This is a genomic window from Campylobacter concisus (genome assembly GCF_003048375.1).
GTDB lineage: Bacteria > Campylobacterota > Campylobacteria > Campylobacterales > Campylobacteraceae > Campylobacter_A > Campylobacter_A concisus_T.
This window is the reverse complement of sequence record NZ_CP021642.1, coordinates 634,386-749,728: the sequence shown is the minus strand read 5'-3', so window position 1 is coordinate 749,728 and position 115,343 is coordinate 634,386. Positions and strand designations below refer to the sequence as shown.

Here is a 115,343-nt window from a genome sequence, read left to right as displayed (position 1 = left end):
GATCACGATGGTCAGCAAGACGCCTAGGATCATATCAAAGGCGGTTTGATCGATGTGCTTTTGTATCACTTCGCTCTTATCGTAGGCTACTTTTACGTCGTATTCATTGCCAAGTAGGCTTTTAAACTGCTCTAGCTTTGCTTTGGCTAGAGCGATCACGGTTAGAGCGTTTGCGTCTGGAGCTAGCTCAAGACCAAGCAAGACGCCACTTTTTTTATCCATTATCGCTGCTTCGTTTGCGTCTTTGTAAGCGAGATCAACACTTGCGATATCTTTTAAAAAGACCCCTTGTTTGATCGTTAAATTTCTTATCTCATCTATGCTTTTGGCACTGAAATTTGACTTGATCGCCATTTGGATCTGCTCATTTTCTATCTTGCCAAGTGGCGCTTTTAAATTTTCAACCTTTATCAAATTTGCCACTTCGTTTGCGCTAAGAGCGTTTTTATCAAGCTTAAATCTATCTAGTAAAATTTTCACCGCTGGCTCTAAAAAGCCATTTGTCTTAACCTTTGAAACACCGCTAATGCGCTCTAAAAATGGCTTTGCCACGTCATCTATCTCTTGCATGAGCTTAGTTTCGTTGCCATCAAGCCTTGTGATAAAGAGGCTAAATACAGAAGAAGAGAGCCCGTTTAGCTTTTCTATCTCGTAGTTTGCTCCAACTCTCGCCTTTTGCATCTTGTCGCGGACGTCGTTTGTAGCGCTCTCTAGGTCTTTGTTTAGCTCAAATTCGATGCTTACCACGCTTAGGTTGTCAAAGCTAGTTGAATAAAGCTTTTTTATCCCCTCGATGCTTGAGACCTCGTCCTCGATCTTTTGCGTGATCTTTGTCTTGATGTAGTTCATATCGCCGTTTGCGTAGGTCGTGATCTTAACGATTGGGATATTTACTTGCGGGTATAAATTTACATTCATCGTCTTTAGCGAGTATATGCCAAAGACAACGAGGCTTAAGAATATCATAAGCGTAGTTATGGGGCGGTTTATGGCTGTTTTTATCATTTATTTTCGCCGATTATCACTTTTCCTTGACCAAACATGCCTGGCTTTAGCCCGCTGTCATAAGCCTGGGCGTAAAATTTTCTAGTCTCTCTTTTTATCTCTGGGTAAATTAGTGCGATTTTTACCTCTTTTTCCTCGTTTGTCGCGTCAAGCTTAAATTTAAAAATGTCGCCAACTTTTACTAAATTTGCATATTTTTCATCGATCGCTATTAAAATTTTAGCCTCCTCGGAGTTTAAAACAAAGGCTGGCTGAAGCGGCGAAGCACTCTCGCCAAGCTCGACATTTTTACTAGCTATGACGCCATCAAAAGGAGCTTTTAAAACGGCCTTTTTAAGATGATCATCTGCGTTTAAAATGGCGATCTCAGCCGCTTGCACCCTAAGAGCTGCCTCATCAAATTTATACTTTACCTCATCAAATTCTTGCTTTGAAGTGACGTCCTTTACTTGGCTAAATTTATTAAAGGTGCTTTTAGCAAATTCTTTGGCATTTTTGGCAAGCGCTAGATCGTTTTTTGCCTTTTTTAGAGCGATCTCTAGGCTTGTTTGATCAAGGCTAGCTAAAGTGTCGCCCTTTTTAACGTGGTTTGAGACATCTACAAAAATTTTATCCACCTTGCCGCTGCTCTCAAATGCAAGCTTTGAGCTTTGCTTGGCATAGACTTCAAAATCAGCAAAAATCTCTTCTGCTGCAAATGAAAAGATGCAAAATATCATTAAAATTATCAGCTTTTTCAATCCCTAATCCTCTCTAAAATGCTCTCCCCACTCTCAAAAAAATACTCCGCCTTTTTTATCTCCAGCTCATCTTTCGCCCCTTCAAAAAGGCTAATAGCGTCAAATTTCTGAGAGAGTGCTTCAAGCAAGTCGCTATACCCTAAAAGCCCAGAGTTATATTTTTCATAGCTCGCTTTAAGCGCAAGTTCGCTTGCTTTTACATACTCATTTAGAGAGGCGATCTTTGAGCTAAGAGTTGCGATCTCGTTTTGTAAATTTTTAAGTTTGGTCTCATTTTCACGCTTTTTATACTCTAAATTTAACCTCGCTTCATCAAGCGCGATCTTGCTAGCTTGGCTCATCTTGCTAGTGGCAAAAAAGTCAAAAATTTTCCACCTAAAGCTAACGCCAAATTTATTGCCGTGGGTATCTTCTTTTAGATATTTATCAAGATATGGGCGATAAGCGCTATATTTGCCAAGGTCGATGTCGTAGTTATTTTTGTAAAATCCATAAGTGTCATAAAGCGAAATTTGAGGCAAAAAGCCAGCTCTTGTCTCGCTAAGCTTAGCCTCGCTTAAAGATATATCTTGACTTAGCCTATCAAGCTCAGCGTTTTTTGAAGATAAATTTGAGCTAATCTCAGCCATTTTTGCCCCGCTAAGTGGAGAAATTTGCTCGCCTGTTAGCAAATTTATCTCATTTAAAATTTGCTCCATTTTATTTTTGTATTCAAGCTGCGTGCTGTTTGCTAGGTGGTATTTTGCCCGCACATTTTCTAGCTCATCTTTTGGGGCAAGTCCTGCTTTATTTGCCTTTTCAAGCTTGTCTAAAACGCCTTTTAAGAAATTTGCCTGAGCATTTTTGGCGGCTATTATATTTTCAAGTGCGCAGGCGTTAAAGTATAAATTTACAGTCTTAAAGGCAAGGTAGTTTTTGGCTTCATCACTCGCGATGGCAGCTTTGTTTTTTAAAAGCTGGCTCATCTTTAGCCTAGCCTCTCTCGCCCCGCCGTCGTATAGTAAAAAATCGATCCTTGCTAGCACGCCAGCTGACTCTTTGGCGACTATGCTTGGGAAGGTGCTTGCGTTTTTGCCGTATGAGCCCTCTAGGCTAAGACTTGGCAAGTAGGCACTTGATGTCGCTTCATCGTTTAAATTTGCTCTTTTTAACTCAAGCTCTTTGATCTTTGAAATTTCGTTTTGAGTGGCCTTGTTTGCTATCTCGCTTAAATTTGATCCAAATAGCGCCAAAGGCAAAAGTGCTAATAAAATTTTTTTCATCAGTGAAAGCTCTTTACGAGGTTTCCTATTAGCAAATTCCAGCCATCAACTAGCACAAAGATAAGTAGCTTAAATGGCAGCGAGATCATGACGGGAGGTAGCATCATCATACCCATCGCCATCAAAACGGAGCTTACGACCATGTCGATAACTAAAAATGGCAGATAGAGCAAAAATGCTATCTCAAAAGATGTCTTTAGCTCGCTTATCATAAAGGCTGACATAGCGATACTTAGCGGGATATCCTCGATATTTGCTGGATTTTGCAAATTTCTTATCCTAAAAAATAACGCAAGATCCTTTTCTCTAGTGTTTTTCACCATAAATTCTTTAAAGGGCTTTAAACTCTTATCAAGCATCTCCTCATAGCCTATCTGCTCAGCTATATAAGGCTTTATGCCCTCATCGTAGCTTCTTTGCCCAACTGGCTCCATGATGAAAAATGTAAGCACCATCGCAAGCGAGATAAGCACCGTTGAAGGCGGCACTTGCTGCGTGCCCATCGCTTGACGTAAAAATGAAAATACAATGACAAGGCGCAAAAAGCTCGTCATCATAAAGATGAGTGAAGGAGCGAGTGCTAGTGCGGTGAGTATTAGTAAAACATTTAGTGAATTTACAAGCTGCTCGGCATTTTGCGGTGAATTTAGGCTTAAATTTATAGTTGGTAGCGCAGGATCAGCACCAAAAACTACACAAAACAAAACCGCTAAACTAAGCAGTGCTTTCACGACTAATTCCTCGTATCAAGGATACTTTTCTTAGTAGCCTCTTTATTTTTTGGCTCAAGCGAGACGAAGTGAATTTCTACCCTATTGTTTTTGGCTCTGCCCTCCTCTGTGCTGTTACTAGCGATCGGATCAAAAGAGGCTCTGCCAGAAGTGATAAGCCTCTCTTGTGGAACGCCATCGCTAACTAGCTCTTCAAGCACACTTAGTGCCCTTGCGGTAGAGAGCTGCCAGTTGTTTTTGTATATAGAGTCTTTGCTTGGATTTGTATTATCAGTGTATCCGATGATATCTGTTTTTACCTCATTTGGCATTTTGGCTATGATCATGCCTATTCGCTTTAAAAAGAGCTTCGCATCCTCGCCAGAAATTTCAGCGCTATCTTTGTCAAAGAGCATCGCAGCTGGAAGCCTAACGATAAAGCCATCCTCGCTCTCCTCCATCGTGATCTCAGGTGCCCCGCTAGCCGTTAGTAGCTCATTTATCTTTTTAACAGTCGAAGTGACCTCGTTTTGAGCGCCTTTTTGAGCTTTTGGCTTTGGAGTGCGTCTGCTTTCAGGATCTGTCTCTTTTTCTACCTGACTATCTGGTCTTGCACCACCCTCTAGTACGCTTAATGCACCAGCTAGTGAGCCAACAGCAGCCTCCATCTTTTTAGCATCCATCGTCGCCATAGAAAGGAGCAAAACGAAGAAGCAAAGTAGGAGTGACATAAGGTCACCAAATGATGCCAGCCACTCAGGCATGCACTTTGGGCACTCTTCTGGTTTTATTAACTTACCCATTATTCAAACTGACTTTTTCTATCTTTTGGAGGTAAAAATGCTAAAAGCTTAGCCTCAAGCGTTCTTGGGTTATCCCCTGCTTGTATCGCCATGATACCCTCTAAAATAACTTGTTTCTCAAGTGCCTCATCAGCATCGCGGATCGAGAGGATATTTGCAACAGGCGCGCCGATGATGTTACCTATCATTGAGCCATAAAGCGTCGTAAGCAAGGCGACCGCCATAGATGGACCGATCGCACTAGGATCTGACATGTTAAGAAGCATCGCAACAAGACCAATAAGCGTACCGATCATACCCATCGCACCAGCAAAACCGCCAACTTGCTCGAAAATTTTGATGTTGTTTGCATGCCTTGTGCTAGTCTGATCTATATCGATCTCTAAAAGCGCTCTGATCGCATCTGGCTCATTGCCATCGACCGCCATCGAAAGACCTTTTTTTAAAAACTGATTTGATTCGTTATTTACTTCGCTCTCAAGTGCTAAGATGCCATCTCGCCTAGCTTTGGTTGAGTAATCAACTACTTTTTTTATAGTCTCAGGTAAATTTACAGCAACTGATGGCTTAACAGCGACACCATAAAATTTACCAACACCTTTAAGCGTCTCCATCTTGAAGCCAACCATCATAACGCCGATAGTACCACCAAAAACGATCATCACAGAAGGGATATCGATGTATGGTCCTATACCAACGCCTATCGCCATTGATCCAAACAAAAGCACCAGGGTCAAAACCCAGCCGACGACGGTTCCTAAATCCATTTAAACTCGCTTTATTTATAAATTCTTAAGAATTGCTATTTTATTAGCTTTTTGTTGAAACAATCGTTAAATTAAAAAAAATGTTTGCCATTTTTTGCTACAATCTGCGAAATTTTTAACGTTAAAAGGCTTAAAAATGAACAATAATACTTCAATCATAATCCTAGCTGCTGGTCTTGGTACCAGGATGAAATCAAAACGCCCAAAAGTTCTATTTGAGCTATGCGGCGAGCCAATGATTATTCACATCTTAAAGCAAGCTTATGCGATCACAAACGACGTTAGCGTCGTGCTTCACTACGAAAAAGAGTTAATTAGCAAAAAGATAAAAGAAATTTTCCCTCAAACTAAAATTTTCGAGCAAGATCTAGCAAATTTCCCAGGCACTGCTGGCGCGATAAAGAGCGTAAATTTAAGCGGCGAAAAGGTGCTTGTCACTTGCGGCGATATGCCACTTGTTAGATCAACTGACCTTATGCGTCTAGCAAATGCCGAAGCAGACGTGGTTATGAGCTCATTTGAAGCAGCAAATCCTTTTGGCTACGGCAGAGTTATCATAAAAAACGGCAAAGTTGAGGCCATCGTCGAGCAAAAAGATGCGAGCGAAGCGCAGCTTGCTATAAAAAGCGTAAATGCTGGCTGCTACTGCTTTAAACGCGAGGCGCTAGAGCAAATTTTACCGCTCATAAGCAACCAAAACGCGCAAAAAGAGTACTATTTAACTGACGCCATAAAAATCGCAAACGAAAAGGGCTTAAAGTGCGTTGCAGTAAATGTTAATGAGCAAAATTTCATGGGCATAAATGATAAATTTCAGCTAAGCATCGCTGAAAAAATCATGCAAGATGAGATCAAGCAAAATTTGATGAAAGCTGGCGTTTTGATGCGCATGCCTGAGAGCATTTTCATAGACAGCAGAGCTAAATTTGAAGGCGAGTGCGTGCTAGAAGAAAACGTCAGTATCCTTGGCGAGTGCGTCATCACTGAGAGCATCATTAAAAGCTCATCAGTGATAGAAAGTAGCATCATCAAAAACTCAGACATCGGGCCACTAGCTCATATAAGGCCAAATTCTGAAATCTCTGACACACATATAGGAAATTTTGTCGAGGTTAAAAAGGGCGTCCTTAGCGGCGTAAAAGCTGGGCACTTAAGTTATCTTGGCGACTGCGAGATAGAAAGTGGTACAAATATCGGTTGTGGCACGATCACATGCAACTACGACGGCAAGGCAAAATACAAAACCAAAATCGGCAAAAACGTATTTGTTGGCTCAGATACGCAGCTAGTCGCCCCTGTAAATATCGCTGATAACGTCATCATCGCAGCTGGCAGCACCATCACAAAAGACGTTGAGAGCGGCGCTCTAGCTATCAGCAGAGGTCGTCAAGAGAACAAAAGCGGCTTTTTTGAGAAATTCTTTGGCAAAGACGATGTTAAAAAATAAGAAAATTTTACTTGCCGTTTGCGGCAGTATCGCCTTTTATAAGGCATTCGAAATTTTATCGCTGCTTAAAAAGCAAGGCGCTGATGTTTATGTGGCTTTAAGCGACGGAGCGCTTGAATTTTGCAGTGTAAGCGGCTTTGAGGCGCTAAGTGAGCATAAAATTTTAAGCTCACAAACGCAAAACTGGCAAGACGGCGTAAATCACATAGCCTACTCTAAAATGGATATAGTTCTCATCGCACCTGCCTCGGTAAATACGATAAATAAGCTAACAGCTGGCATCTGCGATAATGTCTTTATGCAAACGCTAATCGCCGCCTCGCACGTGCCTTTAGTCGTTGCCCCAGCTGCAAATAACAATATGATCGAGCATTTTGCGACGCAAAATTCACTTGAAATTTTAAAGAAAAACGGCGCTTTAGTAGTTGAGCCAGTGCTTAAAACTCTAGCTTGTGGTGACATTGGCAAGGGTGCTTTAGCAAGTCCTGAAGTGATAGTTGAAGCTGTCATTAAAAGGCTTAGCAAGCCACTTTTTGCAGGCAAAAAAGTGGTGATCACAGGCGGCGCGACAACCGAAAAGATAGATGATGTAAGAGCCATTACAAATTTCTCAAGCGGCAAGATGGCAAGAGCCTTGGCTAGAGCCTTTTACTACGCAGGTGCAGAGGTAAAACTGCTTGCTAGCTTTGAAACTAGTAGCGAGCCGTTTCTTAGCCTTAAATTTAGCTCAAGTAGAGAGCTCTTAGAGCTTTGCAAGAGCGAGTGTGAGGACGCAAATTTGCTTGTAATGTGCGCTGCTGTGAGTGATTTTGTACCGACAAAAATTGATGGCAAGATAAAAAAAGAGAACGTTGGCGAAGTTTTAAATTTAAGCCTAAACAAAAATGTAGATATTTTGCAAAGTTTAAGTAAATTTAGCTGTAAAAAGATCGGCTTTAAACTTGAGATTTCAAACGAAAACGCTCTTAAAAGCGCAAGATCAATGCTAGAGAAAAAATCGCTTGACGCAGTTTGTCTAAATATTTTGGGCGAGAAAAATGGCTTTGCAAGCGAGCAAAACGAGGTAAATTTCATCACAAAAAATAACGAGATTTTACTACCGCTTGCCTCAAAAGATGAGATCGCAGGGCGCATAGTGGAGCTAGCAGCAAATTTATGATAGAGCAGATCTCACGCGTCCAAAAGATAGCAAAAAACAGCCAAGCTCCGCTAGTAGCGATAAATTCGTCCTTGCCGCTTAGCATTTTGGTGAGCCAAAAGGTCGGTTTTAACAGATATATCTTAAATTTCGCAAATAGAAATTTAAACACAAAAAGTGTAAAAGAGCTAAACGTGGGCTCAAGATACTGGGGCGAGGTGCATAGTCAGGGCGAAAACATCGTCATAAAAAATTTATACGAAAAACCAAAAATTTTAGATGAGGACGTTTTGGCTGACGGGTTAAATTTGATAGAAAATTTGGTAAAAAACGAAAATTTATCGTGGCTTTACAGCTATTTATTTAAAAACTTAAGCGAAGTTAAAACAAAAGATGAGATGAGAGTGCTAGCAAAAATGCTCTTTGCTCTGCAAGAAAATGTCGTGCATATACCCTTTGCATATAGCGGTACAAACGGCATTTTTCAGCTTAAAAAAGAGGCAAATGAGATGAGAGTTTTTCTTGTTTTTTCAAATTTTGCGCCGCTTATTTTTAAATTTAAAGATGAAAATTTATATGAGATCGCAACTCCATTTAGCAACGTCGCAAGCTTGCTAAAAAGCGAATTTGACACGCCAGTTTTGGTGCAAAACGTAAGCGCTCTTTGGAGCAAAAAAGAGCAGATAATTGACTTTAAAGGCTAGATATTGAACAAACTTAACCACCTCGCTATCATCATGGACGGCAACGGACGCTGGGCGAAAAAGCGTGGATTTTTGCGGACAAATGGGCACGAGGCCGGAGCAAATGTGGTGAGCGATATGTGCGAATTTTGCATCGACAATGGAGTAAAAATTTTAAGCCTTTACGCATTTAGCACCGAAAACTGGAAAAGACCGCAAAAAGAGGTTGATTTTTTGATGAATTTGCTTAAAAAATTTCTTCTTTTAAAGCGTGATGATTTTATAAAAAATGGGATCAAATTTAACACGATCGGCGATATCTCGCCATTTAGCGATGAGCTAAAAAATGAGATAGAGATCACCAAAGACGCAACAAGGGAAAATGCAAATTTACTTTTAAATTTAGCGATAAACTACGGCTCAAAAGATGAGATTATAAGAGCTGTGCGAAAACTAAATTTAAAAGGCTGCGAGATAGATGAAGCGAGCCTAAATGCGGCACTTGATGAGAGTGAGCCGGTGGATCTTCTCATTAGAACTGGTGGCGAGAGCAGGCTTTCAAATTTCATGCTCTGGCAGGCAAGCTACGCGGAGCTATTTTTCACACCGACACTTTGGCCAGACTTTGGCAAGGATGAGCTTGCAAACATCGTGGCTAAATTTAAAGATATAGAGCGAAGATTTGGCGGAGTTTAGTGGGATAATGGATATTTTAGTCATCTTTTTTGCCGTTTTTGCTTTTGTTCTTGGCATCTGCGTGGGGTCATTTTCAAATGTGCTGATATACCGCTTGCCACGAAGTGAAAGTATAAATTTCCCAGCCTCGCACTGCCCAAAATGCTCTCACAAGCTAAATTTTTATCACAATATCCCGCTTTTTTCATGGCTATTTTTAGGCGGCAAATGCGCCTTTTGCAAGCAAAAGATAAGCCTTGTCTATCCGCTGGTTGAGCTAGCCTCTGGGCTACTTTTTCTGATCTGTTTTTTTAAAGAGTGCGGCGAAATTTTAAGCGTAGAAACCTTGCTTTATGCGCTATTTTTAGGGCTTTGCTTTATCATGCTACTAGCCCTTAGCGTCATAGACATAAGGTATAAAGCCGTGCCAGATGCGCTCCTTTTTGCGGCGCTATTTTTCGCATTTGCCTATGCCCTGCTACTTTTTATCTTTAAAGGAAATTTTGCTCAAATTTTAAATTTGATCCTCTTTGGATTTATCTTTTGGGCGCTTAGATTTGTCGTGAGCTATGCGATGAAAAAAGAAGCCATGGGCAGTGCTGACATATTTATCGCAGCGATCATCGGAGCTATTTTACCAGCCAAGCTAGCCCTTGTGGCGATCTATCTGGCCGCACTTCTTACGCTTCCAGTCTATGCGCTCGTTCGCAAAAAGGGCTACGAGCTAGCCTTTGTGCCATTTTTAAGCCTAGGACTGCTTGTCACCTACGCTTTTGATGGGCAAATTTTAGAAATTTTAAGGTTCATTTATGAGTAGAGTAAATAAATATCTTTTGTTTAACTTTTTAGGCACGTTCGCATCGCTATTTAGTACGCTTTTTTTGATCATGTCGATCGTCTTTTTCATCCAGATCGCGCGTATCACTTCATACATCGAGATCAGCTTTGGCGAGCTCTTTAAACTCTACTCATTTATGCTCCCACGCGTGCTGCTCTTTGTCGTGCCTATCGCATTTTTCGTCTCACTTGCGATGACACTTTTTAGGCTATCAAAAGAAAATGAAAGCATCGTTATCTTCACACTTGGTGGCTCGCCAAATAAAATAGCAAGATTTTTCTTAGCTTTTTCAGCCCTTTTAAGCGCTGCCTTGCTGATAGTTGCCATCGTCATGATACCAATAGCCGCCCAGCTAAATGCAAATTTTATCGACTATAAAAAGACGGTTGCTAAGCTAAATTTAAAGCCAACCCAGTTTGGACAAAAATTCTCCGACTGGATGGTCTATGTGGGCAGCGAAAGCGAAGACAAAAATGGCACAACCTACAAAGATATCGTGATGTTTAACCCCTTTGTCAAAGACTCACAGCGCCTAATAACCGCCAAAAACGCAAAGATCATAAACGTGGGTCAAAGTGTAGAGCTATTTTTAAACGAGGGCAAAATGTATGACATCAGAGATGAAATTTATCACCAAAGCAACTTCAAATCAATGAAGATAAGAACCGCCCAAAGCGAGGAGATAAGCGACGTTGGCAGCATCAAAGAGTACTGGATGGATGCAGTTAGCAGCGATAAACGCCGAAAAGACCTTAGCACCTACGTCCTAGTGGCCCTCTTCCCGCTTGCTAGCACGCTCTTTGCGATCAGCCTTGGCATCGTCACATATAGATACGAAAAGGGCATGGTCTATGTGGGCACTTTTGGCGTTTTGTTTGGCTATTTTACGCTTATCATGCTCTTTTCATCAAAGCCGTCCCTTGCGATACCGCTCATATTTTTCGTATTTTTACTAGCTGGCGTCTTGCTTTATAAAGCCAAGATCACACGAAGATACTGATGAAAATTCAGCTAATCTACAGCTACGATGGCTCGAAATTTCAAGGCTCACAGACTCAGCCGCATGAAAACGGCGTAGAAGATGAACTTGCTCGCGCCCTAGCTCACGTTGGCATTTTTGAAAGAGTGATCTCTAGCTCGCGCACCGACAAAAGCGTGCATGCAAACAACCAAAGCTCAAGCGTCGTTTGCGGCGATCACTTTAAAGATCTAAATCGCCTAAAAGATCTTATAAACCGCCACGCACACCCAAGCATTCATATAAAACGCATAAATTTAGTGGATGAGAGCTTTCAGGCTAGATTTGACGCGGTCGCAAGGTCTTATAGATATGTGATAGATCACGGCAAATTTGATGTTTTTAGCTCAAACTACAAGGTGTTTTTGCCTAAATTTGATACCAGAAAAGCAAATGAAATTTTGCGAAATTTTATCGGCGAGCATGATTTTAGCGCATATATGAAAACTGGAAGCGACACAAAAAGCCCAGTGCGCGAAATCTACAAAGCGTTTTGCTACACATACAAAGAGCAAACTATCATCATTTTTAAGGCAAATGGCTTTTTGCGCGGTCAAGTGCGCCTCATGGTTGCAAATTTACTAAAAGCGCTAAAGCAAAAAGACGGCAGCGAGCTCATCAAAGCTTCGCTAAATGGACGTCCTGCTCTAACTCGCATACCAGCACCTGCAGAAGGGCTATATCTAAATAGAGTTTTTTATAAATTTAACTAATCTCAAAAAGTGGCCTGAAAATAAAATTTGGGAGAAAAGGATGGTGCGCCCGAGAGAATTCGAATCTCTGACCTTTTGAACCGCAATCAAATGCTCTATCCAGCTGAGCTACGAGCGCACATGAAAAATTAAGTTGTGATATTAACCAAACTTTCCTTAAAAAGAGATTGTATTCATTTTAAATTTATAACCTTTTTAGTAAAATCCTTTGAGTAAAAGGAGCAAAAATGAACGATTTTTTCGATAGCCTAAAAGAGATCAAAAAAGAGCTTACAAAAGAGCAAGGCGTGGCAAAAAAGCCCCAAAAAGAAGCCGCTTCTTACACAAAAGAGGAGGCGATCTTACACAAAGAACAAAAGCTAAGAGATGAGTTTTTGGCATATACAAAAGATAGCAATATCAGGAAAATTTAACTTTGGAACGCTAGTTGCTTTAAATAGGGATATTTTGAATGGAGAAACCCATGAATATAACCCAAACTTTAGAATCTTTAAGCATTTTAACCGATAGCGACGCTCTTTTTTGCGAGCTTCGCACACTGATAAGTAAAAATTTCACAAAAACCCTAGCAAACAAAAACAAAATCATCTCTTTTTACGAAGAGAGCGAGATCCCACAGCGAAAATGCTTCTTAAAATTTATAAAAAAACTCTATGAAAAACAGGGCAACGAGCTTGACGTGACCTTTGCAAAATACAAAACCATAAAACTATCTCTAGTGCAAAGAAACGCCCTAACAAACATCTACAATATCGACATCGATTTTTTTAATGACGAGATGATCTTTACGCTAAATAACACTCCAAGAGCTTTTGCAAGCTACATTTTGCAAAATTTTAAAGGCAATGAGTCTAAATTTGACGAGAAAAATCATAAATTTAGCTTAAAAATAAAAAAAGATAGCGATTTTGACTTGATAGAAGAGATCATTTCAAGACGCGAACATCTAAAATTTATAGTAAATTTTTACTACAATGAAGTCAAATTTAAAGAGTTCAAAAGAAATTACAAGGTTCAAAACTCGGCCAAATTTAAAAGTCGCTTTAGCGCTTTGGCAAATTTGCTAGAAGAAAATTTTGAAATTTTAGGCTGCTCAAATAGCGACAGCTTCGAAACCGTAAGAGACAGCTACCTAGCCCTTGCTAAAATTTACCACCCAGACAGACACTCAAACAAGAGTGAAAGCATCAAAAACGAGTATAACACTAAATTTAAAAAGATCCAAACAGCCTATGAGGCACTAAAACCGTTCTTTAAAAACCAAGAGAATTTTATAAAGGTGGGGTAAAAGTTTTAAAATTAAAATTTGAAAAATATATATTAAAATGCTAAAATCAGCTAGCTAAAAAATACAGAAACTAAAAAAATAAGTTATCCACAATGCAAATTAGGATACTTAGTTTGACTTTAAAGATGTAATTTGACAAATTTTTGCCTAGATGCTTTTTTGCAATGTAAATTTATTGCGCCAACCTAACAGAATTGGTATTCTTAGCATAAAAATTTTAAAGGACACAATATGAAAAGAATATTCTTGATAATAACTTTTTGTATTACTTTGCACTTTATTTGCTTCTGATAAGGTAATAGAACTTGACACAAAGGCAAAAGAGTTACAAGAAAAAATTACAAATTTAACCGAACTAAAACAACTATCTTCGGAAAAGCAAAAAGAATTTTTAGATATCTTTTTGGCAACCGAACGGATAAAATATGCTGCAACATATATAGAAACCGATGGTAAAAACCAAAAAACATTAGACAGACTCTACTTACAAAAATGGAATGACAGAATGTCTTACCTTTTAAAACTTGCCATGTCTGGCAATGATTATCTTAAAACAATACAAGAATACAAGAATTTAAGAGTTTGCAAAGACGCTTCTTGTGGACACACAAATGAGCTTTTTATCATACAAAATAAACTTGGGCATATTGAGAATAATAGTCCAAAAGATACTAAAAAAGCCAAAGAAATAGCACTTTTTGGAAACGAATCATATAAACAATATATTATCGCCAAAGACGACTTTTGGAAAAGCCTACACGCTGTATTGATTAAATCAGAAAGGATGGATAAGCATCCAATAGTAAGTGTTCTTGAAAATATAAAACAATACGATGATGAATTTGCTGGACTTGATAATATCTTTGTACAGCAGAATCTAAAAAGACTTTATTCTGCAAAGTACTATATGAATTTGCTTGTCAACCCAAAAGCATTTGGTGAGAGCTACCAAGAAATAGAACTTTGCGAGATCAAGCCGGAGTTCTTAAGTGACGAGCTTCATACAAAATGTATAAAAAATAACAACAAAGTAAAATAAATTCATGACTATAATACCAATAAGTTAAGTATATTTTTTTATTATAATTCTATTATTAATCGATCAAGCTATAAAAATTATTAGAAGTTAAAAATAAATTATTTAAATAATAGCAAAGCAATATCAGCAATATAAAAAATCAAATTTCTAAAAATAAACAAAATTCATTTTTTGTAAAGTTTTGAAAATTAGTATGCTAAAATTTAATAGTAAGAGACATATGTTTAAATAGCTAAAAGGTTGTTTCACAAAATAAACTAATAATATATTATTTAAAGTTTAACAAACTAGATAAAAATGTAAAATTAATCTGATTATTATAAAAATGCCTAAATAATCAAGGTTTACTAGAGTATAAGACCTTCTAAAAAATAAATTTACACTAATAGTAATTTACATAAATGGTATATAAATCTTCAACTGAAACTTTATATCTTGCTACTACGAGTAGAGATGTAAATATGCCAAAATATATCTAAAGTTTAGAGATTTTTATTTTAGCTTAAAATAATGCGATTAAGGTAATCCAATAACATAAAAACAAATATAAAAATTTTACCATATTTAATCAATAAAAACTAATTAAAAAATAAAAACTAATACTTTATACTTAAATAGAAATAAACACCAATAAAAACAAGATTAATAACATAAGAATTAAAGCAGACTAACAACAAAGCCCGCAACGACCTACTTTTCCAACATCCCAGTAAGGGAGAGTATCATCAGCCAGGACGAGCTTAGCTTCTTGGTTCGAGATGGAGCAAGGCGTTTCCTCGTCTGTATAGTCACGGGCAGTGTTAAATAAAAGATATAATAGCTAAATCTCTTATTTAACACTACTAGATAAAGTTAAAAGTCATAAACAAAGTTTTGTAAAAACATATCTTATTAAGTTTTTATCCTTAACAAGGAAGTGATGCTTATTAAAAGATAAGCAGACGAGCTATTAGTACTGGTCAGCTAAAGGACTTTCATCCATTACACACCCAGCCTATCAAACACATAGTCTATATGAGCTCTTAAAAGAAGATTCATCTTGGAGTTGGCTTCCTGCTTAGATGCTTTCAGCAGTTATCACATCCCAACATAGCTACCGAGCGGTGCCCTTGGCAGGACAACTCGTACACCAGTGGTTGGTTCGACCCGGTCCTCTCGTACTAGGGTCAACTCTCCTCAATCTTCTTGCGCCCACGGCAGATAGGGACCGAACTGTCTCACGACGTTCTGAACCCAGCTCGCGTACCGCTTTAAATGGCGAACAGCCATACCCTTGGGACCTGCTCCAGCCCCAGGATGCGATGAGCCGACATCGAGGTGCCAAACCTCCCCGTCGATGTGAGCTCTTGGGGGAGATCAGCCTGTTATCCCCGGGGTACCTTTTATCCTTTGAGCGATGGCCCTTCCACACAGAACCACCGGATCACTAAGACCGACTTTCGTCTCTGCTTGACGTGTATGTCTCGCAGTTAAGCTGGCTTATGCCTTTATACTCTACGAACGATTTCCAACCGTTCTGAGCCAACCTTTGTAAGCCTCCGTTACATTTTGGGAGGCGACCGCCCCAGTCAAACTACCCACCAGACATTGTCCTACTTGAGGATAACTCAAGCTAGTTAGCTATCAGAATAAAAAAGAGCGGTATCTCAACAATGGCTCACCATAAACTGGCGTCTATGGATCAAAGCCTCCCGCCTATCCTGCACATTTTTATCCCAATAGCAGTGTCAAGCTGTAGTAAAGGTCCACGGGGTCTTTCCGTCTTGCCGCGGGTAGGAGGAATTTTCACCTCCACTACAATTTCACTGGATCCCTCTTCGAGACAGCTCCCATCTCGTTACGCCATTCATGCAGGTCGATATTTAATCGACAAGGAATTTCGCTACCTTAGGACCGTTATAGTTACGGCCGCCGTTTACTCGGGCTTCGATCAAACGCTTCGCAGAGCTAACGTCATCAATTAACCTTCGAGCACCGGGCAGGCGTCACACCCTATACATCCTCTTACGAGTTAGCAGAGTGCTGTGTTTTTGGTAAACAGTCGGGAGGGACTCTTTGTTGTAACCTTCAATGCTTACGGAGTAAATCCTTCACAAAGTTAGGCACACCTTATACCGAAGATACGGTGCTATTTTGCAGAGTTCCTTGAAGAGAGTTCTTCCACGCGCCTTAGAATACTCATCCCACCCACCTGTGTCGGTTTACGGTACGGGCAACTATAACTAAACTTAGAAACTTTTCTTGGCTCGACAGTATCAAGGATTTACGATTCATTCCGAAAAACTTCACGTACCTGTAAGGCCTCGGCTTAAAGGAGTTCGGATTTACCTGAACTCCAACCTGCACCTTTCGACCAGCACTACCATCCGCTGGCTCCTCTAACTCTAAGCGTCCTTCCATCGCACATTATAGTTGGCATTGGAATATTAACCAATTTTCCATCGCATACCCCTTTCGGACTTTGCTTAGGACCCGGCTAACCCTACGATGACGAGCATCGCGTAGGAAACCTTGGGTTTACGGCGTTGGGGATTCTCACCCCAATTATCGCTACTCATGCCTGCATGCTCACTTGTATTCGCTCCAGCACTCCTTACCGGTATACCTTCAACGCAAATACAACGCTCTCCTACCACTTAGTAAAACTAAGTCTAAAGCTTCGGTACTCATTTTAGCCCCGTTATATTTTCCGCGCAGAATCACTAGACCAGTGAGCTATTACGCTTTCTTTAAAGGATGGCTGCTTCTAAGCCAACCTCCTGGTTGTTTAAGTAACTCCACATCGTTTTCCACTTAAATGAGATTTAGGGACCTTAGCTGTTAGTCTGGGTTGTTCCCCTCTCGACGACGGATTTTATCACTCGCCGCCTGACTGCCATGATTACACACTAGGTATTCGGAGTTTGATAGGGTTTGGTACATTGGTGTATGCCCTAGCCCATTCAGTGCTCTACCCCCTAGTGTTACTACATGACGCTATACCTAAATATATTTCGGAGAGAACCAGCTATCACGATGTTTGATTGGCCTTTCACCCCTATCCACAAGTCATCCCATAGCTTTTCAACGCTAGCGGGTTCGGTCCTCCACCGGCTCTTACACCGGTTTCAACCTGCTCATGGATAGATCACATCGTTTCGGGTCTGCAACGTCTGACTAAACGCCCTATTAAGACTCGCTTTCGCTACGGCTCCGGGTTTCCTTAACCTCGCCAGACATCACAACTCGCAGGCTCATTATGCAAAAGGCAGTCCATCACCCTGATAAATCATAGGGCTCTGAATGATTGTAAGCAAATGGTTTCAGGTTCTATTTCACTCTGATCACCTCAGTTCTTTTCACCTTTCCCTCACGGTACTTGTGCACTATCGGTCTAGTAGTAGTATTTAGGGTTGGATAGTGGTCTACCCAGCTTCAGACAGAATATCACGTGTTCCGCCCTACTCAGGATACTGCTAAGTAAAACAAAGCTTTCATATACGGGGGTATCACCCTCTGTGCCTAACCTTTCCAGGTTGTTCTATTAGCTAAGTTTAGTCTATATTGCAGTCCTACAACCCCACTAGTAAACTAGTGGTTTGCCCTCTTACGCGTTCGCTCGCCGCTACTAGCGTAATCTCTTTTGATTTCTTTTCCTGAGGGTACTAAGATGTTTCAATTCCCCTCGTTCGCTCCGTTATACGGTAACTAATATCTCTATTAGTTGGGTTGCCCCATTCAGAAATTCCCGGATCAAAGCCCCTTGACGGCTCCCCGAGACTTATCGCAGCCTGGCACGTCTTTCATCGCCTCTACTAGCCAAGGCATCCACCACTTGCTCTTTGTAGCTTACCTTTTCTATATTAGATTATTCTAATTCGCATCACTTCCTTGTTAAAGATAACTTTAGTTACTACATTTAAATTCTAACTCTCAAGACGGAAAGCATTGACTACTATTTAGATAAGTTTTAAATCCTAAATAGATTGTGATGTCAAACTTTTGCATTAAATGCAAAGAGAATAGAAATTTAAATCTTTAACAAGTCCTGTAAAATTGTTTTTAAAACTTGCTTGTGACTATTAACAATATTAATTAAAAGAACATTTAGACTTCGCAGACTAGCAAGCTAGTCTTTACGACCAAAGAGTTACACCCTTTGGAAACCCCTAAAGCACAAAGTTGCTTTCGGCAACTTCGTAATCAATAAAGATTAAGACACTTAAAAGTCTAAAGTAAATGTTTCTAAAAACACTTAATATAGACTTTTACTGTTAAACTATTTTATGGTGGAGAATAGCGGGATCGAACCGCTGACCTCCTGCGTGCAAAGCAGGCGCTCTCCCAGCTGAGCTAATTCCCCAATTAAATTCTCTGGTGGGCCTAACAAGACTTGAACTTGTGACCTCACCCTTATCAGGGGTGCACTCTAACCAGCTGAGCTATAGGCCCCTATAGGTCTATCAATCTTTCAAAACTAAACAAGGATGATTGAGAATATCTTTCTTATAGATATCTTGTGAGAGAATATCTATATGTACTCTAGAAAGGAGGTGATCCAACCGCAGGTTCTCCTACGGTTACCTTGTTACGACTTCACCCCAGTCGCTGATTCCACTGTGGACGGTAACTAATTTAGTATTCCGGCTTCGAGTGAAATCAACTCCCATGGTGTGACGGGCGGTGAGTACAAGACCCGGGAACGTATTCACCGTAGCATGGCTGATCTACGATTACTAGCGATTCCGGCTTCATGGAGTCGAGTTGCAGACTCCAATCCGAACTGGGACATATTTTATAGATTTGCTCCATCTCGCGATATTGCTTCTCATTGTATATGCCATTGTAGCACGTGTGTCGCCCCGGACATAAGGGCCATGATGACTTGACGTCGTCCACACCTTCCTCCTCCTTACGAAGGCAGTCTCATTAGAGTGCTCAGCCGAACTGTTAGCAACTAATGACGTGGGTTGCGCTCGTTGCGGGACTTAACCCAACATCTCACGACACGAGCTGACGACAGCCGTGCAGCACCTGTCTTAACATTTCTGCAAGCAGACACTCTTCTATCTCTAGATGATTTGTTAGATATCAAGTCCGGGTAAGGTTCTTCGCGTATCTTCGAATTAAACCACATGCTCCACCGCTTGTGCGGGTCCCCGTCTATTCCTTTGAGTTTTAATCTTGCGACCGTACTCCCCAGGCGGTATACTTAATCCGTTAGGTGCATTACTGCCAAGACTAGCTTAGCAACAACTAGTATACATCGTTTAGGGCGTGGACTACCAGGGTATCTAATCCTGTTTGCTCCCCACGCTTTCACGCATTAGCGTCAGTTGAGTTCCAGCAGATCGCCTTCGCAATGGGTATTCCTGGTGATCTCTACGGATTTTACCCCTACACCACCAATTCCATCTGCCTCTCCCTCACTCTAGATTATCAGTTTCCCAAGCAGTTCTATGGTTAAGCCATAGGATTTCACAAGAGACTTGATAATCCGCCTACGCGTCCTTTACGCCCAGTGATTCCGAGTAACGCTTGCACCCTCCGTATTACCGCGGCTGCTGGCACGGAGTTAGCCGGTGCTTATTCGTTAGGTACCGTCATTGTTCTTCCCTAACAAAAGGAGTTTACGCTCCGAAAAGTGTCATCCTCCACGCGGCGTTGCTGCTTCAGGGTTTCCCCCATTGAGCAATATTCCCTACTGCTGCCTCCCGTAGGAGTCTGGACCGTGTCTCAGTTCCAGTGTGACTGATCATCCTCTCAGACCAGTTATGCGTCATAGCCTTGGTGAGCCATTACCTCACCAACTAGCTGATACAATATAGCCTCATCCTACACCGAAGAACTTTCCCTATCTAACTTATGTTAGATAGGAGTATAGAGTATTAGCAGTCGTTTCCAACTGTTGTCCTCTAGTGTAGGGCAGATTAGCTATACATTACTCACCCGTGCGCCACTAACTCATAAGAGCAAGCTCTTACTCGTCCGTTCGACTTGCATGTATTAGGCACGCCGCCAGCGTTCACTCTGAGCCAGGATCAAACTCTCCATATTAATTACCTATCTAATAGATAGGATTTTTATTATGAAGTTTTTAATCAAAAAAACTTTTAGTTTTTATATTAGTTTGTCTAATCTATTATTTAATCATAATAGACTGGCTCAATCGATCACTTGTTTAGATTTCAAAGATTGACTAATAGTTTAACAATTGTAAGTTAAAAGAACAACGATAAGAAAAAGGCTTTATTAACGTTGAAGTTAAAGGTGGTTTCTCGTTTCGTGAGCTGGAATTATATATGAGGGATGCTTAAAGGTAGATAAAAATTAGGCTAATTTTTTAAAAAATAAAAACTATAAATTTTTAATCAAATTTAACTATTTTCTTTTATAGATGCAAAGCCGCTTTCTTTTTCTATACTAATGGTTGTTTGATTGCCGCGTTTATCTGTTATTGTTATACTGCAATCTTTTTTAAGAAGTCTATCATAAGGACGTTTTGCTCCTCCAGAAGTAGTACTTGCTACTCTCATAGGGCGACCCATTTCATCAAAAATTATAGTTTGCATTCCACTACAACCGTCTTTAAAATCAACTGATGTTATGCCAAACCTTTTTCCTAAATTTAATTCTTTATTCCACTTTTTGCAAGTAGCTTCTGTTACTATTCCACTACTCCAGCCTCCACTAAGGAGTTTCCCGCTTTTATAGATATCGTTTGCAACTTCACTTTCTGAATTTATATTTCCATTTACACTTTTGTCAAAAAAGACACTATACTTCCAAGTCTTAACTCCTGGTTTATCTATAGAGCATTCCTTTAGACTAGTTTCATTAAATGTTATTCCCCATCTCAACTTAAACCATGGCTTAGACTGATTGCTAATAAAATTTTCATATTTATCATCCTGCATAGCTAGGTGTTGAGTGTATCTTATATGAGTTAGGATCTGATTTGCCGCTTCTCTTGAGGCATTTCTGTTTAGTTTTGGGATCATAATGGCAGCTAAAATTCCAACAACAACAATAACAAAAATAAGCTCTATCATCGTAAAAGCTCTTTTTTTCATAGCCTATCGTTCCTTGATATTGAAATTTGCAACTACTTTTCCCATTTTTTCTATACTAAATTTCGATTTTTCATCTAAATCGGCACTTGCTAATAAATTTTTAGAGTAGCTTTTTGTTTTTATCCCATAAAATTTAAGCCTTAGCGCAAGCCTTGTATCTTCAGTCGCTATATCTTGCACTCCAGCCTCTTTTAGCTTATCTGCCAGCTCTTTTGCTACATCAAATTTATAAGTGAGATGTTTTGTAGGATCGCTTAAAAAGAGGTAAAAAATTTGATTAAAAATGATCGCTGACCAGTTAAATATCAAAAATAGCATCACTAAGCTAGTGCAAATTTTATGACCTTTTCTAAATTTTGGCAGCCTCACGCGATATGAGTTGAAAAAAACTCTTACCATAAGTGGCGTTGCGATCACACAAAATGGCAAAAACTGCTCAAGCTCCAGCCTTTGGCGCACAGAGACTATCATGCAAAAGCAAAATGAGCAAATGGCGATAAACCACAAAAGATCTTTCTTCTCCTTAACCCAAATTCTATAAATCGTATATACAAAAAAGATAAAGACAAATGGCGAAAATACAGCGGCAAATATGCCAAAAGTATCGATAAAGTGCCCGCTTGGTCTGCCATTTGTTTCAAAGCCAAAAAAGTAAAGCGTCAGCAAAAATAAAATGGCACTGAGCCAAGCAAGAGGCGGCTTTCTTTTGTAAAGTGCAAATATAAAAAATCCTGCATAAAATATCAAAAAATCACCATCTATGAAAAAGGCTAGGCAGAAAAAGAGGCTAAATAAAATTTTCTTTTTAATATGAAAAAGATATATGCATAAAAGCGCTAGAGTGATGCAAATTCCAGCGTTATTTATGATAAGTGCTGAAGCTAGCGTGCCAGGAAGCAGCACAAAAAGTAGGACCGCTATGATCCTGTCAAACTCGAGCTTAATGTAAAATTTACTCACCTTATACATCAAAACCACGCTTGCGATGTGAAAAAAAACCATCACGCCCCGCACAGCAAGGTCATTTTGACCAAAAAAATGGGTGCTTAGTTTTAAGATAAAGCTTAAAAGGCTGTGCTTTTGAAAGAAAATTTCAGCCTCATTGTAGCTTATGCTAAGAGAATTTGCCGCATAAAGTAGAAATACAAAATCAATCAAACATATCAAAAATACGCTAAAAGCGATGTGTCTGCTAGCAAATTCTCTAACTCTTTCTAACAAATTTAGCCCTTAAATATGTATATCCCAGAAAAACTCAACCCAGTCATGAGCCTCTTTCACCTTAAATTCAGGCAAAAGCAGAGCCTTCTCTTTATAAAATACAGTCGCTATCTTTATATCTAAATTTGGATAGCGTTTAAGCAGCTCTCTTTTTATCTCGACCATGCTCTCGCCGCTATCGATGATATCATCAACAAGCAAAATTTTAGTGTATTTGCTAAGATCTGGCACGTTAAAAATTTGTATCGTATCAAGTTTGTTTGTATCCTCGTAGTGGATAGAATTTAAGGTAAATAAATTTCTATTTTCAAGCGCAACAGCTAGTGAGTGGCCAAGCGTTAGACCACCTCTTGCCACAGCTAGTATCACCTCTGGATCAAACTCATCTTTTATCTGTTTTGCCATCTTTTTGGCATCAACGGCAAATTCATCGTAGCTATAAAATATCATCTTTCATCCTTATCAATGCACTAAAAATACGATAAAACTAATGAGCGCTAGCACGACTACACCTAAATTTATATCGCTAAATTCTCTCTTTATGAGCTTAACTATGACGTATGACATAAAGCCAAATGCAAGGCCGTTTGTGATCGAGTAAGTAAGCGGGATGAGCACAACTATGAAAAATGTCGCAACGCCGATGGCTGGATCTTTAAAATTTATGCTAGCAAGCTCGGCAAACATAAGCACGCCGACCATTACGAGGATCGGATAGATGGCATTGCCAGGGATAGCTTTAAAAAGTGGCAACATAAATAGTGTAAGTATAAATAAAAGTCCGCAAAATACAGCTGTTAGACCAGTCCTGCCGCCCTCTTCTACGCCGCTTGCGCTCTCTACAAACGATGTGGTCGTACTTACACCTACAAGCGAGCCAGCTGCAGTAGCAACCGCGTCAGCTTCAAGAGTTTTTTCAAGTTTTACGACGCCATCTTTTTTATTTTCGTCAAATATCCCAGCCCTCGTGCCAACGCCAGCTAGCGTGCCTATCGAGTCAAAAAGATCGGTCACAAAAAATGTGATAACAACTGGGAGTAAAGCTAGGCTAAAAGCACCTTTTATGTCAAGCTCTAAAAATATCGGCGAGATAGAGGCTGGAGTTGAGAAAATTTCTGTTGGATGAGGAGCGATGCCAAGCACCCAAGCGATCACTGAAGTGACAAGCACGGCTAGGATAAACGCGCCCTTTATCTTCCACGCCCAAAAGCAAATAACTAAAAATAGCCCCAAAACGCCAAGAAGCACGTTTGGATCTCTGAAATTTCCTATGCCAACTAAAACCGCGTCGTTATTTACGATAAAGCCCATTTGCTGAAACGCCACAAAGCTGATAAATGTGCCTATACCAGCGCTTATCGCTCTTCTTAGATCAAGTGGGATGGATCTTATTATCCACATCCTAAAATTTGTAAAAGACAAGACGACAAATATCACGCCGCTTAGAAAAACAACACCAAGAGCCGTTTGCCAAGGCACTTTCATACCGATGCAAAGACCAAATGTAAAATAAGCGTTAAGCCCCATACCAACGCTCATCGCAACTGGCGTGTTCGCCCAAAGACCATTTAATACAGTAGAAAATATGGTAATTAGCGCTGTTGCCGTTATTAGCGCCTCATAAGGCATGCCAGTTTTGCTCATAATAATCGCATTTACCGGCACGATATACATCATCGCCAAAAATGTCGTAAGTCCCGCTCCAAATTCCTGCTTCACACTCGTTTTGTTTTGTGCTAAGTCAAAAAATTTCACCCCAAGCTCCTTTAGTAAATTTTAAGTTCGTTATATAAGCTATCACGCTCAACCGGCGTAAAACCAGATGTTTTTATGAGATCGCAAAATGTCTTTAGTGTAACGCCATTTGCGCTATTTGCGCCGGCTGCACTTTGGATACTCTCTTTTTCTATCGTGCCATCAAGATCATCAGCGCCAAATTCCTGAGCGATCATCGCTAAATTTAGCGTCGAAGTGGCCCAGTATGCCTTTATGTGCGGGACATTATCAAGCACCAAGCGAGATATCGCCATAGTCTTTAAAATTTCAGCTGATCCTAGAAATTTAACATCTTTTAAGTAGTTATTTTCTCTTTGATAGACAAGCGGGATAAATGCGTTAAATCCGCCAGTTTCATCCTGCAAGTCTCTGATCCTTAGCATGTGATCGATCCTATTTTCACGGCTTTCTATGTGGCCAAAAAGCATTGTAGCGTTACTTTGTCTGCCTTTATCGTGCCACATTTTGTGAATTTTGAGCCAGTTCTCGCTACTTACTTTGCCTTTGCAAATTTTAGCCCTGACCTCTTCGTCAAAAATTTCAGCCCCACCACCCGGCATGCTATCGACTCCGTATTCAAGCATCTTTTCTATCACCTCATCGTAGCTTAAGCCGTAATGCCTTGATAAAAAATCAATCTCAGCCGCCGTCATCGCCTTTACGTGAAGCTCTGGATGAGCTGCCTTTATCTTTTTAAAAATTTCTAAATACCACTGCCAACCGCTAGTTGCGTTGTGGGCGGAGACGATGTGTATCTCTTTTATGCCGTGGCTCACGCTCTCATCAACGATCTTTAAAATTTCTTCGTGGCTCATTAGGTATGGATTTGGATTTTTTCTATGGGCTGAAAATGCGCAAAATTTACAGATGTCAGCACAGATATTTGTTGGATTGATATGGCGATTTACGTTAAAAAAAACCTTGTTGCCGTGCAGTTTTCTGCGCTTTTTGTCGGCAAATTTAGCCAAGGTAAAAAGATCAAGCTCATAAAGCGAAAAAGCCTCTTGCTTGCTTAATCTCTCGCCACTTTCTAGTTTTTGTAATAGATTCATTATTTATATCGTCCTAAAGCTGAACTTAAGGCTTTATTATAAGCAAATAAAGCTTTGTTTTTGCAAAAATTATGTAACATTTGCCAAGATATTTTTAACAATGGAAACACTAAATGCTAGCTGATAAAAGTGCCAAAAATAGCGATAATTATTCAAAGATCAAAGAGAAATTTCTTGATTTTAAGGCAAATTTGCCAAAACATTTTCAAAAAAACCAAGGCAGAAATTTCACAAATTTCTTAGCCAAAGAGTATGATGATTTTATAAAATCTTATTTAAATGAAACTATGCGAGAATTTTTTGATGAGTTTGTGCCACAAAACGACAGCTTTGCTTTTAGCGTTCTAGCCACTGGCAAATACGCTCAAACGCTACTTAGCGCAAATAGCGAGCTTGAAATTTTGCTAGTTTATAAAAATTTAAAGGGCTATAATATAAAAAATTTCTTAAAAGAATTTTCTGAAATTTTAGATAGCTCTGGCATGAAATTTATGATAAAAATTGCCGAAGTGGATGAAATTTTTATAAATTTCAAAGATGACCTTAAATTTAAAAGCGAAACCTCTCAACTTCGCTACATCTGCGGCTCAAAAAGCCTCTACCGCCTAGTAAAAAGCGAGATCATAAAGATAAAAGAATTTGATAAAAAAGCCTTTTTAAACTACCATTTAAAGGCATTTTTGCCATTTTCTAGCATAAGCTACTTGGCACAAGAGCCAAATTTAAAAAGTGGCTTTGGCGGGATCGATGAAATTTACCGCTTAAACTGCATACTAAACTGCCTTGATAGCGACGTTTCGGTTAGATCACAAGCCCTAAAAGTGATGAATGAAAAAGAGATCGCTAGTTTTAATCTAAACGTGGATTTTTTACTAAGCTTGCTAAGTGCTTTAAATTTAACTCAAAACACCGATACTTTCAGCGCTTCAAGTGTCGAGATCACGACAAATTTCATGCAGACAAAGTCCAAAAAGCTTCAAGACAACGAAAGCGTCATCAGCCAAAAGATGCTAAGCTCGATGAACAACGTAGCCATTTATTCAAGATTTATCGCAGCTTCGCTTTGCAGGCCATTTTTCAAAAGCGAGCTAAGCTTCGTTCAAAGAAAATTTGCTAGGCTAAAAAATGGCTTTTATGAGATAAATGGCGTCATCTACGTGCCGCTTCACAAAAAGCCAGCGCTCATCGAGGATCTCATAAATGAGCTTTTGGAGCTAAAAGATGTGGATTATAAATTTGATATAAGCGCGATCTTTTATATCAAGCGAGCCATCATCACAAAAGATGGCCTAGAGCGCGCTATCAGCGAGTTTAAGAAGATATTTTTAAGAGAAAATTCCTACGCTATCTTAAAATCCTTACTCGATGCGCAGATGATACAAATTTTGATAAAACCGATGGAGCACATCTCCCAGCTAGCAGAATATGACGGCTATCACGAATTTACGGTTGATGAGCATAGCATCTTAAGTGTCAAATTTCTTGAAAATATAAAAGATAAATTTATAAAAAATCTCTACGCTGAGCTTTGCTTAGAGGGCAAAACGATGCTAAAGATCGTGACGCTTATGCATGACGTTGGTAAAGGACTTGGCGGCAAAGATCACGCAAACATCGGCGCAAACATCTTTAGAGCCTATGCTAATAAGCTAAATTTAAGCCAAAAAGCTATCAACATCGGCGTCATCTTGATAAAATACCACACCCTAATGAGCAACGTCTCAAACAGAGAGGATATCTACTCGCAGCGCGTCATCTTTGCCTTTATCTCAAAGCTTGGCGACAAGCAGGTTTTAAAGCTACTTTACATCCTTAGCTACTGCGTGATAAACGCCACAAATGAGAGGCTTTACAACGCTTACACAGCAAAGCTTTTAAGAGAGCTTTATGAAATTTCTCTTAGTGCATTTAGCGATGAAAATTTACTTGATGAAGCGACAAGACGAGTAAAAAAAGAGCAGTCTATAAAAAGAAATAGCGAGTTTTTGGCGCTTGAGCCAAAGCTGCAAGAGAAAATTTTTAAGATCACATCAAATTTGGTCTTTACAAAATATAGCGCGAGCGAGATCATAAATTTAAGCAAAGTGGCTGATAGCTTAAACGAAACCGAAATTTTCATAAACAATACTAAAAATTTAAGCATTCAAATTTATACAAACAAAAGCCTAAATTTAAGCGCCCTGCTCTATGAATTTGCCAAATTTGACCTTGCGTATATGGAGATATTTGAGCTATTTGAGAAGAAATTTTATATCAGGCTTGACTTTAACCAAAATGTAAAAAATCATGAGCTTGAAAATACTAAAATTTTAGCCCTAAAATCCCTAAATAGCGAGGTTTTAAGAGAGCCTTTGAAACCAAATATTAACAAAGATGAGATAAACTTCGAGCTAAATCACTCAAAAGATTACGCCAAACTTAGCATCAACGCAAAAGATCAGCGCGGGCTAATGGCTTATGTGATGAGTGTTTTTGACAGGCTTCATTTTCAAGTCACGAGTGCTAGAATTCAGACGGTTAAAAATAGAACGAGAAATCTCTTTTTGATCGAGAAAAACGAGCGACTTGAGAGTAAAGGCGAAGAGATATTAAATTTATTAATAAGCGAGTAAAACATGTGTGGAATCGTAGGATACATCGGAGATAAAGAGAAAAAAGAGGTCATTTTAAGCGGTCTAAAAGAGCTTGAGTATCGCGGATACGACAGCGCTGGTATGGCTGTGATGAGTGATGACAAGATCGACTTTTTCAAAGCTGTTGGCAAGCTTGAAAATTTAGCCCTAAAGACAAAGGACTTTACATCAACTGGCTTTGGCGTGGCGATAGGTCACACACGCTGGGCAACTCACGGCAAACCAACTGAGATAAATGCTCACCCACACCTTGGCGAGCACTCATTTGTCGTTCACAACGGCATCATAGAAAACTACAAAGAGCTTAAAGATGAGCTTGAGGCAAAGGGCGTGAAATTTGTCAGCCAAACCGACACCGAAGTGATCGTGCACCTTTTTGAAGAAATTTTAAAAGAGAAAAAAGACCCATTTAAGGCTTATGAGGCGACTATCACAAAGCTTAGAGGCGCTTATGCGACACTACTTATCACTAAAACTGCACCTGATAAGATATTTTTTGCAAAAGACGCCGCTCCTATGGCGATAGGCAAAAGTGACAAAAAAGAGCTATATTTTGCCTCATCAGATGCCCCACTTATCGGCAACGCAACCGAAGTGGCCTACCTTGATGATAACAACTACGGCTATGTGAGCTTAGATGAGATAGCTGTTTTTAAACACGGCAAAAAAGCTAGCATAACATTTAACGCACTGCCAAAAGATAAGAGCTATGCCCAAAAAGAAGGTTATACATTTTTTATGGAAAAAGAAATTTACGAGCAAGGTGCGGTCGTATCTGAAACCATCATGGGCAGGGTTAAAAACCACAAAGTCACCCTTGAAAATTTAGACGACGAATACCTAAAAGGCATCGATGATGTTGTGCTTTGTGCCTGCGGTACGAGCTACCATGCAGCACTAACTGCAAGCTATCTTTTTGAAAGACTTGCCAAAGTTAGAACAAAGGTCGAAGTGGCAAGCGAATTTAGATACAGAAAGCCTTATCTAAACAAAAACTCGCTCTTCATCGTCATCTCACAAAGTGGCGAGACAGCTGACACTCTTGAAGCACTTAGGATAGCAAAAGAGGCTGGACTAAAGACACTTGCGATTTGCAACGTCGATAACTCATCTATCGTTAGACTAGCTGATAATACGCTTCTAACTCGCGCTGGCATCGAAAAAGGTGTAGCAAGTACAAAGGCCTTTGCTACGCAGATCATCGTGCTTTGGATGCTTGTGCTTCAAATGGCATCTGCAAAGGGATCTATCAGCAAAAAAGAGCTTGATCACGAGATCAAAACGCTTCTTCACATCCCACAAATTTTAAATATAGATAACTCTTTGCAAGAGAAGCTGCATCGCTTAAGCAAGCACTATTTGCACGGTCATGGCTTCTTCTTTATCGGTAGAGATATCTTCTATCCGCTAGCACTTGAAGGTGCGTTAAAACTTAAAGAAATTTCATATCTTCACGCCGAGGGTTATCCATCAGGTGAGATGAAGCACGGACCTATCGCGCTTGCAGACGAGAAGCTATTTACGATCGCTTTAATGCCTCAAAATTTGTTATATGAAAAGACAAAAAGTAACGTCGAAGAGCTTGCTGCAAGAGATGCATATATCCTAGCGATAAGCCCACTTGAGTTTGAACTAAGCGATGACTACGTAAAAACAAGCGTTCAAGATCACTATATGAGCGAATTTTTCGAGATGATGCTAGTGCTTCAGCTACTTGCACTTGAAATTTCCGTTAGACTTGGCAACAACGTCGATATGCCAAGAAACCTCGCAAAAAGTGTAACTGTCGAATAATTTATGTGGCTGGCATCTTGCTGGCCGCTTAAATTTTACTTTTATATTTTTCTTTTAAAATTTAAGTTTTCACAAAATATTATTTTCTTATAATATTTGCACTTCTAATTACATTAAAAAGGATCTTCATGAAAAAGAGATTTTTAGCATCTAAGGTCTTTAGCAGCGTTGCCGCTCTTTGTTTATTTGCTGGATGCGCTAGCAGCAATAGCGGTGTAACTGGTGCCGCAGCAGGAGATACAGCCAAAAATGTCAACACGAAAATCGAGCGTTGCAGCCAAACGCTAGGAACATTGTCTTTTTACGAGGATCAAAGTAGCTCATGGTACTCATATCTAACTAGAGATTATCAGCTTGGCTCAACCGTGCCGGTGCTAAGGATCTTAGCTCAGCAAACTGGCTGCTTCGTCATCGTCGAGCGTGGCAGAAGTATGGATAATATGATGCAAGAGCGCGCACTTGAAGCTAGTGGCGAGCTAAGAAAAGGCTCTAAATTTCACAAAGGTCAAGTCGTAGCGGCTGATTATACTATGCAGCCAGAGATCACATTTAGTAAAGAGGATACTGGCGGTATCAGCGGACTTGTAGGCGCTGTCTTTGGCAACGTTGCTGGCAAGGTAAGCGGAGGCTTTTCAAAGAGCGAAACACAAACATCTTTGCTTCTCATAGACAACCGCTCAGGCGTACAGATCGCTGGTGCAGTCGGCAGTGATAGCAACTTTGACTTCTTTGGTATGGGGTCAAATTCATTTTCACGTGTGAGCGCTGGACTTGGTGGCTACACAAAGACACCAGAGGGCAGGATGATCGTAAATGCCTTTATGGACGCGATGAACCAACTTATAGTCGCTCTAAAAGATTATAAAGTCCAAAATGTAAAAGGTGGTCTTGGCAAAGGCGGAAATATAAAAATAGGAGACTAAGATGAAATTTATAGCCATTTTGTTTTGTACATTTACGATGTTGCTAGCTGCTAACTATACTAAAAAGATAGAGATCGGGCTTTGCAAACTTATAAACGAAAGAGAAATGGCTAAATTTTATGGCGACACGAGAAACTATGACGCCCTTAGTAAAAAGATAGACGGATATAAATTTCGTTTTGGATTGAAAGATTTTGATGAGGATAGTTGCCGCATGAGTGGCTACTATCCTGTTGATCCAAACTATGCACCATATCCGCCTAACTACCGCCCATACTATCAAAATGAGTACGAAAGATTTGATAGATTTCAGCGTGGTTACCGCAGAGGCTACTATAACGACGATGACTATGATGATGGTTTTGAGCGTGGATATAGACGTGGCTACAATGACGCTAGAAGAGAGTATAGAAGACCTTATAGATAGGCGAAATCCATAATCTTTAAAGAAATTTGATGCAAAACCGTGGATATGGCAACATCCTAACTATCCAAATTTTTCTTTCGACAAAAGAACAATAAACACCCTTGCAAATAAACTAGAGCAAGATCACAAAATTTTAAAAGAGCTAACAAGTAAGATCAGCAGAAACGATCTTTTAAAGGCGCAAATTAGCACACTTGAAGATGAAATAATAAGCTCATCTCTCATAGAGGGCGATAGGCTTAATAGATCAAGCATTCGCTCATTGGTAAAAAAGAGACTAGATGGAAATTTTGACTGACTAGCCGACACTCATGCGACTAGGCACAGTGATAATCTAGTCTCGCTAATGCTTGAAGCAAATTTAAACAAAGCCCCCTATGAACTTCGAACGGCTACATGGCTGGCACAATGCCTTGTTTGAATATAGCCATAGCAAAATTTACAAGATAAAACGAGCTAAATTTAGAGATGATGAGATGAGTGTCGTCTCAGGTCCTTCAAAAAATGTGCAAATCCACTACGAAGCCTTGCCAGCAGAGCGCATAGAGGATGAGAATTTTTTTAAATTTTATCAATAAAAATCACGAAAACACCTATTTAAAAAGTGCCTTAGCGCACCTTTGGTTTGTGATCATCTATCCTTATGATGGCGGCAACGGACGCATGGCAAGGGCTTTGGCGCACTACTGCTTGGCTCTGAGAGTATTGAGCCATTTTCTATCTCCAGCGTTATTTATGCAAATAAAAAAGATTATTATGAAATTTTAGAGCAGACGACAAAGCTTGAAAATAATTTAAACTTTAACTTCACAGCGTGGATAAAGTGGCATTTAGAAGCGGTAAATAGCGCCATAAAACAAGCTATAAGCTCATTAAAAAGATAAAATTTCTATCAAATTTAAGAGCCAAAGCCCTTAAATTTTATCTTTACTTAGGATTTTTGCGAGCTGCTCTTTGATCTCGTCATCAAATTCGCTAACGCTTATCACGCCCCTGCTCTCACACATCTTAGCGTCATTTACCTCGCAGTAGCCACTCAGCGCGTTTTTATATCCGCCCCTTATGCAAGCCTCTCTGTCTTCTAAAAATCCAGCCCCGCCAAGGATGAGCACGCCAAGATCAAAGCCGATCTTAAATTTCGCACTCGCTGAGCTTTTTATCCAGCTTAAAAATATCTCATCATACCTTAGCCCAAGCGCTCCAACACCATCTGGCACGACCAAGATATCCACGCCGTAAAGGCTCTCAGCATAAATTTCAGGATGAAGCCTGACGCCAAATTCATCGACTATCTCAGGCTTTAGGGCGTAGGTTTTGATATTAAAACCTTCAAATTTATGCAAAAAATCATAAATTTTGGCAAAGCTTAACAAATTTATCTTGTCAAACATCAAAATGCCAACTTTCATGCTAGCTCCTTTTAATGAAGTGCCTCATTTAGCTTGATCGCCCTTTTGCTCGCACTCGCGGTGATCTGACCTGTTTGGCTATTTTGTCTAAAATGAAGCCCGTTTAGACCGCCAAGCTCAAGCGCTTTGTAAATTTCAGCTTCAAATTTAAACTCTGGATTTAGCTTAGCTAGCTTTTCGCGCTCGCTGGCCGAGATATAGACCTTTGTGCCCTCAAGCACCGCTATGCCAGCATCCACGATGCAGTTATCACCAAGTGGCACGCCAGTAACTGAGTTTGCGCCAAGCAAGCAGTGTTTGCCGATGCTTACAGGGTTGCCGTTCGTGCCGCTTAGCACGCCAAGTATGCTAGCTCCGCCGCCAACGTCACTGCCCTCACCCACGACGACAGAGCTGCTGACCCTGCCTTCAACCATAACGCCGCCAGTCGTGCCTGCGTTAAAGTTGATATAAGCAGCTCCTGGCATGACGACTGTGCCAGGATGCACAGCTGCGCCCATGCGAACCTTGGCAGCGTCTAAAATTCTCGTGTTATCAGCTGGGATTATGTGACTTAGAAATCTTGGGAATTTATCCACGCTTACGATCGCTGGATACTCGCCAAACATCTTTAGAGAAATTTCATTTTCTCTTAGCCACTCAAGCTCGATAGGGATGTTTTGGCTAGTCCATGCGACATTTGGTAGCACTCCAAAGGCTCCATCAAGCACGATCGTCCTAGGTGCGACCTTGCCAAGCGAGATCAAGTAGAGCTTGAGATAGACGGCCTCCACACTAAGTGGCTTTGCGTCGTCGAACAAAAATACAAGTTTAAATTTATTCTCATTTAGCTCAAGATCATCCTCAAATGCCATCTTCACAGCGTGTAAATTCTCCACGTTTTTATGCGATTTTATATCTTTTTCAAAGACACTAAAGAGCTTGCTGGCCTTTTTTGCTACCTTTGGCGTGAGATCAGTCACGAACTCGGATGCACCAAAATCAACCTCAACATCGCACTTTTGCAAGGCGTAGATAAAAGCAGCTGCGCTTAAAAAGCTCTCTTTATAATTTACAACGGCGTAACTTGCTTGCAAAATTTTGTCGCTATTTTTTTGTCCGCGATCGACTCTTGCGATGCCAAAAGCAACTGGATCTTTGTAGCCATCTTTTTTTCTAAATTCTTCAAAAAATTCCTTAAATTCGTTTGCGTCTTTAAACTCTTTAGACATCTATTCTCCTTTAAATTTTTTCTTAGTCTAGCCAAAAATGGCTAAAAATTTTATGATTTTAAAGCATTTGAACTTTGATAAATTTATAAATTATAATAATGATTAACCTTATCATAAAAAAATAGAAATAAAATGCCTCAAATTTTACAAGGAGACAAAATGTCAAATTTAGCTACCAAACCAAAATTTGCTCTAGCTGCGTTGATCGGCCTCGTCGCTGGCGTAGTTTCAGCTTTTGTCAAGTGGGGCGCAGAAGTGCCACTTCCGCCAAGAAGTCCTATGGATATGTTTAACGCAGCTTGCGGACCAGAAAGTGCCATCAGAGCGGCTGATGCGATCGACTGCTCGAGAAATTTCCTAAACCCGCCTTATGTGTTTTTAAGAGATTATGTCGGTATCGCCGATCCAAACGCCGCTATCTACGAGTTTGCGGGACATGCATTTAACTACGTGATGCTAACGCACATCATATTTTCAATAGTCTTTGCCGTTGGCTACTGCGTCGTGGCTGAGAAATTTCCAAAGATCACGATGTGGCAAGGCGTGATGGCTGGTATCTTAGCAACTATCGCAGTTCATGGTATCTCACTGCCGCTTCTTGGCCTCACTCCGCCACTTTGGACACTTCCTTGGTATGAGTATGCCTCTGAGTTTGTGGGTCACATGGTCTGGTTTTGGTCGATAGAGATCATCCGCCACGACTTAAGAGCTAGGATCACAAAAGAAAAAGATCCGAGCGACTGCTGCAAAGCTTAGCTTGTAAATTTTGCTGTTTTGGGCGCAAAACCTAAAGCAGCAAAATTTAATAATTTAAAAACTCTAGTGCCTCTTGATCGCAGCCAATACCTAAAAACAAAATTTTCATCATTTTTTGCAAGGCTTGAAAATCTTAACTAGCTTTTAATGCGTAAATTTAAAAATTTAAGCGTTTAGCACTCACTACTAAGCTCTAAATTTTCTAAACAAAGCGGCTTTTTATCCTCAAAGATCACGCCAATACCATAAGGCTCGCAGATATCAAGCTCGCCCTCTGCAAATCTCATCAACCACTGCTTATCGTGCGCATAAAAAGTGCATTGAGGCGAGCTAAATGGCAGTTCGCAAACTGACACGTCAAGCAATTTAAGCTCGTCCCTACTCAAAAAGCGCCCTCGCCTAAGCTCATCTTTTAAAAAGATAAGCGCCTCTTTTACGTATCGGTCGATATCGCTGGCAATTCGCTCTGCTAGCAAAATAGTCTCATCGTCCACGTCTGCCCCATCTGTGCTAACAAGGCAAAACGCTACCTGCCCAAAAATTGCACTTTCAAGCTTCGCCTCCGCATACCAGATAAAGCCATCATCTGTTGCTACTTTTTCAAGCTCGCCAAATTTCAAAGTCATTTTGTATTCTCATTTTTTTGTGATTTTGCTACTTTTGTAAAAGAGCGAAATTTAAGCAAATTTGTCGTGATTTAAAATAGAAATAGCTTGTAAATTTGCCCTTTTAACATAAAGCAAAAGCTAAATTTACAAGCAAATTTTCAAATTTATCTCGCTATTTAAAAGCAAAATTTCTCGTCGGTGCCATTTTGCTTGCGCATAGCTTTAAAGTTAGCAAGATTGTCCTTATCTAAAAAATAATCTTTCTCTTTTTTATTGCGGGCTTCAAGCTTTTCTATGCCTTTTGCAAGGGCTGCTTTTCTATCTTCGTGAGGCGAGCTAAATTCTGGCGAAAACATCGCTTCATAAGCATTTTTCTTAGTCCATTCAAGCGCTTTATCAGCGATCTCTTGTTGCTTTTTGATATCGCAAAATGCATAAGGATTGACCACGTCGCCAACAAGCTTCATAAACGCCCCTATTGCAGCCACCACGTCGGTAAATTTCTCGCCCTCCATGTCTATAACACCTCTTAGCAAGATCGCGCGGTTTTTTGCCGCATAAAACCAAAATACCGCATCATCGCGAAGTCCAAGATCATAAGCGTGAGCTGAGAGGACAAAAAGAGTTATCGGAGAGACCATTTGTGGGGCGTCTTGCACGATCTTTTCAGCCTTTTTAAAGTCCTCTTCTTTGCCACTTTTTAAAAGCTCATCTATCTTGTCATAGACCTTGACGTACTCCACCTTGCCAGCATTTGCTGAGTAGTAAGGCGTGACGTAGATATCGATACTTCTTACTTTACCGTCGTTTGCAAAGCCACATACCGCCCCAAAAAGTAGCGCCGTAAGCAGTGATAAAATTTTCATTTTAGCTCCTTGGTTTAAAATTTTTATTATTTTAACTAAAAGCAGTTGAAAAGTCGGGGTAATTTTAAGAGAAAGTCCGCAAATTTAAAGCGGACTTTGAAGATTAGTTTTTGAAACTATGGATAGGTGCTGGAATTTGTCCGCCACGAGCGATGAAATCAGCACTTGAAGCTTTATTTATCTTCATCACAGGCGCTCTTCCTAAAAGGCCGCCAAACTCGATCATATCGCCCTCACGTCCAAGAGGTATGATACGAACGGCCGTTGTTTTTTGATTTATCACGCCGATAGCCGCCTCATCAGCGATCATCGCAGCTATACTCTCGCTTGGCGTATCCGCAGGTATGGCGATCATATCAAGCCCCACCGAGCATATCGCAGTCATCGCCTCAAGCTTTTCTAAATTTAATGATCCCGCGCGCACCGCAGCTATCATGCCCTCGTCCTCTGAAACTGGGATAAACGCACCGCTTAAGCCACCAACTTGATTGCACGCCATGACGCCACCTTTTTTGACTGCGTCATTTAGCAGAGCAAGTGCCGCAGTCGTGCCGTGCGTACCGACAGCCTCAAGCCCCATCTCCTCAAGCACGCGAGCCACCGAGTCGCCCACAGCTGGCGTTGGAGCAAGAGAGAGATCGACGATACCAAATTTAACCCCAAGGCGCTCGCTCGCCATTTGACCGACTAACTGACCGATACGAGTGATCTTAAACGCCGTCTTTTTCACAGTCTCAGCCACCACGTCAAAGCTCTCGCCACGCACCTTTTCAAGCGCTCTTTTTACGACGCCTGGGCCTGAAACGCCGACATTTATCACCACGTCAGCCTCGCCCACGCCGTGAAATGCACCTGCCATAAAAGGATTATCCTCGACTGCGTTTGCAAAGACAACAAGCTTCGCACAGCCCATCTCTGATGCCGCCGCCGTCTCTTTTATGATGCGCCCCATGTCACGCACCGCACTCATATTTATGCCACTTTTTGTTGAGCCGACATTGACGCTTGAGCACACTTTTGCGGTTTGTGCGAGCGCTTGCGGGATAGAATTTATCAAAATTTCATCGCCCTTTTGATAGCCCTTTTGCACTAGAGCCGAAAAACCACCTATAAAATCAATACCAACTTCAATAGCTGCCCTATCAAGCGTCTTTGCGATCATCACGTAGTCTTTTGCATCCGTTGCGGCGCCGATTATCGAGATAGGCGTCACGCTCACTCTTTTATTGACGATTGGTATGCCTAGCTCAGCAGAAATTTCGTTGCCCACTCTAACTAGGTCTTTGGCTTTAGTGGTGATTTTTGCGTAAATTTTGTCGCAGGCTTTGCCCATGTCAGGGTCGATGCAATCAAGCAAACTAATGCCCATCGTGATCGTTCTGATGTCAAAATTTTGCTCCTCGATCATCGAGATCGTTTCGGTTACGTTTTTGATATCCATATTTTGTCCTTAAATTTTGTGCATCGCATCAAAAATGGCTGAGCTTTGGATATTTATCTTTACTTTTAGGCTCTCTCCAAGCTTATCTAGCTCCGCTCTTAAGGCTGTAAAGTCCTTATTTTCATCGCTTGAAACCACCGCCATCATCGTGAAAAAGTCGCTCAAAATAGTCTGACTTATATCATCTATATTTAGCCCTAGCTCGCTAAGCTTTGCTGAGACGCCAGCAACGATGCCAACTCTATCTTTTCCGACTACGGTTACGATCGCTTTCATCTTTTCTCCTGTTAAATTTTAAATTTTCTATATAAAGTGCATTTTGGCTCCAAAATTTAAACCCTGCATCAAACAAAGCTAAATTTTGGTAGCCAAATTTAAACTGGCAAATTTTAAAATTTGCTCTAAATTTTATCTTTTGTAAATTTACTTCGAGCAAGCACTCTTGCCGTCATTTACCGGCTGGATCGCTGAATTATCAGCCCCACCGCCGTTATTTATATTTTCTATTATCTCCCAAAGCCTTGCAGCTGCGCTCTCATAGCGTTTTGCAGTGACTGAGTTTGGCTCGTAAAAGCTAACTGGCTTGCCGCTATCACCACCCACACGAACCGCTGGCTCGATAGGAATTTCGGCTAAAATTTGAGTGTTGTAAGCCTTTGCCACCTCTTCGGTCGTGCCTTTGCCAAAGATATCATACTCTTTGCCGTTATCTGGGCAGATAAAGCCACTCATATTTTCGATGACACCAGCGATTGGGATGTGAAGCTTCTCAAACATATCAAGCGCACGTTTGCTATCATCAAGGGCTACAACTTGAGGCGTTGTGACGCAGACACCTGCCGTTACTGGCACGCTTTGAGCTAGGGTAAGCTGCGCATCGCCCGTTCCTGGAGGCATGTCGAGGAACAAGACATCAAGCTCACTCCAAAGCACATCTCTTAGCAGCTGCTCGATCGCTTTCATGATCATCGAGCCACGCCAGATAAGACTCATGCCCTCTTCCATCAAGACGCCCATACTCATCATCTCCACGCCATGGCTAAGTATCGGTTTTAGCTTGTTGCCAACGACTTGTGGCTGGGTATTTACCTCTCCTAGCATTCTTGGGATGTTTGGTCCGTAGATATCAGCGTCTAAAATTCCCACTTTTTTGCCTAGTTTTGCCATTGAGATGGCTAAATTTAGCGTTGTGGTTGATTTGCCAACGCCGCCTTTACCAGAGCTTACCATTACGAAATTTTTAACTTGCGGCGCGATATTTTTGCCACTTTGAGTGTTACTTTTCTCCTCAGGTATCTTTGGCTGGATCAAATTTAGCACGTACTCGTTTGAGCCCATGACACGTTTGATGTCCGTTTTTAGCTCGTTTGCCACCTCTGGGCTTGAGCTAACGATCTCGACTTCTATTAAAATTTTCTCGCCGATCTCCACGTTTTTTACAAAGCCAAAGCTAACTATATCCTTCTCAAATCCCGGATATATGACACCTTTTAGTCTATTTAAGACCTCTTCTTTATTTAACATTTTTCTCCTTTTATTAGATCTTTTGAAATTTTATATGCACAAAATTTTGGTCCGCACATCGAACAAAAATGAGCGCTCTTAAACGCATCTTCTGGCAAGCTCTCATCGTGAAGCTCTCTAGCCTTTTTTGGATCAAAGCTAAGCTCAAACTGCTTGTTCCAGTCAAACGCATATCTAGCGTCACTCATCGCATGGTCTTTTTCGATAGCTCCAGCCTTACCAAGCGCGACGTCTGCGGCATGAGCTGCTATCTTGTGAGCTACGATGCCCTCTCTTACGTCATTTTCATTTGGCAAGCCAAGGTGCTCTTTTTGCGTCACGTAGCAAAGCATGCTAGCGCCGTGATATGCTGCCATCGTACCACCAATCGCTGAAGTGATATGATCATACCCCGCGCCGATATCGCTAACAAGCGGTCCAAGCACGTAAAATGGGGCGTCATGGCAGAGCTCTTGTTCGATTTTCATATTATACTCAATTTGACTTAATGGCACATGACCAGGGCCTTCTATCATTACCTGCACATCTTTTTGCCACGCACGAAGCGTAAGCTCTCCAAGCACCTTTAGCTCACTAAGCTGTGCCTCGTCTGTTGCATCAAAAAGGCAACCTGGGCGAAGTCCGTCGCCAAGCGAGAGCGAAACGTCGTATTTTGCGCAAATTTCTAAAATTTGATCAAAAATCTCATAAAATGGATTTTGCCTATTTAGCTTTGACATGTAGCTCGCGCTCAAACTGCCGCCGCGGCTTACTATGCCCATTTTACGCTTTTTAACAAGCGGCAAAAACTCACGCAAAAAGCCAGCGTGTATCGTAAAGTAACTAACTCCTTGCCTTGCTTGCTTCTCTAGCACGCTTAAAATTAGCTCATTTGTGATATTTGTAACCTCTTTTGCCTCTTTTAAAATTTCATACATAGGCACTGTGCCAACTGGCACACTTGAGTGCTCTATGATAGCGCTTCTAATGGCGTCTAAATCGCCGTCAGTGCTTAGATCCATAACCGTATCAGCGCCAAATTCTAGGCAAATTTCAAGCTTTCTAAGCTCTGTGCAAATGTCACTGCTTAGGCTTGAGTTGCCGATATTTGCATTGATTTTTGTCTTTAGCTTTCTGCCTATGCCCATAGGCTTTAAATTTATGTGATTTACATTTGCTGGGATGATGATGCTGCCTTTTGCCACCTCATCCATCACTAAATTTTCGCTCACTCCCTCGATCTTTGCCACATAGCTCATCTGCTTTGTGAGCTCACCTCGCCTAGCATAGTACATCTGCGTCTTTGTCATGACTAACCTTTTTTAAAATTTAAAGGCTCATTTTAGTCCTTTTTTGTTTTGATCTAACTAAATGCTAGACTTAAATTTATTTCTATAAAAAGAAATATTTAGCTTTTAGGTGTATAATTCCGTAACAATCTTCAAAGGAGCTACCTTGCTTGATATCTCACTTATAATGCTAGGAGCAGGAAATTCCAGTCGTTTTGAGCTACCTGTAAAGAAGCAATGGCTTCGCATCGGCAGCGACCCACTTTGGCTATTTGCCACTAAAAATTTGAGTAACTTTTACACATTTAAAGAGATCATCGTCGTTAGTAAAGAGTGCAAATATATGTCTAAATTTGCTCCAAATTATAAATTTGTTGATGGCGGCGAAACAAGGCAAGATAGCCTAAAAAACGCACTTGGGCTAGTAAATAGCGAATTTGTCCTAGTTAGCGACATCGCGCGCCCTTGCATATCAAGCGAGCTCTTTCACAAGATCATCGAGGCGGCCGCTCAGGCTGACTGCGTAGTGCCTGCGCTAAAGATCGCTGACACTGCCTATCTTGGCGAAAATGCAATAGACAGAGAAAAGGTAAAACTTATCCAAACACCGCAGCTCTCGCGCACAGCACTTCTTAAAAAGGCTCTTAGTAGCGGAGAAATTTACACAGATGATAGCTCGGCTATGAGGGCCATTGGCGCAAGTGTTTGGCACATTTTGGGCGATGAGATGGCTAGAAAGATCACTTTTAAAGAGGATCTTGCCAAAATTTCAGCCCTAAAAGCACCAGAAAATGAGCTCTTTGTAGGTAACGGCTTTGACGTGCATGAGTTTGAAAAGGGTCGTCCGCTTGTGCTTTGTGGCGAAAAGATTGACTATGAGTTTGGGCTAAAGGCTCACAGCGACGGCGACGTGGCACTTCATGCGCTAACTGACGCTATCTTGGGAGCTGCTGGGCTTGGCGACATAGGCGAGCTCTTTCCTGATACGGACGCTAAATTTAAAGATATTAGCTCCATTTTTTTACTACAAGAAGCCTACAAAAGGGTGCAAAGTGTGGGATTTGTGCTAACAAACGCTGATATAACGATAATGGCGCAAAAGCCAAAACTTTCAAAGCTAAAATCAAAAATGGAGGCAAACATCGCGCAGGCTCTAAATTTAAGCCAGAGCCGCATAAATGTAAAGGCGACGACGACTGAGGGGCTTGGCTTTGTGGGCAGATGCGAGGGGATCGCTGTCATGGCAAGCGCTAGTCTTAAATTTTACAACTGGACACAAATATGAAAATTTTAATAGTAGAAAACGAAATTTACCTAGCTGGCTCGATGGCTAGCAAACTAGCTGACTTTGGCTACGACTGCGAGATCGCAAAGAGCGTCAAAGAGGCTTTGAAATTTGAAAATTTTGACGTAGTGTTACTTTCTACCACACTCCCAGGGCAGGACTTCTACCCAGTCATAGAGAAATTTAAAAGCTCTATCATCATCTTACTCATCGCCTACATCAACAGTGACACCGTGATAAAGCCGATACAAGCGGGCGCGGTGGATTACATACAAAAGCCATTTATGATAGAAGAGCTAGTTAGAAAGATAAGACATTTTGAAGAGTTTAGAGGTTTTAAAAACGAGATAAAAAACTACGAAAACTATATAAATTTCGCCCTAAAAGACTACGAGATACCTTGCTTTGAAGCTAAAAAGATCAAATTTCCACTTCTTTTAAAATCAAGCAAAAATGGTTACAGCGATAAATTTATCTTTAACTATGTAAAGGCAAATAAAACGCCATTTTTGTTTTTAGGCAAAGCCTGTTTTAGCGAGCTTGAAAAAGCACTTTCACAAAGTGGCGACGAGCTCATATACATCACAAATCTTGAAGAGCTAAAAGAGGATGAAAAAGAGAAAATTTTAGAGCTTTGCAAAAAGAAAAAAGTGGCCATACAAACTAGCGATTTTGCGCAAAGTGCGCCATTTGAGGAGCTTGAACTCTCGGTTAGAGATAAAAACTTTGACATCGGCGAGATCGTCACGATCGATGAATATATAAAATATATCATCGTTAATTATCAAGATAAATTCCCCGACACGGAGCTAAGCAAAAAGCTTGGAATTTCTAGAAAATCACTTTGGGAAAAGAGAAAGAAATATGACGTCAGCAAGAAAAAATAGTGAAATTTCTATAAACACCGAAGTTTATGGCGCCTTAGAGCTTATCAAAAACAAAATTCTCTCAAATTTTAGCGCCCTGATGGACGACGAGCAGATCAAAGAGGTGGCAAAAAAGGGCTACTTTAACGGCGAGCCGATGCCCTACTCTTTTGGCTTTGCTCCATTTGGCGAGGTCAATCAAAATATCGCTAGCAAGCTGCATGCTGGGCAAAGAGTAAATTTAAATATGGACGGCAAGATCGTTGGGCACATCGACGTGGCAAAGGTCTTTAAATTTGACGAGAGCATGCGAGCTAAAAATATATTTTTAGCAAATGAATCAAACAGCGAAATGTCACTAAATTTAGGCAAATACGGCATAAGCGGCGAGTTTGAGCTATATGATGAAAGCCTCCAAATAAGCAAAGATGCGCTAAATGAGCTGATAAAAGAGAGTGGCGCCAAGAAGATAACGGCTGTTTTTTTAACAGCTGATCCATTTAACCGCGCGCATGAACGCCTAGTTAGGATGACTATCGATAAGGCCGATCTCGTGGTCGTTTTTCTAATAAGAACGCGCGAAGAGAGGCATATTGATTACGAGATCAGAAAGCAAGTGCTTGACTTTTTTAACCAAAACTATCTGCCGACAAAAAAGGTCTTTGTCTTTGCACTGAAAAACACAACCCTTTTTAGCTCGCACGCCAACCCAACGCTTGAGTGCATCGCGGCTTCAAGACTTGGCGCAAATAAGCTAGTCATCGGACAAAACCACTCTGGCATTGGCATGTTTTTTGACCACAACGAAGTTCATACGATACTTGATATCTACAAAAACGATCTAAATTTAGATGTGATCGTCCTGCCTGAGCTGGTTTATTGCAACAAGTGTAAGACGCTAGTTAGCACCAAAAGCTGCCCGCACGGACAGCACCACCAGATCAAATACCACCCAGATGTGATCAAAGAGCTGCTATTTAACGGCATCATGCCACCAGCCATACTAGTAAGGCCCGAAATTTCAGCGCTCATTTTAAGCAAGCTCTATGTAAATCGCTTCCAAGATATACAAAAGCTCTGCGACGATCTCTTTGTAAATTCTGGACTGCTTGAAAACAAGACCGACCGCGACTTTTACGAGGAGCTCATGAAGCTCTACCAGACATCATCACTCACTTAAGGAAATTTATGCAAAAGCTATTTTTGACATTTTTTGGATTTGGACTTTTACCAAAGGCACCTGGCACTTGGGGCTCGGTGGCTGGGGCTGTGGTGGCTTATTTTGTGCTATATTTTTTCTCATCTACCACGCTTTTGCTAGCTAGCATTTTGCTATTTTTGGTGAGCATCAGCGTCATTGATGATTTTGAAAAAAAGGTAAATTCACACGACGAGAGCTTTATCGTGATCGACGAAGTTGCTGGCGTTTGGCTTGCTATCGCCATTAGCGGAGCGACGGTCTCTCAGCTAGTTCTCTCACTCGTGCTTTTTAGAGTGCTTGATATCAAAAAGCCATCGATCATTGGCAGGATCGACCGCAACGTAAAGGGTGGACTTGGCGTCATGGGCGATGATATGGTTGCTGGATTTTTCGCTGGCATTATTAGCGCGATGATATATGGTGTGGCTATGAGATTTGGCATAGTTTTGCCGTAAGCTGAGCTAGCGATCTTGCTGGCTCTTTTTAAATTTAACTCTCCCTGCTTTTTATTTTAAACCTCTTTTGAGATGAGAGCTTTATCGTTAGAATTTATCTCATCCCTGCCTGCAAATTTATCTTTGTCGTGAATTTTTCTAAAGACGATCATATTATAAAGTGAAAATTTTAGCTCTCCAAAAAGGCTTAAATTTTTCACATTTTCAGGGGTTATCTTATTGCCATTTTTGTCACGTCCTTTGCCACCTAAAAACAGCAAATAAACAAGCGGAGTCATGAAATTAAATCTTAAAAGTAACGCCCAAAAGCAGTTTAAAAAGCCGTGATTATATCTAATGCAAACGTAAAAACCAAAAATGGCGTAAATAGCTATTATAAAAAGCATAGTGTAAAAAATATAAGTTAGCCCATCATCGTTTGAAACGTCAAAATACTCACATACTGCACAAAAGATAGCCACAAAAATGGGAAATATCACGAGCGGAAAAATGAGATGCAGTCCAACTAGATCAAATTTACTCAGATAAACTTTTATATTTCGCTTGCCAGCAAAGATCATCAACAAAATAGCTAGCACTATCGGCACAAAGACCAAACTAGAATAGAGATCATTGATGTCCAAATTACACTCCTATTTTACTTTGTAAATTTGATTTTTGCTAACGATATTTTGTGCTCTTAAATTTAAAAAAAGCTAAATTTACCTACGATTTTTGCGGTTTTCTATGCCTATCCTCTCGCTATCTTCGATCTCTGCAACATAGCTTGGATTTTTCTTTTTAGCCTCTTTGTCTAAAAAGCTAATAAGCTTTGCATCGGCGTTTTGATGAGAGCAGATGAGGATTATAAAATTTATGTAGTTGCTAGCTTCTTTTGGAGCGACCTGATTTTTTTTCGCTGGTATTATAAATTTCTCTCCAAAAATTTGTATAAGCTCGAAAAGCTCGTTTTTGCTTAGAGTTTTGTCGCTAGCAAGCTCTTCAAGCTTTTCGATCGTGATCTCTTCTTCACCCTCAGCTTCTAGCCCTCTTGTTAAGACTTGATGATCTTTGTTTTTTAGCAAAAGATAGATTAGCGCGCAAATGGCCACTATAAGCAAAAAGACAAAAAAGACTATCAAGCCTTTAAGAAGCATCTATAGCCTTGTGCAAAGAGAGCGTTTCGTAAATGCAAGAACGCTCATCGCTATCATCACGATGATGCTTATCCAGACAAAATCAGGCACTGGAAGCGGATCTCCTGCTGCGTATGAGTGCATGCCAGCTAGATAGAAATTTACCCCAAAATAGGTCATTATGATCGACCAATATGCAAAAAATGATGCAACGGCAAATGCGTATTGATTATTAAGCTTTGGTATAAATCTCATGTGAAGCACCGCAGCATAGACAAGGATCGAAACTAGCGCCCAAGTCTCCTTGCTGTCCCAACCCCAGTATCTACCCCAGCTCTCATTTGCCCAGACGCCACCTAAAAAGTTTCCAAGTGTGAGTAAGCTAAGACCAAGTATCATCGCCATCTCATTTATACGTGTCGCTTCAGTGATATTGCGTGCGATCTCTGCATTTGGCTTTTTCTTGTTTTGCAAGATGATAAGCAGCAAAGTAAATCCACCAAGCAACGCACAAAGTCCTAAAAATCCATAACTTGCAGTTATGATAGAGACGTGGATAGTTAGCCAGTAGCTCTGAAGCACAGGCACAAGCGTCGTGATCTGCGGATCCATCCAGCTAAGGTGCGCGACAAATAGCGTAACACCAGCCAATATAGATGTAAGCGCAAGTGCGATCGGACTGCGTTTTGCAAAGATGATGCCAGATAGACCAAGTGCCCAAGCGATATAGACCATCGACTCGTAGGCGTTACTCCAAGGGGCGTGCTCAGCGATGTACCAGCGAAGACCAAGTCCAGCTGTGTGCGCAAGAAAGGCTAGTAAATTTATAATATATACAGCTTTAACTATGCCATTTATCTGCACTTTTGGTGCTAGCATCTTGACAAAAACAAATAGCAAAAGTGCAAGACCAGCCAAAAGATATATCGGCGTCAAGCGATCAAATACTTGAAATTTATTAAATAAAATTTCTATATCTATCTTTTTCTCACTTGGCATGACTGCAGCACCGTATTTGTGCTGATAGGCTGAAATTTTCTCAAGCGCTGCATCCGCCTTGCTCCAGTCGTTATCCTTTGAGGCTGCATCAACAGCCGAGAAGTACTCTCTCATCATGCCAACGACTAGCTCAGCCTCTTTTGGCGAGAAGTACATCATCGCACTAGCTGGCGAATACCAAGAATTTGATGGATCATCTTGTTTTGGGAAAATTTTGAAAATTTCACCGATAAATATCATATAAAATACATTTAGTCTCTCGTCAATCTTTATCACATCCTTGTCAAATGTATTGCGTGAACCTGGGTGTTTGCGGTTTGCTATCTCGGCAAATTTTGTTAGTTTATACTCGCTTCCACCATCTTTTGTCGCTTTAAAAAATTCATCAAAGCTTGCGTATCTTGCATTCTCATCGACGCCTAGCTCTTTTTTTAGCTCTTTGCTCTGACCAAGCGCGATGATCTTCTCATTTCGCCAAAAATCAGGCGTTACCATTATAGAAAGCATCGCTTGGTTTGAATTTAGACTACCTATGCTCTCGCCTCTGTGAATTTTGTTTAAAACCTCTTTGCTAAGCGTATCAAATGGCTTCATCCTGCCGTCTGGACTTTGCACGATGAGTCTAGCAAGCTTGTCAGCATGCTCTTTGCTGATACGTGGCAAGAAGTCCTCCGCCTTTAGCGAGCTAAAATTTAAGCCCAAAAGTATGACCGCTATGAGTGCAGCAACCTTTTTACCGCCCTTTATTGATTCATTATCTATTAGTTTTGCGAGCTTTCTAAAGCGGCTGTTAGGGTTTATGACATTTAACAAGAAGCCAAGACCTAGCAAAAAGTAGCCGATATATGTCGGGATCTTACCTGGGTCTTTATTGACAGAGAGGATCGTACCTTTCTCGTCAGTGTCGTATGAGCTTTGGAAAAATCTATATCCATCATAATCAAGCACGTGGTTCATATAAATTCTATAATCAAACCCCGGATCATTTGTGCCGTCTTTTACCACAACCTCGCTTGAGTAGCTCATAGGAGAATTTGAGCCAGGATATCTTTTTAGCTCAAAGTCTTTTAGATAGAGGCTAAATGGGAGTTTTATCTGCTGAGCCCCCCATGAGGCGTTAAATTTCTGTCCAGCCACGGCGATACGTGAAGGCTCCATTAGGTTGTAAAATACATGCATCTCTTTACTCTCACCTTTATAGTTTAGCTCAGCTATCAACGCATTAAACTCACTATCCTTTGAGCTAACTAGCTTTCTTGTGGCGTGCGCTGAGACTAGTCTTGGGGCGAAATTTATATTTGAGATAGTATATAAGCTGCCTGTGCCAAATTCATTCACACTGCCAGCTTTTAGCTCAGTTTTTGAGCTGTCCGCCATAGTAAATTTTGAAAGATCGGCATTTGAAGTAACTGTAAAATTTCCATCATTTAGTCTAAAAAGAACGTATTTTTTATTTTCATCTGGTTTGGCATTAAAGATAAAGCTGATATCTCCAACCTTTGCCTCTTCTTCTTCAAGTAAAAATATCTCTTCGCTTTCGCTCTCATTTGAGACTACAAATTCAACAACAGGCTTCCCGCTATCATCATTTACAAATTTATAACTTGCATTTGGCACAAATTCTTTAAATTTTAAACTAGCCTCGCCATCTGCTGTTTTCAGCTTTAGATCAAAGCCCTTCTTCACATCAGCAAGTCCCAAAGGCATAGCCGAGCTGATCTCTTCACCTTTGTCGTTAAGCGCTGTTAAATTTATATACGAAACCTTCGTACTAACGACGTTTGAAGCAGTGTTTTCACGTATATGCATATCAGCTTCAAAGCCAAGATATCTTGTGATGCCAGCACCGATTAAGATGACGATAAAACCTAAGTGAAAGATGAGTGATGGGAGTTTTTTAGGATCTATTAGGTTGTATCTAAAGATATTGAAGGCTAAATTTATACCAAGAAGTAGTTGGATGAGCGCAAACCAGCTAGCGCCATAAACATAGTACCAAGCTGCTTCAGTGCTGGTTTTGCTCTCTATTATTGTGGCGGCTCCGCTAGCTATGGCAAAGATTATCATCAAAACGATAGCTGAGCCCATACTTAAAAATAATGTTTTTGGATTTAACATCTGCTTCCTTTTATTTATATTGTGGCAAAGCTACCGAAGTGAAATTTATCTTAAATAACTGCCTTGCTTTGTTTCGGTTGAAACTGGTTTATTTTCGTTTGTATCTTGATCTGCAAGTGCGTCTTTACCTTTTAGATAAGCTAGTATTGCACCTAGATCATTGTTTGAGACGATCTTAGCCTGGTTTTGCATTACGTTTTTACCGCTACCACCAAAGCTTGAGTCACTTCTATAAGAGATGATGCTGTCTTCTATATCTTTAGCATCCATGTTTTTAAGTGGTGTAGAGCCAAATGGTCTTTTGTCTGCGCTTTCGCCATGGCAGCTAGCGCATTGTTTTTCATAAAGCTCTTTTCCTAAAGAGACACTATATCTACCTTTTCTATCAACACCAAATTTTAAAATTCTATTGTCTTTATAGCGTCTTGGATCTTCATCGACATAGACATTTACTTTTTCATTTCTGTCATTAGCCTGCTTTTTTGCCATTTCGGCAAGCTCTTTACCAAACTCGCCACGAGCTTCTATATAATAAACCTGAGAAGCTGCAAAGGCATTTGCCACCAAAAAACACGCCAAAAAAGAAATTTTGATATTTTTCATGAGTTTCCTTGAAATTTTGCTCTAAATTTAAAAATCCCGGATCAGATTGCTCCGACCCGGGATTATATCATAAGTTGATTAACGAGCTATGAATTAGAATGAGTATTTAGCTTCAAATCTAAATTTGTCAGCTTTGTTTTTATCTCCGTCATGCTCTTTTTCTGTTTTAAAGGCATAGAATGAGCTAAATTTCAACTTTTTGTTGTATTGATAAGCAAATCTTGGAACAAATTCCTCAACTTTGGTCTTCTCATCTGTTTTGTAACTACCTTTGATATAGTCTAAACCAGCTGTAAATTTATCAAATGTATATGCACTTGTTGCATAGAAGTAACTACCCTTACCTTCTGCACGTGTCCAGTCAAATACATCTTCGCCAGCGTCGATTAAGCCACCTTGATCTTCAAATGTAAATGCTGAATATTTACCATCTTGATAGTTTTGAGTTTTGTAGCCAATATAGCCAGCAGCTAAATCAAGACCAAATAGTGAAGTTGAAAGTTCGCCAGCATAGAAGTTACCATCATCGTAACCAAGAGCATTTTTTGCACTTGTATCAGCTTGGCTATGTGCATAATTAATTCTTGCACCTAAAGATATATCGTTAGTTATAGCAAAATTTCCTGAAACATCAGCTGCAAGAACATCAGCTAGGTTAGTTAATGTGCCATACCATAGTTGGAAGTTGATAGGATCGTATGAACCAGCAATACCAGCTGCATATAAGTTACCAACGTCATAAGTACTCAAATAACCAGTAGCTTTATATAGATCTCCACCACTTTCAACATCATCACCCTCAAGAGCATCAAAAGCTAATGCTGTTAGGGTAAGACCTTCGATGTCTTTATTTTCCACTCTTACGCCTGTACCAACTGCATCATCAGTAAAGTATGAACCGATGACTTGCTTACCAGCTGTTATAGTAGTACCGCCGATCTTATAGCCAAGATAGAATTGGTGAACACCAAATCCTTTAGTTGTATTTGTTTTATCTGTACCAGCGCCAGCGTTATCACCTGATCCATCAGTAGCATTGTATCTTAAACCAACAACGCCAAAGAAGTTATCATCGATAGCAGCTTTAAAATTTGTGATCATTTTAAAGTTATGACCAGCTTTATTTCTATCTTGTGAAGGTGTTGCTGAAGCATCAGCACTCTTATTTCTAGTATTTGTATATCTATATCTTGCAAATCCTGAAAGATCTACGTTTTTTATAGCTTCTTCAAGTGGAGTTGCACTTGCAACGCTTGAAAATGCACCTAAAGCAACCAATGCAGCTAAACTAATTTTTGTTAGTTTCATTTTTTCTCCTTTTAAGGTTTTGTGATGACGATTATAATCAATAAATTTTAATATGAAGCTTAAAAAATCATAAAATTTTGCACTTTTGTTACCAATCGTTTACCGATTTTGACCAAAAAGAGGTATATTTTGATAATTTAACTTTTACAAGTGAGACTTTTAAAATGGGGGTAAAAAGAAAAAGGGGCCGTTGCTTTGCCCCTTAAAAGGAGTTCTAGTTTTGATTGCTGATGAAATTATATATGCTAGCAGTAAATCAACGGTAATCTAAAAAGAAATTTTCTCCTCTTTTGGTACTTCGATATTCGTTTTTATATTTTTTCTTTTAACAACTACTTCATTTTGTGGTTTTCTTATGCCATTATATGCACCCCTAGAGCCACCTTCTTTTATAAGAAGCATGTCTATGAGCTTATCTGCGTAAAAAGTCGCATAGACTAGATCGCCCTTATCGTAATAATATCTGTTTGCACAAAAATTTGCTTTGTTTAGTTTGTGATTTTTCACATCACTGGCTACTATCTCGTAGCAGTATTTCGAATCTTTGTAGCTGACATCTTTTATGAAGCCTTTGATGGAGCTTTTTGTAGGTGTAGTTTTACTTGCTTGCCTTGGTTGCTTGCGGACTGGTGGATTATCATCAAAAAATGAACATCCCAAAAACATAGTGGCTACTGCTAAGGGAAGTAAAATTTTAGCTTTCATCTTTTCTCCTTAATATAAAGAGCAAAGTATAGCTTTTAAGATTAAATAAAATTTGCGAGTTTTTAAAATTTGAGTTTTGTACTTACATTAATATATTTAAATTTCTTGGGAGAGCCCCAAGAAATTTAAGCTGATACATTTAAGACGTTACCACCAAGCTCGGCGATCTTTTTGTCAAGCGTCTCAAGCGTCTTTTCGATAGTCTTTTGTGAAATTTCAGGTAGCTCTCCGCCCCAAATTTTCTTTGCGTCCTCAAAGCCCTTTGCCACGCCCTCTCTACCAGCTTTTAGCTTCTCTATATCATCTCCTGCGCCATTTAGCACAAAGCCAGCTATCCTTTCGGCTGTATTTGCAATGCCAAAAAAGCCATTTTCACTAACTAGCTCACTCGCCTCATCACTACTTAGCTCTCCTAGAGCTTTGCCGTTGTAGCCGATGCCTGCTAGATCAAGACCAGATAAGATGTCTGATAAATTTTCAGGTACGTTAAAGCTTAGACCGCCTTGTGCTAGTAAATTTGAACTAGCATTTTGAGTAATATCTTTTTGATACTGCAAAAAATAGCTATTTGAGATCTCTTTTGCGCTTAAATTTGAAACCTCAGGCTGCTTTTTAGAAACCTCTTTTTCATCTTTGTGAAGTGAAATTTCTGATTTTACATTTTCTTTTACACTTGAAGTGTTATATGAACTTGCGATTTGACTGATTTGCATATTTGGCTCCTCTAAGTTTATAAAAACTATATCGCCAAAAAGTAGAATTTATTTAGGATAAAGCGGGAGAGCTCCCGCTGTGATTATTTACCAAGTGTTGCGTTTAGCATCCAGATGGCTTTTTCAAATTTAGCTATTTGGTCTTGCGCGTACATCTGAGTTGTTGTGTCACCCTCTGCAAGCTCATCAAGCTTTTTAAACTCGCCCAAAAGGTGCTTGTAATCAGCCAAAACAATATCCAAAACTTCAGTCGGAGTGTAGCTCTCTTTTGGCTCGTGTTTTATGTGAGCGACTTTTGCTAGCTCCTCAGCCTTGACGATAGGTCTACCACCAAGCATAAGAGCTCTCTCGGCTGCGTCATCAAAAATCTCACTCATATCCTCATAAGCTTTCTCTGTGTATTCGTGGACGCTAAAAAATTGAATACCTTTTACATTCCAGTGAAGATCATGAAATTTGATATAAAGTGCATTTGCATCAGCCTGAATTGTGTTTAACTGTAAAATAACTTTTGACATTTTGTCTCCTTCTTTATTGTTTAAATGTGATGAAATTATATTGACTTAGAGTTAATCACTGGTTAATCAAATAATAAAATTTATTATTTAGTATAAAATTTTGGCTACAAAATAAATTTATCTTGTAGCCAAATGTAGAATTTAGAGATTTGTCTATTTTTTATAAGGTGTAGTTTTGTAGCCTTGCTCGATCAAACTACTCATACCGCCATCTAAATTTATAATCTTAAGATCTGAGCTATCTATCGCTGTAGCTGCTGCTGTGCTTCTTCTGCCACTTCTACAAACAAGAGCGATAGGCTTTTTAATATCAACCGCTTTTGAAAGCTCATCTAAAAATGCACTCTTATTACTTGGATCAAAAGTGATGGTCTTCGCACCAGCTATGATGCCAGTTTCTTGCCATTCAGATGGAGTTCTAATGTCAACGATCTGATCATATTTTTTGATCTCATCTGGACTTATATTAACAGTTTTAACATCAGCTGACAACATACAACAAACGGCTCCTAAAAGTAAAATTTTTTTCATCTACTCTCCTTAAATAAATTTTTGAAATATTAGCATAGATTATTAAATATATAAAATTTTTGTTGATAAATTTTATTGATAGTAAGGTCATACAAATAATTCATTAAAAAAATAAATTTGTTTATATGCCAAACACAACTACTTATAAAAATAAGAATTCTAAATATAAATGATTTAAAGCACTCTATACAAGATTTTTATGAGATAGTATTTAAAGCAGGAGTGGTGTCCCCAGCGAGGTTCGAACTCACGACCTCAGAATTAGGAATTCTGCGCTCTATCCAGCTGAGCTATGAGGACAAATTTGCAAGTTAGTTTAAATTTTTATCCAAGTAGTTAAATTTTAAAGGGCAGATCGCTCTGCCCTATTTTGGCTAATTAGCCATTTCTCTTTTTAATAATCTCTTCACTTACGTTTTTAGGAACTTCTTCGTAGTGATCAAATTCCATAGAGTAAGTCGCACGACCTTGAGTCATTGAGCGAAGATCTGTTGAGTAGCCAAACATTTGAGCAAGTGGACAATAAGCTGCAATGATTTTTACACCATTTCTATCATCCATTGAATTTACTTGGCCACGGCGCTTATTAAGGTCACCGATAACATCACCCATATACTCTTCTGGAGTCTCAACTTCAACTTTCATCATAGGCTCAAGGATAACTGCACCTGCTTTTCTAGCGCCCTCTTTAAAGCCCATAGAAGCAGCAAGTTTAAATGCCATTTCAGATGAGTCAACTTCGTGGTAGCTACCATCAAAAAGTGTAACCTTAACATCTTCAACTGGATATCCAGCAAGAACACCGCTTTGAAGCGCTTCTTTACAACCTTTTTCAACAGCTGGGATATACTCTTTTGGAACAACACCACCTTTGATGTCGTTAACAAATTCAAATCCGCTAGCAGCTGGAAGTGGCTCGATACGTAAGAATACATGACCATATTGACCACGACCGCCTGATTGTTTAGCATATTTATACTCTTGCTCAACTGCCTTACGGATAGTCTCGCGGTAAGCAACTTGTGGTTGACCAACTTCAGCATCAACTTTAAATTCACGAAGCATACGATCAACTATGATCTCAAGGTGAAGCTCACCCATACCACTAATGATAGTTTGTCCGCTCTCTTCATCAGTGCTAACTCTAAAGCTTGGATCTTCTTGAGCTAGTTTTTGAAGAGCGATCGCCATTTTTTCTTGATCTGCTTTTGTTTTTGGCTCAACTGCAACACTGATAACTGGCTCTGGGAAGTCCATTCTCTCAAGGATAACTTTATCTTTTTCACTTGCAAGAGTATCGCCAGTTAGGGTATTTTTTAGACCAACAACAGCGCCGATTTCACCAGCGAAAAGCTCAGTAATCTCTTCACGTTTATTTGAGTGCATTTTTAGTAAGCGGCCGATTCTCTCTTTGCAGTCTTGAACTGTGTTGTAAGCATAGCTACCACTTTCAAGGCTTCCTCTATAAACACGGATAAATGTTAGCTGTCCAACAAATGGGTCAGTCATAATTTTAAACGCAAGAGCGGCAAATTCACCATCATCTGTACTTTCAACAGTCACTTCAGTGCCATCTTCGTAAACACCATTTATCGCTGCGATCTCATCTGGAGCTGGTAAATAATCAACAACAGCATCAAGTAGAGGTTGGATACCTTTGTTCTTAAACGCAGTTCCGCAAAGCATAGGTGTGATAGTCATTCTTAAGCAGCCTGCTTTTATACCTTTTTTGATCTCTTCTTCAGTTAGTTCTTCGCCTGCAAAGAATTTCTCCATCAAGCTATCGTCTGTTTCAGAAACAGCTTCGATTAGTTTTGCGCGGTATTCTTCAGCTTTATCTTTAACTTCAGCTGGAATTTCTTCTTCTACATAGTCAGTTGGCTTTTTCTCGTCATTCCAAACGTATGCTTTCATTCTTACAAGATCAACCACACCTTTAAAGTTATCCTCTGCACCGATAGGAATTTGGATAGGCACTGGATTTGCTTTTAATCTTTCTCTAATCTGCTCTTCAACTCTAAAGAAATTTGCACCAATTCTGTCCATTTTATTGACAAAAACAATTCTTGGTACGTGATATTTATTTGCTTGTCTCCAAACAGTTTCAGACTGTGGCTGAACACCACCAACAGAACAAAATACCGCAACAGCACCGTCAAGAACACGCATAGAACGCTCAACTTCAATAGTAAAGTCAACGTGTCCCGGAGTGTCGATTAGGTTTACTTGGTAGCCCTTCCAAAACGCTGTAGTTGCAGCTGATGTAATAGTAATACCACGCTCTTTTTCTTGCTCCATCCAGTCCATAGTAGCAGCGCCATCATGAACCTCACCTATCTTATGGCTCATACCAGTGAAGAACAAAATTCTCTCACTAGTGGTTGTCTTTCCAGCATCAATGTGAGCCGCAATACCGATATTTCTTACCTTATGTAAAGGCGTTTTTCTCTCTGCCATGCTAATTCTTTCTTACCAGCGGTAGTGAGCAAATGCTTTATTAGCCTCTGCCATCTTGTAAGTATCTTCCTTCTTCTTGAAAGATGCACCTTTTGAATTTGCCGCATCTAAAAGCTCATTTGCTAGTTTATCAACCATTGTTCTTTCGCTTCTTTTTCTAGCAAAAGTTATAAGCCAGCGGATAGCAAGAGCTTGTTGGCGAGCTGGGCGAACCTCAACTGGCACTTGATAAGTAGCACCACCAACACGGCGTGATTTAACTTCTAAAATAGGTTTTACATTTTCGATAGCGTCGTTAAAAACGTCGATGCCTTTAACTTCAGCATTTTTCTTTTCGATAGCTTTAATAGCACCATACATTATCTCTGTAGCGACGCTTTTTTTGCCATCATACATAAGAGAATTAATAAATTTAGTGATTATTTTATTTCCGTAAATCGGATCAGGTAAAACTTCCCTTACAGGAGCTTTTCTTCTTCTCATTTTGATTTTTCCTTCAAATTTTTATGAAATTTTACTCAAACGTTTGCAAATTTAAGCAACGTCTGCGAACCTAATTTTTTACTTTTTTGGAGCAGCAGCGCCAGCTTTAGGGCGTTTTGCACCATATTTAGAACGAGAAACTGTTCTTTTTGCAACACCAGCAGTATCAAGTGCACCACGAACGATGTGATATTTAACACCTGGTAAGTCTTTAACCCTACCGCCGCGAACTAAAACGATACTGTGTTCTTGTAGGTTGTGACCTTCACCGCCGATATAGCTGATGACTTCAAAACCGCTTGTAAGCCTAACTTTGGCAACTTTCCTCAAAGCTGAGTTTGGTTTTTTAGGAGTTGTAGTATAAACCCTAGTGCAAACTCCTCTTCTTTGAGGGCACTCTTTTAACGCTGGAGATTTTGACTTAACAGTCACTTTCTTGCGTTCATTTCTGACCAATTGATTTATGGTTGGCACAATAATTCCTTTCAACTAAATTTATTAAAAAGACCTAATTTTATTTAAAAAAAGCTTAAATAACGGTTAATAAGTTAGACTTATTCATACGTTCCTTTTTTTATAAAACCACTGTCATCTTTTAAAATTTCACCCTTTGCAACGACAAATTTAATCTCAAATTTCTCATCGATTAGCAAAATATCTGCATCGTAATTTTCTTTTATCTCGCCTTTTTTATTTTGTAAGGCAACACTTCTAGCCACATTTGTAGTAAAATATGGCAACGCCTCCTCGATGCTAAAGCCATCTTTTATGAAATTTATAAACTCTTCATATAAGCTCTTAACGCTAGCAATGCCTATTTTTAGTAAATTTCCGTCGCTATCATAGCTAGAGTAGCTACCAAAGCCGTCTGAACTAATGGTTATCTTATTTGTCGGTAAATTTTCTTTTTTGACGCGCTTTACAGCTTCAAGTGGCGTAAGTCCTGGCATGCAGGTAAAGTCGATGTAGCCGCCATCTTTTATAAATTTAAAGCTTTGTTTAAAAAGCTCCTCGTTTCTATTTACGTGCGTTGGTTGAAATAGTGTGATTGGCATGTCGTACTCATTTAGCACTTCATAGATCAAATTTAAGCCCTTTTTGCCGTCACCCATATGAAGCGTGGTGTGGCCTGACTTTGAGCTGATCATACTAGCCACTCTGCCAGCGGAGACTATGTGAGCGAGCTCATCTTTGCTTACACTTGATGAGCGGTGGTCGCTTATGGCTAGTTTTGTGCCGATTATGGGATCAACAAAGACAATATCTTTTTCAATCTCGCCAGTTATGGTTGGCGTTTTAGAGCTGTATGCGCCGGTGTGAGCGTAGCATGTGATACCCTCGTCGTTTAGCGCGTGTGCTTTTGCGACTAAATTTTCAACGCTTCTTGTCGTGCTGTCAGTTCCAAGTAGTCCTACGACTGTCGTTATGCCAGCTTCTATTAAATTTGATAGCATGATCTCAGGCACCCTAGTCTTAAAGCCGCCCTCTCCGCCGCCTCCAGTGATATGCACATGCTTATCGATAAGGCCTGGTATGGCTACTAAATTTGAAGCGTCGATCACCTTTACATTTGGTAAATTTGGCTCTAAATTTTCAGCTATGCAGACGATCTTACCATTACATATAAATATATCTTTTTTACCAAGAAATTTTGGCGAGTAAATTTTGACGTTTTTTATAAGTATCATTTGGCGTCCTTATTTATCTTAGCTATGCCGATGCCAGTGAGTGCTAAAATGATAGCAAAGACAACGCCCATGTAGTTTAAAATAGCCCATGGCAAATAATCTACCGTTGGCACTCCAAGTGTAGCAGTCATATATGCGCCAGCTGCTGACCAAGGGATAAGTGGGACGATCACGGTGCCAGAGTCTTCAAGTGTTCTTGAGAGGTTTTTGGCTGCTAAATTTTTCTCTTTATAAAAGTCTTTAAACATCTCGCCAGGGATGAGGATAGAAAGATATGAGCTACCTGTGACAAATGCGACAGTTAGGCATGAGCCGATAGTCGAGATGATGACGCCTGCTGTTGATTTGACCCTTGCCATAATGGTGTGAAGTACCTTTGTAAGCATACCAGTTTTTGAGATGATGCCAGCAAAGCCCATAGCGCAGATGACTAGGATAGTGGTTGAATTTACCGAGCTCACGCCGCCTCTATTTAGAAGCTTAGTGATATCCTTTGAAAACTCCATATTAATGCCGCTCATCGTGACGTTAAAACCAGTCATCACTGAGATAAAGCCGTTTTTAAAGCTAAAATCTTGAACGATAACGCCAAGAAGCACTGAAAATAGCGAAGCTATGATCATGACAGGTATAGTTGGCCACTTTAGCACCGAGCCAGCCAAGACAAAAAGCACAGGCAAAAGCAAGATGATGTTCCAGTGAAAAATTTTATCAAGCTGACCTTGAAGTGCCAAAACCGACTCTGAAACATTTGCACCACTACTTGCCGCCTCGCTACCAAAGAATAGATAAGCTGCTATTGCAACGATAGTTGCTGGGATAGTCGTATAAAACATGTGTTTGATGTGCTCATAAAGCTCTGAGCCAGCTGCTATCGGAGCTAGATTTGTCGTGTCTGAGAGCGGGGAGAGTTTATCGCCAAAGTATGCTCCTGCGACTACCGCACCAGCAGTTGCTGCTAAATTTACATCAAGACCTTGAGCTATGCCCATAATAGCCACGCCAACTGTGCCAGCAGAACCCCAAGATGTGCCAGTTACGGTTGAGATGATAGCTGCGATGATAAACGCTGTAAAGACGAGGTACTCAGGACTGATAAGATCCACGCCGTAGTAGATGATCATAGGGATGGTGCCTGAAAATACCCACGAGCCAATAAGCAGACCGACTGCCCAAAGTATCATAAGTGCTGGCAGTGAGCTTGAAATTTTCTCTATTACCCCTTCTTGAAGCTCGCTCCAGCTATATCCTAGTCTCCAAGCGATGCCACCAGCCACAAGGGCTGCTATCAAAATGATCGGCTCAACCTTTAGTTTCATATAACCAACGCCAAGCGCAAGGCCTACGATCATAACCAAGATAGGCGTAAGGGCTAGCAGAAACGAAGGCTCTTTTTTTATAGAGTTCATCATGTGTCCTTTAAATTTGAGATACTTTTGAATTTAAAGGCTATAAACTTAAATTGTTATAAAAAAATAAAATAAAATTAAAATTTAAACAAAACGTGTGAAAATTTAGCACATCTGATATGTGCTAAATTTAGATCAGTCTTGCTTGATAGCGTATTTGCCACTACCAGTCGAGATGATGCAAAGTGACATAGCGATATAAAGATATATAAGCTCTGCTTTAAAGCCATTTACATTAGTTAGCTCAAGTAAATTTGACAAGCCAAAATACGAATACAAAATGACAAGACTAGAGCCAAAAACTAGGAGCGCGCCAAGCCTTGAGTAAAAACCAACAGCGATCATTATAGGGGCTAAAACCTCGCTAAGATAGGCAAAATACGCCAAAAAGCTAGGTAGTCCAGCATCAACTAAAATGCTCTTTACGCCGCCAACTCCGTGTAAAATTTTGCCAAAGCCGTGCATAAAAAGGCAAATTCCAAGGCCTAAGCGCAGAAACAAAAGTCCAAGATCGACATTTTTCATAATATCTCCGTTACATATTTTTAGTTATGGATTTTATTTAATATTGATTAATGGCTTGTAAATTTTGAAATTTTGTAAATTTAAGTGGGTAAATTTATAAGAGGTTTAAGCCCCAAAAGCGGGGCTTAATATATTAGTTTTCTTTGATCTTTATCTTTTTATCTTTATAAAAACCAGTACCAACTGGGATCATACGTCCAAGGATGACGTTCTCTTTTAGATCTTCAAGATAGTCAAATTTAGCAGCGATTGACGCTTCTGTTAAGACCTTAGTTGTCTCTTGGAATGACGCAGCAGAGATCACACTATCACTTCCGATGGCCGCTCTTGTGACACCAAGAAGGATCGGCTCAGCGATAGCTGGCTCGCCACCCATCTTCATGATGCGCTCGTTCTCTTCTTTAAATTTGTTTCTTGAAACCATGTCGCCAACGATGAAATTTGTATTTCCGCTATCGACGATTTTGACTTGGCGAAGCATTTGAGAGACGATGATCTCGATGTGCTTATCAGCGATCGCAACACCTTGGCGACGATAAACTTGCTGAATTTCACTGATCAAATAGTAGTGAAGTGCCTTTTCACCAAGAATTCTTAAGATATCGTGACTTGAGATAAGTCCGTCTGTTAGCTTCTCGCCAGCATGAACAAATTCGCCGTCTCTTACTTGGATCTGGCGGCTCTTCTCGATCAAATACTCAGCTGTCGTGCCATCTTCTGCTTGGATGATGATGCGCTCTTTTGAGCGAAGTGGCTTGTCAAATCTAACAACGCCGTCGATCTCTGCAACGATAGCTGTATTTTTAGGGCGTCTTGCTTCAAATAGCTCACTAACTCTTGGAAGACCACCGGTGATATCTTTTGACTTAGCAACAGCTTTTGGAGTCTTAGCCAAAATGTCGGCCTGAGCTACTTCATCGCCACTTGAAACAAAGATCGCAGTTTTTGGATCAAGCGGATACTTGATCAAATGTCCGCTCTTTGTAGTGATAATGATCGCTGGTTTTACGCCACTTGGTAAATATTCGTTGATGACAAGACGTCTTTGACCAGTTGCCTCGTCAGCTTGCTCAGTCGCACTATATCCTGGCTCGACATCTTCAAAGCTAACCACACCAGCCTCTTCTGCAATAGTTGGAGTTGAGTATGGATCCCACTCAGCGATTATTAGCTTGTCATCTTTTTCAGGTAGTGAGACTACTGTCGCTCTTTCTACCGCATCATTATCTGATACTTGGATGATAGAATTTCTTGGGATGTAGTGGCGAACTGCCTCGCGTCCATCCTTGTCAGAGACGACAACAAAGAAGCCTTTTTCAGTTACTTTGTGACCTTTTTTGATATCTTTTAGTCTATCAAGGAAGTCACCTTTTAGTATGAAAAATTTAACCACACCATTTGCATCTGCTGTGATCTTTCTAGTTACTGGATCGCCATCTGAAATTTTAAGCTCACTAGCATAAGGGATACGATTTGGAACGTTCCAACCCTCTTTTATAATCTCGACGATACTTTCGTTTTCTTTTACTTTGTCGCCATTTGCATAAGGGATATACATCTTACCTTCGATCTTACCGCTAACGCCAGCTAGTTCGTTTGGTTTAGCAAGGTCGTTTCTTCTAATTGTATATTTAACCTCTTCTTTTTTGCCCTTGATTACAATATTTACATCTTCGTGGGCATATTCGATCTCGATTTTACCATCAATTGTTGATTTTATCTTTGGCTCAACAAGTAGTACAGCTGCACTTCTTCTGTTTGCAACGATCTTTTTGCCGTTGTTCTCGTATGTGCTAAGGTTGTAATATCTAATAAAGCCCTCTTTTTGAGCGATGACTTGGCGGTCTTGTTGTTCAGTAGAAGCCGTACCACCGATGTGGAACGTTCTTAGCGTTAGCTGAGTACCTGGCTCACCGATTGATTGAGCTGAGATGATACCGACAGCCTCGCCTGGTTTTACAAGTTTGCCCTCGCCCAAATTTAATCCATAACATTTTGCACAAACGCCCTTTGGCGCCTTGCACGTGATAGGTGTTCTAATGCTTACTGATTTTATGCCAGCTTCTGTTATAGCCTTAGCTTTCTCCTCGTCAAGCAATGTGCCTTCGCTAAATAAAATTTCATTTGTTATAGGATCGATCACATCATCTGCTAAAACACGGCCCAAGACTCTCTCTTCAAGGCTCTCTATTAGCTCGCCGCTCTCTGTGATATCTGTGATCTCAACACCCTCGTGCGTACCGCAGTCGTGCATTGTGACTTTAACGTTTTGAGCAACGTCGATTAGCTTTCTTGTTAGGTAACCAGCGTTGGCAGTTTTTAGCGCGGTATCTGCAAGACCCTTTCTAGCTCCGTGGGTTGAGTTGAAGTACTCCATTATGTTTAGACCTTCACGGAAGTTTGAAATGATCGGCGTTTCGATGATCGAGCCGTCCGGTTTTGCCATAAGACCACGCATACCAGCTAGCTGGCGAATTTGCGCTGCACTACCTCTCGCACCTGAGTCAGCCATCATATAAATTGAGTTAAATCCGCCCTTGTCACTTTGGATAAGCTTCATCATCTCGCTTGCAACGCTGTTATTTGTATCTGTCCAGATATCGATGATCTTGTTGTATCTCTCACTATCTGTTAAAAGACCAGCGCCATATTGCTTTTGAATTTCACGAACTTTTTTCTTAGCTTCATCGATATATTTTTGCTTGCTATCTGGCACGATGATGTCTGCGATAGAGATAGAAATTCCCGCTTTCGTAGCATATCTAAAGCCTAAATTTTTAAGCTTATCAAGGAAGTCGGCCGTTACTTCAAGGCCGCCATTTCTATAAACATAATCAACCAAATTTGCAATGTCTTTTTTCTTCATGATCTTATTCCACATATTTTCAGGGACAAAATCAGGAAGTATCGCTCTTAGGATCAAGCGACCGGCTGTTGTGAAGATGATCTTGTTATCAACCATTGTCTTAATTTTAGCGTGAAGACCAAGAGTGTTAGCCTCTTCAGCGATCATTACTTCATCAACGCTTGAGAAAATTTTATTTGCACCTTTTTCATCGTTTCTCTCTAGGCTTAGGTAATAAATTCCCAAAACCATATCTTGTGAAGGAACTGTGATAGCCTTACCACTTGCAGGAAGCAAGATATTCATTGAGCTAAGCATCAAAATTTTACACTCAGCGATAGCTTCCTGCGATAGTGGTACGTGAACAGCCATTTGATCGCCGTCGAAGTCAGCGTTGAACGCCGCACAAACTAGTGGGTGAAGCTGGATCGCCTTACCTTCAACAAGAACTGGGTGAAACGCCTGGATAGAAAGCTTATGAAGTGTCGGAGCACGGTTTAGCATGACTGGATAGTCTTTAACGACCTCTTCTAAGCACTCCCAAACCTCATTTGTCTTATCTTCTATCATCTTTTTAGCTTGCTTAACGGTTGTCGCATAGCCTTTTTCTTCAAGGCGAGCAAGCAAATGTGGCTTAAATAGCTCTAAAGCCATCTTCTTTGGAAGACCACACTGATCCATCTTTAGCTTTGGACCAACGACGATAACAGAACGTCCAGAGAAGTCAACACGCTTACCTAGCAAATTCTGACGGAAGCGGCCTTGCTTACCTTTGATGATCTCACTTAGTGATTTTAGTGGGCGCTTGTTTGCACCTTTTACTGCATTTGCTCTACGGCCATTGTCAAATAGCGCATCAACAGCCTCTTGAAGCATTCTCTTTTCGTTTCTGATAATGATCTCAGGTGCGTCAAGCTCAAGTAGGCGTTTTAGACGGCTATTTCTATTTATTACACGGCGATATAGATCATTTACGTCTGAAACAGCAAATTTACCGCCATCAAGATTAACAAGTGGTCTAAGGTCAGGCGGAAGAACTGGTAAATTTGTTATCATCATCCACTCTGGGCGGTTGCCTGAATTTAAAAAGCTCTCAATAACCTTTAGACGTTTTACGATAGTCTTTTTCTTGGCCTCAGAATTTGTAGCCTCCATCTCTTCTTGTAGCTGATTTAAAATTTGAGTTAGATCAAGCTCAGCTAGCATATCATAGATGACCTCGCCACCCATTCTAGCACTAAAGCCAGTTTCTTCATATCTTGAAGCTAGGCTTTGATATTGCTCCTCGTTTAAAACGTCATATTTTTCAACTTTTTTAGAATTTTCATTGTCATAATAAGCCTCGCCAGCGTTATCAACAATGTATGCCTCATAGTAAAGTACGCGCTCGAGGTCTTTCATCTTGATACCAAGAAGCGCACCTATACGGCTTGGCAAGAAATTTACATACCAGATATGAGCCACTGGAGTTACAAGCTCGATGTGACCCATGCGAGAGCGACGAACTTTAGATGTTGTTACTTCAACGCCACACTTTTCGCACTTAATACCCTTATAACGCATCTTTTTATATTTACCACAAAGACACTCGTAGTCGCGGATCGGTCCAAAAATTTTGGCACAAAACAAGCCGTCACGCTCAGGTTTTAGCGTGCGGTAGTTGATAGTTTCTGGTTTTTTAACCTCGCCATAGCTCCAAGATTTTATCTTCTCAGGACTTGCTAAACGAAGTTGGAAAGCTTCAAAATCACGAGGTCTATGCTCTTCTTTTATCTCAACTGGTTTTAAATTAGTTAGTTTCATTTGTCTCATCCTCATCATATACTTCCACATCAAGAGCTAGTGATTTTAGCTCGTTTGTTAGAACAAAGAACGTCTCAGGGATACCAGTCTCAGGAACGTTTTCGCCTCTTGTTAAAGCTTTGTAAGCAGAGAGTCTTCCCTCAACATCGTCTGATTTTACAGTTAGCATCTCTCTTAGTGTATGAGCAGCGCCATAAGCCTCAAGTGCCCAAACCTCCATCTCACCAAACCTTTGACCACCAAATAACGCTTTACCGCCGACAGGTTGTTGTGTAACAAGACTGTATGGTCCAGTACTTCTTGCGTGAACTTTTTCATCAACCAAGTGGTGAAGTTTTAGCATATACATACAACCAACATTAACGCGTTCTCTTATCTTTGAGCCTGTGCGTCCGTCATATAGCTCAGTTTTACCATCACTATCTATCTTTGCCATCTCAAATAGTTTTGCAAATTCGTCAGCTTTAACGCCTTCAAAAATCGGAGTTGCAAATCTTACGCCATTGCTCCAATCTTTTGCATACTCAAGAAGCTTCTCATCGCTCATCTTGCCAAGAGCTTTTTTAGCGTCCATTAGCTTAGCAACGCTTGCGATCTCTATCATCTTAGCTCTTAGCTCTTTTATCCACTCGCCTTTTTTGGTCTCAAAAATTTCATTGATCTGCTCGCCTAAGCGGTAGCCAACAAGACCAAGGTGGCTCTCCAAAATTTGACCGATATTCATACGGCTTGGAACGCCTAGTGGGTTTAGCACGATATCTACGATCTGTCCGCTTGGAAGATAAGGCATATCGACTTCTCTAACTATATTTGAAACGATACCTTTGTTGCCGTGACGTCCAGCCATCTTATCGCCAACTTTTAGTTTGCGTTTTGTAGCTATATAAACTTTTACAAGTTTTACAACGCCGCTTGGTAAAATGTCATCTTTTTCTAAAATTTCTATCTTAGCGTCGTGCTCTTCTTTAAGCTTTTTCTTCTCATTTTGGAAGTAATTTTTTAGCTCGTCATATTTCTTTTGGATATCTTTTGAAAAGCTCTTTACTATAGCATTTAGGGTAAATCTATTGATATTCTCAAAGTCAGCCTTGTTGATCTTTGAGCCTTTTTTATACTCTTTTTTATTTACCTCTTGATCGCTCGCTAGTGGGTTTTTAGAAAGAAGCGCTGTAACTTTTAGCATCTCTTCGCGGTCTAGCATAAGCAGTCTATCATGGTGCTCTTTTTCTAAAAGCGTCTTCTCTTCTTCATAAGCCTTATTTGTTCTGCTATCTTTTTCATAACCTTTTTTGGTAAAAATTTTAACATCAACAACCACGCCTTCCATTGAAGCTGAAGCATAGAGTGATTTATTTACAACGTGACCAGCTTTTTCGCCAAAGATCGCACGCAAAAGTCTTTCTTCTGGAGTTGGCTTAACTTCACCTTTTGGAGATACTTTACCAACAAGGATCATGCCAGGCTTAATCTCTGTACCGATTTTAACGATACCGCTTTCATCAAGGTGCATAAGCTCCTCTTCTTTGACGTTTGGTATATCTTTTGTTATCTCTTCAACGCCGTCTTTTAGCTCACGAGCCTCAATCTCTTTTTCATAAATATGAACGCTTGTAAAGGCATCTTCACGTATCATTTTTTCACTAATAACGATCGCATCCTCGTAGTTGTAGCCATTCCAAGGCATAAATGCGATTAGTGCGTTTTTACCGATAGCTAGCTCGCCCTTTTCCATGCTTGGACCATCAGCTATGATTTGATTAGCAACGATCTCGTCGCCTTTTTTAACGATCGGATGTTGTGAAAATGTCGTATTTTGGTTTGTTCTTAAATTTTTCTCTAAAGAGTAGTGATCGATATATGGACCAGCTTCATCTTCACCAAGGATAAAGATGTTTTTATTATCAACCTTTTCAACCACGCCTCCACGTTTTGCTTTTACGCTCTCCCAAGCATCTCTTGCGATAACACTCTCCATACCTGTTCCAACGATAGGAGCAGTTGAACGAAGTAGTGGCACTGCTTGACGTTGCATGTTTGAACCCATAAGCGCACGGTTAGCGTCGTCGTGCTCTAGGAAAGGGATAAGCGAAGCTGCAACACCAGCTATCATACCAGAGCAAAGGTCGATCAAGGTAACATCTTCTCTACGAGCAAGCATCATCTCGCCCTCTTTTCTAACCTCGATCAAGTCTTCAACAATATGTCCGTTTTCATCAAGTTTAGTTGATGCTGGAGCTATAACATTGCCCTCTTCTTGTGTCGCTGTTAGATAGACTATCTCATCAGTCACTTTGCCATCGACGACTTTTTTATAAGGCGCCTCAACAAAGCCAAGGTCATTTACTTTTGCATAAGTTGAAAGGGTGTTAATAAGACCGATATTTTGACCTTCTGGAGTCTCAACCGGACAAATTCTGCCGTAGTGAGTTGGGTGAACGTCACGCACCTCAAAGCCAGCACGCTCTTTTACCAAGCCGCCCTCGCCAAGCGCAGATAGACGGCGCTTATGAGTAACCTCACTAAGTGGGTTTGTCTGATCCATAAACTGACTTAACTGACCGCCTGTGAAAAATTCCATAATTGTTGCTGTGATCATTTTTGGATTGATAAGATCATAAGGCATGATCTCGTCAGTGTTATTGCTTAGGCTTGTAAATTTATCACGTATAGCCTTTTGCATCTTAACAAAACCAAGGTGAAGCTCACTAGCAAGTAGCTCGCCGATAGATCTTATACGGCGGTTACCAAGGTGATCGCGGTCGTCAATGTGACCTTGTCCGTTTTTAACTTTTATAAGATATTTTGCAGTTTTGATGATATCTTCACTAGTTAGTAAGGTAACGTACTCTGGCACATCAAGCGAGAGCTTGTGGTTCATCTTCATACGACCAACTTTTGTTAAGTCATATCTTTCAGGATTAAACAATATATCATTTACAAAGCTTTTTGCAGCCTCTTTAACTACTGGCTCGCCAGGTCTCATGACCTTGTAAATTCTAATCGCAGCAAGGTCATTTTCATCATCTACACCCTCAGTTTGTTTTAAAACCTTAAGCATGTCGTTGTCGGCGATAAATGAATTTATGATAGCGTCATCAACGCCAGCAGCAGAGTTGTTTATAATATCAATACTTTCATGCTCAGCTAAAATTTTTGCAAGTTTATTCTCATCAAGAGCAGATAGTGTGTCATATAAAATTTCGCCGCTTTCTGTGTTTATTACAGGGTTTGCCAAATATCTACCTATAAGTGCTTCGATCGGATACTCGACAAATTTAACGCCATCTTCAATTAATTTATCAGCTTTTTTCTTTGTTAGACGCTTGCCGGCTTGGTGAAGAACCTCTCCATCTTCATTTTTTATATCATACTCAACTCTTCCTAGATAATCCTCTGGATTGAAAAGAGTTAAAAATTTATTATTTTTAATAACTAAATTTTGTATCGGATAAAATAGCTTAATAATGTCTTGTTTTTTATATCCTAATGCCCTAAACAAGATAGTTACAGGCACTTTTCTGCGCTTATTTATCCTAACATATAAAATATCTTTTGTATCATATTCAAAGTGCAACCAAGAGCCACGATCTGGGATTATTTGAGCTGTGTAGATAAGTTTGTTTGCAACAGTCGCACTCTCTTCTTGCTTGAAGATAACGCCAGGGCTTCTATGGAGTTGATTTACAACAACACGCTCAACACCATTTATAATAAATGAAATTCTATCTGTCATCAACGGAATTTCACGTATAAAAATTTCTTGCTCTTTTATATCTTTAACGCCAACTTTATCACCAGTCTTATCATCTTTTTCATGGACGATAAGGCGTATTTTCATTTTTAAATTTACAGAGTATGTAAGACCTCTTTCTATGCACTCTCTGATTGTATATTTTGGTTTTCCAATCTCTGAGCTAACATATTCTAAAGTCAAACGATTTTGCGGATCATGTATAGGGAAAATCGACTTAAAAACTTTTTCAATACCGCTTTCTGTCTGATTGTTATTTAGATTTAAAAAATTATCAAAGCTCTTTTTTTGTAGTTGTAGTAGGTTCGGAACGTCTATCTCTTTAACGACATTAGAGAAGTCAACTCTAAGACGATTTCCTGAGTATAAGCTATTTAACATTGCATCTACCTCGTGGTAATTTTGAAAGAAAAGTATAGCCTTTTACAAGGCATCTAAAATTTAAAAAAGAGAGAGCCTCTGCTCTCTCTTGAAATATTAAGCCTAAATAATAAAAAATTATTTAAGTTCAACCTTAGCACCAGCCTCTTCAAGCTCTTTTTTAGCTGCTTCAGCTTCGTCTTTGCTAACGCCTTCTTTAAGAACAGACGGAGTTCCTTCAACTGCGTCTTTAGCCTCTTTAAGACCAAGACCAGTAAGTGCTCTAACAACCTTAATAACGTTGATTTTCTTATCACCAGAATCAACAAGAACGATGTTAAATTCTGTTTTTTCTTCAGCAGCAGCTGCACCACCAGCAGCAGCTGCACCACCAGCTACCATTACAGGAGCTGCGCTAACACCAAATTTCTCTTCAAACTCTTTTACAAGTTCGCTAAGTTCAAGTACAGAAAGATTAGATATAAACTCTAATACGTCTTCTTTTGTAATTGCCATTTTTTATCCTTATTATTTTTTTAATTTGACTAAGCTGATTGTTCTTTTTTCTCTTTAAGCGCATTCAAACCAATTGTGAAATTTTGAATTGGCGCATTCCAAACTTGCAAAAGCATCGCAATAAGCTCATCACGGCTAGGCATTTTAGATAGAGCTTTAACTTTATCAACGCTTGCAACTTCGCCATCAATATAAGCTGTTTTAATTTTGAAAAGATCAGAATTTGACTCTTCAAATTTTGCGGCTACTTTAGTTACTGCTAATTGATCTTCACTCCAAAGATAGATATTTGTATCTTTGAGTTCCATTCCGACTTTATCAGAATTTTTAAGAGCAATATTTGCAAGAGTATTTTTAATAACTTGAACTTTTACATTTTGTTCTTTTGCAGAATTTCTTAAAACTTCAAGTTTTTTAACTGAAAGACCACGATAGTCACAAACTACAATAGCTTCAGCAGTTTTAAATTCACTCTCTAATTTTGCAACAACTTCAGTTTTTTCGTTACGTGTCACTTTTTCTCCTTTCCGACCGGTAATTTCAAGCAGAGCGGGTCGAATCAATTAAGCCCAATGGCCTCGGCTATCTCCAATCTAAGATATAAATTTGTCTAAATTTTTATTTTAAATCCATAACTTCTTGAGTATCAAGAGTTACAGAAGGGCTCATTGTTAAAGACAATGAAGCATTTTTTACATATCTACCTTTTGCAGTCGCAGGTTTATGTTTATTAATAGCTTTAATAAATGTTGAAATATTTTCATTTAGTTGCTCTTTAGTAAAATTAACCTTGCCAAGACCTGCATGTATATTTCCTTGCTTATCAACACGGAAATTTACCTGACCACTTTTTGCATTATTAACAGCTTGCGCAACATCCATTGTAACTGTTCCAGTTTTTGGATTTGGCATTAACCCTTTAGGTCCTAAAATTCTACCAACTTTACCTACAAGACCCATTAAATTTGGAGTAGCTATAAGAACATCAAAGTTCATTATACCTTTTTGGATATCCTCAACTAGATCATCAGCACCAACTATGTCAGCACCAGCAGCTTTTGCCTCATCAGCTTTAGCGTCTTTTGCTATAACAGCAACTCTTACAACTTTACCTGTGCCAGCTGGTAAAACAACTGAACCACGAACCATTTGATCAGCATGTCTTGGATCAACATTTAATTTTAACGCAATCTCAACTGTCTCATTAAATTTAGCAGAAGCTAGAGTTTTAACTGTATCGATAGCCTCGCTAAGATTATAAATTTTATCTTGCTCTACTTTTTTGAGCAATTCTTGAAATCTCTTACTAGTTTTTCCCATAAATTTCTCCGCATATAAATTGCTTCCGTCTTTTGAAAATCAACCTGACGGTAAAGGTTTTAGTCTACTACTTCGACACCCATTGAACGAGCTGAACCAGCAATAATCTTAGCTGCTTGCTCTTTATCATTTGTATTTAAATCAACAAGTTTTTTCTCAACAATTTCTAAAACTTGAGCTTTTGTTAATTTACCTACTTTATTTTTTAAAGGATTATCTGTTCCTTTTGTTATACCCGCAGCCTTTTTAATAAGGTCTGTAGCAGGTGGTTGTTTTGTGATAAATGTAAAACTTTTATCAGCATAAACAGTAATAACAACTGGGATATTAAATCCAACCATATCTTTTGTTTTTTCATTAAAGGCTTTACAAAATTCCATAATATTAACGCCTTTTTGTCCTAATGCTGGACCAACTGGCGGGCTAGGATTTGCTTTTGTTGCGGCAATTTGTAATTTTATTTCACCTATAACTTTTTTAGCCATTTCTTGCTCCTTAAATTATCTTCTCAACTTGTGAATACAAAATATCAACAGGGGTACTTCTACCAAAAATAGAAACATTGAGTCTAAGCTTACCATGTATCATATCGTATTCTTCAACGATACCTGTAAAGTTAGCAAAAGGACCTTCTGTTATGCGAACGCTTTCACCATCCTCAAAAAATATTTTAGGTTTTGGTGCCGCTCTTTTTTGAACTTTCTCCAAGATAGTATTTATATCTTTTTCAGTCAATGGCGTAGGCTTTTTAGCCTCACCAATAAAACGTCCAACCTTTGGTAAAGACTGAATCTTATGCCAAAGAGCTGTATCAAGATCTAAACATGCAAAAGCATATCCAGGATAAAGAGTTCTTTCATTAATTTTTTGCTTACCGTTTTTTATCTCTATTACGTCTTCTGTAGGAACGATAACTTCTTTTAGTTGATCTTCGATACCGTGATCTCTAACTAAATTTTCAATTCCTCTTTTTACTGCCATTTCGCTACCAGCGTAAGTTTGTATAGCATACCATTTATGTGACATTATTTTTCCTTACTCTATATAACTTTAGAAAGAACAAAGGACATAATAACATCAACAAGAGCTAAAAAAAGTGAAACAACAGCGACCACGATAAAAACTGCAATAAAAGCATTTCTAATTTGTTCTTTAGTAGGAAAGATAACTTTCATTATTTCCAATTTAGATAGCTTTATATAATTTATAATTTTTTCCATAATCTTAACCTTAATTGTGGCAGGGCAAGAGGGATTCGAACCCCCAACCATTGGATTTGGAATCCAGCGCTCTACCGTTGGAGCTATTGCCCTAATAGCTACTTATTCTTAATTAGCTTTTTAACTTAACTTCTTTATGAACAGTATGTTTTTTTAATCTTGGGCAATATTTTTTGAGCTCAACCTTATCTGTAGTGGTTTTGCTGTTTTTTGTAGTAGTATAATTGATATCACCACACTCAGAGCATTTTAAACCGATTTTAATTCTCATATATATTCCTTATAGAAAGCCAAAGGGTTTCCCCTTTGGCATAATTTTATAAATTAACCAAGTATTTTTGAAACAACACCTGAACCAACAGTTCTACCACCTTCACGGATAGCAAAACGAGTACCTTCTTCAAGTGCAACTGGAGCGATAAGCTCAACGGAAATTCTTACGTTATCACCTGGCATAACCATCTCTGTGCCTTCTGGTAATGTAATAGAACCAGTAACGTCAGTTGTTCTTACATAGAATTGTGGTCTATAGTTGTTAAAGAAAGGAGTATGGCGACCGCCCTCTTCTTTAGTTAGAATATAAACCTCACCCTCAAATTTTGTGTGAGGAGTAATTGATTTAGGTTTGCAAAGAACCATACCACGTTCAACGTCTTCTTTTTTAGTACCACGAAGAAGAACACCAACGTTATCGCCAGCTTCACCTTGATCCATCTCTTTTCTAAACATCTCAACACCAGTAACTGTTGTTGTTTGTGTAGGTTTGATACCAACGATTTCTATTGTGTCACCAACTTTAACAACACCTTTCTCAATTCTACCTGTTACAACTGTACCACGACCTGAAATTGAGAAAACGTCTTCGATTGGCATAAGAAGATCTTTATCTGTAGCACGAACTGGAGTTGGGATATAGCTATCAACTGCATCCATTAGTTCCATAATTTTTGCTGACCATTCACCATCTTGTCCAGCTTTTGCCTCTTCAAGAGCTTTAAGTGCTGAACCAGAAACTATCGGAGTATCATCACCTGGGAAGTTGTACTCGTTAAGTAGTTCGCGAATTTCCATTTCAACTAGTTCAAGCAACTCAGCATCATCAACCATATCTGCTTTGTTCATGAAAACAACGATATAAGGAACACCAACTTGGCGAGATAGCAAAATGTGCTCTCTTGTTTGTGGCATTGGGCCGTCTGCTGCAGAAACAACTAGAATAGCGCCGTCCATTTGAGCAGCACCTGTAATCATGTTTTTTACATAGTCGGCGTGACCTGGGCAGTCAACGTGAGCATAGTGACGTTTTTCTGTCTCATACTCAATGTGTGAAGTAGCAATTGTAATACCACGCTCTTTCTCTTCTGGAGCATTATCAATATTATCATAATCTTTTAGCTCAGCAAGACCTTTGCGTGAAAGAACAGCAGATATTGCAGCTGTTAAAGTAGTTTTACCATGGTCAACGTGACCGATAGTGCCTATGTTTACGTGTGGCTTGTTGCGTGAAAATTTTTCTTTAGCCATCTTTTCCTCCGTTATGATATGTGTCTTTATCTAATTCAAATTCGTATAGTAATATAAAATCATATAAACCAGTGGAGCTCATAGCGGGACTTGAACCCGCGACCTCTTCCTTACCAAGGAAGTGCTCTACCTCTGAGCCATATGAGCGAAAAACGCTTGGCTGAGACGATTTTAATCAACATACAAACAACTAAAAATTCATGAAAATAAAGATGGAATAACTGTGTTTAGTAAAATCTAGATACAGCTCCCAGTTTACTTTCCCAAATTTTGGAGCGGGAAACGGGGCTCGAACCCGCGACCCTCAGCTTGGAAGGCTGATGCTCTAGCCAACTGAGCTACTCCCGCATAACAATGGTGGTGAGACGTGGATTCGAACCACGGAAGACATAGTCAGCAGATTTACAGTCTGCCCTCGTTGGCCGCTTGAGTATCTCACCTTAAACATTAATAAGTTATTTTGGTATTTTCTGGTCAAACACTGTTACAAAATGGAGCTGGTGAACGGACTTGAACCGCCGACCCACTGCTTACAAGGCAGTAGCTCTACCAACTGAGCTACACCAGCACCTGTTTTGTGAAGTGGCAATTATAGCCCAAAATAAAATAAAAGTCAAGGAGATTTTGAAAAATATTTTATCTAATTTTTTTGCAATCAAAAATTTATAGAATTTATGAAAAATTTCAAAAACACCCACTAGACTGATCCATTTTTAACAAAAATAAAAAATAAATTTTACATATATAAATTTCATATTTTCATAGTTTTATTTTTTTTAAAAGCTAAAATTTCTATAATTACGAAAAATTACAAAGGATTTAATATGCAATTTTTACCTTGGGCGGTAATTTTACTGCTAATTTATGTGATCTACTTCTTAATGATCCGCTATGAAAAAAAGATAGCGACACTAAGCAAAATGATCGAGCAAAACAGTGATGGTATCAAAGAAAATAGAGACCTTATAGGTCAAAACAGGTCACTAATCGAGAAAAATAAACACAACATTGAGAAAAATACTAAAGATATTACAACAAATGTTGAAAAAATAGACATTGACTTGGAAGATTAATTCTTCCAAAATTTCTCTTCTTTTTCCTTTTTTATCAAATTTTCGTAAGTTTGCATTCTTATATTCACTGGCTCTAAATTTATGCCATCTTTTTTTATCTTAAAATATTTCCCATCCATCAAGCAATACTCTGGCACCAAGTCGTAGCGCTTCGAAAGTGGCAAAACTCTAAAGCTTAGATTATCCAGTATAAAAGGCTCTTTGTGTAAATTTTCCCAAACAGCTAGCACCATATGATATTTTTTCGTATTTTTTTCCTGAACAACCAGAAGGCATTTTTGATTATCCACGCCAAGATCTTTTAGGCTATCGCGTTTTGATATCGCGTACTCTTCGCAGTCTCCACCACCTCGCCTTAAAAACTCACCCCTAGTGCTCCACACATCTGCATTTGTATTGTAAAAATCATCATATCTTGGCATCAAAGAATTTAGGTATGAATTTATGAGCTCTAGCTTTCTGATAAAGCTTTCGTGTTCTATTTTTTTCATAAAATTTGCATAGTGATTTAGGATATTTTTGCAAATTTGATTTTTACATTGAGATATATTTTTTGGAGAAATTTCAAAATTATTTGCAAAAAGCGAAGAGGCAAAAAAGAAAAGAAGCAAAATTTTACGCATGAAGCTGCTTCATCAAAAGTACAAGACCTATTCTATCTTTCACATTTAGCTTGCTGTAAATCGACGTAGTGTGCGCCTTTACCGTCCTTAAAGTAATGCCTGTTTGCTCTGAAATTTCATTGTTTGTTAGACCTTGATAGATTAAGTTTGCGATCTCCTTTTCACGTGAGCTAAGCTCGCTTAGATCAGACTTTTTCTCTAAAGTTTCACTTTCATTATTTATATATGAGCCAGTTAGTTCTCCGATCATCGCTTGGATAAATTCTGGATAAAGCCAAACTTTGCCATTTAAAATCGTCTCAAAGGCATCTTCAAAGTGTGTTTTTCTCATGTGTGAGTTTGCATATCCTTTGACACCAAGAGCCAGCAGATGTTTGCCTTCACTAAATTTTGGTTCGTTTGCAAGGATTAGACATTTTATATTTGGAAAACTTTCATGAATGGTTTTAATATTTTCATCAAGGCTATCTTTAAAAGCGTTTGTATCGATACCGACGATATCGACCTCGTCGTTTAAATTTGCAAAAAAATCCTTTTTATTGTGAGTAAATTTCACACTATCATCTGAAAAATACCCTCGCCAAAGATTATTAAGCGAACCATTTTGAGTAAAAAAAACCACATTCATAACCATATTTCCTTATATCACATATAGGTTTGTTCGTAAATTTTTGACTCATTTACGAAAGCGATCAAGTAGCGCTCCTTGCCACTATTTGCCTCAAATTTATAACTAAAAGTAGATAAGAATTTCTCAACCACTTCTTTGCTCTCTTTTAAAAAGATACACATCTCAAAACAACCATTTGATATGGCGTATCTATATGGCACACTAAGAGATAACAAATTTAGATCAAAGTCCAAGCTATCGCTGCTTTCATCGTAGCCACTAATTGATATCTTGATGCTGCTTACTAGCTCATCTTCTATCTTTAGCCCAGCTAAGCTGATATGCTCTTCTTTTTTTAAATCTATCATCTCATCAAAGCTTTTTTCACAGTCTTTAAAGAGGAATTTAACGACCTCTCTTCCGATTAGATCGCATATTTTGCCATCATTTAAAATGACAAATTCCTCAGCCAGCTTTGCTCTTGAAATTTGATATTCGCTAAAATTTCGCTCAAAGCTAGCTGATTTTTGCATTATCGCTCCGTTAAAGCGTTTTGTTTTGCTTTTAAGATAGGTTTTAGCAGATAGTCAAGTATCGTCTTTTTACCAGTGATGATATCAGCTGAAACTATCATACCAACCTTTATCCTAAGTGGCTTCTCTTCACTACCAAGATAGTTTTTCTCAGTTTCTATCCTGACTAGATAGTAGCTCTCGCCTGTTTTTTCATTTGTCTCAGTATCGGCACTGATCTGCGTTACTTTGCCTTTTAAACCGCCATAAATACTAAAATCATACGCCGTAAATTTAACCATCGTATCAAGTCCAGGTCTTAAAAACGCAACGTCAGCTGGCTTAACCTTTACCTCAGCGATGAGTTTATCTTCTAATGGGACGATCTCAGCGATATTTTCACCTGGCTTGATGACGCCAGAAACTGTATGCACCATCATCTTACTAACGATACCATTTACCGGAGATCTTACATAAGTTCTTTCAACCCTGTCGCTTAGGCTGATTTGCGACTCGTTTATCCTTGCGATCTCAGCAGAGACTTCATTTAGCTCTTTTTTTGCATTATTTTTAAACGCCAGCTTTGCCTCTTCTATCTTATTTTTCGCCTCTTTTATGGTTGATTCGACCCTTGGCACGGCAAGCACAGATGCGTCAAGCTCGCCCTTTAGGTCATTTACACGTCTTTGAAGCTGGATATACTCGACCTCACTAACAAGACCTTTTTTAAAGATAGGCTCCATGATCGCTTTTTCTTTTAAAACAAGATTATAGCTATTTTGAGTTTGAGAAATTTTATTTCTAAGCTCATTTAGCTCACTTTGGCGTTGATGGATCTGCTCTGTTAGAATTCCTATTTGCTCATTTAAGTGATCTATGTTTGAGTTATGCAAGCTTATCTCGTATCTTACGGCCTTGCTGTTGTTCGCATCTCTTGTTTCGTTATAGTCAAATTCTTTATCATTTGCTTCAGCATCAAGCCTCATAAATTTAGCCTGAAGCTCATCAAGTCTTAGCTTTGACTCGCCGTAGCTACTTGTAAAGTTTTTATTATCAAGCCTGATTAAGATCTGATCTTTTTTAACCTCATCGCCCTCTTTTACAAAAATTTGATCCACGATACCACCCTCAAGGTTTTGTATCGCTTGGTTTTTGCCTGATGGGATGATCTTACCGCTACCTCTTGTTATCTCATCTATCTGCGCCCACGAAGCCCAAAGAAGTAGCCAAAATACAGTTATACTAACTGCATAAAGTATCTTTTTTGAGGTTGATGGAGCTTTTGCCAAAACTGCTTCTGAGAGGCTTGACATAAATTTCAAGTCATAAGCATCGTAGTTTTTTGCTTGGATGTTTGACTTGATGCCATCTACGCTATTTAAAATTTGATCTCCAGCGCTCTCTTGATCTTTTATATCGCTTTTTTGAACTGGCTTTTCGTCTGGCTTTAAATTTTCATTTTGTTGATTTTTTATATCTTCTTGCATAATCACTTCCCACTAAGTCTAGCTAAAACTTCATCTCTTGGACCATCTAGTAAAATTTTGCCGTTATCCATCACTATGAGCCTATCAACAAGATCAAGCATTGATGTTCTGTGAGTTACTAAAATCATAGTTTTATTTACGGTATTTACCTTTAAATTTGCTTTTAGCTTGCTCTCAACTGTATTATCAAGTGAATTTGTAGGCTCGTCAAGCAAGATGATAGGACTATCAAGCAAAAATGCCCTAGCCACGGCTATACTTTGACGCTGACCGCCACTGATGCCATCGCCTCTTTCAAAGACAGGCATATCAAAACCAAGCGGGTGAGCATTGACATATTCATCGACGCCACTTACCTTAGCCGCCTTAATAATCTGCATATCATCGACATAAGGAGCTTTTTGAACGATATTTTCTCTAACCGTTCCCTTAAATAGTACAACATCTTGTGGCACGTAGCCGATATTTCTTCTAAGATCAGCTGGGTCTATTTGATTTATATCGATACCATCAATTAGCACTGAGCCTTCAGTCGGTGCGTAAAGACCTAGGATTATCTTTTGCAAAGTTGTCTTACCAGAGCCATTTCTACCGATGATGCCTACTTTCTCACCCGGCTGAATGACAAAATTTATCCTATCAAGTGAGCCTTTTGTGGTGTCTGGATAAGTAAAGCTAACGTTTTTAAACTCTATCTTGCCATCAAAAGAATTTCTTCTAACAAATTTCTTGCCCTCAGGTCTTTCAACTGGCATCTGCATGATCTTGCTAAGGCTTTGATAAGCTGTCTTTGTCTGCTCGAAATTTGCAGCTAGTGAGGCTACTTGACCCATAGGGGCAATCGCACGAGAACTAAGCATAACAGCAGCGATCAAACCACCCATAGTAAGGTGCGTATCTTGTATCATATAAACGCCAAGAACGATGATAGCGATGGTGTTTAACTGCACCAAAAACGATGTAACTGTCGTGATCGAAGTAGTGATTATTTTTGATTTGATACTTCTATTTGCTATCTCGCCAGTCGCCTCTTCCCAGTTCCACTGCACATGGCCACTAGCACCAAGAGTTTTAATGGTCTCTAAGCTGCTAAGGCTCTCTATCAAAATTCCATTTTTCATAGCCGAAGCTTCAAATGTGCTTTTAATCGCATTTTGAAGCGGATCTTTTATAAAAAATGTATAGCACAAAATAGCTATCATGATAACAATAGGCACAAGCACAAGGTAGCTTCCTATAAAGTAGGTAACTATCAAGAAGATTAACGCAAATGGCAGATCCACAATGGCAGCAAGCGACGCAGATGAGAAGAAATTTCTAACTGTGTCAAATTCTTTCAAGTTGCTAGCAAATGAGCCAACCGACTTTGGTTTATTGCTAAATTTCATATCCATTACGCGCTCAAAGAGGATAGAGCTCATAATGATATCACTCTTCTTGCCTGCGATCTCAAGAAAATATGAACGGACAAATTTTAAAAATAGATCGATGCCATAAACGACGCTCACGCCAAGCGCTAGAACCCAAAGTGTCTCAACTGCGTTATTTGGCACAACGCGGTCATAGACGTTCATCGTAAAGAGTGGGCTTGCAAGGACAAATAAGTTTATGATAAAGCTTGCTATCACGACGTCAAAGTAAATTTTCTTAGAGCGCTTTAAAGTGCCCCAAAACCAGTGATCATTACCAGCGTCGATAAGCTTTGTCGAGCTTGTATCTTCTGGGACAAATTCACGTTTTAGGTAGTAAGCATAGCCTAGATACTCATCTTTTAGCTTGCTTGTTTCTATCGTGCTAGTACCAGTTGAAAGATCGGGCGTGATGATGTTTGCCATCTTTTTGTCTTCGCTGAAAGATTGCAAGATGCAAGCTTTTTTGCCTCTAAGCATCAAGATACAAGGCAAAACTAAAGGCGAAATTTGATCAAGGTCTTTTCTGACAAGCGTTGATGCAAAGCCAGCACGTGAAGCTGCACGAGAAAATAAAGACTTCGAGCTCTTTAGTGAAAAAAGCTCGATCTCTTCGCCATCTTTTACAGGCAGACCGATAGTCAAAGCATCGGCACTATATGGGTTGTTATGAAGTTTGGTAAAGATCACCAAACATTGAAGCAGTTCGTCTTTTATCTTATCGCTATGCATCTATCATCCAATATTTTTGATTTCATCTATGTAAATTCCTTGCATATTTTTAATGCCAAGCTCAATTAGCTTACTCTTTTGCTCTTCACTCTCAACACCAATCGCAATCAAAATGATATCTTTTGAGCTTAAAACAACATCTAGTGATTGTTTTGTGTTTGCTCCTGATTTATCACTTAAAAAGTCGATTAAGACGCTTGACTGGATCTTTACGTAGTCTGGATTAAATTCTTTTAGCTTCTCAATGCCTTTTGCATTAAGATCAAAGTGATCAAATCCAAAACCAAAGCCGAGTTCTTTTAATTTTTTAGTAAGTCTAACTATACTTTCGATACTAATATCGTCTTTGTTTGGAATTTCTATATAGTTTTTAGATTTTGAAATTTGAGCGATTTTCTTAAGAGTAGCTTCAAGTTTTGAGAAATTTTCATCCGAGCTTAGTATCTCTTTACCCAAATTTATCGCTAAGCTTCCTTGAGGTAAGATATTTTCAGGCAAAATTCTAGCGATCCTATTTAGGATATGAAGATCGAGCATCGCACCTAAATTTAGCTCATTTACCATTGGCATAAAGTATGATGCCATACGCCATTTGCCCTCGCTATCAACGAGCCTTAGATAAAGTTCATACTGCTCAAAGTTTGAGTCAAAACCAACTACTTTTTGAGCTGCAAATTTAAATTTATCCTCTTTTATAGAGTCAAAAATAAGCTCTTTGTATTTCTCTTTGCCGATGACTAAGGTGTTTTGATTTGCATTAAATTCTTTGCAAGTAAAGCAGCCGGCTAGTCTTGCGCTAGCCAAAGTAACGTCAGCTGATGTAAGTAGTGTCCTCATGTCAGTGCTTGGCGAGTACTCGACAATAGCAGCATTGACTGGGCATTCGCTATCATTTATAGAGAAATTTGCATAGAGTTTTTTAAACTCAGCCATGATCTTATCGTCTAAAGCTGAGAAATTTGATGAGTTTTTACCGTAAGAAAGCAAGATAAAATCGTTGTCATTTAGCCTTGCAACGATCGCATTTTGGTCATTTTCGGTTGATTTTTCTTGTAAAATTTGGGCTATTTTTATGATGACACTTTGCCATTTTTCAAAGCCAAGAACGCCTTTTAGCCCTGCTAGATCTTTAAAGCTAACAAGCGAAGCAACACCGCTTGAATACTCTTCACTTGCTAAATACTCGCTAAATTTAGTTTGGAAAAATCTTCTATTGTAAGTACCGCTCATAGAGTCTTTATATAAAAGCTCTTGATACTTGCTAAGCGTAGCCGCCTCTCTTTCAAATATGTCTTGAACCTTGCTAACCATCGAGTTCATGGCGAGCACCATCTTTTTAAGGTCTGTTGTGAATGGAATTCTCTTTTGGATGATAAATTTATTATCAAGTATCGCTTCAGCTTGATCCTGCACCTTAACAAGTGGTCTAAATATCGCCTTAAGAGCAAAAAACGCCACGACAAGAGCGATGATGATCATTAAAGCTAGAAAGTTAAAAATATTTTTTGAGTTTGAGTAAAGCTCATTGTAAGCAAGTGCTGTGCTGCCTTGAACATAGAGAGTACCAAATTTAGCCCAGCCAGTCATGATCTCGCTAGTTGCAACAGGGGCTTCAAATTTAGCAATCTTATAAAACCACTCAGGGATATCTTTAACGATAGTTTGTTGAGAATTTTCTATGAGCACCTTACCATCGACATCTTCAAGTTTAATGAGCTTGTATCTGCCGCTATCAAACATAGAATTTATCATCGTTTGCGCCAAAGACATATCCTCAGGATCAACAATCGGCTTTAAAGCAAGTCCAAGTGAGTTTGCTGTGTGCCTTGCGTTTTCACCGAGCTGGTCGTTGATGTATCCATTTAGGCTCTTAAAATTTAAGTAGCCAACAGCCATAAAAATCACGATGCCAAAAGCTATCACAGCGATCATAATCTGTTTAAATAGCGTCATAAATCCTCTTTTCCTATCCTATCTATTAGTTCCATCCACTTAGGATTTTGTTTTTTATTTCCACCTGGTATTGCCTGACCAAGACCTTCTTGTTTTGCCAAGTATAGCGAATCACCGTTGAAACTATAAACTGGCACGAGGTCTGTTCTTTGAGTTGCGATTTTTATTTTACCATTTATGTTGTCTAAAATTAATGGAATAGACTTTGGTGTATCATAATATGCCAAAACCATATGTGCTTGGTTGTATCTTAAGGCTTTAACGTATGTGAAGTATAATTTTTGAGTTGGAATTCCAAGTTGCTTTAGGGTGAAATACTTTGCGATAACGTAGTCTTCGCAGTCACCAGCGCCTTTTCCTACAAATTCCATTCTGGTAGCCCAGTAATCTTTTTTATGCCAAAGTTGCATATCATCAACCCACCTAAAAGAGTTAAAAAAATCATTTACTTTTATTAATTTCTCTTGTTCGGTTGCATCTTGCAATGAAGTCATTAAAGAATTTAATGCCGATGCCCTTCTTCTTGCATCTTCTCCATAAATTTTAGCCACCTTTGCTATCGTTGTTTGTTTTATAAAATCCCCGACAGCATCTAATGCTAATAACGAAAAAAGGACGCTTAAAGTAAGCGTCCAGAATTTTGCTTTGACCCTCATGGTCATCACTTTTTAAATTTTTATCTTAAGTCGTTTTGAATACTGCAAGCGCCTTGAATATATCTCTTAGCAAAGCCTGGCTCAAAACTATCTGAAACCATACCCATGTTATCTAGCAATCTATATTTTGCATAAGATAGTGCAGTCTCAGTTGTAGCTATCTCTTTTAAAGCTGTGTTGTACTCGTTTTCTGCATCAAGTAGGTTGATAAGGTCGCGGCGACCGATTCTAAACTCATCTTGGTAAGCATCAAGTGTAGCTTTTGCATATTCAACGTGTTGATTTAGATATCCCATTTTCTCTTGGTTAAGAACATAGTTTTGCCATGAGAATTCTAAAGACTCTTTAAGCTCTCTTACAAGGTTGTCCATAGTTTGTTGCTCTTGTTGAACAGCAAGTTGGCTCTTCTCTTTATCTAGCTTATCATTGCCTTTGTTGTAAAGGTTATAGTTTAGTCTTAAAAGAGCGTCAAATGTTTGCTCTTCATAATCATCATATAAAACATTTGAGTGATCATAAGCACCAGACACAACAAGATCTAGTTTTGGTAAGAATGGTGCATTTTTCTCTTTTACAACAGACTCTGCCATAGCGATGTTTGATCTTTGAACTAGAAGTGTTGGGTTGCAAAGAACAGCTTTATCATAAACAGCCTCCTTAGTGCTTGGTAATGGCAGGTTAAATTCAGGCATTACTAGGTTTTTAGCAGCAACTTTTCTTCCATATAGTTTTTCAAATGTAGAAAGTGCGTCTTCATAGTTATTTTTTGCAGCTATATAGTTTGATTGAGCCAAAGTATAGCGTGATCCAGCTTGTCTCTCTTCAGAAGCTACGCCGTAACCTGATCTTGCTCTATCTTTGATTTGGCTATAAATTTCTTCATGGCTTTTTACGTTTTCTTCTTCAATGTCAAGAATTCTCTTTGTTTGAAGAACTTGTAGGTAAGCATTTGCAGCGCTTAGTGTTAGTCTATCTGCAGCTTGAGCTACTGTGTAAGCAGCTGAGTCAAGTCTTGCGCTTTGAGAGTTGATTCTGTTTTTATCAGCACCACCATTATAAAGGTTTTCAACTAAAGTTAAAGATGCGCCAGATACTCTGCCATCGCCTCTTCTTGTTGTAAGACCATCATCAAGACGTTTTCTCTCATATCCTACTCTAGCTGCTGCATCAAGTGTTGGATAGTAGGCATTTTTAGCTATTTTTAGATCTTTGCCTACTTGTAAGTAGTTAAATTCTGTAGCTTTTAAGCTTGGGTTTTCATTTAAAATAGTTTTTACAACTTGATCCAAAGTCAATACGCTATCATCAGCTTGTGCTGTAGCTGCTGCTTTAGGTTCTGCTGATATAGTTTGCTCTATATTAGATTTTTTAGCTGACTGAGCATTTGTTACAGGTGACTTAGCTCTCATTAAAGCATCTTTATAACCTGACTCATTTTGAACTTTTGCAAGTAACTCATTAGCTTCATTTTCAGAAACTGGAGCTGTATCAACATATAAAAACTTTCTTCCACCAACTTCATAAACGCCAGTAGTTAGTCTGCTATCTGATATTTTGCTGTTTACTTTACTAACAGCACTATCGATTCTAGCAGCGCTATCATCTTGAGCGAATGAAGCTAGAAAAATCCTATAAGGGACATCTTGAGCAGACAACAGTGTTGCTGCAGCCAAAGCACTAATTGCTAACATCTTTTTCATAACTAGATCCTTTTACCTTTTATTGCCAAACTTTTGCTTGACTTTTGGTGCGAATTATACACCAAGAAATATTAAACGTATTTTAAATATCTTATGACAAAAAAATAATTTTTATATTGTCTTAGAAAATCGCCTTAAATTTTCAGGAATTTTCTTAAGATACTCATCAAAACACATTGCAATATTTCGTATTATCAGCGTTCCTGTCTCATTTACACTGATTTTATCTGTCGTAACATCGACAAATTCACTTAAATTCTTTAGCTCTTCAAGCTCATTTTTGAAATGTTCAAAGAAATTTATATGAAATTCATCCTCGACTGCCTTGATATTAAGCCCAAAATTACTCATTAAACTCATGATCACACTTTTTCTAAGCAAATCTTCTTCACTTAAGTAAATTCCCTTTGCGTATGGAAGTTTTCCACTATCGATCGCTTTTTCATACTCATCCATGTCTTTATGATTTTGCGCGTAGTGTCTTTTACACTCACCGATACTTGTGATGCCTATGCCGATAAGATCAGCACCACCTTTCGTCGTATAACCTTGAAAATTTCTATGCAAGGTGCCATTTGCCAAAGCGCCAAAAAGCTCATCATTTGGCTTTGCAAAGTGATCCATGCCTATCATTTTGTAGTCATTTTTAGTTAAAAACTCAGCTGTAAATTTTAAAATTTCAAGCTTCACTTCTGGATTTGGCAAGGTTGTCTCATCAAATTTACGCATCGACTTTTTTATCCACGGCACGTGAGCGTAGTTAAATACTGCAAGCCTATCTGGATCAAGTGTAAGAGCAAGCTCAAGCGTCTTTTTAAAGCTCTCTAAGCTTTGATATGGCAGACCGTAGATCAGGTCCATATTGATTGATTTTATGCCCTTTTGCCTAGCCATTTTTACGGCATTTTGAGTGATCTCATAGGGCTGAATTCTATGAATTTCTTTTTGCACTTTCTCATCAAAGTCTTGCACGCCGTAGCTTATGCGGTTAAAGCCGTGAGATATGAGCACATCAAGCTGCTCATTTGTCAAAAATCTCGGGTCTATCTCGCAGCTTATCTCAGCCTCTTTTGAGAAATTTTTAAATTTAGCCTTGATAAGTTTAATAATCTCATCAAGCTGGGCGGCATTATAAAATGTCGGTGTGCCGCCGCCAAAGTGCATCTGCAAGACCTCAGTGCTTGTGTCTAGGTGGCGAGCTAAAATTTCAAGCTCTTTTTCTATATATCTTATATATCTCTCTTTGCGGTCCTCTTTGCTCGTGTAGATGACGTTACAGCCACAAAAATAGCAAGCACTCCTGCAAAATGGCAAGTGCAAATAAAGCGAAAGCGGCCTTTTTTTATCGCGGTTTTCAAGCTCTTTTACGTAAGCCTCATAGCTAAATTTATCGCTAAACTCTGGCGCTGTCGGATAGCTCGTATATCTTGGCCCTGGCCTTGAATACTTCACATACGCACTAAAATCAATCATCTGCCCTGCTCCTTGCCATTTGGATCATCTCTTTTATATCTACAAATAAATTTGGATGCTCTTTTTTTATATTTTTTACTAGTTTTTCAAGATCTATGTTAAACTGCCTGCTCTTTTTATCGTGAGCGATCTTTTTGATCTCATCCATCGCAACCACCCAAACATCGCTAAAATCAACTGGAATATTTTGCCAGATCGTCTTTTCAAGTCTTAGGTCAAAATTCTCTTTTTGCGTCTCTTTTAAAGCTTCTATTAAAGCTGAGAGCGATTGTACTGAAATGACCGTGTGTAAATTTTGATTTTCATCAATGCCAAACCACGGCTCTTTCGAGTCCCATGAGCCACTTTTTAAATTTAAAATGTGCTCGTTTGGATTTTTCGTTGAAACTATCTCAAAGACCGTTTTTTCAGGCTCGCTTAGCCCAAGGTTATTACCGATCTCATCTATCTCATCATATATATTTTTCTCTTCACTCATCTTCTTCTCTCGTCTAACCAGACCATCACACCTTTTTGAGCATGAAGTCTATTTTCCGCCTCGCTAAAAATTTCATCCGCGTGCTTTTCAAAGACAGCCTCGCTCACCTCGTAGCCTCTGTAAGCTGGCAAGCAGTGCAAAAATATTGCATCTTTTTTAGCTAAGCTCATCAAATTTTCATCCACGCAGTATCCAGCAAAGTCTTTTAGCCTCTTTTCTTTCTCGGCCTCTTGACCCATCGATACCCAAGTGTCCGTAGTCACTACATCGGCACCATTTACCGCTTCTTTTATATCATTTGTGATAAAAATTTTCGCACCTGAAATTTTTGCGTTTTCATTAGCCATTTTTAAAATTTCAGCATCCACCTCGTAGCCTTTTGGTGTGGCGACCCTTAGCTTAAGTCCAAGCTTGCTTGCTAGCATAAGCCACGAGTGAGTCATGTTGTTGCCATCTCCTACGTATGCAACCTTCTCTCCTGCGCTAAATTCAAGCATGGTTAGATAGTCTGCCATGAGCTGAACTGGGTGAAATTTATCGCTTAGGCCGTTTATCACTGGCACGCTTGAAAATTTAGCAAATTCTTCTAGCGTCTCGTGCTTATCGACCCTTAGCATAGCCATGTCGCACATCCTGCTTATCACTCTAGCGGTGTCACGGATTGGCTCGCCACGGCCTATTTGTATATCGTTTTTACTTAAAAATAGCGCATATCCGCCAAGCTCGTGCATGCCTACATCAAAGCTCACTCTAGTTCTGGTTGAGCTTTTTTCAAATACCATCGCAAGCTTTTGGTCTTTAAGATATGGCTTAAATTCTCTAGCCTTCGCCTCTTTTTTGATCTTGCGGGCTAAATTTATCATCTGCTCGATTTCATCTTTGCTAAAGTCATTTAGCGTCAAAAAGTGCCTCATTTTAGCCCCTTAAAATTTTAGCCGCTTCTTTTGCGTGATAGGTGATGATCAAATTTGCCCCTGCTCTTTTAAAGCCGATTAATGTCTCCATCATGACGCGCTCATAGTCGATGATGCCAGCTTTTGCGCCAGCTTTTAGCAGTGCGTACTCGCCGCTTACGTTATAGACGCAAAGTGGCAGAAGTGTCAAATTTCTTAGCTCTCTAACGATGTCAAGATAAGCAAGCGCTGGCTTTACCATCAAGATATCAGCGCCTTGCGCCTCGTCTTGCAAGCTCTCGTTGATCGCCTCCAAGCGGTTTGCGCTGTCCATTTGGTAGCTCTTTCTATCGCCAAAGCTTGGAGCGCTTTGCGCCACGTCACGAAATGGTCCGTAGTAAGCTGAGGCAAATTTAGTCGAGTACGCCATCACTGGTAAATTTTCAAAGCCATTGTTATCAAGTGTCTCTCTTAGCGTTGCGATGATGCCATCCATCATGCCGCTTGGTGCGATCATGTCGGCACCATTTTTAGCGTGTATCAAAGCTTGTTTGGCTGAAATTTCAAGTGTGGCGTCGTTGTCGATAGTGTTATGTACGTGGTCGATTATGCCGCAGTGGCCGTGGTCTGTATATTCGCAAAAGCAAAGGTCGGTGACGACTACTAAATTTGGAAATTTATCCTTTATGGCTCTAAGTGCGGTTGCGATGATGCCGTCGCTACTTAGTGCGTCGCTGCCAACGCTATCTTTTAGGCTTGGTATGCCAAATAAAATGATCGATTTTATGCCTAAATTTACTATCTCTTCGCACTCTTTTAAAATTTCATCGATACTCATTTGATAGACGCCTGGCATCGAAGCGATCTCGTTTTTAACGCCTTTGCCCTCGACCACAAAGAGCGGATAGATGAAGTCATTTACGCTAAGGCTAGTCTCTCTTACCATGTCTCTTAAAGCTGGATTTATTCTTAATCTTCTAAAACGTTTAAACATATTTTTGCCTTTTCTTTGTTAAAATGCGTGATTTTTAGCTAGTTTAGCACAGTTGGAGTAAATTTAAAATGAAAATAGAAATTTCAAACGCCGCAAATCTACCCTCAAGATTTGGCACTTATAAGGTTCAAGCCTTCAAAGAAGGGACAAAAGAGCACCTCGTGATCTACAAAGAGCCTCTAAGCGAAGTTGTAAATCTTAGAATTCACTCCGAATGCTTAACTGGCGATGCGATAGGGAGCCTAAAGTGCGACTGCCGCGACCAACTTGAAGCGAGCCTAAAATATATCGAAGAAAATGGTGGCATGGTCATCTACCTGCGTCAAGAGGGCAGAAATATCGGGCTTTTAAACAAGATAAACGCTTATAGCCTCCAAGACAAGGGCTTTGACACGATAGAAGCCAATCATCAGCTAGGTTTTAAGGCCGATGAGAGGACTTACGAAGTGGTTGATTTTATCCTAAATCACTACGGCATAAAAGAGGTAAATTTACTCACAAATAATCCTTTAAAACTTCACGGACTAAGCTCAGTAAAGATCGTAAAACGCGTGCCTATCGTCATCAAACCAAATAAATTTAACGAAGGCTACTTAAAGGTCAAAAAAGAGCAAATGGGGCACATCTTGTGATGAAAAATGAGCTTTGCTTGCCAGCAGAATTTGACGAAAAAGTAAAGGCTTACGCTCAAATTTTTGCTAAATTTAACAAGGTTCATAGCTTAAGCAATTATAAAGATATAAGCGAGCAGGTGCTTGATAGCATAAAGCCGCTTGAGATTTTTGACCTAAGTGCCAAAACTGCGATCGATGTGGGCAGTGGAGCTGGCTTTCCAGCGATATTTTTAGCCCTTGCGATGCCTCAAACGAAGTGGCACCTTTTTGAGCCGATAGCCAAAAAGTCATCATTTCTAAGCTACGCTAAGATCGAGCTTGGTTTGCAAAATTTAGAAGTTCATAGCCAAAAGATCGAGCTTGCAGATAAATTTACGGCTGATCTCATCACCTCAAGGGCGCTTAGCAAGACAAAAGAGCTTATAAAAATTTGCGAGGGATTTTATGATGAAAACACCAAATTTCTCATCTACAAGGGCTCAAGCGTCATGGATGAAATTTCAGGCATCGACGCGCAAATTTATAATGAAAAAAATAGAAACTACATATATTTTAATCTCAAAAACCGAGGGGAGATACGTTGAAATACTTGCTTTTTGTAGCGATTTTGGTTGCGATTTACATCATATTTTTTAAAAATAGAAAAAAAAGTGACAAGATAAGCACCAGCAACTTCGAGGAGTGCAGCAAATGCGGTGTCTTTAGCGACATCGACCAAATGGTGCTAAGGGACGGAAAATACATCTGTAAAGAGTGCATAAAGGGTGAGAGATGAAAATTTTGGGTGATGAGCTGATCAAATTTGAGCCGCTGTTTCTTTGCAAAAGCGAAGATGAAATTTCAAGCGATAGGCAAAATCTCTTTAAATTTGATAGAAATTTCATAAAAAGAGCGCTAGAAGCTGGAGCAAACTTTAGCATCATCGCAAATGACATCAACGAAGCTATCATCGCAAACGCCGCTGGAGCAAAATTTATTATTGCCGATATTACGCTAGCAAAAGATCTGGCAAAAGTTGCGCAAAACTACCTATTTGACGCACTTATCGCTGTTTTGATAGAAAGTGAAGCAAGCCTTTTCGAGCTTGCGAAATTTGAGATCGACGCGGCGATCCTGCCAAATGCTATAAAATAAGGACAAAAATGGAAATTTTCAAAACCGCTTTTTTAATGGTTGCTTTAATGCTAGTTTTTATCGCTGTTGGCGGCTACGTGGGCGGCGAGCAAGGCATGATGATCGCCTTTTTGATGGCAGCTGGCATGAACCTATTTTCTTACTTTTTCAGCGACAAGCTCGTGCTAAAAAGATATAACGCCATCCCAGTCGATGAGAGCAACGCTCACGGTCTTTACGAGATCGTCTCTCGCCTCACACAAAAGGCGAATTTACCGATGCCAAAAATTTACATCATCCCAGAAGAGGTGCCAAACGCCTTTGCCACAGGCCGCAACCCAAGCCATGCAGCCGTTGCAGTAACAGAGGGGCTTTTAAAAATTTTAAATGAAAACGAGATCGAGGGCGTGCTAGCTCACGAGCTAAGTCACGTAAGGCACTACGACATCCTAACTGGCTCAGTCGCTGCCATACTAGCTGGAGCTATCGCGATGGTTGCAAATTTTGCCAAGATAGGCACCGTGACTGGTCAAAATCAAAACTCACAAAGAAACGCCAACCCAGTAATTATACTAATCATCGCCGTTGTGATGCCTCTAGCTGCTACTATCATCCAAATGGCGATCTCAAGGGAGCGCGAGTATAAGGCGGACAAAGGCGCAGCCTATCTCACAGGACACCCAGAGTGGCTAGCTAGCGCGCTAAGAAAGCTTGAAAACTACTCAAATTCTTACGTCATGCAAAACGCAAGCGAGCAAAGCGCGCATATGTTTATCGTAAATCCATTTGGCTCGCTAACTAGCAAGCTTGGTGTGCTTTTTAGAACGCATCCTAGCACTAGCGACAGGATCGCTGAGCTTCAAAGACTAGAGCAAGAGATAAAAAGAGGTATGTAGATTTAGCCCTTAGTAGATTTGGACAAAATTTTTTGTTTTTGCTTTAAATTTTAAATAAAGATAGACAAATTTTAAAATTTCATGAACGAGTAATTTTGGCTCTAATTTTAGTGGCAAGTGAAGCCAAATTTTAGTGTCAATTCTTGCGAGTGAGTGAAAGTTTAAAATTTGAAAAGATAGCTTGATTAAATTTATAGATTTCTTTTATTCAAAAGGGAGACAAGGGGACTTGAATTACGGTCTGCTTGCAGTTGCGAGCTAGCGAAGCAAAGCCGTCCCTTTATCTCCCTTTAGATCCCACGTCTGCTTGCAGTTACGAGGCGAAGCCCGAGTAAAAACCCTCGCACGTTAGAGGGGCATGCAACAGTGCTGACGCACTGCATGTGTTTAAAAACTCTAGTAAATTTTAAAATTTATGAGCGAGCATATCACGGCTCTAAATTTAGTGCTAAATGAAGTGTAGCCTAAATTTAGTAGTCTGCTAAGGCGAGTGAGTAAGATTTTAAAATTTGTAAATTTGCTTTGTTAAATCAAGTGATCGTCAGGCAAATTTTAAAATTTCATGAACGAGTAATTTCAGCTCTGATTTTAGTGGAGAGCTTTGCGAAACCTAAAATCAGTAGTCAATTCTTGCGAGTGAGTGAGATTTTAAAATTTGAAAAATAATAAATTTCTATTTTTAAAAATACAGACCTTAAATTTAAAAACTCTTTTATTCAAAAGGGAGACAAGGGGACTTGAATTACGGTCTGCTTGCAGTTGCGAGCCTGCGAAGCAAAGCCGTCCCCTTATCTCCCTTTAGATCCCTCAATCCCCTCGCACGTTCAAAGTGCATGCAATTGTGCTTCGCACTGCATGCGTTTTGTCCAATAAAATTCCACCAAATTTACAACCCAAAAACTGAAATTTAACCCCAAATTTCACTGCAGTCTCTTGCAATCTTCATCTTTTATGGTGTATTCAAAGATTAGTTCGCCGTTTTCTGAGTAAAAAATTTCATCCAAGCTAACGCCGATACTTAGCATATTTAAAATTTCTTTATCCTTGCAGGCGGTTCTTAAATTCTCTTTTTTTATAGCCTCGATAAATTCCAAAAGCTCTTTTTCTTCAAGCCTTTTGATCTCTTGTTTTCTTGCGTGTTTGACGGCGTATCTGTAGATGAGTGTGTCGCCGACGTTTAAGATATCATTAAGCGTTAGCGTCGGTGTGCAGATAAATGGGAGCTTTTTTTTGTAGTATGTTGCGTGATTTTTCGCTGCCATATCTGGCGTCAGAGCCAAAGCTAGCGAGCAAAAAAACAGCGCAAAAATGGCTACTCGCAACTACTTTTATCCAGCTTCAAATCAAAAAGATGTCTGCCCTCAAAGCCGTAGCTACCACTTAGCGTGATGCCACGATTTAGCGCAGCTCTTGCCATGCCTGAGTTGCAAAGTGCCTCTTTTCCGTTTTGATAAAATTCATCTTTTAAAGCCGAAATTTGAGCCTTGTTGTAGCCTTTTAGCTTCTTTGTCTTGGTCTCGTTTAAGACAAACTCGCCATGTATGTTTAGCCCGTCGCTGCTTACATCTTTTAGCGTGATCATCTCATCGACCCTGCTTGGCAAATTTGGCTTTGCAGTTTGGACAACAAAGGCTGGGATCTGCTTTGTATCAAGCTGATTTAGTATCTGCTCATAGACTTTAAACTCACTCTCTTGCACACCAAAAGCAAGGCTTGCAAGAGCTAATAAAACGATCTTTTTCACATATTACCTTTATATAAATTTTCTAGTGATATTTGGCGAGAGTTTGACTAAGATGTCGTAGTTTATCGTGCCAAAAAAGTTAGCCCAGACATTTGCGTCCTCAAAGACACAGACCCACTCGCCACTATCTTTGCAGCTAAAACTATCCATCGAAATTTTACCAAGTACCATCTCGCCGTTTGCAAGTCTTAGCTCGCCTAGCCCATTGTATCTTAGCAGTCCGTCGCCATATCCAAGGTCGTAAGTAGCGACGTTTATATCATCTTTTGCTATAAATTTAGCCCCATATCCCACGCTTTGACCACTTTTTAAAACCCGCCTACTAACGCGCTTTGCCCAAAGTGAAAGCACTGGCTTTAAATTTAAAGAGCCATTAAATTGGGCATATCCATACTGAGCGATACCCACACGCACCATCTCATCTTCAACCGCGCTAGCTCTTTCAAGGGCGGCTGAGTTATGAGAGTGAAAGATCGGTTTTTTTATACCAAACTCATCGCAAAGAGCTAAAATTTTCGCTTTTGCGGCGTTAAAGTTTTCTCTTTGCACGAAATAATCAGCATTTAGCTCATCGCTTGCGCGAAAGTGCGTATAAGCGCCAAGAAGCTCTAAATTTCTTCTAGCTAAAATTTCAAATGCATAATCAAGCTCGCTTATATCAAGCCCATTTCTATGCATGCCAGTGTCGATGGCGAGGTTGATTTTTGTATTTTCTTTTATCTTTAAAAGTGCGTCTATGTCGTTTATGGCGTAGGTAAATTTAGCGCTCTCATCGCCTGTTGAGATGTGTGAGAGGATCAAGATATTTTCAAAGATATCAGCAATCTCATTGGCTTCAAATTCGCTCTTTACAGCGCAGTTTTTTATGCCAAATTTCTTAGCCTCGCTAGCTATTAGCCTTGCGCCGTGCCCATAAGCGTTATCTTTTAGCACGACGATCACTTTTTCTTTTCCGCCAGCTTTGTCACAAATTTTAGTTAGATTGTGGATGTAAGCTGCTTTGTTTAAGCGTATCTCAGACATTGAAATTCACATCATAAGCTTTATAAACGTCAGGCAAGAGCTTTCTTACGTTGTAGTCAAATGCGTAAAATTTAGCGTAAATTTCTTTTAGATCAGCCTCTTTGACCTTGCTAAAGTCAAAGACGTCAGTGCCATTTTTCTTTGGTACTTGGCGGTCTAGCTCAGCAAAAAAGGCAGACCTCGCCTCTAAAATTTTCTCTATCTTCTCTTTTACTTCTTGAGATTTTTCCACTTCTACTCCTCTATAAAAATTTTCATCTCATCGCCATAAAGCTTGACATAAAGGGTCTTTTGACCTGCAAATTTATGCGTATCAGCAGCGTAATCCTCATAAAAACTCACACGAAAGAGCTTGTCGTTTTTAAGGTTTGGATAAGGTGTGATGAGAAAATTTGAAAAAGCGATATGTTTTTTCTCTTTTTTAGAAAAGATCGCTCGTTTCATATTTTTAAAATTTTCTAAACTCATGCCGTCATATCGCTCAAAGTCTTTATCATAAAATTTCAAATAGCTATTGATGTCGCTCTCGCTCCAAGTCTTTTTCCAGTTAAGAATTCCAGAGATGATCACTGCTATGTCGTTCGCGCTTGCTTCTGGGCGCTTGTCCTCGTAGATAAATGCGAGCGTTCTTTTGTGGTCTATAACTTCGTCAAATTTCATCAAGATGTCATTTTGCATAGCCACGCAGCCTTTTGTCTTTAGCTCATCTGTCCTTTGACCATCGAGTGGATAGCCATGTATCCAGATGCCGCTGCCATTACGTTTTGCAAGTTTATCAAGTAAATTTGGATATGAAAGAGAAAAGGCAAGTGGGCCAAGATATCTGTCATTTGGCGTAAATCTACGTGTGAGCTGATAGACACCAACTGGCGTTTTTAGGTCGCCCTCAAGCAGTTTGTCGCCGTTTTTGCCAACGATGACACTTGAGCTAAAAAGTTTTTTTGTAACGCCGTCTTTATAAGAGATGACTTCAAGCTCTTTATCAGTCTTATCAACCACGCTTAGAAGTATCTCGTTGTCGTAATATCCGTATCTAACGTCCTTGTCTTTGAGCTTGTTTAGCCAGTAGTCCTTACTTAAAATGTTCTTTTCAATGGCTTCTATGACGGCAGATGGGCCATTTTTTAAGTAAATTTCTTCGTAATTTTGGGCAAAAAGACAAGGCGCTAACGCGATGAAGAAAAGTAGTATCTTTTTCAAATGAAGTGTCCCAAAAAGTAAAATTTAGTGCGTAATTATAACCTAAAAAATTTCAATTTTTAAATTTTAAAGGGAATTTTAGTTTCTTTATATGTATAATCTGAAAACCATTATTAATTTACCATAAAGGAAAAATATGAAAAAACTTGTTTTTGGTGCATTACTTGCGGCTTCTACACTAATGGCAGCTGACATCAGCTTAGATCATGTCAGAGCAAGAGACACAAAGCCTGGCACAAACAACAGCGCTATTTTCATGGATATCAAAAATGCTTCAAATGCCGATGTAAAGCTAGTTGGCGTTCATTCAAGTGTTTGCAAAAGCACTGAAATTCACACTCACAAGATGGAAAATGGCATGATGGCTATGGTTCAGGTTGAGGACGCTGTTATCCCAAAAAATGGCGAGACAAAGCTAGCACCTGGCGGTCTTCACATCATGCTTATGGATCTAAATAAGCCCATAAAAGATGGCGACAAGGTTGATCTTGAGCTAAAATTTAGCAACGGCGAGAGCATCAAGCTTGATAATATCGGAGTAACTAAAAACTTTAAATAATGAAAAAAATTCTAATCATTTTTTCGCTCATCTTTATCGTAGCAGGCGCTTTTTGGATGGGTCATAAATTTATGGTCAGTAAAGAGGATCCGCCTGAATTTGCCGATGTAAATACATCGCTTGATCCTCTAAAATGCGATCTAAACAAAGATGCTTGCGAGGTGAAATTTAATGGTGTTAAGCTAAAGATAGACATCTCGCCAAGACCGATCTTTGCTATGAGACCGTTTAGCTTTAAGATCATTAATGGCAAAAATTTAGGGCTAAAAGATCCAAATCTTGTAATCGATGGCATAAATATGAACATGGGTTCTATAAAGGCAAGGCTTGATCAAAGGGGCGATAGCCTAATAGCCCAAGTCGTGCTAAGTGCTTGCGTGGTCGATCTTATGAGATATAGATTTAAGCTGCTTGATGGCGAAAAAGATACTGGATTTTTTGTCGATCTCGATCTAAAAATGTAAGGGCAAATGATGAAAAAGACACTTTGGGGCTTAATAATAATCTTAATATGTGCTGGTCTTGCGATGCTTTTTATAAAGCCAAACAAGTATGATTTTAAGGCGCTTTCAGAGCATGGCGAAGTGAGCCTTAAAAACTATAACGGCAAATATAAAGCGATATATTTTGGTTATCTTTACTGCCCCGATGTCTGCCCTACTACGCTCTCTCTTGTGGGCGATGAGCTAAATAAGCTAAAAAGAGACGACTTTGAGCTACTTTTCATCACCCTTGATCCTGAGCGTGACACGCCTGAAAATTTAACCCTAATGGCAAAAAATTTCTACAAAGATGCAGATGGACTAAAGATGAATGATCTGCCAAAAGTCGCTAAAAACTACGGCGTAAAATACCAAAAAGTGCATCTTAAAAACTCTGCTATGGGCTACTCTGTCGCTCACAGCTCCGCTATCTATCTGCTAGATAAAGAGGGAAATTTTTACAGTGAAATTTCAAATTTAACTAGTGAAAATATCAGAGAAAATCTTTTAAATTTGATAAAAAATAGACCTTAAATTTAGACAAAAAATTACATTTTTTCCGCTAAAAATATCTCAAAAGCTATATAGCTCTTTTTAAACTAGCCGATATAGACAACATAAAATCATATGTAAAGGAATCCGTGTGAAGTCAATCACCAATAAAATAGCACTAATGCTAATAGTTGCTCTATGTATCTCGTTTGTGGCTATGTCGGCCGCTAGTTACTACACCGCTCAGAACAAGACAACCGAGCTAGTCACACAAGCTCAGCGCCAAATTCTAAAAGATGTTAAAAATGCAATGGATATATTTTTTAACAATAATCTTCATATCGTGGATAGTATGTCCTCTATCTTGTCTAAGCTAGATGAAAACCGCAACGGTATCGACGCCATCTTAGCTCAAGGCAAATCGATGTCAAATAAAGAAGTTGGACTTGTTTATGCTGGCTATAATGACGGTGCGATGTACCGCTCAAATGGCAAAAACGAAACCCCAAAAGATGGCTATGATCCAAGGGCTAGAGACTGGTATAAACTAGCTAAAGAAAAAAATGGCATTACCTTTACTGATCCGTATATATCTTCTTCTTTAAAACAAATGGTAATAAGCTTCGTTGCTCCTATAAAAGATGCCGGCGTTGCAGCTACAAATGTTAGTATCGAAGAGCTAAGCAAAGAGATCATGAGTATCAGCAAAACTGATTACAGCTATGCTTTTGTTGCAGATAAAGATGGTAAGATCATCATCCACCCTGATAAAAATATAATAAATACAGCCCCTGAACTAACCAAAAAGTTAATCGAGCGATACAAAGCAAAGGATTTTGACGAGAATGGTCTTATACTATATAAAAATTTAAAAGGTGAAGACTTATATGCTGACTTTATAGAACTAAACGATCGTGGCTGGCTGGCTATATCTGCCATGCAAAAAGATGTATTTACCACAAATACTTTACCCCTCCTAAAGATCCAACTAATCCTAGCAGTGCTATTTATCGTTATCCTCTCAGCATTTGTCTATTTCTTACTTAAAAAGTCTCTTAACCCTATAAAAACTATCCAATCTAAGCTTGATGATCTATTTAAATTTGTAACTTACGAAGCAAAAGCACCAAGCAAGCTAGAGGTAAGATCAAATGATGAATTTGGTGAGATGAGTAAAGCTATAAATGAAAACATCGACAAAGTCGTAGCTGGCATCAAAAAAGATAGCACTATGATAGATGAGCTAAATAAGGTAGCAAATTTAATGATTAAAGGAAGCCTTGGAGCAAAGATAGGCTCAACTCCAAACAACCCATCGCTAAATGAGCTAAAAGAGCTACTAAATAAATTCTTTACATCTATCTCAGCAAATTTAAAGGGCATAACAAATGTTCTTAGCTCATATACTAAAAATGACTTTACTGCAAAGGTTGAGATAAACGAAGAGCTAGAGGCTGATCTAAAGGCTATGATACTTGGAGTATCTAATATGGGCGAGGTAATTTGCACTATGCTAAACTCAAATTTAAATGATGCCAAGATGCTTGAAGAAAAAGCTACAACCCTAGCTTCAGCTATGAAAGAGCTTACACAAGGTGCTAGCACACAAGCAAGCTCACTTCAAGAAAGTGCAGCTGCAGTTGAGCAAATGAGTAGCTCAATGAATGCCATCTCTCAAAAGACAGCTGATGTTATAAGACAATCAGATGAAATTAAAAACATCATAACTATCATTAGAGATATAGCAGATCAAACAAACCTTCTAGCTCTTAATGCTGCAATAGAAGCAGCACGTGCAGGAGAACATGGTAGAGGATTTGCAGTTGTTGCTGATGAAGTTAGAAAACTAGCTGAACGTACTCAAAAATCTCTTGGTGAGATAGAAGCAAATACAAATGTATTAGCTCAATCAATAAATGAGATGAGTGAATCAATCAAAGAGCAAAGTGAAGGAATAAATATGATAAATCAATCAGTTGCTCAAATAGATCACCTAACAAAAGAAAATGTTGTAATTGCCAATAGGGCTAATGAAGTAACAAGCGATGTTGATAACATGGCAAAGACTATAGTAAGTGAAGTAAGAAAGAATAAATTTTAATCAAACTGCTTCATAAATCTTTATAAATTTCAACCTGGTTTAGACTGGGTTGGAATTTGTATATTTTTAAATTCTAAATCTTAACTTTAACACTCTAAAAGCTTCTAGTAAATTTTAAAATTTATGAGCGAGCATATCACGGCTCTAAATTTAGTGCTAAACGTAGTGTAGCCTAAATTTAGTAGTCTGCTAAGGCGAGTGAGTAAGATTTTAAAATTTGCAAATTTGTTTTGCTAAATCAGATGAGTAATAAGTAAATTTTAAAATTTCATGAACGAGTAATTTCGGCTCTAAAATTTGAGCTAAGCGATAAGCGAAGCCAAATTTTAGTAGTCAATTTTTGCGAGTGAATGGAGTTTTAAAATTTACAAAGCAACTCAATTAAATTTGTAATTTTTTATCCAAAAGGGGGACAAGGGGACTTGAATTACGAAGCCGTCCCCTTATCTCCCTTTAAATCCCACAATCCCCTCGCACGTTAGAGGTGCATGCTTTAGTGCTTCGCACTGCATGCGATTTATTGCTTTAAATTAAATTTCACCTCACCTTATAATGCACGCTACCACCATATGCGATATCTTCAGCTTTTACGTCATCGCTTGTTAAAATTTCACTTATCTTGCCGTTTGCTTCAAGCCGCTCTCTATTCTCTTGAGCGTCTTCTTGATAGCTATAAACCATCGCAACGCTCACCACGCCGCTAATGCCCTCTATCATCTTAAAAACTCTGATCTCATCTTCGATGCTCTCTGAGCTAACGACCACCACGATCCTATCTTCTGCGTCAGTGATGATCTCGCACTCTTTTAGCTTGCTTATCTCGCCTTTTACGCTCTCATTTTTATTATCTGTATAGACTATCAGGCTTGAAATATTCATCTAACTCTCCAAAATAAAATTTTCTTCTCATAAGCAGAGGTTACAACCTCGTTGTCACTTATGAAAACTATGCTATTTATCGTGCTTTGACCAGTTTTTAGCATCGCGATCTTATCCAAAGTGACGCTATCAACCAAATTTACATCGCTCATCTCATCGCTCATATAAGCTGCGATCTTGCCATCGCTACTAAGCCCCACGCCATAAACCAAAAAGCCAGTATTTATCTTTTTTAGCGTCCCAGCTGAGAAGATGCCAGCGATCCTGTCGGTGCCTCCGCTGATCATGACACCATTTTTATAAGCGATGTCGTAGATATTATCAGTGTGGATGTCTAAAATTTTGTCCATCTTTTTGGTGCGAACGTTGTAAAAATAGACCTTGCCACTCTCACAAGCGATCGCTAGCGTGCCTCTATCCTCGCTTATCTCCATGTCTGAGAGCATTGCGATTGATATCTTAAAACTATCATAAATTTCGCTACTTTTTAGGTTTAAAAAGTAAATTTCATTACTAATCGAGGCAAGTGCTATATGCTCATCATCTAAAAATAGAGCCTTTTTTATCGCTTGATTAGCCATTTTTATGCTTCTCATCTGCCCATTTTCTCTTATATAAAGCACCTTTGTAGCGTAGTCGCCCTCGCTTAAGATGAGCATCTTGCCATTTAGCTCATCGACATTTAAAATTTTTGGCCTTTCATGGTCGCTAACGTAGGTTTTTATATCATCCATTTTTATGATCTCATCAAATTTAGACTCTTTTGGATCGTAAATTTCAACCGTGCCACCATCAGTTGCGATAAAAAGTTTGCCATTTATCAGCGTGGTGCCAAGCACATTTGCACTAGCTTCTATCTCTTTAATAGGCGTCGTGATCTCATTTGCAAAGACAAAATTTAACAAGCAAAAAAGAAAAAATAAAACTCTCATAAAGCCTCCATCTCAAGCGAATTTTTAAAACAAACATCAAAGCACTCGCCACAGCTTACGCAATTTTGATTGATTATAGGGCGAAAAACACCAAAAAACTCAACTGCTTTAAATTTACAAGCATCAAGGCAGTTGTAGCAAATCGTGTCATTCCACGCTAGGCAGCTAGCGACATTGATGCTAACCTTTGCGTTTATGCTTTTTGGTGAGCTTAAATTTAGTGTCACGTGACCGCTATTTTGGCACGCTTTCGCGCACTCTTCGCAAAAGTCGCAGCCTAGCTTTTTAACTTTAAAAACAACTCTTTCATTTTCAAAGCTAAGAAGCTCTTTTTCACAGGCACTTACGCAGCCAGCCTCACAGCCAGCGCAGTCAAATTCACCGCTAAAAAATGGCGGATCTATAAATTTGGGAGCAGGTTTTGCCCCCAAAATTTTACCAAAAAGCTCTCGCCTGCTTTGCATTACTTAATGCCATCATTTAAAACGTCTAGTAAATTTGACTTATGTGAGCCGTTTTTATCTCTAAAGTCAGGCTTAAATTTATTGCCAACAAGCTGCGTTACGCCATTTTGTTGCTCGACGTGACAAGTTGTGCAGTTATATCTCTCATCATCAAGCTTACCTGCAAGATCTTTTTTGTTTCTGATGTCATAAAGGTGAGAAGCAGGGATCGGAGTAGCTCCGCTATCTTTTGCAAACTCAGGCATGTGGCAGGTTACGCACATATTTGAATCTTTTGTGATAGGCACCAAACCCTCAGTGTCGTGTGGGATAAATGGAGGTGCATTTTCAAAAGATCTATCAAATCTCTTTGCCATACCTGCTGGCTCTTTTGTGTAGTTGATGTCTTTTAAAACAACGTCTTTATCATCTAACAAATCAACATTTCTAAGGCCGATTTGCGAATCACTAATGCTTGGATTATTCAATGCACATGCCGCTAAAAAGGCAGCGCATAGTGCTCCAAGCGCCATTATTTTCATTTTCATTTTTCTCTCCTTAAATTTCTAATACTAAAATTTAACGCCCCGTCGCCGCAAACGTCGATGCATCTACCGCAGCTTATGCACTCGCTTGAGCTAACCGCGCGGCTCTCTTTACCGATCATATCTAGCACTTGCACCTCTGGGCAGACGAGCTTACACTTCATACATTTTGTGCAGGCATTTGCGTCGTGTTTTACTCTGATGAGAGCAAAATTTGATATCACCGCGTAAAATGCACCAAGCGGGCAGACATGTGAGCAAATTCCGCGCTTTAGCACGAACATATCAAAGGCAACTATACCAAAGGCGATGCCAATGGCGCTAACTGAGCCGTAGATGATGCCACGCTGGATGATACCAACAAAGCTAATGCTCTCAAAAGCTGGCACTGACAGAGCAAGGCTTAAGATAAGAGCAAGCGCTAGCAAGTAGTAGCGCAAATTTTTACTTACGTTTAAAATTTTTTCACCCTTAAAGCCAAATTTCTCTCTTAGCTTGTAAGCAATGTCAGTTAGTAAATTTACTGGGCAAACCCACGAGCAAAATGCCCTAGAAGCGACGAGCGCATAAAATGCAAAGACGATGATAGCGCCAATTATTGCATTTATGCCTACGCTAAAGCCTGCTAGTAAAATTTGAAGCACCGCAAATGGATCGCTTAGTGGGATTTGTCCAAAAAGCAAAGATGAGCTTAAATTTCCGCTAAGTATCTTAACTCCATAAACATTTCCTAGGATAAATAGCACTAAGATAGAAATTTGAGTTATTCGTCTTAAGATTAAAAATTTCATAGCTCACCACCATTTAGATACTCAGTCGCCTTTTTGATGTCAAGCTTTATCTTGCTGTCGGCATCATCCACGCGCCTTTCATCTTCTTTTACCCAGCCTTTGACGTAGTTATCGCCAACTTTGCCAAGCACGACTTCGCGGTTTAGCACGGTAATGGCTGCTTTTTCGGTGATACAGGCTCGCTCGCACACGCCGCATCCTGTGCAGATATCACTATCAACTACTGGGAGTAAAAACGCATGCTTTTGCGTCCTTTCGTTGCGGCGATACTCAAGATACAAGGCCTTATCTATGAGCGGACAGGATCTGTAGCAAGCATCGCACTGTATGCCCCAGTATGCCACGCAGTTTTTCATATCGACCACTGCAACGCCCATTTTGGCTTTATTTATGTCTAGTTTGCCAGCTGTGCTTACTAAATTTGCATCCAGCGCACCAGTCGGACAGGCTGGCACGCAAGGGATATGCTCGCACATATGACAAGGAATTTTTCTAGGCTCAAAATAAGGCGTACCGACACTTATACCATCTTCAAGAGTAGCGAGTTTTAGCGTATCAAATGGACAGGCCTCTACACAAAGCCCGCACCTAATACAGCTCTTTAAAAACTGCTTCTCCGCTTTCGCACCAGGCGGTCTAAGAAGCACAAGCGGTGAGGCTTTGGCACTAAGTGACCATATAAAGCCTCCGCCAAGAGCTAAGATCGCCGCCTTAGCTCCAAATTTCAAAGCTTCACGCCTACTTGAAAATTCCATATCAGCCACTTTTATGCCTTGTAAATTTTAACCGCGCACTTTTTATAGTCTGTCTCTTTTGAGATCGGGCAAGTAGCGTCAAGGCAGACTTTATTTATAAATACGTTTTCGTCAAAGAAAGGCACATAGACAAGACCTACTGGCGGCTTATTTCTACCTTTTAGATCTACTCTAGCTTTTACCTTGCCACGGCGTGACTCGACCCAAACGATCTCATTTTGAAGCACGCCAAGTTTTTTAGCGTCATCTTCGTGCATGTAGCAAAGTGCCTCTGGGACGGCTCTATAAAGCTCAGGAACACGCATAGTCATCGTGCCTGTATGCCAGTGCTCTAGGACACGGCCAGTACATAGCCAGAATGGATAATCTTTGCTTGGCATCTCGCATGGATCCATATAAGGGCGGAAGAAAATTTTTGCTTTGTTTGCAAGAGGAGTTTTCTCTTGATTTTTTACGCCTTTTAGATCGCCTGTTGGAAGAGCTGCGTTTTTGTTGCCATAGAATGCAAATTTATCATTTGGAGCAGCTTTTTTAGCGTATGGGTCAAATTTAGTGTTAAATCTCCACTGAGTCTCTTTGCCATCAACCACTGGCCATCTAAGACCTCTTACTCTGTGGTAAGTGTCAAAGTCAGCTAGGTCGTGACCGTGGCCAACGCCAAATTTTCTATACTCCTCCCAGAGATATTTGTGGATGAAAAATCCATATCCTTTAAATTCTTTACCATCAGAGCCGATCACTTTTCTGCTATCGCCAAAGACTTCTGTATTGTCGTAGTTTTCCATGATCGGATCGTTTGCGCTAAATTTCTTAGCATCTTCATTTGCAAAAAGCACGTCAAATAGCGTATCTTCTTCGCTATATCCCATAGCTTTTGCAGCTTCAAGCACGCTTGGAAGTGTCACTTTGTCATTTAGTTTTTTCTCGCCCCAAACGTCTTTTAGCTTAAAGCGCTTACTAAACTCAAGCATCTGCCAGATATCAGGCATCGCTTCGCCAACAGGGAGCACTTGCTGTCTCCAGTGCTGTGTCCTTCTCTCGGCGTTGCCGTATGCGCCCCATTTTTCGTAAATCATCGCAGTTGGTAAAATAAGGTCAGCTACTTTTGCAGAAATTCCTGGATAAGGGTCGCTTACGACGATGAAATTGTCCATTTCGCGGGCTGCTTTGATCCAGTGGTTTGCGTTTGCAGTGTTTTGCCATGGGTTATTTACTTGAACCCAGATAAATTTAACCTTGCCGTCTTCAAGATCACGCATCATTTTTACATAGTGTGAGCCTGGTACGGCATTTAGCGTGCCAGCAGGTAGTTTCCAAAGTTTTTCAGTGATCTCCCTGTGTTTTGGATTGCCGACAACCATATCAGCTGGCAAGCGGTGAACGAATGTTCCAACCTCTCTTGCTGTTCCGCACGCACTTGGCTGGCCAGTTAGAGAAAAGGCGCCTGAGCCTGGGAGTGCTTGCTTGCCAAGCAAGAAATGCACCATATAAGCTTGCTCATTTACCCATGTGCCGCGTTGGTGTTGGTTAAAGCCCATGGTCCAGAAACTTACAACTTTGCGGTTTTTCTCGATGTAAAGATCAGCAAGTGCTTTTAGTTTTTTCTTAAATTCATTGATATCTTCGTTTGGATCGCCTTTTGCTACCTTAGCTGTAAAGTCGAGTGTGTAAGGCGCAAGAGCTTTTTTAAACTCTTCAAATGTTATTTGCCAGTGATCGCCAGCCTTTGCAGCGTTTTTGTTTTCTAACGTATCACCAGCTTTTAGTCCAAGATAAGAAAGTGTAACGCCCTCAGCCTCGCTTAGCACCTTTGACTTCTCAGTCGCAGCGGTATCTAGCTCGCTTGGGGCATATTTTTTGTGATGGATGTCTGGTCGAAGACCATATCCGATATCAACTGGGCCAGCCGTGAAGACGCAGTGCTTTTTAACAAATTCTTCATCGATCATCTCAGGGTGGTTATAGACTATCTCACGAGCGATGTAGTTCCAGATAGCAAGGTCAGATGACGGAGCAAAAATGATCTCGATATCGGCTAAATTTGATGTTCTAGTTGAGTAAGTACTTAAATTTACGACCTTTACTCTATCAGGATCGCTAAGCTTTCTATCACTGACGCGCGCCCAAAGGATCGGGTGCATCTCAGCCATATTTGCGCCCCAAGCTATGATGGTATCAGTTAGCTCGATGTCATCAAAGCAGCCTGATGGCTCATCAATACCAAAAACTTGCATAAAGCCAAGAACCGCACTTGCCATACAGTGTCTTGCGTTTGGATCGATGCTGTTGCTTCTAAAGCCACCTTTCATAAGCTTAACAGCTGTGTAGCCCTCTGGGATTGTGTATTGACCAGAGCCAAGCACGCCAACGCCGTGAGGTCCAAGCTCATCATAAGTCTTTCTAAACTGAGCCTCCATCACGTCAAATGCTTGCTTCCAGCTTACTTGCTTAAATTTACCTTTTTTGTCAAATTCGCCCTTTTCATTTACACGTAAAAGTGGATGAGTGATCCTATCTTCGCCGTACATGATCTTAGCGTTGAAGTAGCCTTTGATACAGTTTAGACCGCGGTTTACTGGTGCTTCTGGATCGCCTTTTACAGCTACTATCTTGCCCTCTTTTGTAGCAACCATGATGCCACATCCGGTTCCACAAAATCTACAGGCAGCCTTATCCCAACGCCAGCCTTTTTCAGCTTCGTTTGCCGCACTTAGCGAGCTTGGCACAGCGATACCGGCACTAGCACAAGCAGCACTAGCTGCAGCACTTTTGATGAAATCTCGTCGATTCATTTTTTCTCCTTCAAAGATTTAAAACAAAGTTAAATAAATATTAACTTTGTAAAGCTTAATTTACGCCTGATTTACATCGGCTATTTTATCAAAATCTTAAATTTTAAAATTACAAGTTGTTTCCAAGATTTGTTATAAAAAGAGCCTTGCCAAGAGCACAAAATCGTAAATTTAAAATCAAAAATATAAATTATTATATAGATTTATTTTTCATTAATCTTAAAAAAATATATTAAAAGTTTTATTAAATAATGTGTAGAAAAGTAACATATAAAATGGATTAAATTTATTTTTTATTTAATCAATTTCTCGAAAATGCAATAGATATGATGTTAAAAAATTTATATCCAAGATATTTTTAATATTTAGCAAGACTTGTCACAATTATATATGTTTTATGACAGAAAAAATTATAGTGAAAATTTAATATTTAAAACAAATAATATACGGTTAAAAACTTTAGTAAATTTTAAAATTTATGAGCGAATAAAGTTTTAAAATTTGTAAATTTATCTTATTTACAAATTCACGAAGAGGGACAAAGGGACGGCTTTGCTTCGCTAGCTCGTAACTGCAAGCAGACCATAATTCAAGTCCCCTTGTCTCCCTTTTGAATAAAAAAAATTTATAAATTTAAAGTTGAGATTTCAAAAATAGAAATTTGCTATTTTGCAAATTTTAAACTTTCATTCACTCACAAGAGTTGACTACTGATTTTAGGTCTAACAAAGCTTGCCACTAAAATCAGAGCCGAAATTACTCGCTCATTAAATTTTAAAATTACTGGAATTTCAATAAATTGCATACATCGCAAGACAAATTTTAAATCTTACTCGCTCGCCCTAACAACTTACTAAATTTAGGGCTCATAGATATTCTCCACTAAATTTAGAAGCATGATATGCCAGCTCTAATTTTAAAATTTGTCCTAGTTTTTGAAACGCATGCAGTGCTTCAGCACCATTGCATGCACCTTGAACGTGCGAGGGGTTTGAGGGATCAAAAGGGAGATAAGGGGACGGCCTCGTAACTCGAGTCCCCTTGTCTCCCTTTTGAATAAAAGAGTTTATAAATTTAAAGTTTAGATTTCAAAAATAGAAATTTGCTATTTTGCAAATTTTAAAATCTTACTCACTCGCCTTAGCAACTTACTAAATTTAGGGCTCATAACTATTCGCCACTAAATTTAGAAGCATGATATGCTCGCTCATGAAATTTTAAAATTTTGTATATAGTTCTTGAGTATTAAATTTGAAGTCCAGAATTTAAAGAGTTAAATTTAAAAGATATTTTATTAAACCCCAACCCAGCTTAAACCAGGTTGGAGTTTATGAATATTAATGAAGTGTTTTGCATTAAACAAATTTAAGCTTGTTTATTAAGAAGTTAAAACCTCTTCTTCCTAACCTCTTCAACTATAGCTTTAGCCATCTCATCTACTTCTGATGTGACTTCGTTTGCTTGGTTTGCAATTACAACATTTTCTTTTGTTAGATTATCTATTTGAGCAACTGATTGATTTATCATATTTATGCCTTCACTTTGCTCTTTAATTGATTCACTCATCTCATTTATTGATTGAGCTAATACATTTGTATTTGCTTCTATCTCACCAAGTGATTTTTGAGTTCTCTCAGCTAGCTTTCTTACTTCATCAGCAACAACTGCAAATCCTCTGCCATGCTCTCCAGCTCTAGCTGCTTCAATTGCAGCATTAAGAGCTAGAAGGTTAGTTTGATCTGCTATATCTCTAATGATAGTTATGATGTTTTTAATTTCATCACTTTGTCTTATAACATCAGCTGTCTTTTGAGAGATGGCATTCATTGAGCTAGACATTTGCTCAACTGCAGCTGCTGATTCTTGTAAGCTATTTGCTTGAGTGTTTGCTGAGCTTGCTACTTTTGATACTGAGCTAGCTAGAAGTTTAGCTTTTTCTTCAAGTACTTGAGCTTGGTTTAGATTGTCATTTAGCATTTTAGATATTTCAATGCCTAGAGAGTTTATACCACTTGCTATCTTACCATCATCATCAAGTCTTTTTGTAAAGTCTTGGTTTTTATAAGTGTTTAGTAGATCAAGTACATCTTTACCATTACTTGATATTGCACTTTTAAGAGCAAGTTGTAGATCTTTAAATGTGCTTTTTAGTTGATTTAGAGCTGGGTTATTAGTATCAGCTTCTAAGCTTGCTTCATAGTTGCCATCTTTTATCTCATTTACAAAGGTGTTGGCTTTTTGGATGAAAGCATTTTCATTTTCTTTAGCTGTTTGGATCTTTTGGATGTTTTCGTTTATAAGAGAAGACATAACGCCAAATTCATCTTTAGAAACGATATTTGACTTAACTGGCTCTTTGATCTCGTAGTTTAGAAATTTAAAGAACGAAATAAGCGAATCAGATATCTTTGAGAGTGGCTTAAGCGATCTGCTAACGATAAATATAAGAAGCACTACGATGACTACTATAAATATAACTGAAGAGATGACTTGTGAGACAAGTGTTTTACTAAGGCTTCCGTCATAATCGCTCCATGAGTTTGCAGAACAAACAAGCCAGTTTGCTTGATCGTAAAGCTCGCAAGCAAGAAGCCTCTCTGTGCCTCTGAGATTATAAGTAAATGTTTTATCTCCATTTTTCTTATACTCGTTTGAGTAGTCGTCAATGATCTTCATAGCTTCACTAGAGTCAGAAAGGACAAGATCTTTGTGAGTAAAGTGGATCATCTTTTTATGCTCTAGATCAAATAGTGCTATCGCGCTACTTGGAGTTGGTTTTATCTTACCAAGCTCTTCATTAAGTTTATCTATACCGATGTCTATACCAAAAACACCGACAACTTTACCATTTACAACAACTTTTTTAGTGATAGTGATATTAAGACCACTAGCAGAGCTAGCATAAGGAGCTGAAAATGCTACATTATCTTTTGCGACAGTATCTTTATACCAGTCCTTAACTCTAGCATCATAGTTTTTTCTTTTGTCAAAAATCACAAATTTACGATCCTTGCCATCAAGTACAGCATCGTAAACTGCTCCATCGTTTGCAAAAGCAAAATAAAATTCAGAAAATTCAGTCGAACGTGCCCCAATCATAAGTTCTTTTTCTAAAATCTCTTTATCGTCTAAAATTTCTGGATGTGACTCGAGATATTTAGCAAAACTATCGACAGATGCAATTTTATCTTCAAAAAATGCATTCATATAAAACTGCAAAATTTTTGAGGATGAAGTCTTAGTGTCCTTTGCTAGATCATAAATATTCTCTTTGGTGTTTGTGTAGTTTATAGCCGAAAATACTCCAAGAGAGACAACTAAAAGCACTACGATAATGAGTGCTATCTTGTTTGCTGCTTTTTTCATAAACAAAATCCCTTTGTGTAAAATTTTATCTTTATATCGGCAAAAATTTTTTATGGTTAATAGCTATTTACAATTATTTAGGTGTGAAATTTCAAGTCAAATTTCACATAAATTTTAGTTTCTAGCATCTGCTAAAACAAGCGCAAAAAGCACATCAACGCCTACTTTTTGAAGCGTATCTCTAGCTTCTAGTATCGTTGTGCCAGTGGTTACGATGTCATCGACTAATATGACTGGCGCCGTGATCTTTTTTAAAATTTTAAAATTTCTTGGATTGTTTTGTCTAAATTTAAGATCCTTGCCGCTGTAGCTGACACTGCTTGTCGCATGCAGGGCGTGAAAGATGGGTTTAAGATTTTTAGCACGAAGTTCATTTGCCAAAATAGCCGTGTGTGAGTAGCCATGATGCACTCTATCATCTATCGGCAGGGCGTAAATTTGCTCTGGGAAGCTAAAGCTTTTAGCAAATTTCTTAAATGCAAATTTGGCTAAATTTTTATAGATAAAAAGTCCGTGCATTTGGTGCTTTGAGTGGATGAGCTCTTTGATCTCAGAGTAGCCATAGAAGCTGTAAATTTTAAAGCCCTCTAGCTCTCTTACCAAAGGGCTTGGCTCGCTTAAAATTTGCGAGCAGGTTTTACAAAATGTCTTTAGCGTAAAGCTCTTGCAAAACGCACAAAACATCAGCTATTTAAGATAGCGATCGCAGAGCGTTTAACGGCGTCGTTGATGATGTCTGTTAAGAATGGCTTAAATGCTCCGCCAGTGCGAACTAGCTCAAATTTGGTTTGGTTGTTTGAGATATTTTTGATGATGCTTTGATCGCCTTTTTGGATTTTAAGAGTGATCTTTATCTTGCCCTTTGTGTTGTCGCTGCCATATCCGCTCATATTTGCTTCAAATTCGTTTATGAAAACTTCAACCACAACGCCACCCATGCCATTTACATTTGCGCCACGTGCCGCAAGTTCTCTTTTAAGGGAGTCGCTAAAGTAAGTCGCAAGATCGTTTTGAAGCACAACATACTCTTTTACAGTGCCTCTGCCATCGGTTATAGTTGCAATAGTGCTTTTGTTTTTGCGACTATCATGCACCGCGCTTATATAGACTTCAAGGCCGTTAGCTTGCTGACTTGCAGCAGTTTTGTAAGGATCGAAGGCAACTACTGTCTGAGTAGGCGCGCAACCGCTCAAAAATAGGACAAAAAGTCCAAAGATAGCTAGAAATTTAAATTTACTCATATTTTTCCTTTCAAAGTTTAGTGATCTCATCAGCCACTTTTATGGCGGCTTGCTTGACTAAAAGCGCGATAAAGAAGTCAAACTGACCGCTTTTTGACGCCTCAAGCTCCTCCACATGGTGTCTAGTAGAGATAGGAATTCGTTTTTTGAAATTTATATCTGAAAGCACAAGCTCACCATATAGATGTCCGTTTAAAATTTCAGAGCTTCTAGAGTAAGTGCCCCTAAGCTCGTCAAATCTAAAATCAAGCCTATATGTATAAGGCGATGTTTGCGTATCCACGACAACGATGCCACGCGAATTTAGCTCACGTTTTAAAAACATATAAAAGAGCACTTCAAGGCGTGGATTTGAGTTAAAGACTACGCCACTACCATCTTCTCTTGTATAGTAAATAGACCTTGCGCTGCTTCTAGCATCCACGATCCTATGAAAATAGACCTTCTTTAGCCCAACATTTATGTCGATCATATTTTTTTCTAAGCAGCAGTTTATCGCCACGTCGCTTCTATACTTGACGCCATTTATAAAGACACCATCGCCCCTGCCCCTGCAAGCGCTGCAGTCAGCTGGGATCCTCATAACCTCTTCAAAATAGGTCTTATCTTCGCTACTTATACTTGCACTTTGCACGCCGTCTATGCCCTCGCACGATAGACAAAGGCTAGCTTTTGCTACGCAGCCAGTTAGAAAGACGGCTGCAAAAACTGCTAATAATGTCGCTCTTAGCATTTCACTTCCTTTTGCTCTTTTTGTTTTTTGCGGAGATTTTTCACGCTCTCGCCTGCGATGCCGTAGTTGTTCGTATCAATCTCATCAATAATGACAACGGTATTTTGAGCGCTTCTACCTAAAATTTCGCTTATTAGCTTTGTAACTCCGCTTATCATCTTCTCTTTTTGCTCTACACTTGGGCTATCACCCTCTTTTGTCACGCAAATTTTCACAAACGGCATAGCACTCCTTTTTGTAAATTTAGCACTTAAATTTTAATCAAAACCTATCCACAAAACAAGCTCCCAAATACGGCCGTATCGTAAAATCAAACGAGGCGTGGGTAAAAATTTACGACTGGAGTTACCATGGCAGGTAATGACCGAGTAAATTTTAGACACAACGAAGTATGACAAAGCGAGACAACGCATTAGTCTATTTTTAGAACGGACAAAAACGCCTCCTGCGGCAAATTCACCTTACCAATCGCCTTCATCCTCTTCTTACCCTCTTTTTGCTTTTCAAGCAACTTTCTCTTACGAGTGATGTCGCCGCCGTAGCACTTAGCTGTGACGTTTTTGCCCATTGATTTTACGGTTTCACGAGCGATTATTTTGTTGCCGATGCTAGCTTGTATCGCCACCTCAAAGAGCTGACGTGGCACGATCTCTTTCATCGCCTTTACGAAGTCCCTGCCCTTAGTCTGCGCCTTGCTCTCAGGCACGATGATAGAGAGCGCATCGACCGTCTCGCCGGCCACTTTTACATCAAGCTTTACTAGATCGCCCACGCGGTAGTCGCTTGGTTCATAATCAAAGCTCGCGTAGCCTTTGGTGCTTGACTTTAGCTTGTCATAAAAGTCCATCACGATCTCATTCATCGGTATGTCATACTCTAGTAAAACGCGGTCAGTCGTGATGTAGTCCATTTTTGTTTGTATGCCACGGCGGTTGTTTAAAAGCGTGATAATGTTGCCCAAAAACTCGCTTGGAGTGATTATAGTCGCCTTCACGTATGGCTCAAGGATTGAGTCTATTTTATTGACTGGTGGTAGCTGGCTTGGGTTTTGAATTTTTAAATTTACCCCGTCAGTTTGGATGACTTCATAAGTCACAGTCGGTGCTGTGGCGATGAGATCAAGGTCAAATTCACGCTCCAGCCTCTCTTTGACGACCTCCATGTGAAGAAGACCTAAAAAGCCAACCCTAAAGCCAAATCCAAGTGCGACTGAGGTCTCTGGCTCGTAGCTAATGGAGCTGTCGTTTAGCTTTAGCTTATCCAGCGCGTCACGCAGATCTTCAAATTTATCAGTTTCAATAGGATAAAGTCCAGCAAATACAAATGGCTTAGCCCTCTCAAAGCCGCCAACTGGCTCTTTTAGGGGATTTCTTGACTGCGTTATCGTATCTCCAACTTGCACATCGCTAACGTTTTTAAGTCCCAAAACCACGATGCCAACCTCGCCAGCGCTAAGCGTTTTAGTCTTGATCGGTGCGATCGGATTTGGATACATGAGGTCTAGCACGATATGTTTTTTGCCCGTGCCCATGACCAAAATTTCGTCATTTTTTGAAATTTCACCATCATAAACGCGCACAAGAGCAAGCGCTCCAAGATAGTTGTCAAACCAGCTATCGTAAATGAGCGCCTTTGTAGGCTTGCTAACATCGCCATTTGGTGCAGGGATCCTCGTGATGATCGCTTCAAGCAGCTCTTTTATGCCAACGCCTGTTTTTGCGCTCACTTCGATAGCCCCTGAACAGTCAAGTCCGATGATGTGCTCGATCTCGTCTTTTACCCTAGCAGGGTCAGCCGCCGGCAGATCGATCTTGTTGATGACTGGGATGATCTCTAGGTTGTTTTCAAGTGCGATATAGACGTTTGCGATGGTTTGCGCCTCCACGCCCTGAGAAGCATCCACGACAAGTAGCGCGCCCTCGCAACTAGCCAAAGAGCGGCTCACCTCGTAGCTAAAATCAACGTGTCCTGGGGTGTCTATCAAATTTAGAACAAAATTTTGCCCATTTAGGGCGTAGTTTAGGCGGACAGACTGGGCTTTGATCGTGATGCCACGCTCTTTTTCTATATCCATCGTGTCCATGATCTGCGAGCTCATCTCACGGTCGCTAACAGCGCCACACTCCTGAATGAGACGGTCAGCAAGCGTGCTTTTGCCGTGGTCGATATGAGCGATGATGCTAAAGTTTCTAATGTTTTTCATATAAGCTTTACTTTTTCTGAGAATTTGGGCTTTATTTTGCCTAAAGTTGATTTAAAATTTGCATAATCTAATTTTAAACATTAAGTAAAAAGTAGTTAAAATCACAACTTTAAAAATAAAATCATGAAGGTTAAAAATGGCAATCCAAAGCGTAGAACCAAATGTAGCATATATGATAAATTCAGAGCTCAAATCATATAAACTTGATATCAAAATGGAACAAGAGAGCTTAAATAGTGAGATAGATAATGCCTTACAAGAATATGCTTCTAAGGGAGGTGGCAAAGGTGGCAACAAACCTGATGCTAAACTACTCTTGCAAGATAAGAGCTTAAATTTTTATCCTGTATTGATTGAATACAAAGGCTATGAAGATAAGTTAGAAAAACTAGACGCCGACGGCAATGTAGAAAATCGCACCGCCAAAAATGAACCAAATTTTAAAAATATAAAAGAATACGCTGTAAATGGAGCGATCCACTATGCAAATGCTCTGCTTCACCATACAAGCTATACTGACATCATCGCCATTGGTGTCACTGGTTTTAAAGATAACAAAGGCAAACTCCAAACAAAAATCGGAGTCTATTATGTTTCAAAGTCAAATTTAGGTATAGGTCAAAAAGTTGGTGACTTTAGCGACCTTTCATTTTTAAAAATATCAAATTTTGATGAATTTGCAAAAAGCCTAAAATATCTAAATTTATCATACGATGAACTTGAAAAGATAAAACAAAAGCGCGAAAAAGAGATTGACGCCAGCTTAGTAAAACTAAATAAAGATATTTATGAAAAAGGAATTGGCGAGAATGACAGAGTTTATCTTGTTGCAGCTTCAATCATTGCTACTCTTGGTATACCTGGCAAGGTTGCTCCACTTGAAAAACATGAACTAAAATCTTCACCCGAGCAAGGCAACACTGATGGTGAAATTTTAACGAGAAAGATAAAAGCATTTTTGGACTGTAAAAGTATTCCAACAGATAAAAAAGATCTCATCATTCGCACACTATCAAACACAATCTTATCTGAAAATATTAATAAAGTAACAAACGGCGAAACACAGTTAAAACGATTATTTTCTAAAATAGTAGATGACTTAGGAATTTACTATAAAATCGGACTTACGACTGATTTTACTGGAAAACTATTTAACCAAATGTATTCATGGCTTGGTTTTTCTCAAGACAAGCAAAACGATGTAGTTCTCACTCCTTCATATGTTGCTACGCTTTTAGTGCGCCTTGCGCGGGTAAATAAAGACAGTTACGTCTGGGATTTTGCCACAGGCTCAGCTGGACTTTTGGTTGCTGCTTTGAACGAAATGATAAAAGATGCTAAAGACAATATAAAATCACCTGAAGAATTTAAGCAAAAAGAGCTAAAGATAAAGGCGGAACAACTTTTAGGACTTGAAATTCTTCCATCTATTTATATGCTAGCTGTCTTAAACATGATAATGATGGGCGATGGAAGCTCCAACATCTTAAACAAGGATAGTTTAAGTGATTTTAGTGGCGAATATGGTTTTGGTAATGTTAAAGAAAAATTTCCTGCAACAGCTTTTGTGCTAAACCCACCTTATTCTGCGCCTGGAAATGGCATGGTCTTTGTAGAAACTGCTTTAAGTATGATGAGTAAAGGCTATGCCGCTATCATTATACAAAATTCAGCAGGTAATGGTAAGGCAAAAGAGATAAATAAAAAAATTCTTGAACAAAATACCCTTGTTGCAAGTATTAAAATGCCAACTGACCTTTTCTTTGGTAAATCAAACGTGCAAACAAACATCTATGTTTTTAAAGTTGGTGAAAAACACGAAAAAGACGAAATGGTAAAATTTATTGATTTTTCAAACGATGGCTACACACGCTCGAATCGCAAAAAAGCGAGTAATAATTTAAAAGATACAGACAATGCGAAAGAGCGTTATAATGAGCTTGTAAATTTGGTGCGGTTTGGTAAAAGCAAGCTTATAATTTTTAGCGAAGACGAATACTATGAGGATACTATTGATCCAAATAACGGTGCTGATTGGAACAAATCTAGACCAGTCGACACTATACCAACTTTAATAGATTTTAAAAGAACTGTAGGTGACTATCTAAGCTGGGAAGTGTCGCAAATTCTTAAAAAGGAAAGTCCCAGTAAAAGAACTATCATCAGTCAACGAATTGCAAATTTAGAAAATGATTTTAAAGCGCATGGTGGAAAATTTAAAGAATATCGCATAGGTGATTTATTTGATGTTGAAAAACTTGGATTTATGGCAAAAACAAAAATTATATAACACGATATGACAAAACCAAATATTAACTCAGTTGCAGTTATAAGTGGAATTACTACAAATAATGGTGTAAATTATTATACAAATGATAAGTTGCCAGAAAATGAGATATTTAAAGAATGTTTAACAATTTCAACTCGTGGTGAATATTCTGGAACTGTAACATATCATTCAGAAAAATTTGTTTTAGCAAATAATATTTTAGCTATGCCTATGCCAAATTGGTCTAAGCGTGCTCAGCTTTTTATCGCTACAGCTATAAATACGCTAAATTATGGAGGTTATTCTAATTATCCAAAAAAAGAAACATTAAAACAAGAAAAAGTTATTTTACCAACAAAAGGCAACAAGATAGATTTTTTATTTATGGAAAATTTTATTGAAGAGTTTGAACGAGAATATGTTAAAGAAAAAGAGCAAAAATATACCAAAAAATTTGACGCGTGTCTTGCGGTAACTGGACTTAAAAATTATGAATTAACTGATGCCGAAAAATCCGCCCTTGCTAAATTTGACGAATTTGATAAATGGGGGGGGGTAGCGAAGGAATTTAAAATCGGCGATTTGTTTGAAGTTGTCTCAAACCCACAACTTAATAAAGATAGCTTCCAATTTAGTGACGATGGCGAATATCCGTATTTTACACGAACGGTTTTAAATAACGGCATAACAGGATATGTTGATTATTTAGATGAAAAACATAAAATTAAGGGCAATTCACTAGCTGTTGGGATGCTTGGAATGCAATTTTTCTATATGGAAAAAGATTTTTACGCAGGTCAATTTACGAAAACAATTTATCCTAATTTTGATAATTTTAGTAAAAATATTGCCCAGTACTTTATTGGCTGGCTTAATAAAAAGCAAAAATTTTATCAAGGTAGTTTAGTGCGTGATTTTGAGAAACTATTTAAAGGAACGAATATTTTACTTCCAATAAACGAAAACGGCGAAATTGACTACGAATTTATGGAAAATTTCATAAAAGCTATCGAAAAGCTAGTTATAAAAGACGTCGTGCTTTGGGCTGACAAAAAGATAGAAGCAACCAAAAAGGTCATTAATAAAGCCTATATTAGTGATGATGCCCAAAATGCTCGTCTTTATGCGCGCTTTTTAGCTCGCAGATGAGACCATTTTTGTGTCCAAGGCTC

General features: G+C 39.3%; 109 protein-coding genes, 9 tRNA genes, 3 rRNA genes and 1 pseudogene (2 of these 122 cut by a window edge). 34 read left to right on the top strand and 88 right to left on the bottom strand.

Going from position 1 to position 115,343, the window contains the following annotated elements:
• The 6 genes in view from CCS77_RS03760 to CCS77_RS03735 are tightly spaced (at most 11 nt apart) and all read right to left on the bottom strand, a layout consistent with a single transcriptional unit that may run on beyond the window.
• On the bottom strand, positions 1-1,005 hold the 5' end (the start) of the coding sequence (locus tag CCS77_RS03760) for an efflux RND transporter permease subunit (RefSeq protein ID WP_107916605.1). Its footprint begins 2,022 nt before the window's first position; only the first 1,005 of its 3,027 coding nucleotides appear in the window; the start codon lies at positions 1,003-1,005; its stop codon lies off the left edge, out of view.
• Complete coding sequence (locus CCS77_RS03755; protein WP_107916604.1) at positions 1,002-1,745, bottom strand: efflux RND transporter periplasmic adaptor subunit; 744 nt, start codon at positions 1,743-1,745, stop codon at positions 1,002-1,004. Before CCS77_RS03755 ends, CCS77_RS03760 begins: the two co-directional genes overlap by 4 nt.
• Positions 1,742-3,007 (bottom strand): TolC family protein, encoded by a 1,266-nt coding sequence (locus tag CCS77_RS03750; protein ID WP_107916603.1) that lies wholly within the window; start codon positions 3,005-3,007, stop codon positions 1,742-1,744. Before CCS77_RS03750 ends, CCS77_RS03755 begins: the two co-directional genes overlap by 4 nt.
• A complete protein-coding gene (fliP, locus tag CCS77_RS03745; protein WP_196779718.1) occupies positions 3,007-3,729 on the bottom strand; it encodes a flagellar type III secretion system pore protein FliP in 723 nt (240 codons plus the stop codon). The genes CCS77_RS03750 and fliP overlap by 1 nt, the downstream gene beginning before the upstream one ends.
• Before the next feature lie 11 nt (positions 3,730-3,740).
• Positions 3,741-4,520, bottom strand: coding sequence for a flagellar motor protein MotB (locus CCS77_RS03740; protein ID WP_107916602.1), 780 nt, complete (start codon positions 4,518-4,520; stop codon positions 3,741-3,743).
• Positions 4,520-5,287, bottom strand: a complete 768-nt coding sequence (locus tag CCS77_RS03735; protein WP_107916601.1) for a motility protein A — start codon at positions 5,285-5,287, stop codon at positions 4,520-4,522. Before CCS77_RS03735 ends, CCS77_RS03740 begins: the two co-directional genes overlap by 1 nt.
• A 136-nt stretch (positions 5,288-5,423) precedes the next feature.
• Between CCS77_RS03735 and glmU the strand changes: the two genes are divergently transcribed.
• From glmU to truA, 7 genes are read left to right on the top strand one after another with little or no spacing between them, the layout of a single operon-like run.
• Positions 5,424-6,734, top strand: a complete 1,311-nt coding sequence (gene glmU, locus CCS77_RS03730) for a bifunctional UDP-N-acetylglucosamine diphosphorylase/glucosamine-1-phosphate N-acetyltransferase GlmU (RefSeq protein WP_107916600.1) — start codon at positions 5,424-5,426, stop codon at positions 6,732-6,734.
• Entirely contained in the window at positions 6,721-7,893 is a 1,173-nt protein-coding gene (gene coaBC / locus CCS77_RS03725) for a bifunctional phosphopantothenoylcysteine decarboxylase/phosphopantothenate--cysteine ligase CoaBC (RefSeq protein WP_107916599.1), read from the top strand. The genes glmU and coaBC overlap by 14 nt, the downstream gene beginning before the upstream one ends.
• The gene (locus tag CCS77_RS03720) at positions 7,890-8,576 is read left to right on the top strand and encodes a hypothetical protein (RefSeq protein WP_107916598.1); all 687 of its coding nucleotides are present in this window, start codon (positions 7,890-7,892) and stop codon (positions 8,574-8,576) included. Before coaBC ends, CCS77_RS03720 begins: the two co-directional genes overlap by 4 nt.
• Positions 8,577-8,579: 3 nt before the next feature.
• Complete coding sequence (gene uppS / locus CCS77_RS03715; protein WP_107916597.1) at positions 8,580-9,251, top strand: polyprenyl diphosphate synthase; 672 nt, start codon at positions 8,580-8,582, stop codon at positions 9,249-9,251.
• 7 nt (positions 9,252-9,258) lie between these two features.
• A complete protein-coding gene (locus CCS77_RS03710; protein WP_107917289.1) occupies positions 9,259-10,047 on the top strand; it encodes a prepilin peptidase in 789 nt (262 codons plus the stop codon).
• Positions 10,040-11,068: an LptF/LptG family permease gene (locus tag CCS77_RS03705; RefSeq protein WP_107916596.1), complete on the top strand. Its 1,029-nt coding sequence runs from the start codon at positions 10,040-10,042 to the stop codon at positions 11,066-11,068. The genes CCS77_RS03710 and CCS77_RS03705 overlap by 8 nt, the downstream gene beginning before the upstream one ends.
• Entirely contained in the window at positions 11,068-11,799 is a 732-nt protein-coding gene (gene truA / locus CCS77_RS03700) for a tRNA pseudouridine(38-40) synthase TruA (RefSeq protein ID WP_107916595.1), read from the top strand. Before CCS77_RS03705 ends, truA begins: the two co-directional genes overlap by 1 nt.
• 41 nt (positions 11,800-11,840) lie before the next feature.
• Here truA and CCS77_RS03695 read toward each other — a convergent pair.
• Positions 11,841-11,917 (bottom strand) — tRNA-Arg (locus CCS77_RS03695).
• Between the two features lie 109 nt (positions 11,918-12,026).
• Here CCS77_RS03695 and CCS77_RS03690 point away from each other — a divergent pair.
• From CCS77_RS03690 to CCS77_RS03680, 3 genes are all read left to right on the top strand, one after another.
• A complete protein-coding gene (locus CCS77_RS03690; RefSeq protein WP_103611884.1) occupies positions 12,027-12,212 on the top strand; it encodes a hypothetical protein in 186 nt (61 codons plus the stop codon).
• A 50-nt stretch (positions 12,213-12,262) separates the two neighbouring features.
• Entirely contained in the window at positions 12,263-13,087 is an 825-nt protein-coding gene (locus CCS77_RS03685; RefSeq protein WP_107916594.1) for an adenylosuccinate lyase, read from the top strand.
• 403 nt (positions 13,088-13,490) lie between these two features.
• Positions 13,491-14,126 (top strand): hypothetical protein, encoded by a 636-nt coding sequence (locus CCS77_RS03680; protein WP_152025741.1) that lies wholly within the window; start codon positions 13,491-13,493, stop codon positions 14,124-14,126.
• Between the two features lie 677 nt (positions 14,127-14,803).
• On the opposite strand, the gene rrf is transcribed toward CCS77_RS03680, so the two are convergent.
• From rrf to mqnE, 10 genes are all read right to left on the bottom strand, one after another.
• A 5S ribosomal RNA gene (rrf, locus tag CCS77_RS03675) occupies positions 14,804-14,922 on the bottom strand.
• A gap of 133 nt (positions 14,923-15,055) precedes the next feature.
• Positions 15,056-17,960, bottom strand: a 23S ribosomal RNA gene (locus CCS77_RS03670).
• A gap of 432 nt (positions 17,961-18,392) precedes the next feature.
• Positions 18,393-18,468, bottom strand: a tRNA-Ala gene (locus tag CCS77_RS03665).
• 12 nt (positions 18,469-18,480) lie between these two features.
• Positions 18,481-18,557, bottom strand: a tRNA-Ile gene (locus CCS77_RS03660).
• Between the two features lie 94 nt (positions 18,558-18,651).
• Positions 18,652-20,162: ribosomal RNA gene (locus tag CCS77_RS03655) — 16S ribosomal RNA — on the bottom strand.
• Together the 16S, 23S and 5S rRNA genes with 2 tRNA genes alongside form the textbook arrangement of a ribosomal RNA operon.
• Positions 20,163-20,482: 320 nt before the next feature.
• The gene (locus CCS77_RS03650; protein WP_107916592.1) at positions 20,483-21,178 is read right to left on the bottom strand and encodes a type II secretion system protein; all 696 of its coding nucleotides are present in this window, start codon (positions 21,176-21,178) and stop codon (positions 20,483-20,485) included.
• A 3-nt stretch (positions 21,179-21,181) separates the two neighbouring features.
• Positions 21,182-22,399: an ArnT family glycosyltransferase gene (locus CCS77_RS03645; protein ID WP_107916591.1), complete on the bottom strand. Its 1,218-nt coding sequence runs from the start codon at positions 22,397-22,399 to the stop codon at positions 21,182-21,184.
• A gap of 9 nt (positions 22,400-22,408) precedes the next feature.
• On the bottom strand, positions 22,409-22,849 hold the full coding sequence (locus CCS77_RS03640; RefSeq protein ID WP_012001533.1) for a phosphoribosyltransferase: 441 nt from the start codon (positions 22,847-22,849) through the stop codon (positions 22,409-22,411).
• 12 nt (positions 22,850-22,861) lie between these two features.
• Entirely contained in the window at positions 22,862-24,154 is a 1,293-nt protein-coding gene (locus CCS77_RS03635) for an NCS2 family permease (RefSeq protein ID WP_103573462.1), read from the bottom strand.
• Between the two features lie 11 nt (positions 24,155-24,165).
• Positions 24,166-25,230, bottom strand: coding sequence for an aminofutalosine synthase MqnE (gene mqnE, locus CCS77_RS03630; protein WP_107916590.1), 1,065 nt, complete (start codon positions 25,228-25,230; stop codon positions 24,166-24,168).
• Between the two features lie 110 nt (positions 25,231-25,340).
• Between mqnE and CCS77_RS03625 the strand changes: the two genes are divergently transcribed.
• The 7 genes from CCS77_RS03625 (at position 25,341) to CCS77_RS03595 (ending at position 31,772) form a co-directional block, all read left to right on the top strand.
• A complete protein-coding gene (locus tag CCS77_RS03625; protein WP_107916589.1) occupies positions 25,341-27,839 on the top strand; it encodes an HD domain-containing protein in 2,499 nt (832 codons plus the stop codon).
• A 3-nt stretch (positions 27,840-27,842) separates the two neighbouring features.
• Positions 27,843-29,654, top strand: coding sequence for a glutamine--fructose-6-phosphate transaminase (isomerizing) (gene glmS, locus CCS77_RS03620; protein ID WP_107916588.1), 1,812 nt, complete (start codon positions 27,843-27,845; stop codon positions 29,652-29,654).
• A gap of 128 nt (positions 29,655-29,782) precedes the next feature.
• Positions 29,783-30,577, top strand: a complete 795-nt coding sequence (locus CCS77_RS03615) for a CsgG/HfaB family protein (protein ID WP_107916587.1) — start codon at positions 29,783-29,785, stop codon at positions 30,575-30,577.
• A gap of 1 nt (position 30,578) precedes the next feature.
• Positions 30,579-31,004: a gamma-glutamyl phosphate reductase gene (locus CCS77_RS03610; RefSeq protein ID WP_107916586.1), complete on the top strand. Its 426-nt coding sequence runs from the start codon at positions 30,579-30,581 to the stop codon at positions 31,002-31,004.
• Positions 31,005-31,047: 43 nt separating this feature from the next.
• Entirely contained in the window at positions 31,048-31,302 is a 255-nt protein-coding gene (locus CCS77_RS10835; RefSeq protein WP_107917288.1) for a DUF4172 domain-containing protein, read from the top strand.
• A gap of 79 nt (positions 31,303-31,381) precedes the next feature.
• The gene (locus CCS77_RS03600; protein ID WP_107916585.1) at positions 31,382-31,582 is read left to right on the top strand and encodes a hypothetical protein; all 201 of its coding nucleotides are present in this window, start codon (positions 31,382-31,384) and stop codon (positions 31,580-31,582) included.
• Positions 31,554-31,772 carry a Fic family protein gene (locus CCS77_RS03595; protein ID WP_107916584.1) on the top strand — a complete coding sequence of 73 codons (219 nt, stop codon included), beginning with the start codon at positions 31,554-31,556 and terminating at the stop codon, positions 31,770-31,772. The genes CCS77_RS03600 and CCS77_RS03595 overlap by 29 nt, the downstream gene beginning before the upstream one ends.
• A gap of 146 nt (positions 31,773-31,918) precedes the next feature.
• Here CCS77_RS03595 and CCS77_RS03590 read toward each other — a convergent pair whose 3' ends face one another.
• Both CCS77_RS03590 and CCS77_RS03585 read right to left on the bottom strand, forming a co-directional pair.
• Positions 31,919-32,413 (bottom strand): hypothetical protein, encoded by a 495-nt coding sequence (locus CCS77_RS03590; protein ID WP_002939504.1) that lies wholly within the window; start codon positions 32,411-32,413, stop codon positions 31,919-31,921.
• An 11-nt stretch (positions 32,414-32,424) separates the two neighbouring features.
• Positions 32,425-33,624 (bottom strand): tetrahydrodipicolinate N-succinyltransferase N-terminal domain-containing protein, encoded by a 1,200-nt coding sequence (locus CCS77_RS03585; protein ID WP_107916583.1) that lies wholly within the window; start codon positions 33,622-33,624, stop codon positions 32,425-32,427.
• Positions 33,625-33,783: 159 nt separating this feature from the next.
• Between CCS77_RS03585 and CCS77_RS03580 the strand changes: the two genes are divergently transcribed.
• On the top strand, positions 33,784-34,380 hold the full coding sequence (locus tag CCS77_RS03580) for a YagU family protein (protein WP_107916582.1): 597 nt from the start codon (positions 33,784-33,786) through the stop codon (positions 34,378-34,380).
• 173 nt (positions 34,381-34,553) lie between these two features.
• On the opposite strand, the gene CCS77_RS03575 is transcribed toward CCS77_RS03580, so the two are convergent.
• The 6 genes from CCS77_RS03575 to thiC all read right to left on the bottom strand — a co-directional run bounded on the left by CCS77_RS03575 (position 34,554) and on the right by thiC (position 40,108).
• Positions 34,554-35,006, bottom strand: a complete 453-nt coding sequence (locus CCS77_RS03575) for a hypothetical protein (RefSeq protein ID WP_107916581.1) — start codon at positions 35,004-35,006, stop codon at positions 34,554-34,556.
• Between the two features lie 158 nt (positions 35,007-35,164).
• Positions 35,165-35,854 carry a cytochrome-c oxidase gene (locus CCS77_RS03570; RefSeq protein WP_107916580.1) on the bottom strand — a complete coding sequence of 230 codons (690 nt, stop codon included), beginning with the start codon at positions 35,852-35,854 and terminating at the stop codon, positions 35,165-35,167.
• 103 nt (positions 35,855-35,957) lie between these two features.
• Entirely contained in the window at positions 35,958-37,295 is a 1,338-nt protein-coding gene (locus tag CCS77_RS03565; protein ID WP_021087135.1) for a PFL family protein, read from the bottom strand.
• Positions 37,296-37,304: 9 nt separating this feature from the next.
• Positions 37,305-37,571 carry an ACT domain-containing protein gene (locus CCS77_RS03560; protein WP_002939508.1) on the bottom strand — a complete coding sequence of 89 codons (267 nt, stop codon included), beginning with the start codon at positions 37,569-37,571 and terminating at the stop codon, positions 37,305-37,307.
• A gap of 147 nt (positions 37,572-37,718) precedes the next feature.
• The gene (locus CCS77_RS03555; protein WP_103573471.1) at positions 37,719-38,819 is read right to left on the bottom strand and encodes an Mrp/NBP35 family ATP-binding protein; all 1,101 of its coding nucleotides are present in this window, start codon (positions 38,817-38,819) and stop codon (positions 37,719-37,721) included.
• Complete coding sequence (thiC, locus tag CCS77_RS03550; RefSeq protein WP_107916579.1) at positions 38,813-40,108, bottom strand: phosphomethylpyrimidine synthase ThiC; 1,296 nt, start codon at positions 40,106-40,108, stop codon at positions 38,813-38,815. Before thiC ends, CCS77_RS03555 begins: the two co-directional genes overlap by 7 nt.
• A gap of 145 nt (positions 40,109-40,253) precedes the next feature.
• On the opposite strand from thiC, the gene CCS77_RS03545 reads away from it, so the two are divergent.
• Genes CCS77_RS03545 through CCS77_RS03530 form a run of 4 tightly spaced genes read left to right on the top strand, consistent with a single transcriptional unit; the run spans position 40,254 to position 43,894 of the window.
• Positions 40,254-41,372: a bifunctional 2-C-methyl-D-erythritol 4-phosphate cytidylyltransferase/2-C-methyl-D-erythritol 2,4-cyclodiphosphate synthase gene (locus tag CCS77_RS03545; protein WP_107916578.1), complete on the top strand. Its 1,119-nt coding sequence runs from the start codon at positions 40,254-40,256 to the stop codon at positions 41,370-41,372.
• Entirely contained in the window at positions 41,369-42,259 is an 891-nt protein-coding gene (locus CCS77_RS03540; RefSeq protein ID WP_107916577.1) for a response regulator, read from the top strand. The genes CCS77_RS03545 and CCS77_RS03540 overlap by 4 nt, the downstream gene beginning before the upstream one ends.
• Positions 42,237-43,418, top strand: a complete 1,182-nt coding sequence (locus tag CCS77_RS03535) for a sulfate adenylyltransferase (protein ID WP_107916576.1) — start codon at positions 42,237-42,239, stop codon at positions 43,416-43,418. Before CCS77_RS03540 ends, CCS77_RS03535 begins: the two co-directional genes overlap by 23 nt.
• 8 nt (positions 43,419-43,426) lie before the next feature.
• On the top strand, positions 43,427-43,894 hold the full coding sequence (locus CCS77_RS03530) for a phosphatidylglycerophosphatase A family protein (protein ID WP_107916575.1): 468 nt from the start codon (positions 43,427-43,429) through the stop codon (positions 43,892-43,894).
• Positions 43,895-43,950: 56 nt separating this feature from the next.
• On the opposite strand, the gene CCS77_RS03525 is transcribed toward CCS77_RS03530, so the two are convergent.
• The 31 genes from CCS77_RS03525 to CCS77_RS03375 form a co-directional block, all read right to left on the bottom strand.
• Complete coding sequence (locus CCS77_RS03525) at positions 43,951-44,517, bottom strand: hypothetical protein (protein ID WP_107916574.1); 567 nt, start codon at positions 44,515-44,517, stop codon at positions 43,951-43,953.
• A 78-nt stretch (positions 44,518-44,595) separates the two neighbouring features.
• Positions 44,596-45,030, bottom strand: a complete 435-nt coding sequence (locus CCS77_RS03520) for a fatty-acid--CoA ligase (RefSeq protein WP_103578244.1) — start codon at positions 45,028-45,030, stop codon at positions 44,596-44,598.
• On the bottom strand, positions 45,031-48,126 hold the full coding sequence (gene ccsA / locus CCS77_RS03515) for a cytochrome c biogenesis protein CcsA (protein ID WP_107916573.1): 3,096 nt from the start codon (positions 48,124-48,126) through the stop codon (positions 45,031-45,033). It lies immediately after the preceding gene.
• Between the two features lie 45 nt (positions 48,127-48,171).
• A complete protein-coding gene (locus CCS77_RS03510; protein WP_002941036.1) occupies positions 48,172-48,729 on the bottom strand; it encodes a c-type cytochrome in 558 nt (185 codons plus the stop codon).
• Positions 48,730-48,822: 93 nt separating this feature from the next.
• Entirely contained in the window at positions 48,823-50,037 is a 1,215-nt protein-coding gene (locus tag CCS77_RS03505) for an OprD family outer membrane porin (protein ID WP_103598915.1), read from the bottom strand.
• Positions 50,038-50,304: 267 nt separating this feature from the next.
• Positions 50,305-50,742: a hypothetical protein gene (locus tag CCS77_RS03500; RefSeq protein WP_103598914.1), complete on the bottom strand. Its 438-nt coding sequence runs from the start codon at positions 50,740-50,742 to the stop codon at positions 50,305-50,307.
• 125 nt (positions 50,743-50,867) lie between these two features.
• Positions 50,868-51,455, bottom strand: coding sequence for a hydrogenase-4 component G (locus tag CCS77_RS03495; protein ID WP_103635768.1), 588 nt, complete (start codon positions 51,453-51,455; stop codon positions 50,868-50,870).
• 83 nt (positions 51,456-51,538) lie between these two features.
• Positions 51,539-51,973, bottom strand: coding sequence for a Dps family protein (locus CCS77_RS03490; protein WP_002941158.1), 435 nt, complete (start codon positions 51,971-51,973; stop codon positions 51,539-51,541).
• 153 nt (positions 51,974-52,126) lie between these two features.
• Entirely contained in the window at positions 52,127-52,504 is a 378-nt protein-coding gene (locus CCS77_RS03485) for a rhodanese-like domain-containing protein (RefSeq protein ID WP_103606019.1), read from the bottom strand.
• A gap of 223 nt (positions 52,505-52,727) precedes the next feature.
• Positions 52,728-52,804 (bottom strand) — tRNA-Arg (locus CCS77_RS03480).
• Positions 52,805-52,882: 78 nt separating this feature from the next.
• On the bottom strand, positions 52,883-54,961 hold the full coding sequence (gene fusA, locus CCS77_RS03475; RefSeq protein ID WP_021090006.1) for an elongation factor G: 2,079 nt from the start codon (positions 54,959-54,961) through the stop codon (positions 52,883-52,885).
• 12 nt (positions 54,962-54,973) lie between these two features.
• Positions 54,974-55,444, bottom strand: a complete 471-nt coding sequence (gene rpsG / locus CCS77_RS03470; protein WP_002941142.1) for a 30S ribosomal protein S7 — start codon at positions 55,442-55,444, stop codon at positions 54,974-54,976.
• A gap of 78 nt (positions 55,445-55,522) precedes the next feature.
• Positions 55,523-55,918, bottom strand: coding sequence for a 30S ribosomal protein S12 (gene rpsL / locus CCS77_RS03465; RefSeq protein ID WP_002941121.1), 396 nt, complete (start codon positions 55,916-55,918; stop codon positions 55,523-55,525).
• Positions 55,919-55,998: 80 nt separating this feature from the next.
• The gene (gene iadA, locus CCS77_RS03460; RefSeq protein ID WP_107916572.1) at positions 55,999-57,132 is read right to left on the bottom strand and encodes a beta-aspartyl-peptidase; all 1,134 of its coding nucleotides are present in this window, start codon (positions 57,130-57,132) and stop codon (positions 55,999-56,001) included.
• On the bottom strand, positions 57,129-58,541 hold the full coding sequence (gene nhaC / locus CCS77_RS03455) for a Na+/H+ antiporter NhaC (protein ID WP_107916571.1): 1,413 nt from the start codon (positions 58,539-58,541) through the stop codon (positions 57,129-57,131). The genes iadA and nhaC overlap by 4 nt, the downstream gene beginning before the upstream one ends.
• Before the next feature lie 135 nt (positions 58,542-58,676).
• Positions 58,677-59,066, bottom strand: a complete 390-nt coding sequence (locus tag CCS77_RS03450; RefSeq protein WP_009294512.1) for a DoxX family protein — start codon at positions 59,064-59,066, stop codon at positions 58,677-58,679.
• Between the two features lie 133 nt (positions 59,067-59,199).
• A complete protein-coding gene (rpoC, locus tag CCS77_RS03445; RefSeq protein WP_103643119.1) occupies positions 59,200-63,714 on the bottom strand; it encodes a DNA-directed RNA polymerase subunit beta' in 4,515 nt (1,504 codons plus the stop codon).
• The gene (rpoB, locus tag CCS77_RS03440) at positions 63,701-67,846 is read right to left on the bottom strand and encodes a DNA-directed RNA polymerase subunit beta (protein ID WP_103608434.1); all 4,146 of its coding nucleotides are present in this window, start codon (positions 67,844-67,846) and stop codon (positions 63,701-63,703) included. Before rpoB ends, rpoC begins: the two co-directional genes overlap by 14 nt.
• A 117-nt stretch (positions 67,847-67,963) precedes the next feature.
• On the bottom strand, positions 67,964-68,341 hold the full coding sequence (gene rplL / locus CCS77_RS03435; protein ID WP_009294518.1) for a 50S ribosomal protein L7/L12: 378 nt from the start codon (positions 68,339-68,341) through the stop codon (positions 67,964-67,966).
• A gap of 29 nt (positions 68,342-68,370) precedes the next feature.
• Complete coding sequence (rplJ, locus tag CCS77_RS03430) at positions 68,371-68,856, bottom strand: 50S ribosomal protein L10 (protein WP_009294520.1); 486 nt, start codon at positions 68,854-68,856, stop codon at positions 68,371-68,373.
• A 103-nt stretch (positions 68,857-68,959) separates the two neighbouring features.
• Complete coding sequence (gene rplA, locus CCS77_RS03425) at positions 68,960-69,661, bottom strand: 50S ribosomal protein L1 (protein ID WP_002941167.1); 702 nt, start codon at positions 69,659-69,661, stop codon at positions 68,960-68,962.
• A 59-nt stretch (positions 69,662-69,720) separates the two neighbouring features.
• A complete protein-coding gene (gene rplK / locus CCS77_RS03420) occupies positions 69,721-70,146 on the bottom strand; it encodes a 50S ribosomal protein L11 (protein ID WP_002941145.1) in 426 nt (141 codons plus the stop codon).
• A gap of 10 nt (positions 70,147-70,156) precedes the next feature.
• Entirely contained in the window at positions 70,157-70,690 is a 534-nt protein-coding gene (gene nusG, locus CCS77_RS03415) for a transcription termination/antitermination protein NusG (protein ID WP_180385147.1), read from the bottom strand.
• Between the two features lie 11 nt (positions 70,691-70,701).
• A complete protein-coding gene (gene secE, locus CCS77_RS03410; protein ID WP_161545284.1) occupies positions 70,702-70,881 on the bottom strand; it encodes a preprotein translocase subunit SecE in 180 nt (59 codons plus the stop codon).
• A 17-nt stretch (positions 70,882-70,898) separates the two neighbouring features.
• A tRNA-Trp gene (locus CCS77_RS03405) sits at positions 70,899-70,974 on the bottom strand.
• Positions 70,975-70,993: 19 nt separating this feature from the next.
• Positions 70,994-71,152 (bottom strand): 50S ribosomal protein L33, encoded by a 159-nt coding sequence (gene rpmG, locus CCS77_RS03400; protein ID WP_002941157.1) that lies wholly within the window; start codon positions 71,150-71,152, stop codon positions 70,994-70,996.
• Positions 71,153-71,205: 53 nt separating this feature from the next.
• Positions 71,206-72,405, bottom strand: a complete 1,200-nt coding sequence (tuf, locus tag CCS77_RS03395) for an elongation factor Tu (protein ID WP_002941132.1) — start codon at positions 72,403-72,405, stop codon at positions 71,206-71,208.
• Positions 72,406-72,477: 72 nt separating this feature from the next.
• Positions 72,478-72,552: transfer RNA gene (locus tag CCS77_RS03390), tRNA-Thr, on the bottom strand.
• 124 nt (positions 72,553-72,676) lie between these two features.
• Positions 72,677-72,753, bottom strand: a tRNA-Gly gene (locus CCS77_RS03385).
• Between the two features lie 7 nt (positions 72,754-72,760).
• Positions 72,761-72,845 (bottom strand) — tRNA-Tyr (locus tag CCS77_RS03380).
• A gap of 52 nt (positions 72,846-72,897) precedes the next feature.
• Positions 72,898-72,973, bottom strand: a tRNA-Thr gene (locus CCS77_RS03375).
• 256 nt (positions 72,974-73,229) lie between these two features.
• On the opposite strand from CCS77_RS03375, the gene CCS77_RS03370 reads away from it, so the two are divergent.
• On the top strand, positions 73,230-73,478 hold the full coding sequence (locus CCS77_RS03370; protein WP_002941090.1) for a hypothetical protein: 249 nt from the start codon (positions 73,230-73,232) through the stop codon (positions 73,476-73,478).
• Here the strand turns inward: CCS77_RS03370 and CCS77_RS03365 are convergent.
• The 12 genes from CCS77_RS03365 to hemB all read right to left on the bottom strand — a co-directional run bounded on the left by CCS77_RS03365 (position 73,475) and on the right by hemB (position 86,998).
• On the bottom strand, positions 73,475-74,101 hold the full coding sequence (locus tag CCS77_RS03365) for a transglutaminase-like cysteine peptidase (protein WP_103632497.1): 627 nt from the start codon (positions 74,099-74,101) through the stop codon (positions 73,475-73,477). The genes CCS77_RS03370 and CCS77_RS03365 overlap by 4 nt on opposite strands.
• Positions 74,094-74,729: a response regulator transcription factor gene (locus CCS77_RS03360; RefSeq protein WP_002941084.1), complete on the bottom strand. Its 636-nt coding sequence runs from the start codon at positions 74,727-74,729 to the stop codon at positions 74,094-74,096. The genes CCS77_RS03365 and CCS77_RS03360 overlap by 8 nt, the downstream gene beginning before the upstream one ends.
• A 17-nt stretch (positions 74,730-74,746) precedes the next feature.
• Positions 74,747-75,244, bottom strand: coding sequence for a DUF5416 family protein (locus CCS77_RS03355; protein WP_107916570.1), 498 nt, complete (start codon positions 75,242-75,244; stop codon positions 74,747-74,749).
• Entirely contained in the window at positions 75,244-76,710 is a 1,467-nt protein-coding gene (locus tag CCS77_RS03350) for an HlyD family type I secretion periplasmic adaptor subunit (RefSeq protein ID WP_021085491.1), read from the bottom strand. Before CCS77_RS03350 ends, CCS77_RS03355 begins: the two co-directional genes overlap by 1 nt.
• A gap of 2 nt (positions 76,711-76,712) precedes the next feature.
• Positions 76,713-78,851: a type I secretion system permease/ATPase gene (locus tag CCS77_RS03345; RefSeq protein WP_021085509.1), complete on the bottom strand. Its 2,139-nt coding sequence runs from the start codon at positions 78,849-78,851 to the stop codon at positions 76,713-76,715.
• Between the two features lie 3 nt (positions 78,852-78,854).
• A complete protein-coding gene (locus tag CCS77_RS03340) occupies positions 78,855-80,804 on the bottom strand; it encodes a bifunctional diguanylate cyclase/phosphodiesterase (RefSeq protein ID WP_012001498.1) in 1,950 nt (649 codons plus the stop codon).
• The gene (locus CCS77_RS03335; protein ID WP_107916569.1) at positions 80,801-81,460 is read right to left on the bottom strand and encodes a transglutaminase-like cysteine peptidase; all 660 of its coding nucleotides are present in this window, start codon (positions 81,458-81,460) and stop codon (positions 80,801-80,803) included. The genes CCS77_RS03340 and CCS77_RS03335 overlap by 4 nt, the downstream gene beginning before the upstream one ends.
• Before the next feature lie 20 nt (positions 81,461-81,480).
• Complete coding sequence (locus CCS77_RS03330) at positions 81,481-83,160, bottom strand: TolC family outer membrane protein (protein WP_107916568.1); 1,680 nt, start codon at positions 83,158-83,160, stop codon at positions 81,481-81,483.
• Between the two features lie 111 nt (positions 83,161-83,271).
• Entirely contained in the window at positions 83,272-84,633 is a 1,362-nt protein-coding gene (hemN, locus tag CCS77_RS03325) for an oxygen-independent coproporphyrinogen III oxidase (protein WP_107916567.1), read from the bottom strand.
• Positions 84,626-85,111, bottom strand: coding sequence for a DUF2603 domain-containing protein (locus CCS77_RS03320; protein ID WP_107916566.1), 486 nt, complete (start codon positions 85,109-85,111; stop codon positions 84,626-84,628). Before CCS77_RS03320 ends, hemN begins: the two co-directional genes overlap by 8 nt.
• Positions 85,108-86,025: an ornithine carbamoyltransferase gene (gene argF, locus CCS77_RS03315; RefSeq protein ID WP_107916565.1), complete on the bottom strand. Its 918-nt coding sequence runs from the start codon at positions 86,023-86,025 to the stop codon at positions 85,108-85,110. The genes CCS77_RS03320 and argF overlap by 4 nt, the downstream gene beginning before the upstream one ends.
• 1 nt (position 86,026) lies before the next feature.
• Positions 86,027-86,998, bottom strand: a complete 972-nt coding sequence (gene hemB / locus CCS77_RS03310) for a porphobilinogen synthase (protein ID WP_107916564.1) — start codon at positions 86,996-86,998, stop codon at positions 86,027-86,029.
• A 68-nt stretch (positions 86,999-87,066) separates the two neighbouring features.
• On the opposite strand from hemB, the gene ribA reads away from it, so the two are divergent.
• The 5 genes from ribA to htpX are packed head-to-tail and all read left to right on the top strand — an operon-like array spanning position 87,067 to position 89,621.
• A complete protein-coding gene (gene ribA / locus CCS77_RS03305) occupies positions 87,067-87,630 on the top strand; it encodes a GTP cyclohydrolase II (protein ID WP_103608453.1) in 564 nt (187 codons plus the stop codon).
• On the top strand, positions 87,630-88,196 hold the full coding sequence (rsmG, locus tag CCS77_RS03300) for a 16S rRNA (guanine(527)-N(7))-methyltransferase RsmG (RefSeq protein ID WP_107916563.1): 567 nt from the start codon (positions 87,630-87,632) through the stop codon (positions 88,194-88,196). Before ribA ends, rsmG begins: the two co-directional genes overlap by 1 nt.
• Positions 88,193-88,387: a hypothetical protein gene (locus tag CCS77_RS03295; RefSeq protein WP_009294554.1), complete on the top strand. Its 195-nt coding sequence runs from the start codon at positions 88,193-88,195 to the stop codon at positions 88,385-88,387. Before rsmG ends, CCS77_RS03295 begins: the two co-directional genes overlap by 4 nt.
• Positions 88,384-88,746, top strand: a complete 363-nt coding sequence (locus tag CCS77_RS03290) for a hypothetical protein (RefSeq protein ID WP_107916562.1) — start codon at positions 88,384-88,386, stop codon at positions 88,744-88,746. Before CCS77_RS03295 ends, CCS77_RS03290 begins: the two co-directional genes overlap by 4 nt.
• Positions 88,747-88,754: 8 nt before the next feature.
• Complete coding sequence (gene htpX / locus CCS77_RS03285; protein WP_107916561.1) at positions 88,755-89,621, top strand: zinc metalloprotease HtpX; 867 nt, start codon at positions 88,755-88,757, stop codon at positions 89,619-89,621.
• Positions 89,622-90,541: 920 nt separating this feature from the next.
• On the opposite strand, the gene CCS77_RS03280 is transcribed toward htpX, so the two are convergent.
• Genes CCS77_RS03280 through CCS77_RS03260 form a run of 5 tightly spaced genes read right to left on the bottom strand, consistent with a single transcriptional unit; the run spans position 90,542 to position 93,588 of the window.
• The gene (locus tag CCS77_RS03280) at positions 90,542-90,883 is read right to left on the bottom strand and encodes a hypothetical protein (RefSeq protein ID WP_180996301.1); all 342 of its coding nucleotides are present in this window, start codon (positions 90,881-90,883) and stop codon (positions 90,542-90,544) included.
• A 50-nt stretch (positions 90,884-90,933) separates the two neighbouring features.
• Entirely contained in the window at positions 90,934-91,365 is a 432-nt protein-coding gene (locus CCS77_RS03275; RefSeq protein ID WP_021088382.1) for a hypothetical protein, read from the bottom strand.
• Positions 91,366-91,374: 9 nt separating this feature from the next.
• Complete coding sequence (locus CCS77_RS03270) at positions 91,375-92,388, bottom strand: alanine racemase (RefSeq protein ID WP_107916560.1); 1,014 nt, start codon at positions 92,386-92,388, stop codon at positions 91,375-91,377.
• Entirely contained in the window at positions 92,381-92,620 is a 240-nt protein-coding gene (gene cmeU, locus CCS77_RS03265) for a CmeU family protein (RefSeq protein WP_009294264.1), read from the bottom strand. Before cmeU ends, CCS77_RS03270 begins: the two co-directional genes overlap by 8 nt.
• Before the next feature lie 2 nt (positions 92,621-92,622).
• The gene (locus CCS77_RS03260) at positions 92,623-93,588 is read right to left on the bottom strand and encodes a L,D-transpeptidase family protein (protein ID WP_107916559.1); all 966 of its coding nucleotides are present in this window, start codon (positions 93,586-93,588) and stop codon (positions 92,623-92,625) included.
• A 136-nt stretch (positions 93,589-93,724) separates the two neighbouring features.
• On the opposite strand from CCS77_RS03260, the gene CCS77_RS03255 reads away from it, so the two are divergent.
• The 4 genes from CCS77_RS03255 (at position 93,725) to CCS77_RS03240 (ending at position 97,222) form a co-directional block, all read left to right on the top strand.
• A complete protein-coding gene (locus CCS77_RS03255; RefSeq protein ID WP_012001485.1) occupies positions 93,725-94,147 on the top strand; it encodes a copper chaperone PCu(A)C in 423 nt (140 codons plus the stop codon).
• On the top strand, positions 94,147-94,611 hold the full coding sequence (locus CCS77_RS03250) for a hypothetical protein (RefSeq protein WP_012001484.1): 465 nt from the start codon (positions 94,147-94,149) through the stop codon (positions 94,609-94,611). The genes CCS77_RS03255 and CCS77_RS03250 overlap by 1 nt, the downstream gene beginning before the upstream one ends.
• Positions 94,612-94,620: 9 nt before the next feature.
• Positions 94,621-95,163, top strand: coding sequence for an SCO family protein (locus CCS77_RS03245; protein ID WP_107916558.1), 543 nt, complete (start codon positions 94,621-94,623; stop codon positions 95,161-95,163).
• 109 nt (positions 95,164-95,272) lie between these two features.
• Positions 95,273-97,222 carry a methyl-accepting chemotaxis protein gene (locus tag CCS77_RS03240; RefSeq protein ID WP_107916557.1) on the top strand — a complete coding sequence of 650 codons (1,950 nt, stop codon included), beginning with the start codon at positions 95,273-95,275 and terminating at the stop codon, positions 97,220-97,222.
• A 537-nt stretch (positions 97,223-97,759) separates the two neighbouring features.
• On the opposite strand, the gene CCS77_RS03235 is transcribed toward CCS77_RS03240, so the two are convergent.
• The 14 genes and pseudogenes from CCS77_RS03235 to lepA form a co-directional block, all read right to left on the bottom strand.
• Positions 97,760-98,101, bottom strand: coding sequence for a chaperone NapD (locus CCS77_RS03235; RefSeq protein WP_002939660.1), 342 nt, complete (start codon positions 98,099-98,101; stop codon positions 97,760-97,762).
• Positions 98,098-99,033 (bottom strand): WD40 repeat domain-containing protein, encoded by a 936-nt coding sequence (locus CCS77_RS03230; RefSeq protein WP_107916556.1) that lies wholly within the window; start codon positions 99,031-99,033, stop codon positions 98,098-98,100. The genes CCS77_RS03235 and CCS77_RS03230 overlap by 4 nt, the downstream gene beginning before the upstream one ends.
• Positions 99,030-99,497 (bottom strand): 4Fe-4S ferredoxin, encoded by a 468-nt coding sequence (locus CCS77_RS03225; RefSeq protein WP_107916555.1) that lies wholly within the window; start codon positions 99,495-99,497, stop codon positions 99,030-99,032. Before CCS77_RS03225 ends, CCS77_RS03230 begins: the two co-directional genes overlap by 4 nt.
• On the bottom strand, positions 99,497-100,024 hold the full coding sequence (locus CCS77_RS03220; RefSeq protein ID WP_021083665.1) for a nitrate reductase cytochrome c-type subunit: 528 nt from the start codon (positions 100,022-100,024) through the stop codon (positions 99,497-99,499). Before CCS77_RS03220 ends, CCS77_RS03225 begins: the two co-directional genes overlap by 1 nt.
• Positions 100,021-100,812 (bottom strand): quinol dehydrogenase ferredoxin subunit NapH, encoded by a 792-nt coding sequence (napH, locus tag CCS77_RS03215; RefSeq protein ID WP_107916554.1) that lies wholly within the window; start codon positions 100,810-100,812, stop codon positions 100,021-100,023. The genes CCS77_RS03220 and napH overlap by 4 nt, the downstream gene beginning before the upstream one ends.
• The gene (napG, locus tag CCS77_RS03210) at positions 100,809-101,567 is read right to left on the bottom strand and encodes a ferredoxin-type protein NapG (protein ID WP_035143437.1); all 759 of its coding nucleotides are present in this window, start codon (positions 101,565-101,567) and stop codon (positions 100,809-100,811) included. Before napG ends, napH begins: the two co-directional genes overlap by 4 nt.
• 11 nt (positions 101,568-101,578) lie before the next feature.
• Entirely contained in the window at positions 101,579-104,359 is a 2,781-nt protein-coding gene (gene napA / locus CCS77_RS03205) for a nitrate reductase catalytic subunit NapA (protein ID WP_103569705.1), read from the bottom strand.
• A 1,386-nt stretch (positions 104,360-105,745) separates the two neighbouring features.
• On the bottom strand, positions 105,746-106,336 hold the full coding sequence (locus CCS77_RS10830) for a methyl-accepting chemotaxis protein (RefSeq protein WP_232527126.1): 591 nt from the start codon (positions 106,334-106,336) through the stop codon (positions 105,746-105,748).
• Positions 106,337-106,924: 588 nt separating this feature from the next.
• Positions 106,925-107,566 (bottom strand): annotated as a pseudogene (locus CCS77_RS10825) (cache domain-containing protein); the annotation flags it as partial.
• Positions 107,567-107,839: 273 nt separating this feature from the next.
• Complete coding sequence (locus CCS77_RS03195; RefSeq protein ID WP_107916552.1) at positions 107,840-108,409, bottom strand: ComF family protein; 570 nt, start codon at positions 108,407-108,409, stop codon at positions 107,840-107,842.
• On the bottom strand, positions 108,409-108,966 hold the full coding sequence (locus tag CCS77_RS03190; protein WP_012001474.1) for a YajG family lipoprotein: 558 nt from the start codon (positions 108,964-108,966) through the stop codon (positions 108,409-108,411). The genes CCS77_RS03195 and CCS77_RS03190 overlap by 1 nt, the downstream gene beginning before the upstream one ends.
• A gap of 10 nt (positions 108,967-108,976) precedes the next feature.
• Positions 108,977-109,699, bottom strand: a complete 723-nt coding sequence (locus CCS77_RS03185) for a hypothetical protein (RefSeq protein WP_103580764.1) — start codon at positions 109,697-109,699, stop codon at positions 108,977-108,979.
• Positions 109,693-109,923 (bottom strand): 2-hydroxymuconate tautomerase family protein, encoded by a 231-nt coding sequence (locus CCS77_RS03180; protein WP_009294206.1) that lies wholly within the window; start codon positions 109,921-109,923, stop codon positions 109,693-109,695. The genes CCS77_RS03185 and CCS77_RS03180 overlap by 7 nt, the downstream gene beginning before the upstream one ends.
• A gap of 188 nt (positions 109,924-110,111) precedes the next feature.
• Positions 110,112-111,902, bottom strand: a complete 1,791-nt coding sequence (gene lepA / locus CCS77_RS03175) for a translation elongation factor 4 (protein ID WP_103620163.1) — start codon at positions 111,900-111,902, stop codon at positions 110,112-110,114.
• 136 nt (positions 111,903-112,038) lie between these two features.
• Here lepA and CCS77_RS03170 point away from each other — a divergent pair, with 136 nt between their 5' ends.
• Both CCS77_RS03170 and CCS77_RS03165 read left to right on the top strand, forming a co-directional pair.
• Positions 112,039-114,192, top strand: coding sequence for an HsdM family class I SAM-dependent methyltransferase (locus CCS77_RS03170; protein WP_107916551.1), 2,154 nt, complete (start codon positions 112,039-112,041; stop codon positions 114,190-114,192).
• Positions 114,193-114,198: 6 nt separating this feature from the next.
• On the top strand, positions 114,199-115,320 hold the full coding sequence (locus tag CCS77_RS03165) for a restriction endonuclease subunit S (RefSeq protein WP_201741726.1): 1,122 nt from the start codon (positions 114,199-114,201) through the stop codon (positions 115,318-115,320).
• On the opposite strand, the gene CCS77_RS03160 is transcribed toward CCS77_RS03165, so the two are convergent.
• Positions 115,265-115,343 carry the 3' end of a cation diffusion facilitator family transporter gene (locus CCS77_RS03160; protein ID WP_236635292.1) on the bottom strand. The gene runs 845 nt beyond the window's last position, so the window shows 79 of its 924 coding nt (coding positions 846-924); its start codon lies off the right edge, out of view — the gene reads right to left on this strand; the stop codon is at positions 115,265-115,267. The two genes, CCS77_RS03165 and CCS77_RS03160, sit on opposite strands and share 56 nt — an antisense overlap.

Bases quoted from the DNA above. Each gene is read 5' to 3' on its own strand.
- CCS77_RS03750 (WP_107916603.1), bottom strand. From the start codon at position 3,007: ATGAAAAAAATTTTATTAGCACTTTTGCCTTTGGCGCTATTTGGATCA.
- CCS77_RS03740 (WP_107916602.1), bottom strand. From the start codon at position 4,520: ATGGGTAAGTTAATAAAACCAGAAGAGTGCCCAAAGTGCATGCCTGAG.
- CCS77_RS03735 (WP_107916601.1), bottom strand. From the start codon at position 5,287: ATGGATTTAGGAACCGTCGTCGGCTGGGTTTTGACCCTGGTGCTTTTG.
- glmU (WP_107916600.1), top strand. From the start codon at position 5,424: ATGAACAATAATACTTCAATCATAATCCTAGCTGCTGGTCTTGGTACC.
- coaBC (WP_107916599.1), top strand. From the start codon at position 6,721: ATGTTAAAAAATAAGAAAATTTTACTTGCCGTTTGCGGCAGTATCGCC.
- CCS77_RS03720 (WP_107916598.1), top strand. From the start codon at position 7,890: ATGATAGAGCAGATCTCACGCGTCCAAAAGATAGCAAAAAACAGCCAA.
- CCS77_RS03710 (WP_107917289.1), top strand. From the start codon at position 9,259: ATGGATATTTTAGTCATCTTTTTTGCCGTTTTTGCTTTTGTTCTTGGC.
- CCS77_RS03705 (WP_107916596.1), top strand. From the start codon at position 10,040: ATGAGTAGAGTAAATAAATATCTTTTGTTTAACTTTTTAGGCACGTTC.
- truA (WP_107916595.1), top strand. From the start codon at position 11,068: ATGAAAATTCAGCTAATCTACAGCTACGATGGCTCGAAATTTCAAGGC.
- CCS77_RS03690 (WP_103611884.1), top strand. From the start codon at position 12,027: ATGAACGATTTTTTCGATAGCCTAAAAGAGATCAAAAAAGAGCTTACA.
- CCS77_RS03685 (WP_107916594.1), top strand. From the start codon at position 12,263: ATGAATATAACCCAAACTTTAGAATCTTTAAGCATTTTAACCGATAGC.
- CCS77_RS03650 (WP_107916592.1), bottom strand. From the start codon at position 21,178: ATGAAAAAAAGAGCTTTTACGATGATAGAGCTTATTTTTGTTATTGTT.
- CCS77_RS03640 (WP_012001533.1), bottom strand. From the start codon at position 22,849: ATGATATTTTATAGCTACGATGAATTTGCCGTTGATGCCAAAAAGATG.
- CCS77_RS03625 (WP_107916589.1), top strand. From the start codon at position 25,341: ATGCTAGCTGATAAAAGTGCCAAAAATAGCGATAATTATTCAAAGATC.
- glmS (WP_107916588.1), top strand. From the start codon at position 27,843: ATGTGTGGAATCGTAGGATACATCGGAGATAAAGAGAAAAAAGAGGTC.
- CCS77_RS03615 (WP_107916587.1), top strand. From the start codon at position 29,783: ATGAAAAAGAGATTTTTAGCATCTAAGGTCTTTAGCAGCGTTGCCGCT.
- CCS77_RS03610 (WP_107916586.1), top strand. From the start codon at position 30,579: ATGAAATTTATAGCCATTTTGTTTTGTACATTTACGATGTTGCTAGCT.
- CCS77_RS03600 (WP_107916585.1), top strand. From the start codon at position 31,382: ATGAACTTCGAACGGCTACATGGCTGGCACAATGCCTTGTTTGAATAT.
- CCS77_RS03595 (WP_107916584.1), top strand. From the start codon at position 31,554: ATGAGAATTTTTTTAAATTTTATCAATAAAAATCACGAAAACACCTAT.
- CCS77_RS03590 (WP_002939504.1), bottom strand. From the start codon at position 32,413: ATGAAAGTTGGCATTTTGATGTTTGACAAGATAAATTTGTTAAGCTTT.
- CCS77_RS03585 (WP_107916583.1), bottom strand. From the start codon at position 33,624: ATGTCTAAAGAGTTTAAAGACGCAAACGAATTTAAGGAATTTTTTGAA.
- CCS77_RS03580 (WP_107916582.1), top strand. From the start codon at position 33,784: ATGTCAAATTTAGCTACCAAACCAAAATTTGCTCTAGCTGCGTTGATC.
- CCS77_RS03575 (WP_107916581.1), bottom strand. From the start codon at position 35,006: ATGACTTTGAAATTTGGCGAGCTTGAAAAAGTAGCAACAGATGATGGC.
- CCS77_RS03570 (WP_107916580.1), bottom strand. From the start codon at position 35,854: ATGAAAATTTTATCACTGCTTACGGCGCTACTTTTTGGGGCGGTATGT.
- CCS77_RS03565 (WP_021087135.1), bottom strand. From the start codon at position 37,295: ATGGATATCAAAAACGTAACCGAAACGATCTCGATGATCGAGGAGCAA.
- CCS77_RS03560 (WP_002939508.1), bottom strand. From the start codon at position 37,571: ATGAAAGCGATCGTAACCGTAGTCGGAAAAGATAGAGTTGGCATCGTT.
- CCS77_RS03555 (WP_103573471.1), bottom strand. From the start codon at position 38,819: ATGTTAAATAAAGAAGAGGTCTTAAATAGACTAAAAGGTGTCATATAT.
- thiC (WP_107916579.1), bottom strand. From the start codon at position 40,108: ATGACAAAGACGCAGATGTACTATGCTAGGCGAGGTGAGCTCACAAAG.
- CCS77_RS03540 (WP_107916577.1), top strand. From the start codon at position 41,369: ATGAAAATTTTAATAGTAGAAAACGAAATTTACCTAGCTGGCTCGATG.
- CCS77_RS03535 (WP_107916576.1), top strand. From the start codon at position 42,237: ATGACGTCAGCAAGAAAAAATAGTGAAATTTCTATAAACACCGAAGTT.
- CCS77_RS03530 (WP_107916575.1), top strand. From the start codon at position 43,427: ATGCAAAAGCTATTTTTGACATTTTTTGGATTTGGACTTTTACCAAAG.
- CCS77_RS03520 (WP_103578244.1), bottom strand. From the start codon at position 45,030: ATGCTTCTTAAAGGCTTGATAGTCTTTTTTGTCTTTTTGCTTATAGTG.
- ccsA (WP_107916573.1), bottom strand. From the start codon at position 48,126: ATGTTAAATCCAAAAACATTATTTTTAAGTATGGGCTCAGCTATCGTT.
- CCS77_RS03510 (WP_002941036.1), bottom strand. From the start codon at position 48,729: ATGAAAAATATCAAAATTTCTTTTTTGGCGTGTTTTTTGGTGGCAAAT.
- CCS77_RS03505 (WP_103598915.1), bottom strand. From the start codon at position 50,037: ATGAAACTAACAAAAATTAGTTTAGCTGCATTGGTTGCTTTAGGTGCA.
- CCS77_RS03500 (WP_103598914.1), bottom strand. From the start codon at position 50,742: ATGAAAGCTAAAATTTTACTTCCCTTAGCAGTAGCCACTATGTTTTTG.
- CCS77_RS03495 (WP_103635768.1), bottom strand. From the start codon at position 51,455: ATGCAAATCAGTCAAATCGCAAGTTCATATAACACTTCAAGTGTAAAA.
- CCS77_RS03490 (WP_002941158.1), bottom strand. From the start codon at position 51,973: ATGTCAAAAGTTATTTTACAGTTAAACACAATTCAGGCTGATGCAAAT.
- CCS77_RS03485 (WP_103606019.1), bottom strand. From the start codon at position 52,504: ATGAAAAAAATTTTACTTTTAGGAGCCGTTTGTTGTATGTTGTCAGCT.
- fusA (WP_021090006.1), bottom strand. From the start codon at position 54,961: ATGGCAGAGAGAAAAACGCCTTTACATAAGGTAAGAAATATCGGTATT.
- rpsG (WP_002941142.1), bottom strand. From the start codon at position 55,444: ATGAGAAGAAGAAAAGCTCCTGTAAGGGAAGTTTTACCTGATCCGATT.
- iadA (WP_107916572.1), bottom strand. From the start codon at position 57,132: ATGATACTTATAAAAAACGTCAAAATTTACTCGCCAAAATTTCTTGGT.
- nhaC (WP_107916571.1), bottom strand. From the start codon at position 58,541: ATGAACTCTATAAAAAAAGAGCCTTCGTTTCTGCTAGCCCTTACGCCT.
- CCS77_RS03450 (WP_009294512.1), bottom strand. From the start codon at position 59,066: ATGAAAAATGTCGATCTTGGACTTTTGTTTCTGCGCTTAGGCCTTGGA.
- rpoC (WP_103643119.1), bottom strand. From the start codon at position 63,714: ATGAAACTAACTAATTTAAAACCAGTTGAGATAAAAGAAGAGCATAGA.
- rpoB (WP_103608434.1), bottom strand. From the start codon at position 67,846: ATGTTAAATAGCTTATACTCAGGAAATCGTCTTAGAGTTGACTTCTCT.
- rplL (WP_009294518.1), bottom strand. From the start codon at position 68,341: ATGGCAATTACAAAAGAAGACGTATTAGAGTTTATATCTAATCTTTCT.
- rplA (WP_002941167.1), bottom strand. From the start codon at position 69,661: ATGGGAAAAACTAGTAAGAGATTTCAAGAATTGCTCAAAAAAGTAGAG.
- rplK (WP_002941145.1), bottom strand. From the start codon at position 70,146: ATGGCTAAAAAAGTTATAGGTGAAATAAAATTACAAATTGCCGCAACA.
- secE (WP_161545284.1), bottom strand. From the start codon at position 70,881: ATGGAAAAAATTATAAATTATATAAAGCTATCTAAATTGGAAATAATG.
- rpmG (WP_002941157.1), bottom strand. From the start codon at position 71,152: ATGAGAATTAAAATCGGTTTAAAATGCTCTGAGTGTGGTGATATCAAT.
- tuf (WP_002941132.1), bottom strand. From the start codon at position 72,405: ATGGCTAAAGAAAAATTTTCACGCAACAAGCCACACGTAAACATAGGC.
- CCS77_RS03370 (WP_002941090.1), top strand. From the start codon at position 73,230: ATGCAATTTTTACCTTGGGCGGTAATTTTACTGCTAATTTATGTGATC.
- CCS77_RS03365 (WP_103632497.1), bottom strand. From the start codon at position 74,101: ATGCGTAAAATTTTGCTTCTTTTCTTTTTTGCCTCTTCGCTTTTTGCA.
- CCS77_RS03360 (WP_002941084.1), bottom strand. From the start codon at position 74,729: ATGAATGTGGTTTTTTTTACTCAAAATGGTTCGCTTAATAATCTTTGG.
- CCS77_RS03355 (WP_107916570.1), bottom strand. From the start codon at position 75,244: ATGCAAAAATCAGCTAGCTTTGAGCGAAATTTTAGCGAATATCAAATT.
- CCS77_RS03350 (WP_021085491.1), bottom strand. From the start codon at position 76,710: ATGCAAGAAGATATAAAAAATCAACAAAATGAAAATTTAAAGCCAGAC.
- CCS77_RS03345 (WP_021085509.1), bottom strand. From the start codon at position 78,851: ATGCATAGCGATAAGATAAAAGACGAACTGCTTCAATGTTTGGTGATC.
- CCS77_RS03340 (WP_012001498.1), bottom strand. From the start codon at position 80,804: ATGACGCTATTTAAACAGATTATGATCGCTGTGATAGCTTTTGGCATC.
- CCS77_RS03335 (WP_107916569.1), bottom strand. From the start codon at position 81,460: ATGAGGGTCAAAGCAAAATTCTGGACGCTTACTTTAAGCGTCCTTTTT.
- CCS77_RS03330 (WP_107916568.1), bottom strand. From the start codon at position 83,160: ATGAAAAAGATGTTAGCAATTAGTGCTTTGGCTGCAGCAACACTGTTG.
- hemN (WP_107916567.1), bottom strand. From the start codon at position 84,633: ATGATTGATTTTAGTGCGTATGTGAAGTATTCAAGGCCAGGGCCAAGA.
- CCS77_RS03320 (WP_107916566.1), bottom strand. From the start codon at position 85,111: ATGAGTGAAGAGAAAAATATATATGATGAGATAGATGAGATCGGTAAT.
- argF (WP_107916565.1), bottom strand. From the start codon at position 86,025: ATGAGGCACTTTTTGACGCTAAATGACTTTAGCAAAGATGAAATCGAG.
- hemB (WP_107916564.1), bottom strand. From the start codon at position 86,998: ATGTTTAAACGTTTTAGAAGATTAAGAATAAATCCAGCTTTAAGAGAC.
- ribA (WP_103608453.1), top strand. From the start codon at position 87,067: ATGAAAATAGAAATTTCAAACGCCGCAAATCTACCCTCAAGATTTGGC.
- rsmG (WP_107916563.1), top strand. From the start codon at position 87,630: ATGAAAAATGAGCTTTGCTTGCCAGCAGAATTTGACGAAAAAGTAAAG.
- CCS77_RS03290 (WP_107916562.1), top strand. From the start codon at position 88,384: ATGAAAATTTTGGGTGATGAGCTGATCAAATTTGAGCCGCTGTTTCTT.
- htpX (WP_107916561.1), top strand. From the start codon at position 88,755: ATGGAAATTTTCAAAACCGCTTTTTTAATGGTTGCTTTAATGCTAGTT.
- CCS77_RS03280 (WP_180996301.1), bottom strand. From the start codon at position 90,883: ATGGCAGCGAAAAATCACGCAACATACTACAAAAAAAAGCTCCCATTT.
- CCS77_RS03270 (WP_107916560.1), bottom strand. From the start codon at position 92,388: ATGTCTGAGATACGCTTAAACAAAGCAGCTTACATCCACAATCTAACT.
- CCS77_RS03255 (WP_012001485.1), top strand. From the start codon at position 93,725: ATGAAAAAACTTGTTTTTGGTGCATTACTTGCGGCTTCTACACTAATG.
- CCS77_RS03250 (WP_012001484.1), top strand. From the start codon at position 94,147: ATGAAAAAAATTCTAATCATTTTTTCGCTCATCTTTATCGTAGCAGGC.
- CCS77_RS03245 (WP_107916558.1), top strand. From the start codon at position 94,621: ATGAAAAAGACACTTTGGGGCTTAATAATAATCTTAATATGTGCTGGT.
- CCS77_RS03235 (WP_002939660.1), bottom strand. From the start codon at position 98,101: ATGAATATTTCAAGCCTGATAGTCTATACAGATAATAAAAATGAGAGC.
- CCS77_RS03230 (WP_107916556.1), bottom strand. From the start codon at position 99,033: ATGAGAGTTTTATTTTTTCTTTTTTGCTTGTTAAATTTTGTCTTTGCA.
- CCS77_RS03225 (WP_107916555.1), bottom strand. From the start codon at position 99,497: ATGCAAAGCAGGCGAGAGCTTTTTGGTAAAATTTTGGGGGCAAAACCT.
- CCS77_RS03220 (WP_021083665.1), bottom strand. From the start codon at position 100,024: ATGAAAATGAAAATAATGGCGCTTGGAGCACTATGCGCTGCCTTTTTA.
- napH (WP_107916554.1), bottom strand. From the start codon at position 100,812: ATGAAATTTTTAATCTTAAGACGAATAACTCAAATTTCTATCTTAGTG.
- napG (WP_035143437.1), bottom strand. From the start codon at position 101,567: ATGGAATTTTCAAGTAGGCGTGAAGCTTTGAAATTTGGAGCTAAGGCG.
- napA (WP_103569705.1), bottom strand. From the start codon at position 104,359: ATGAATCGACGAGATTTCATCAAAAGTGCTGCAGCTAGTGCTGCTTGT.
- CCS77_RS10830 (WP_232527126.1), bottom strand. From the start codon at position 106,336: ATGCTAAATGACAATCTAAACCAAGCTCAAGTACTTGAAGAAAAAGCT.
- CCS77_RS03195 (WP_107916552.1), bottom strand. From the start codon at position 108,409: ATGTTTTGTGCGTTTTGCAAGAGCTTTACGCTAAAGACATTTTGTAAA.
- CCS77_RS03190 (WP_012001474.1), bottom strand. From the start codon at position 108,966: ATGAGTAAATTTAAATTTCTAGCTATCTTTGGACTTTTTGTCCTATTT.
- CCS77_RS03185 (WP_103580764.1), bottom strand. From the start codon at position 109,699: ATGCTAAGAGCGACATTATTAGCAGTTTTTGCAGCCGTCTTTCTAACT.
- CCS77_RS03180 (WP_009294206.1), bottom strand. From the start codon at position 109,923: ATGCCGTTTGTGAAAATTTGCGTGACAAAAGAGGGTGATAGCCCAAGT.
- lepA (WP_103620163.1), bottom strand. From the start codon at position 111,902: ATGAAAAACATTAGAAACTTTAGCATCATCGCTCATATCGACCACGGC.
- CCS77_RS03170 (WP_107916551.1), top strand. From the start codon at position 112,039: ATGGCAATCCAAAGCGTAGAACCAAATGTAGCATATATGATAAATTCA.
- CCS77_RS03165 (WP_201741726.1), top strand. From the start codon at position 114,199: ATGACAAAACCAAATATTAACTCAGTTGCAGTTATAAGTGGAATTACT.